At 70.6% G+C, this 103,647-nt stretch carries 102 protein-coding genes, 1 tRNA gene and 2 pseudogenes; 33 read left to right on the top strand and 72 right to left on the bottom strand.

All coding sequences use genetic code 11. The annotated features are described in order from the left end of the window. Both ACFYZJ_RS36470 and ACFYZJ_RS36465 read left to right on the top strand, forming a co-directional pair. Positions 1-456 (top strand): alpha amylase C-terminal domain-containing protein (locus ACFYZJ_RS36470; protein WP_388575890.1); only part of this gene is annotated, 456 nt, incomplete at its 5' end. Between the two features lie 93 nt (positions 457-549). Beyond that, on the top strand, positions 550-816 hold the full coding sequence (locus ACFYZJ_RS36465) for a recombinase family protein (protein WP_388575887.1): 267 nt from the start codon (positions 550-552) through the stop codon (positions 814-816). Between the two features lie 51 nt (positions 817-867). Here ACFYZJ_RS36465 and ACFYZJ_RS36460 read toward each other — a convergent pair whose 3' ends face one another. After that, positions 868-1,638 (bottom strand): hypothetical protein, encoded by a 771-nt coding sequence (locus ACFYZJ_RS36460; protein WP_388575884.1) that lies wholly within the window; start codon positions 1,636-1,638, stop codon positions 868-870. A gap of 133 nt (positions 1,639-1,771) precedes the next feature. Here ACFYZJ_RS36460 and ACFYZJ_RS36455 point away from each other — a divergent pair, with 133 nt between their 5' ends. Continuing rightward, positions 1,772-1,981 (top strand): DUF397 domain-containing protein, encoded by a 210-nt coding sequence (locus ACFYZJ_RS36455; RefSeq protein WP_388575881.1) that lies wholly within the window; start codon positions 1,772-1,774, stop codon positions 1,979-1,981. Positions 1,982-2,546: 565 nt separating this feature from the next. Here the strand turns inward: ACFYZJ_RS36455 and ACFYZJ_RS36450 are convergent. The 3 genes from ACFYZJ_RS36450 to ACFYZJ_RS36440 all read right to left on the bottom strand — a co-directional run bounded on the left by ACFYZJ_RS36450 (position 2,547) and on the right by ACFYZJ_RS36440 (position 5,707). Continuing rightward, a complete protein-coding gene (locus ACFYZJ_RS36450) occupies positions 2,547-4,811 on the bottom strand; it encodes a HelD family protein (protein ID WP_388575878.1) in 2,265 nt (754 codons plus the stop codon). Between the two features lie 138 nt (positions 4,812-4,949). Then, on the bottom strand, positions 4,950-5,282 hold the full coding sequence (gene trxA, locus ACFYZJ_RS36445) for a thioredoxin (RefSeq protein WP_388575875.1): 333 nt from the start codon (positions 5,280-5,282) through the stop codon (positions 4,950-4,952). Beyond that, a complete protein-coding gene (locus ACFYZJ_RS36440) occupies positions 5,279-5,707 on the bottom strand; it encodes a MerR family transcriptional regulator (RefSeq protein ID WP_388575872.1) in 429 nt (142 codons plus the stop codon). Before ACFYZJ_RS36440 ends, trxA begins: the two co-directional genes overlap by 4 nt. Positions 5,708-5,875: 168 nt before the next feature. Here ACFYZJ_RS36440 and ACFYZJ_RS36435 point away from each other — a divergent pair, with 168 nt between their 5' ends. After that, on the top strand, positions 5,876-7,027 hold the full coding sequence (locus ACFYZJ_RS36435) for a serine hydrolase domain-containing protein (RefSeq protein ID WP_388575869.1): 1,152 nt from the start codon (positions 5,876-5,878) through the stop codon (positions 7,025-7,027). Here ACFYZJ_RS36435 and ACFYZJ_RS36430 read toward each other — a convergent pair. The 3 genes and pseudogenes from ACFYZJ_RS36430 to ACFYZJ_RS36420 form a co-directional block, all read right to left on the bottom strand. After that, positions 6,948-8,009 (bottom strand): annotated as a pseudogene (locus ACFYZJ_RS36430) (MFS transporter); the annotation flags it as partial. The gene ACFYZJ_RS36435 and the pseudogene ACFYZJ_RS36430 overlap by 80 nt on opposite strands. A 75-nt stretch (positions 8,010-8,084) precedes the next feature. Then, positions 8,085-8,855 carry a DUF2127 domain-containing protein gene (locus tag ACFYZJ_RS36425; protein WP_388575866.1) on the bottom strand — a complete coding sequence of 257 codons (771 nt, stop codon included), beginning with the start codon at positions 8,853-8,855 and terminating at the stop codon, positions 8,085-8,087. 105 nt (positions 8,856-8,960) lie between these two features. Further along, positions 8,961-10,640: an MFS transporter gene (locus tag ACFYZJ_RS36420; RefSeq protein WP_388575863.1), complete on the bottom strand. Its 1,680-nt coding sequence runs from the start codon at positions 10,638-10,640 to the stop codon at positions 8,961-8,963. A 168-nt stretch (positions 10,641-10,808) separates the two neighbouring features. On the opposite strand from ACFYZJ_RS36420, the gene ACFYZJ_RS36415 reads away from it, so the two are divergent. Beyond that, positions 10,809-11,426 (top strand): TetR/AcrR family transcriptional regulator, encoded by a 618-nt coding sequence (locus ACFYZJ_RS36415; RefSeq protein WP_388575860.1) that lies wholly within the window; start codon positions 10,809-10,811, stop codon positions 11,424-11,426. Between the two features lie 138 nt (positions 11,427-11,564). Here ACFYZJ_RS36415 and ACFYZJ_RS36410 read toward each other — a convergent pair whose 3' ends face one another. Next, positions 11,565-12,968, bottom strand: coding sequence for a cation:dicarboxylate symporter family transporter (locus tag ACFYZJ_RS36410; protein WP_388575858.1), 1,404 nt, complete (start codon positions 12,966-12,968; stop codon positions 11,565-11,567). A gap of 251 nt (positions 12,969-13,219) precedes the next feature. On the opposite strand from ACFYZJ_RS36410, the gene ACFYZJ_RS36405 reads away from it, so the two are divergent. Both ACFYZJ_RS36405 and ACFYZJ_RS36400 read left to right on the top strand, forming a co-directional pair. Then, positions 13,220-14,887 (top strand): ATP-binding protein, encoded by a 1,668-nt coding sequence (locus tag ACFYZJ_RS36405; RefSeq protein WP_388575855.1) that lies wholly within the window; start codon positions 13,220-13,222, stop codon positions 14,885-14,887. Between the two features lie 37 nt (positions 14,888-14,924). Next, a complete protein-coding gene (locus ACFYZJ_RS36400; RefSeq protein ID WP_388575852.1) occupies positions 14,925-15,617 on the top strand; it encodes a response regulator in 693 nt (230 codons plus the stop codon). A gap of 188 nt (positions 15,618-15,805) precedes the next feature. On the opposite strand, the gene ACFYZJ_RS36395 is transcribed toward ACFYZJ_RS36400, so the two are convergent. After that, positions 15,806-16,831 carry an ATP-dependent 6-phosphofructokinase gene (locus tag ACFYZJ_RS36395; protein ID WP_388575849.1) on the bottom strand — a complete coding sequence of 342 codons (1,026 nt, stop codon included), beginning with the start codon at positions 16,829-16,831 and terminating at the stop codon, positions 15,806-15,808. Positions 16,832-17,081: 250 nt separating this feature from the next. On the opposite strand from ACFYZJ_RS36395, the gene pta reads away from it, so the two are divergent. The 3 genes from pta to pyk all read left to right on the top strand — a co-directional run bounded on the left by pta (position 17,082) and on the right by pyk (position 21,917). After that, positions 17,082-19,172: a phosphate acetyltransferase gene (pta, locus tag ACFYZJ_RS36390; RefSeq protein ID WP_388575846.1), complete on the top strand. Its 2,091-nt coding sequence runs from the start codon at positions 17,082-17,084 to the stop codon at positions 19,170-19,172. Beyond that, the gene (locus ACFYZJ_RS36385) at positions 19,169-20,389 is read left to right on the top strand and encodes an acetate kinase (protein ID WP_388575843.1); all 1,221 of its coding nucleotides are present in this window, start codon (positions 19,169-19,171) and stop codon (positions 20,387-20,389) included. Before pta ends, ACFYZJ_RS36385 begins: the two co-directional genes overlap by 4 nt. A gap of 97 nt (positions 20,390-20,486) precedes the next feature. Further along, positions 20,487-21,917 (top strand): pyruvate kinase, encoded by a 1,431-nt coding sequence (gene pyk / locus ACFYZJ_RS36380; protein ID WP_388575841.1) that lies wholly within the window; start codon positions 20,487-20,489, stop codon positions 21,915-21,917. A 78-nt stretch (positions 21,918-21,995) separates the two neighbouring features. On the opposite strand, the gene ACFYZJ_RS36375 is transcribed toward pyk, so the two are convergent. From ACFYZJ_RS36375 to ACFYZJ_RS36360, 4 genes are all read right to left on the bottom strand, one after another. Further along, positions 21,996-23,330, bottom strand: coding sequence for a hypothetical protein (locus tag ACFYZJ_RS36375; RefSeq protein WP_388575838.1), 1,335 nt, complete (start codon positions 23,328-23,330; stop codon positions 21,996-21,998). Further along, on the bottom strand, positions 23,320-23,856 hold the full coding sequence (locus ACFYZJ_RS36370) for a DUF6114 domain-containing protein (RefSeq protein WP_388575835.1): 537 nt from the start codon (positions 23,854-23,856) through the stop codon (positions 23,320-23,322). The genes ACFYZJ_RS36375 and ACFYZJ_RS36370 overlap by 11 nt, the downstream gene beginning before the upstream one ends. Before the next feature lie 123 nt (positions 23,857-23,979). Further along, positions 23,980-24,639, bottom strand: coding sequence for a DUF6230 family protein (locus tag ACFYZJ_RS36365; RefSeq protein WP_388575833.1), 660 nt, complete (start codon positions 24,637-24,639; stop codon positions 23,980-23,982). Between the two features lie 620 nt (positions 24,640-25,259). Further along, the gene (locus ACFYZJ_RS36360; RefSeq protein WP_388575830.1) at positions 25,260-26,234 is read right to left on the bottom strand and encodes a tetratricopeptide repeat protein; all 975 of its coding nucleotides are present in this window, start codon (positions 26,232-26,234) and stop codon (positions 25,260-25,262) included. Positions 26,235-26,513: 279 nt separating this feature from the next. Between ACFYZJ_RS36360 and ACFYZJ_RS36355 the strand changes: the two genes are divergently transcribed. After that, entirely contained in the window at positions 26,514-27,143 is a 630-nt protein-coding gene (locus tag ACFYZJ_RS36355; RefSeq protein ID WP_388575828.1) for a TetR/AcrR family transcriptional regulator, read from the top strand. Positions 27,144-27,203: 60 nt separating this feature from the next. On the opposite strand, the gene ACFYZJ_RS36350 is transcribed toward ACFYZJ_RS36355, so the two are convergent. The 3 genes from ACFYZJ_RS36350 to ACFYZJ_RS36340 form a co-directional block, all read right to left on the bottom strand. After that, positions 27,204-28,904, bottom strand: a complete 1,701-nt coding sequence (locus tag ACFYZJ_RS36350; RefSeq protein ID WP_388575826.1) for a methylmalonyl-CoA mutase — start codon at positions 28,902-28,904, stop codon at positions 27,204-27,206. A gap of 83 nt (positions 28,905-28,987) precedes the next feature. Further along, positions 28,988-29,326: a DUF3817 domain-containing protein gene (locus tag ACFYZJ_RS36345; RefSeq protein WP_388575823.1), complete on the bottom strand. Its 339-nt coding sequence runs from the start codon at positions 29,324-29,326 to the stop codon at positions 28,988-28,990. A gap of 115 nt (positions 29,327-29,441) precedes the next feature. Beyond that, entirely contained in the window at positions 29,442-29,951 is a 510-nt protein-coding gene (locus ACFYZJ_RS36340) for a MarR family winged helix-turn-helix transcriptional regulator (protein ID WP_388575821.1), read from the bottom strand. Positions 29,952-30,071: 120 nt separating this feature from the next. On the opposite strand from ACFYZJ_RS36340, the gene ACFYZJ_RS36335 reads away from it, so the two are divergent. Continuing rightward, positions 30,072-30,503: an SRPBCC family protein gene (locus ACFYZJ_RS36335; RefSeq protein WP_388575818.1), complete on the top strand. Its 432-nt coding sequence runs from the start codon at positions 30,072-30,074 to the stop codon at positions 30,501-30,503. Here the strand turns inward: ACFYZJ_RS36335 and ACFYZJ_RS36330 are convergent. The 5 genes from ACFYZJ_RS36330 to ACFYZJ_RS36310 form a co-directional block, all read right to left on the bottom strand. Next, entirely contained in the window at positions 30,475-31,161 is a 687-nt protein-coding gene (locus ACFYZJ_RS36330) for a TetR/AcrR family transcriptional regulator (RefSeq protein WP_388575815.1), read from the bottom strand. The genes ACFYZJ_RS36335 and ACFYZJ_RS36330 overlap by 29 nt on opposite strands. Beyond that, positions 31,158-31,838: a DUF4166 domain-containing protein gene (locus ACFYZJ_RS36325; protein WP_388575812.1), complete on the bottom strand. Its 681-nt coding sequence runs from the start codon at positions 31,836-31,838 to the stop codon at positions 31,158-31,160. The genes ACFYZJ_RS36330 and ACFYZJ_RS36325 overlap by 4 nt, the downstream gene beginning before the upstream one ends. After that, a complete protein-coding gene (locus ACFYZJ_RS36320; RefSeq protein WP_388575810.1) occupies positions 31,835-32,587 on the bottom strand; it encodes a hypothetical protein in 753 nt (250 codons plus the stop codon). Before ACFYZJ_RS36320 ends, ACFYZJ_RS36325 begins: the two co-directional genes overlap by 4 nt. A gap of 187 nt (positions 32,588-32,774) precedes the next feature. Then, positions 32,775-33,071, bottom strand: a complete 297-nt coding sequence (locus ACFYZJ_RS36315; RefSeq protein ID WP_388575808.1) for an MTH1187 family thiamine-binding protein — start codon at positions 33,069-33,071, stop codon at positions 32,775-32,777. Next, positions 33,068-33,412 carry a DUF3817 domain-containing protein gene (locus tag ACFYZJ_RS36310; RefSeq protein ID WP_388575806.1) on the bottom strand — a complete coding sequence of 115 codons (345 nt, stop codon included), beginning with the start codon at positions 33,410-33,412 and terminating at the stop codon, positions 33,068-33,070. The genes ACFYZJ_RS36315 and ACFYZJ_RS36310 overlap by 4 nt, the downstream gene beginning before the upstream one ends. Positions 33,413-33,571: 159 nt before the next feature. Between ACFYZJ_RS36310 and ACFYZJ_RS36305 the strand changes: the two genes are divergently transcribed. The 4 genes from ACFYZJ_RS36305 to ACFYZJ_RS36290 all read left to right on the top strand — a co-directional run bounded on the left by ACFYZJ_RS36305 (position 33,572) and on the right by ACFYZJ_RS36290 (position 36,216). Then, the gene (locus tag ACFYZJ_RS36305; protein WP_388575901.1) at positions 33,572-34,204 is read left to right on the top strand and encodes an AIM24 family protein; all 633 of its coding nucleotides are present in this window, start codon (positions 33,572-33,574) and stop codon (positions 34,202-34,204) included. 1 nt (position 34,205) lies between these two features. Next, positions 34,206-34,856: an AIM24 family protein gene (locus ACFYZJ_RS36300; RefSeq protein ID WP_388575803.1), complete on the top strand. Its 651-nt coding sequence runs from the start codon at positions 34,206-34,208 to the stop codon at positions 34,854-34,856. A gap of 38 nt (positions 34,857-34,894) precedes the next feature. Beyond that, a complete protein-coding gene (locus ACFYZJ_RS36295; RefSeq protein WP_388575898.1) occupies positions 34,895-35,647 on the top strand; it encodes an AIM24 family protein in 753 nt (250 codons plus the stop codon). A 92-nt stretch (positions 35,648-35,739) separates the two neighbouring features. Further along, on the top strand, positions 35,740-36,216 hold the full coding sequence (locus ACFYZJ_RS36290; RefSeq protein ID WP_388575800.1) for a MarR family winged helix-turn-helix transcriptional regulator: 477 nt from the start codon (positions 35,740-35,742) through the stop codon (positions 36,214-36,216). 76 nt (positions 36,217-36,292) lie between these two features. Here ACFYZJ_RS36290 and ACFYZJ_RS36285 read toward each other — a convergent pair whose 3' ends face one another. The 3 genes from ACFYZJ_RS36285 to ACFYZJ_RS36275 form a co-directional block, all read right to left on the bottom strand. Further along, a complete protein-coding gene (locus ACFYZJ_RS36285) occupies positions 36,293-37,513 on the bottom strand; it encodes an MFS transporter (protein WP_388575797.1) in 1,221 nt (406 codons plus the stop codon). Positions 37,514-37,702: 189 nt separating this feature from the next. Further along, positions 37,703-38,659, bottom strand: coding sequence for a methylmalonyl Co-A mutase-associated GTPase MeaB (gene meaB / locus ACFYZJ_RS36280; RefSeq protein WP_388575794.1), 957 nt, complete (start codon positions 38,657-38,659; stop codon positions 37,703-37,705). 33 nt (positions 38,660-38,692) lie between these two features. Next, positions 38,693-39,895, bottom strand: coding sequence for an acetyl-CoA C-acetyltransferase (locus tag ACFYZJ_RS36275; RefSeq protein WP_388575791.1), 1,203 nt, complete (start codon positions 39,893-39,895; stop codon positions 38,693-38,695). A 148-nt stretch (positions 39,896-40,043) separates the two neighbouring features. Between ACFYZJ_RS36275 and mce the strand changes: the two genes are divergently transcribed. The 5 genes from mce to ACFYZJ_RS36250 all read left to right on the top strand — a co-directional run bounded on the left by mce (position 40,044) and on the right by ACFYZJ_RS36250 (position 48,002). After that, positions 40,044-40,484, top strand: a complete 441-nt coding sequence (mce, locus tag ACFYZJ_RS36270) for a methylmalonyl-CoA epimerase (protein ID WP_388575789.1) — start codon at positions 40,044-40,046, stop codon at positions 40,482-40,484. A 233-nt stretch (positions 40,485-40,717) separates the two neighbouring features. After that, entirely contained in the window at positions 40,718-44,566 is a 3,849-nt protein-coding gene (gene scy / locus ACFYZJ_RS36265) for a polarized growth protein Scy (protein ID WP_388575787.1), read from the top strand. 181 nt (positions 44,567-44,747) lie between these two features. Continuing rightward, positions 44,748-45,686 (top strand): cellulose-binding protein, encoded by a 939-nt coding sequence (locus ACFYZJ_RS36260; RefSeq protein ID WP_388575786.1) that lies wholly within the window; start codon positions 44,748-44,750, stop codon positions 45,684-45,686. Between the two features lie 196 nt (positions 45,687-45,882). Beyond that, complete coding sequence (locus tag ACFYZJ_RS36255) at positions 45,883-47,136, top strand: ABC transporter ATP-binding protein (RefSeq protein ID WP_388575783.1); 1,254 nt, start codon at positions 45,883-45,885, stop codon at positions 47,134-47,136. Then, positions 47,133-48,002 (top strand): ABC transporter permease subunit, encoded by an 870-nt coding sequence (locus ACFYZJ_RS36250; RefSeq protein WP_388575781.1) that lies wholly within the window; start codon positions 47,133-47,135, stop codon positions 48,000-48,002. Before ACFYZJ_RS36255 ends, ACFYZJ_RS36250 begins: the two co-directional genes overlap by 4 nt. Before the next feature lie 4 nt (positions 48,003-48,006). Here the strand turns inward: ACFYZJ_RS36250 and ACFYZJ_RS36245 are convergent, their stop codons facing one another. After that, positions 48,007-48,336 carry an ATP/GTP-binding protein gene (locus ACFYZJ_RS36245; protein ID WP_388575778.1) on the bottom strand — a complete coding sequence of 110 codons (330 nt, stop codon included), beginning with the start codon at positions 48,334-48,336 and terminating at the stop codon, positions 48,007-48,009. Between the two features lie 221 nt (positions 48,337-48,557). On the opposite strand from ACFYZJ_RS36245, the gene ACFYZJ_RS36240 reads away from it, so the two are divergent. Then, entirely contained in the window at positions 48,558-49,586 is a 1,029-nt protein-coding gene (locus ACFYZJ_RS36240; RefSeq protein WP_388575775.1) for an LLM class flavin-dependent oxidoreductase, read from the top strand. 122 nt (positions 49,587-49,708) lie between these two features. Here the strand turns inward: ACFYZJ_RS36240 and ACFYZJ_RS36235 are convergent, their stop codons facing one another. Beyond that, a complete protein-coding gene (locus ACFYZJ_RS36235) occupies positions 49,709-50,101 on the bottom strand; it encodes an SCO5389 family protein (RefSeq protein ID WP_263232122.1) in 393 nt (130 codons plus the stop codon). Between the two features lie 281 nt (positions 50,102-50,382). On the opposite strand from ACFYZJ_RS36235, the gene nucS reads away from it, so the two are divergent. Then, entirely contained in the window at positions 50,383-51,054 is a 672-nt protein-coding gene (nucS, locus tag ACFYZJ_RS36230; RefSeq protein WP_388575772.1) for an endonuclease NucS, read from the top strand. An 83-nt stretch (positions 51,055-51,137) separates the two neighbouring features. On the opposite strand, the gene ACFYZJ_RS36225 is transcribed toward nucS, so the two are convergent. From ACFYZJ_RS36225 to ACFYZJ_RS36210, 4 genes are all read right to left on the bottom strand, one after another. Beyond that, a complete protein-coding gene (locus ACFYZJ_RS36225; protein WP_388575770.1) occupies positions 51,138-53,600 on the bottom strand; it encodes an ATP-binding protein in 2,463 nt (820 codons plus the stop codon). Positions 53,601-53,893: 293 nt separating this feature from the next. Continuing rightward, complete coding sequence (locus tag ACFYZJ_RS36220; protein ID WP_388575767.1) at positions 53,894-54,217, bottom strand: STAS domain-containing protein; 324 nt, start codon at positions 54,215-54,217, stop codon at positions 53,894-53,896. Positions 54,218-54,363: 146 nt separating this feature from the next. Further along, positions 54,364-55,212 (bottom strand): 3-hydroxyacyl-CoA dehydrogenase family protein, encoded by an 849-nt coding sequence (locus ACFYZJ_RS36215; protein ID WP_388575764.1) that lies wholly within the window; start codon positions 55,210-55,212, stop codon positions 54,364-54,366. 126 nt (positions 55,213-55,338) lie between these two features. Continuing rightward, positions 55,339-55,980, bottom strand: a complete 642-nt coding sequence (locus ACFYZJ_RS36210; RefSeq protein WP_388575761.1) for a TetR/AcrR family transcriptional regulator — start codon at positions 55,978-55,980, stop codon at positions 55,339-55,341. A 90-nt stretch (positions 55,981-56,070) separates the two neighbouring features. Between ACFYZJ_RS36210 and ACFYZJ_RS36205 the strand changes: the two genes are divergently transcribed. From ACFYZJ_RS36205 to ACFYZJ_RS36195, 3 genes are read left to right on the top strand one after another with little or no spacing between them, the layout of a single operon-like run. Next, positions 56,071-56,853 (top strand): ABC transporter ATP-binding protein, encoded by a 783-nt coding sequence (locus ACFYZJ_RS36205; protein WP_388575758.1) that lies wholly within the window; start codon positions 56,071-56,073, stop codon positions 56,851-56,853. 14 nt (positions 56,854-56,867) lie between these two features. Next, positions 56,868-57,617 carry an ABC transporter permease gene (locus tag ACFYZJ_RS36200; RefSeq protein ID WP_388575753.1) on the top strand — a complete coding sequence of 250 codons (750 nt, stop codon included), beginning with the start codon at positions 56,868-56,870 and terminating at the stop codon, positions 57,615-57,617. A gap of 13 nt (positions 57,618-57,630) precedes the next feature. Then, the gene (locus ACFYZJ_RS36195) at positions 57,631-58,203 is read left to right on the top strand and encodes a cob(I)yrinic acid a,c-diamide adenosyltransferase (protein WP_388575750.1); all 573 of its coding nucleotides are present in this window, start codon (positions 57,631-57,633) and stop codon (positions 58,201-58,203) included. Between the two features lie 60 nt (positions 58,204-58,263). On the opposite strand, the gene ACFYZJ_RS36190 is transcribed toward ACFYZJ_RS36195, so the two are convergent. From ACFYZJ_RS36190 to ACFYZJ_RS36170, 5 genes are all read right to left on the bottom strand, one after another. Continuing rightward, positions 58,264-58,497 (bottom strand): hypothetical protein, encoded by a 234-nt coding sequence (locus ACFYZJ_RS36190; RefSeq protein ID WP_388575747.1) that lies wholly within the window; start codon positions 58,495-58,497, stop codon positions 58,264-58,266. Next, positions 58,497-58,922, bottom strand: coding sequence for a hypothetical protein (locus ACFYZJ_RS36185; RefSeq protein ID WP_388575746.1), 426 nt, complete (start codon positions 58,920-58,922; stop codon positions 58,497-58,499). The genes ACFYZJ_RS36190 and ACFYZJ_RS36185 overlap by 1 nt, the downstream gene beginning before the upstream one ends. 50 nt (positions 58,923-58,972) lie before the next feature. Further along, on the bottom strand, positions 58,973-60,436 hold the full coding sequence (locus ACFYZJ_RS36180; protein ID WP_388575744.1) for a sensor histidine kinase: 1,464 nt from the start codon (positions 60,434-60,436) through the stop codon (positions 58,973-58,975). Continuing rightward, a complete protein-coding gene (locus ACFYZJ_RS36175; protein WP_388575741.1) occupies positions 60,433-61,122 on the bottom strand; it encodes a response regulator transcription factor in 690 nt (229 codons plus the stop codon). Before ACFYZJ_RS36175 ends, ACFYZJ_RS36180 begins: the two co-directional genes overlap by 4 nt. Before the next feature lie 184 nt (positions 61,123-61,306). Further along, positions 61,307-61,864: a hypothetical protein gene (locus ACFYZJ_RS36170; protein ID WP_388575738.1), complete on the bottom strand. Its 558-nt coding sequence runs from the start codon at positions 61,862-61,864 to the stop codon at positions 61,307-61,309. Positions 61,865-62,016: 152 nt separating this feature from the next. On the opposite strand from ACFYZJ_RS36170, the gene ACFYZJ_RS36165 reads away from it, so the two are divergent. The 3 genes from ACFYZJ_RS36165 to ACFYZJ_RS36155 all read left to right on the top strand — a co-directional run bounded on the left by ACFYZJ_RS36165 (position 62,017) and on the right by ACFYZJ_RS36155 (position 65,786). Then, positions 62,017-63,192, top strand: coding sequence for a sensor histidine kinase (locus ACFYZJ_RS36165; RefSeq protein WP_388575736.1), 1,176 nt, complete (start codon positions 62,017-62,019; stop codon positions 63,190-63,192). Continuing rightward, complete coding sequence (locus ACFYZJ_RS36160; protein ID WP_388575734.1) at positions 63,189-63,830, top strand: response regulator; 642 nt, start codon at positions 63,189-63,191, stop codon at positions 63,828-63,830. Before ACFYZJ_RS36165 ends, ACFYZJ_RS36160 begins: the two co-directional genes overlap by 4 nt. Positions 63,831-63,956: 126 nt before the next feature. Continuing rightward, positions 63,957-65,786: a glycosyl hydrolase family 18 protein gene (locus tag ACFYZJ_RS36155; RefSeq protein WP_388575732.1), complete on the top strand. Its 1,830-nt coding sequence runs from the start codon at positions 63,957-63,959 to the stop codon at positions 65,784-65,786. A 15-nt stretch (positions 65,787-65,801) separates the two neighbouring features. Here ACFYZJ_RS36155 and ACFYZJ_RS36150 read toward each other — a convergent pair whose 3' ends face one another. The 25 genes and pseudogenes from ACFYZJ_RS36150 to ACFYZJ_RS36030 form a co-directional block, all read right to left on the bottom strand. Continuing rightward, positions 65,802-66,248, bottom strand: coding sequence for a DUF2550 domain-containing protein (locus tag ACFYZJ_RS36150; RefSeq protein ID WP_366023512.1), 447 nt, complete (start codon positions 66,246-66,248; stop codon positions 65,802-65,804). Between the two features lie 159 nt (positions 66,249-66,407). After that, a complete protein-coding gene (locus tag ACFYZJ_RS36145; RefSeq protein WP_103838606.1) occupies positions 66,408-66,785 on the bottom strand; it encodes a F0F1 ATP synthase subunit epsilon in 378 nt (125 codons plus the stop codon). 131 nt (positions 66,786-66,916) lie between these two features. Continuing rightward, the gene (gene atpD, locus ACFYZJ_RS36140; RefSeq protein ID WP_388575728.1) at positions 66,917-68,353 is read right to left on the bottom strand and encodes a F0F1 ATP synthase subunit beta; all 1,437 of its coding nucleotides are present in this window, start codon (positions 68,351-68,353) and stop codon (positions 66,917-66,919) included. Next, entirely contained in the window at positions 68,353-69,273 is a 921-nt protein-coding gene (locus tag ACFYZJ_RS36135; RefSeq protein ID WP_388575725.1) for a F0F1 ATP synthase subunit gamma, read from the bottom strand. Before ACFYZJ_RS36135 ends, atpD begins: the two co-directional genes overlap by 1 nt. A 21-nt stretch (positions 69,274-69,294) precedes the next feature. Beyond that, positions 69,295-70,887, bottom strand: coding sequence for a F0F1 ATP synthase subunit alpha (gene atpA / locus ACFYZJ_RS36130; protein WP_388575723.1), 1,593 nt, complete (start codon positions 70,885-70,887; stop codon positions 69,295-69,297). Between the two features lie 123 nt (positions 70,888-71,010). Further along, positions 71,011-71,826: a F0F1 ATP synthase subunit delta gene (locus tag ACFYZJ_RS36125; RefSeq protein WP_388575720.1), complete on the bottom strand. Its 816-nt coding sequence runs from the start codon at positions 71,824-71,826 to the stop codon at positions 71,011-71,013. Then, a complete protein-coding gene (locus ACFYZJ_RS36120; protein WP_388575717.1) occupies positions 71,823-72,374 on the bottom strand; it encodes a F0F1 ATP synthase subunit B in 552 nt (183 codons plus the stop codon). The genes ACFYZJ_RS36125 and ACFYZJ_RS36120 overlap by 4 nt, the downstream gene beginning before the upstream one ends. A gap of 39 nt (positions 72,375-72,413) precedes the next feature. Further along, positions 72,414-72,653: an ATP synthase F0 subunit C gene (gene atpE / locus ACFYZJ_RS36115; RefSeq protein WP_009190636.1), complete on the bottom strand. Its 240-nt coding sequence runs from the start codon at positions 72,651-72,653 to the stop codon at positions 72,414-72,416. A gap of 74 nt (positions 72,654-72,727) precedes the next feature. Beyond that, on the bottom strand, positions 72,728-73,498 hold the full coding sequence (atpB, locus tag ACFYZJ_RS36110) for a F0F1 ATP synthase subunit A (protein WP_388575895.1): 771 nt from the start codon (positions 73,496-73,498) through the stop codon (positions 72,728-72,730). A gap of 273 nt (positions 73,499-73,771) precedes the next feature. Continuing rightward, positions 73,772-74,209 carry a hypothetical protein gene (locus ACFYZJ_RS36105; protein WP_388575713.1) on the bottom strand — a complete coding sequence of 146 codons (438 nt, stop codon included), beginning with the start codon at positions 74,207-74,209 and terminating at the stop codon, positions 73,772-73,774. Positions 74,210-74,507: 298 nt separating this feature from the next. Next, complete coding sequence (locus tag ACFYZJ_RS36100) at positions 74,508-75,842, bottom strand: MraY family glycosyltransferase (protein WP_388575710.1); 1,335 nt, start codon at positions 75,840-75,842, stop codon at positions 74,508-74,510. A gap of 126 nt (positions 75,843-75,968) precedes the next feature. Continuing rightward, a complete protein-coding gene (glyA, locus tag ACFYZJ_RS36095) occupies positions 75,969-77,210 on the bottom strand; it encodes a serine hydroxymethyltransferase (protein WP_388575708.1) in 1,242 nt (413 codons plus the stop codon). 449 nt (positions 77,211-77,659) lie between these two features. Continuing rightward, positions 77,660-78,340: a protein-tyrosine-phosphatase gene (locus ACFYZJ_RS36090; RefSeq protein ID WP_388575705.1), complete on the bottom strand. Its 681-nt coding sequence runs from the start codon at positions 78,338-78,340 to the stop codon at positions 77,660-77,662. After that, entirely contained in the window at positions 78,337-78,984 is a 648-nt protein-coding gene (locus ACFYZJ_RS36085; protein ID WP_388575702.1) for an L-threonylcarbamoyladenylate synthase, read from the bottom strand. The genes ACFYZJ_RS36090 and ACFYZJ_RS36085 overlap by 4 nt, the downstream gene beginning before the upstream one ends. 55 nt (positions 78,985-79,039) lie before the next feature. Next, positions 79,040-79,885, bottom strand: coding sequence for a peptide chain release factor N(5)-glutamine methyltransferase (prmC, locus tag ACFYZJ_RS36080; protein ID WP_388575699.1), 846 nt, complete (start codon positions 79,883-79,885; stop codon positions 79,040-79,042). Between the two features lie 48 nt (positions 79,886-79,933). Then, complete coding sequence (prfA, locus tag ACFYZJ_RS36075) at positions 79,934-81,004, bottom strand: peptide chain release factor 1 (RefSeq protein ID WP_388575697.1); 1,071 nt, start codon at positions 81,002-81,004, stop codon at positions 79,934-79,936. Between the two features lie 134 nt (positions 81,005-81,138). After that, entirely contained in the window at positions 81,139-81,360 is a 222-nt protein-coding gene (gene rpmE, locus ACFYZJ_RS36070) for a 50S ribosomal protein L31 (protein ID WP_103838593.1), read from the bottom strand. A 227-nt stretch (positions 81,361-81,587) separates the two neighbouring features. Beyond that, complete coding sequence (locus ACFYZJ_RS36065; protein ID WP_388575695.1) at positions 81,588-82,727, bottom strand: LCP family protein; 1,140 nt, start codon at positions 82,725-82,727, stop codon at positions 81,588-81,590. Between the two features lie 302 nt (positions 82,728-83,029). Then, positions 83,030-85,000 carry a transcription termination factor Rho gene (rho, locus tag ACFYZJ_RS36060; protein ID WP_388575692.1) on the bottom strand — a complete coding sequence of 657 codons (1,971 nt, stop codon included), beginning with the start codon at positions 84,998-85,000 and terminating at the stop codon, positions 83,030-83,032. A 408-nt stretch (positions 85,001-85,408) separates the two neighbouring features. Further along, on the bottom strand, positions 85,409-86,326 hold the full coding sequence (thrB, locus tag ACFYZJ_RS36055; protein WP_388575689.1) for a homoserine kinase: 918 nt from the start codon (positions 86,324-86,326) through the stop codon (positions 85,409-85,411). A 257-nt stretch (positions 86,327-86,583) separates the two neighbouring features. Beyond that, positions 86,584-87,642: a threonine synthase gene (gene thrC / locus ACFYZJ_RS36050; RefSeq protein WP_388575686.1), complete on the bottom strand. Its 1,059-nt coding sequence runs from the start codon at positions 87,640-87,642 to the stop codon at positions 86,584-86,586. Between the two features lie 6 nt (positions 87,643-87,648). Continuing rightward, a complete protein-coding gene (locus ACFYZJ_RS36045) occupies positions 87,649-88,938 on the bottom strand; it encodes a homoserine dehydrogenase (protein WP_388575894.1) in 1,290 nt (429 codons plus the stop codon). Between the two features lie 162 nt (positions 88,939-89,100). Next, positions 89,101-90,492: a diaminopimelate decarboxylase gene (gene lysA, locus ACFYZJ_RS36040; RefSeq protein WP_388575684.1), complete on the bottom strand. Its 1,392-nt coding sequence runs from the start codon at positions 90,490-90,492 to the stop codon at positions 89,101-89,103. A gap of 26 nt (positions 90,493-90,518) precedes the next feature. After that, on the bottom strand, positions 90,519-91,607 hold the full coding sequence (nrtL, locus tag ACFYZJ_RS36035) for an ArgS-related anticodon-binding protein NrtL (protein WP_388575681.1): 1,089 nt from the start codon (positions 91,605-91,607) through the stop codon (positions 90,519-90,521). A 368-nt stretch (positions 91,608-91,975) separates the two neighbouring features. After that, positions 91,976-92,416 (bottom strand): annotated as a pseudogene (locus ACFYZJ_RS36030) (response regulator); the annotation flags it as partial. A 103-nt stretch (positions 92,417-92,519) separates the two neighbouring features. Between ACFYZJ_RS36030 and ACFYZJ_RS36025 the strand changes: the two are divergent. Beyond that, a tRNA-Arg gene (locus ACFYZJ_RS36025) sits at positions 92,520-92,591 on the top strand. A 217-nt stretch (positions 92,592-92,808) separates the two neighbouring features. Here the strand turns inward: ACFYZJ_RS36025 and ACFYZJ_RS36020 are convergent. The 12 genes from ACFYZJ_RS36020 to ACFYZJ_RS35965 all read right to left on the bottom strand — a co-directional run bounded on the left by ACFYZJ_RS36020 (position 92,809) and on the right by ACFYZJ_RS35965 (position 100,439). After that, positions 92,809-93,663 carry a nuclease-related domain-containing protein gene (locus ACFYZJ_RS36020; protein WP_388575678.1) on the bottom strand — a complete coding sequence of 285 codons (855 nt, stop codon included), beginning with the start codon at positions 93,661-93,663 and terminating at the stop codon, positions 92,809-92,811. A 190-nt stretch (positions 93,664-93,853) separates the two neighbouring features. Then, the gene (locus tag ACFYZJ_RS36015; RefSeq protein WP_388575675.1) at positions 93,854-95,227 is read right to left on the bottom strand and encodes a tyrosine-type recombinase/integrase; all 1,374 of its coding nucleotides are present in this window, start codon (positions 95,225-95,227) and stop codon (positions 93,854-93,856) included. Further along, positions 95,224-95,394 (bottom strand): AlpA family transcriptional regulator, encoded by a 171-nt coding sequence (locus ACFYZJ_RS36010; protein WP_161270550.1) that lies wholly within the window; start codon positions 95,392-95,394, stop codon positions 95,224-95,226. The genes ACFYZJ_RS36015 and ACFYZJ_RS36010 overlap by 4 nt, the downstream gene beginning before the upstream one ends. Before the next feature lie 16 nt (positions 95,395-95,410). Continuing rightward, the gene (gene repSA / locus ACFYZJ_RS36005; protein ID WP_388575673.1) at positions 95,411-96,772 is read right to left on the bottom strand and encodes a replication initiator protein RepSA; all 1,362 of its coding nucleotides are present in this window, start codon (positions 96,770-96,772) and stop codon (positions 95,411-95,413) included. Further along, positions 96,765-96,950, bottom strand: a complete 186-nt coding sequence (locus ACFYZJ_RS36000; protein ID WP_388575670.1) for a hypothetical protein — start codon at positions 96,948-96,950, stop codon at positions 96,765-96,767. Before ACFYZJ_RS36000 ends, repSA begins: the two co-directional genes overlap by 8 nt. 90 nt (positions 96,951-97,040) lie before the next feature. Next, positions 97,041-97,358, bottom strand: a complete 318-nt coding sequence (locus ACFYZJ_RS35995; RefSeq protein WP_388575667.1) for a SpdD-like protein — start codon at positions 97,356-97,358, stop codon at positions 97,041-97,043. Between the two features lie 24 nt (positions 97,359-97,382). Next, the gene (locus ACFYZJ_RS35990; RefSeq protein ID WP_388575665.1) at positions 97,383-97,538 is read right to left on the bottom strand and encodes a hypothetical protein; all 156 of its coding nucleotides are present in this window, start codon (positions 97,536-97,538) and stop codon (positions 97,383-97,385) included. A gap of 9 nt (positions 97,539-97,547) precedes the next feature. After that, complete coding sequence (locus tag ACFYZJ_RS35985) at positions 97,548-97,739, bottom strand: mobile element transfer protein (protein ID WP_388575662.1); 192 nt, start codon at positions 97,737-97,739, stop codon at positions 97,548-97,550. A 21-nt stretch (positions 97,740-97,760) separates the two neighbouring features. Next, the gene (locus ACFYZJ_RS35980) at positions 97,761-98,435 is read right to left on the bottom strand and encodes a DUF2637 domain-containing protein (RefSeq protein WP_388575660.1); all 675 of its coding nucleotides are present in this window, start codon (positions 98,433-98,435) and stop codon (positions 97,761-97,763) included. Then, on the bottom strand, positions 98,435-98,641 hold the full coding sequence (locus ACFYZJ_RS35975) for a hypothetical protein (protein ID WP_388575657.1): 207 nt from the start codon (positions 98,639-98,641) through the stop codon (positions 98,435-98,437). The genes ACFYZJ_RS35980 and ACFYZJ_RS35975 overlap by 1 nt, the downstream gene beginning before the upstream one ends. Before the next feature lie 82 nt (positions 98,642-98,723). Continuing rightward, the gene (locus ACFYZJ_RS35970) at positions 98,724-100,079 is read right to left on the bottom strand and encodes an FtsK/SpoIIIE domain-containing protein (protein WP_388575654.1); all 1,356 of its coding nucleotides are present in this window, start codon (positions 100,077-100,079) and stop codon (positions 98,724-98,726) included. A gap of 3 nt (positions 100,080-100,082) precedes the next feature. Next, on the bottom strand, positions 100,083-100,439 hold the full coding sequence (locus ACFYZJ_RS35965) for a hypothetical protein (protein WP_388575651.1): 357 nt from the start codon (positions 100,437-100,439) through the stop codon (positions 100,083-100,085). A gap of 151 nt (positions 100,440-100,590) precedes the next feature. Between ACFYZJ_RS35965 and ACFYZJ_RS35960 the strand changes: the two genes are divergently transcribed. The 3 genes from ACFYZJ_RS35960 to ACFYZJ_RS35950 all read left to right on the top strand — a co-directional run bounded on the left by ACFYZJ_RS35960 (position 100,591) and on the right by ACFYZJ_RS35950 (position 102,912). After that, positions 100,591-100,959 (top strand): GntR family transcriptional regulator, encoded by a 369-nt coding sequence (locus tag ACFYZJ_RS35960; RefSeq protein ID WP_388575648.1) that lies wholly within the window; start codon positions 100,591-100,593, stop codon positions 100,957-100,959. Positions 100,960-101,192: 233 nt separating this feature from the next. After that, positions 101,193-102,407 (top strand): helix-turn-helix domain-containing protein, encoded by a 1,215-nt coding sequence (locus ACFYZJ_RS35955; RefSeq protein ID WP_388575645.1) that lies wholly within the window; start codon positions 101,193-101,195, stop codon positions 102,405-102,407. A 19-nt stretch (positions 102,408-102,426) separates the two neighbouring features. After that, entirely contained in the window at positions 102,427-102,912 is a 486-nt protein-coding gene (locus ACFYZJ_RS35950) for an NUDIX domain-containing protein (protein WP_388575642.1), read from the top strand. Positions 102,913-103,647: the final 735 nt, after the last annotated feature.

Genomic DNA, 103,647 nt, shown 5'->3' with positions numbered 1-103,647 from the left:
GAGGCGCACGGCCCGGACTGGTGGCTGCTGGCCCCGGAGTACGGGGCGGCGGCGGACCACCGGGGCGTGCGGGACCTGGTCCGCGACCTCAACACCGTGTACCGCTCCACCCCGGCCCTGTGGCAGCACGACACCGAACCCTCCGGCTTCCGCTGGGTGGTGGGGGACGCGGCCGAGGACAACGTGCTGGCGTTCCTGCGGTACGACGAGGAGGGCGCCCCGTTGCTGGCGGTGTCGAACTTCTCCCCGGTGGTCCGCCACGACTACCGGCTGGGCGTCCCCGACGACGTCCCCGCCTGGCACGAGGCGTTGAACACGGACGCGGCGGCGTACGGGGGCAGTGACGTCCGCAACGCGGACCCGGTCAAACCGGAGCCGACGCCGTGGCACGGTCACGCGGCCAGCCTGCGCCTGGCGCTGCCGCCCTTGGCCACCGTCTGGCTCCGCCCGGCCTGAGGGTTTCCGCCCCCGCCGCCCCTGCCCTTCCCGTCCCTGGGGGCTGCGCCCGGTGCAACTTCTTAGGTGAGGGTGGTTGTGCATGCTGCTGCCATGCCTTTCAACAGCGCGAACGCCACCCTGACCGCCGCACCCGTCGCCCCGAGCACACTCACAGGCCGTGAATACCTGCGTGTGTCGCAGGACAGCTCGGGGCGCCAGCGGTCAGTGAGCGAGCAGCACGACGACAACGCAAGAGCCACGACGGACCACGGCATCACCTTGGGTGAGCCGTACGTGGACAACGACAAGAGCGCGTCCATGTTCGCCACCAAGGAGCGCGACGACTTCAGGCGGCTCATCACGAAAGTTCGAGGTTAGGCTTCGCCACGGCGGGCCTGGAGGGGCTTTTTTGCTTTGCGAGGAATGTGCCTATGCCGCCTCGTCGAGCACCTCACGCACTTCTGGGACGTCGCGGTATTCCTCAAGCCTGCGCAGGACCACCTTTACGCGCTCTGCCGTGCGCTCGCTCGCCACATCAGCGGAAAGCGTCATGACGCGTTGCGCCGTTGCTGCCGCTTCCTCCGGTTCGTTCGCATCGGCCAGTGCTACGGCCAGCCAAGACAGATACAAAGCCAGTTCCCGCGTATGCGTAGCGTCGTACCGGGCGAGTACGTCACGCAGGAGTGGCACGGCGCGCAATGGGCGCTTCAGCTCCGTATAAACGCGCGATTCCATCACTTGCAATTCGCCCGCCTCAACCCAGTACAGATATTGGGGCGACTCGCGCCCCTCGCCGTCTTCGGCCAAAGCTTCGGATGCCTCGCCCAGGGCGCGCATTGCAGGCTGCGCCTCATTCGTTTTGGTGTGCGCCCAGGCGACACGGTCAAGGTAAAGCGCCCGCGCTTTCGGCGGCGCGTCGTTGCCTGCCTGGTCGAGCGCAGCGCAGGCAAGCAACAATCCTTCCCGCTCCTGCCCTGTATTGCTGTATTGGTAGGCGAGCGATCCGGCAAGGTTGCCGACCAGAGTCCTGTCTTCCGCTTGCTGGGCAGCGCTGATGCCCAGCTTGTAAATGCGTTCGGCTTCCTCATGGCGCCCAGCGTCAGAGGCAATCCATCCGGCAATCTGTGCCAGCTCGCCAATCTGTGAGAGCAGTGCGCGTCCAACTTCCTCTGTGTGACTTCCCTCGCGGTAGAGCTTCACCGCAGATTTCAGCTCACGCAGCGCAGGACCGATCAGGTCTCCGCCTGCCAGGACGTCGTCGGCGAGGCGCAGACCGGCAGCACAACGGCGCTGGGACCGATTCCCCGCAGCATTAGGGCGAAGGGATAAGCACATGATGGCAGTCCGCAAGTTTGAATTCCGCACGTCGACGGCGTGCACCTACAACAACAACGACCCCCGCTGTGTCGAAATCGCGACGAACGTTCCCGGCAGGGTGGCAGTCCGCAACTCCGCCACCGGTGACACGGTGGAGTTCACGTCGGGCGAGTGGACTGACTTCCTGGCCGGTGCCAAGCTGGGCGAATTCGACGTGACGGCGTAGGGGGTCCCTCATGGGGCAGTGTCCGCAGTGCGGCGGCAGCGCAGTGCCCGACCCGGAGCGTTCCGGGGTGCTGTGGTGCCTGTCGTGCCGGCACGCCTGGCCGCTGCCCCGTGAGCGCCCCTGTCCTGGGTACCGGCCGACCCTGAGCCCTGCACTGCGCAGGCTGGTCGAATCCCGGGAGCTGCGCCGCTAGACGCCCGTCCTGGTGCCCCCGTCCGGACGGGTATGGCGCCCCAACTGCGCGAGCAAGGCACGCAGTTGGGGCGCCTCTCTGTGTCGGCCGAACATGCTCCGCAGTCACGGAACGGTCACGGCACAGGCAAACTTGCATCTGGATTTCAGGCAGCCGAGCGCAGGCCGTACCCTGGAAATCCGACCGTTTCCGCAGGTCAGGGGCTATCCACCCTGAGGAAGGTGCACCACCCCCAGCCCCCCGCTTCCGCCTGAACGGCCTCGTCCTCGAACGCCGGACGGGCTGGTTGTCGCCGGCCGGGGCTGGAAAATCAGCCCCTCCGGCGTTTGCGGAGCGGGGGTCCCGCACGGCCCGCTCACCCGCCGTCGAACATCAGCTCCGCAGGCCCGCCAGCGGCTTCGGCAACTCCCCGCCGTACACGATCCCCAGCCGCTGCGTCGCCCGCGTCAGCGCCACGTACAGGTCGCTCGTGCCGTAGCGCCCCGGCTCGACCACCAGGACGGAGTCGAACTCCAGGCCCTTGGCCTGGCGCGGGTCGAGCAGGACCACGGTCCGGGTCAGGTCCGGTTCACCGCCCGCGGTCACCCCGTCGATCCGCGCGGCCAGCGCCCGGTGCAGCTCACGCGGGGCGATGACCGCCAGCCGGCCCTCGGCGGGGGTGAGCTCCGCAGCCGCCTTCGCGACCTCCCCGGGCAGGTCGTCCACCGCGCGGCGCACCCACGGCCGTACGCCCGTCGACCGCACCGAACTCGGCGGTTCGAAGTCGGGGTGCTCCGCCCGGACCACGGCCGCCGCGACCTCCATGATCTCGGCGGGCGTGCGGTAGTTCACGCCGAGACGCGTGTGCTCCCAGCGGTCCTCCACATAGGGCGCGAGGATCTTCGACCACGAACCGACCCCGCCGGCCTCGGACGTCTGCACCGGGTCCCCGACCAGCGTCATCGAGCGGGTCGGGCAGCGCCGCATCAGCAGCCGCCAGGCCATCGGCGACAGTTCCTGTGCCTCGTCCACGATGATGTGCCCGAACGCCCAGGTGCGGTCGGCCGCGGCGCGCTCGGCGGCGCTGCGGTGGTCGGCCTCCTCCTGCCGCTCGGCGAACCGCTCGGCGTCGATGATGTCGTGCGCGGACAGCACCTCCGAGGCGTCGGGGTCACTGTCCTCCTTGTCCTCGAACTCGTACGTCCGGGAGGCGTACGACACGTCCAGGACGCCCTGCGCGTACGACACCTGCGCCTCGCGCTCGCGTTCGGCGCGGGCGCGGGCCACCCGGTCGTCCTCGCCGAGGAGTTCGGCCGCCTCGTCGAGCAGCGGGATGTCGGCGGTGGTCCAGGCGCGGGTGACCGGGCGGCGGATGGCGGCGGCGTCCTCGTCGGAGACGTAGCCCTCCGGGGCGGCGAGAAAGTCGGCGACCAGCCGCTGCGGGGTCAGCCGCGGCCACAACTGGTCGATCGCGGACCACACTTCCGGGTTCTCCGCCAGTTCGTCGCGGATCTGGGTGATGTCGCCGGCGTCGAGGAGGTTGGAGCCGTCGTAAGGGTCGGTGCCGATGCGTTCGGCGACCATGTCCGTCAGCGTGTTGAGGATGTGGCCCTCGAAGTGCTCGCGCGCCACGTTGTGCGGCAGTTTCGCGGCGCGGGTGCGTTCCCGGGCCACGTTCGCGAGCCCGTCGTCGAGCAGCAGGACGTCCCGGTCGTGCTCGATGGCGATGACCGGGTCGGGCAGCGCCTGCCGGTCGGCGACGACCCGTGCGAGCACGTCGGCCATCTCGGCGCGGCCCTTCACGGCTGCCGCCTGGGGCGTGTCGGTGGCGGTGGCCTTCACCCCGGGGAACAGCTCGCCGACCGTGGAGAGCAGCACGCCGGTCTCACCGAGGGAGGGCAGCACCTCGCCGATGTATCCGAGGAACGCCGGGTTCGGGCCGACGATGAGGACGGCGCGGCGGGCGAGCAGCTCCCGGTGTTCGTACAGGAGGTAGGCCGCGCGGTGCAGGGCGACGGCCGTCTTGCCGGTGCCCGGGCCGCCTTCCACCACCAGCACGCCCCGGTGGGGTGCGCGGATGATGCGGTCCTGGTCGGCCTGGATGGTCCGCACGATGTCGGCCATGCGTCCGGTGCGGGCCGCGTTGAGGGCGGAGAGCAGCACGTCGTCGCCGGCGGGGTCCTCGTGGCCGGTGCGTTCGCGGTCGGCGACGTCGAGGTGCTCGTCGTGCAGGGCGGTGACCCGGCGCCCCTCGGTGGAGATGTGCCGGCGCCGGCGCAGGCCCATCGGGGTGTGCCCGGTGGCCAGGTAGAAGGGGCGGGCCACTTCCGCCCGCCAGTCGATCAGGATCGGGGTGCGCTCGGGGTCGTCGGCGCGCAGCCCGATACGGCCGATGTGGTGGCTCGTCCCGGAGGTGAGGTCGATACGGCCGAAGCACAGCGAGCCGTCCACGGCGTTCAGCGCGGCCAGCAGGCCCGAGCGTTCGGCGACCAGGATGTCCCGCTCGAGGCGGGCCTGCATGGGCTTGTCACCCTGGGCCAGCGCGTCCGTGACGGAGGCCTCGGTGTCGCCGCGCAGCGCGTCCACCCGCGCGTACAACCCGTCGATGAATTCCTGCTCGTGCCGCAATTCATCGTCCGGAAATTCGGTGTTTGACAATTCAGCTCCCGCCCGGATATACTCTGCTCACTGAACTTCTTCGCGACTCGACGCATTTCATGTCGCGAACCATTGAATATACGCACGAAAATCCCCCGAGCGCAATTACTCGGGGGATTTTCGCCGTACGGGCGGGCGTCACAGCACGTCGGACAGCTCCTCCAGCAGCCGCCGCTTGGGCCGCGCCCCCACCATCGCCTTCACGGGCTCGCCGTTCCGGAAGACCATGAAGGTGGGCATCGACAGCACCTTGTAGGCGTTCGTCGTCTCGGGGTTGGTGTCCACATCCAGTTGGACCACCTTGAGCCGGTCACCCTCCTCCGAGGCCAGGGAGCTGAGCACCGGCCCCATCTGCCGACACGGAGGACACCAGTCGGCGGTGAACTCCACCAGCACCGGCAGATCCGATGCGAGCACCTCCGCCCCGAAATCGGCGTCCGTCACCTCGGCCACACCAGCCGCCTTGATCACCGCTCCCGCCCTCCCAGTTCGCACAGCGGTTCCGGACCTCCCGGAACCAGCGCGTCGACGGCCAGCTCGTCGCGGGCCTGCTCGGCGCGCGCGAGCTGTCCGGCGACCTTCTCCCGCACCGACCGCAACTCCCCGATCAGCGCGTCGAGTTCGTCCAGCCTGCGCCGGTAGACCGCGAGCGACGCCGGGCAGGAGTCGCCCTCCGGGTGCCCGGCCCGCAGACACTCCACGAAGGGCCGTGTCTCCTCCAGGTCGAACCCGAAGTCCTGCAGGGTGCGGATCTGCTGGAGCAGCCGCAGATCGCGCTCGTCGTAGGTGCGGTACCCGTTGCCGCTGCGCCGCGCGGGCAGCAGCCCCCGCGACTCGTAGTACCGCAGGGTCCGCGTGGTGGTCCCGGCCCGCGCCGCCAGCTCGCCGATTCGCATGTCCGTGACGGTAGTCCTTGACGCTGACGTCAGGGCAATGCCGCAGACGGTCACGGTCACGCGAACCCCGGAAAAAATCCCGCCACTCCCCCGGCGTGCGCCGATGACTCCGCCCGGCCCCGGCAGTCTCATCCGTGGCAGAACCCGACGGCGGCGGAGGACGGACCCATGACCACCCTGCACCACCTCCTGAAGACGTACATCGACGAGGGCTGGGCGCCGGGCGCGGTGGCCCTGGTCGACCGGCACGGCCGTACGGAGACCGCGGCGGTCGGCTCCCTCGACGCCACCGGCGCCGAGCCGATGCCGCCCGACGCGATCTTCCGCCTCGCCTCGATCACCAAGCCCCTCGTGGCCGCCGCCGTCATGACCCTCGTGGAGGACGGCACCCTCGCCCTCGACGCCCCGGTCGCCGTATGGCTCCCGGAGCTGGCACACCCGACCGTGGTGCGCACCCCCGCCGGTCCGCTCGACGACGTGGTCCCCGCCTCCCGGCAGATCACGGTGCAGGACCTGCTGACCTTCCGCGCGGGGTACGGCTTCCCGTCCGATTTCTCGCTGCCCCAGGTCAAGGCCCTGTTCGAGGTGCAGAAGCCCGGTGCGGAGCCGGGCGCCCTCCCCGACCCGGACACCTGGGTCGCCGAGCTGGCCCGCCTTCCGCTGCTGTACCAGCCGGGCGAGGCCTGGCTGTACCACACCTGCTCCGACCTCCAGAGCGTGCTGATCTCCCGGGCGACCGGCCGTCCGCTGCCCGAGGTGCTGGCCGAGCGGATCCTGGAGCCGCTGGGCATGACCGACACCGCCTTCGAGGTGCCGGCCGCCAAGCGCGACCGTTTCACCACCGCCTACCACCCCGACGGCACGGGCGGCCTGGCGGTCGCCGACACCCCGGACGCCGCCTGGAGCAGCCTGCCCGCGTTCCCGTCCGGCGGGGGTGGGCTCGCCGGTACGGCCGCCGATTGGCTGGCCTTCGCCCGCATGCTGCTGGCCGGCGGGACCACGCCCGAGGGCCGCCGTGTGCTGTCCCCGGAGTCGGTGCGCCGGATGACCACCGACCATCTCACCCCGGAGCAGCGCGCGAGCGCCGCCCTGTTCCTCCAGGGGCAGGGCTGGGGCTACGGCGGCTCGGTGGACCTCACGGCCTCCGATCCGTGGACCGTGCCCGGCCGCTACGGCTGGGTCGGTGGCACCGGCACCAGCGCCCACGTCGTCCCGGCCACCGGCACGGTCGCGATCCTGCTCACCCAGCGCGCGATGGAGAGCCCGACCCCGCCCGCCCTGATGCGCGACTTCTGGCGGTACGCGGCCGGGGCGTCATGAGGCCTGCGGTCACCCCGGTGAGCAGCAGCAGCCCGGCCGCCGTGCCGAACGCGGCCCCGGCGCCCCGGGCGAAGAACACGCTGCCGAGCAGGGCGACCCCGAGCGTGGACCCGAGCTGCTGCACGGCGTCGAGGAGCCCGGCCGCCGAGCCGGTCTCGTGCGGGCGCACCCGGTGCAGCGCCGTGGTGAAGAACGGCACCGCGAACAGCCCCTGACCGAGGCCGCACACGGCGAGCGCGGGCAGCAGGGGCCACGGGTAGCGGCCGGCGGGGGCGAGGGCGTGGACGGCGACGGCCCCGAGGACCCCGGTCATCAGCACGCCGAGACCCACGTGCAGGACGCGGACCCCGTACCTCGGTACGAGCCGTGCGCGCGCCGTCCAGGAGGAGACGGCCATCGCGGCCGACCAGGGCAGCAGGGTCAGCCCGGCCGTGAGAGTGCTGGTGCGCGGGCCGAGTTGGAGCTGGACGACGACGACCAGCGTGAGGCCAGTCACCACCGCGAAGAAGAGCACGAAGGTCAGCAGTGCAGCCGGGAGGCCCCGGTCGGTGAACAGGCCCGGCTCGACGAGGGGGCTGCGGCCGAGGCGGTCACGGCGCCGTTGGTGCAGCGCGAAGAGGGCGGCCAGGGCGAGGCCCGCGGCCCAGGTCAGGGTGTACCGCGGCAGCTCGGCACCCTGGATCGGCGGGTAGGTGACAAGACCCACGGCGGCCGTCACCAACGCCGTGCCGAGCAGGTCCAGGCGGGGGCGGCGCCGCGACCGGTCCTCCTTCAGCAGCCCGGTGGCGAGCAGCACCCCGACCCCGAGGGGGACGTTGACCAGGAACGCGGCCCGCCAGGACGCGGCGTGGGTGAGCACTCCGCCGAGGACGGGCCCGCACACCGACGCGAGGCCCATCACGGGGCCGATCCAGCCCATGGCGCGGGCGAGTTCATCCCCGTCGAACAGGGCCCGGATCAGCCCCACCGTCTGCGGGACGACCGGCGATCCGCACGCTGGAGTCGGCGCCGGTGCTGCGGACGGTGAAGGCGGCGGGCCTGCTGGGACCGGGACGGCTCAGGAGGTGAGCAGGACGCCCGCCGACTCCTCCACCTCCAGCAGGGACGCGCTGCGCCGCTCCTCCTCGAACGCCTTGCGGCCACCGCGCAGGCCGAACAGGCGTTTGGCGAAGGCGATGTAGAGGACCGCGAGGATGTTGAGGACCAGGGTGGCGATCTTCAGGCCGCTGATGTGCTCGGTGAGTTCGTACACCTCCAGCGGCAGGAAGGCCGCGGTGGCGACGACCGTCAGGTACTCCGCCCAGCGCTTGGCGTACCAGAGGCCGACCGCCTCGATCAGTTCGATCAGCGCGTAGGCCAGCAGGAGCCCGGCCACCAGGAGGAGCGTGGAGTGCTTGTAGCCGAAGGTCTTCTGGATGGTGCCCACGACCGGCGAGTGGTCGAGGTCGTAGTGGAAGTGCCGGAAGACCGGGCGGAAGACGTCCAGGTACTCGTTGAACAGCTGCCGTACCGCGTCCTGGCTGTTGCTGAACTTCCACACCGCCACCGCGACCAGCACGATGAACACCCCGCGCACGGCCCGCTCGATCGCGAGGAAGCGCAGGATGAACAGGTCGCGCAGCACCTTGCCGCGCGGCACGAGCGGGGCGTCGCCGGCCGGTCCCGAGCCGTGTGGTTCGCCGAGTACGAAGTCGCCGCAGCGCAGGCAGCGCCACGCGTCCCCGAGCGCGGTCTGGGCGTGCAGCCGGATCCGCAGCCGGGGGTCGCCCGGCGCGTAGGTCACATGCCCGCGGCGCGCGCAGGTGCGCCGGTCCCAGTCGATCTTCATGCCCCCGTGCCTCCCGCATAAGGGTGCCGTGCCGGTCGTTCCGGCACGGCACGGTAGTGCATGTCCTACGAGACGTAGGGGCGGGGCGCGGGGTTCCCGGCGAGGTCAGTGGCGTTCGGCGGCGACGAGTTCCCGCTCCTCGGCCTGCTCCTCCGCGGGCTGCGCGGGGCGGCCCCTGCGCGGCAGCAGCGCCGCGACCAGGACCGTGCCGACGCCGAGGACCACCGCGCCGACCAGGCTGGTGTGGGCGACGGCGTCCGCGAAGGACGAGCCGACCGCGTCGGCCATCTGCCGGGCGCCGTGCGCGAGCTGGTCGGCCTGCGCCTTGAGCTGTGCGGCCTGCTGGGGGCTGCCCGCGTGTGCGGCCTGCTCGGCGAGCTGCCGGGCCTTGTCGCCGATGCCCTGGGCCACCGCGTATCCGGCGCCGACGGAGTCCTGCGCGGTGTCCAGCGTGTTCGCCGGGAGCCGGCTGCCCGCGGTGGCGTCGGCGAGGTGCGAGGAGTAGGAGTTGGCGAGCACCGAGCCGAGGAGGGCGATGCCGAGCGAGCCGCCGAGTTCGATGGAGGTGTCGTTGACGGCGCCGCCCACGCCCAGCTCGGGCTCCGGGAACGAGCCCATGATCGCATCGGTGCAGGGCGAGAGCGCGAGACCGATGGCCAGGCCGAGGATCACCAGGGGCAGCACGAAGTCGCCGTAGGTGGATCCGGCGTCGACGCGGGTGAGCAGCGCGAGCGCCGCCGTGCCGCCGACCATGCCCGCGGTCACGGTGATCCTCATGCCGACGCGCGGCGTGAGGAACCCGGTCAGCGCCGAGCCCACGAACACGGCCCCGGCGAGCGGCAACATGCGCACACCGGTCTGCAGGGCGTCGTAGCCGAGGACGAACTGCAGGTGCTGGGTGAGGTAGTAGAAGGCGCCGAAGACCGCCAGGAAGAACAGGGCGACGGCGAGGTTGGAGCCGGCGAAGCGGCGGTGGGCGAAGCGGCGTACGTCGAGGACCGGGCGCGGGTGGCGCAGCTCCCAGGCGACGAAGAGCACGAGTCCGACGCCCGCGACCACGGCGGCCGTGACGGCCTTGGTGCCCCAGCCGAAGTGCGGCCCCTCGATGATCATGTAGACGAGCGAGCCGATCCAGACCACCGACAGCAGTCCGCCGACGACGTCGATCCGTTCGTGGTGGGCTGCCTTGGACGGCGGGACCAGGACGAAGGCGGCGACGAGCGCCACGGCCGCGACCGGCACGTTGATCAGGAAGGTCGAGGACCAGCCGTGGTCCTTGAGCAGCGCTCCGGCGACGACCGGTCCGGCCGCGATGGCGAGCCCCGCGGTCGCGGTCCACAGGGTGATCGCCTTGGCGCGTTCGGCGCGCGGGAAGGTCGCGGCGAGCAGGGAGAGCGTGGCGGGCATGATCAGCGCGGCGCCGACGCCCATCACGGCACGGGCGGCGATGACGGTGGGGGCGCTGTCGGCGAGGTAGCCGAAGACGGCGCCGCCGCCGAAGACGACGAGCCCGAGGACGAGCGCCCCGCGCCGGCTGTACTTGTCGCCGATCGCGCCGAGGAGCAGCATCAGCGCCGCGTAGGGGACGGTGTAGCCGTCGATGACCCACTGCAGGTCGGCGCTGGACAGGCCCAGGTCGCGGGTCATGTCGGGGGCGGCGACGGTGAGAGCGGTGTTCGCCATCACGATGATCAGCAGGCTCAGGCACAGCACGAGCAGTGCCCACCAGCGGCGGGGGTAGGGCCGGTCCATCCTCTCGACCGGTTCGTTCATGACGAGACGCATGGGTGCGGGCCTTCCTCTTCTCCATTGCCCATGAGGCGCACAGCGACTTGCACATCACCGTGCAACTGCACAACACTGTGCAAGGTACGACATTGCACAGCGCTGTGCAAATAGAGGAGGTGAAGGCCCTGTGGCGGCGTACGGGACGCCCCCGCCGGGCCGTGCACAATGGCAGCCATGACCACGGGTAACGCCAGCCGGGCAGATGTAAACCGCCGCCGCATCCTCGATGTCGCGCTGGCCGAGTTGCTGCGCGACCCGGACGCGTCCATGGACCAGATCGCCCGCGCCGCGGGCGTCGTACGGCGCACGGTGTACGGGCACTTCCCGAGCCGTGAGGCGCTGATCAGCACTCTGGTCGACGGCGCGGTGGAGGCGGTGGCGGCGGCGCACGCGGCGGGCCGCGAGGGCGTCACGGACCCGGCGGAGGCGGTGGCCCGCTCGACACTGGCCGTGTGGGAGGTCGCCGACCGCTATCGGATCCTGATCGCGCTGGCCCAGCGCAGCGTCACCATGCAGGGCATCCGCGACCGGCTGGCACCGGTCCGCAAGACGTGTGAGGAGATCCTTGCGCACGGCCTGGAGCAGGGCGTGTTCGTCTCGCCGCTGCCGCCGCAGGCGCTGGCGTATATGCACGAGCAGATGCTGTTCGCGCTGATGGAGGCGGTGAACGACGGCCTGCTGGCAGCGCGGGAGGCGGGCCGCTCGGCCGCCGTCACGCTGCTCACCGCGACGGGTGTGCCGGCCGCGCGGGCGGGCGAGCTGGTGGCGAAGCTGAGCGGTTGAGGTCACCCGGAACGGAGAAGACCGAGCGGCCAGGCCCACGGGTGGAGGCCTGACCGCTCGGCGGCTGGGGAGTGGAGCCCGGACGGCTGAGCGACGGGGGAGCTTTCAGCCGTCCGGAGTACGGGGAGGGGCGATGGGTCAGGCCTTGGCGAGTTCCTTGTCGCCGCCCTGACCTGCCACCTCGGCGTCGTCGGCCGCGTCGTCGGCCGGGACCGCCGAGCGGCCCTCGTCCAGCAGCGTGGTCTCGTCGAAGGGCAGCTGCCCGGCGAGCACCTGCCGGACCCGCTCCTTGTCGATCTCCTTCGTCCAGGTGCCGATCAGGACGGTGGCCACGGCGTTGCCCGCGAAGTTCGTCAGGGCGCGGGCCTCGCTCATGAAGCGGTCGATGCCGACGATCAGGCCGACACCGTCGACCAGCGCGGGCTTGTGGGACTGCAGACCGCCGGCCAGCGTGGCGAGGCCGGCGCCGCTGACACCCGCCGCGCCCTTGGAGGCGACGAGGAGGAAGAGCAGCAGCGGGATCTGCTCGCCGACGGACATCGGCGTGCCCAGCGCGTCGGCGATGTAGAGCGACGCCATGGTCATGTAGATCATGGTGCCGTCGAGGTTGAAGGAGTAGCCGGTCGGGACGGTGATGCCGACCACCGGCTTGCTGACGCCCAGGTGCTCCATCTTCGCGATGAGCCGCGGCAGGGCGGACTCGGAGGAGGAGGTGGACAGGATCAGCAGGAACTCACGGGCCAGGTACTTCAGCAGCGAGAAGATGTTCAGGCCCGAGACGATGCGCAGCACCGCTCCGAGCACGACGAAGACGAACAGGACGCAGGTGATGTAGAAGCCGAGCATCAGCACGGCGAGGCTCTTGAGCGCGGCCAGGCCGGACGAGCCCACGACGGCGGCGATGGCGCCGAAGGCGCCGATCGGCGCGGCCCACATCACCATGGCGAGGATGCGGAAGACGAGCCGCTGGATGTGCTCGATGCCGCGCAGCACCGGCGTGCCGACGGGGCCCATCGCCTGCAGCGCGAACCCCGCGAGGAGCGCGACGAGCAGGGTCTGCAGGACCTGGCCCCCGGTGAAGGCGGAGACGAAGGTCGTCGGGATGATCGAGAGCGCGAAGTCGACCGGCGGCAGCGCGTCGGAGGACACCTGGGCGTGGCCCGCCTGCTTGATCGCGTTCGTCAGGTGCAGGCCCTCGCCCGGGTGCAGGACGTTGCCCACCACCAGGCCGATGGTCAGCGCCACCAGGGACATCACCAGGAAGTAGCCGAGGGCTATGCCGCCGACGGCGCCGACCTTGGCGGCCTTGCGTACCGAACCGATGCCCAGCACGATCGTGCAGAAGATGATCGGCGAGATCATCATCTTGATCAGGTTCACGAAGCCCGTGCCGAGGGGCTTGAGCTGGACCGCGGCATCGGGGGCGGCCAGGCCCACGGCGATGCCGAGCGCCACCGCGACGATCACGGCGATGTACAGGTAGTGGGTGCGGTCCCGCTTGGCTGCGGGCGCGGCAGGTGCCGTTCGGGCTGTGCTGGCCACGGCTGCCCTCCTCGACGACGTCGTCGGTTCATCCGGCGTGCGGCTCACGTCCGGGGGATGGCGGGAGCGGTACTCCCGGGGTCCGGGAGAGGTACTCCCGGGATCCGGTGGGTGTACTCCCGGAGTCCGGGAGGTGGGGAACGCTCCCGGGCATTGCGGTGACTATCTCCCGCCTTGTGAGGGCGGTCACCCTTCCGTTCATTTAGTTCACGCTTATACGGCGAGCCGGAACGGCGAGGCAGACTGAACCCATGCGCGTGCCCCACATACCGAGACCCCGCAGCCTCGCAGGTCAGCTCTTCGCCATGCAGGCCGTGCTGATCGCGGTGCTCGTCGCCGGGTACGCGCTGTTCACCTACGTCAGCGACCACAGCCAGGCCCGCGAGTCGGCCGACCGGCAGGCGACGGCGGTGGCCCGCTCGGTCGCGGACTCCCCGTCGGTCCGGGCGGCGATCCGCACCCCCGACCCGACGAAGTCGCTCCAGCCCTACGCGCTTCAGGTGCAGCGGCACACGGGCGTGGACTTCGTCACGATCATGAGCCCGCAGGGCATCCGCTGGACCCATCCCAATCCCGAGCGCATCGGCGAGCACTTCCGCGGCCATATCGACCGCGCGCTGAAGGGCGAGACCTTCACCGAGCGGTACACCGGCACCCTCGGCCCGTCCGAGCGCGCGGTCACGCCCATCCGGGACGGCGGCCGGATCATCGGCCTGGTCAGCGCGGGCATCAAGGTCGAGACGGTCACGGCCCGGGTCCAGGACCAGGTCACCGCCATGGCCGGGGTCGCGGTCGGTGCGCTGGTGCTGGGGGGCATCGGCACCTACGTGATCAACGCCCGGCTGCGCCGCTCCACCCACGGCATGAACGCCACCGAGCTGAGCCGGATGCACGACTACCACCAGGCCGCCCTGCACGCCGTGCGCGAGGGCCTGCTCATGCTGGACGGCCAGTTCCGGGTGGCGCTGATCAACGACGGCGGCCGGGAACTGCTCGGGGTGAGCGGCGAGGTGGTGGGCCGCTCGGTGGCGGACCTGGGACTGCCGGCCCCGCTGACGGGCGCGCTGCTGTCCTCCGAGCCCCGGGTGGACGAGGTGCATCTGACGGCGGCCCGGGTCCTGGTGGTGAACACCTCCCCGGTCTCCGGCGGCGAACGCCGGGGCACCGTCGTGACCCTGCGCGACGTGACCGAGCTGCAGGCGCTGACGGGCGAGCTGAACTCGGAGCGCGGCTTCACCCAGGCGCTGCGCTCACAGGCGCACGAGGCGGCGAACCGGCTGCACACGGTGGTCTCCCTGATCGAGCTGGGCCGGGCCGAGGAGGCGGTCGACTTCGCCACGGCCGAGCTGGAACTGGCGCAGGCCCTCACGGACCAGGTGGTCGCGGCGGTCAACGAGCCGGTGCTCGCGGCGCTGCTGCTCGGCAAGGCGGCGCAGGCGAACGAGCGGGGCGTGGAGCTGGTGGTGTCGGAGGACAGCCGCATCGACGACGGCCTGCTGCCGCCCTCCCTCCCGTCCCGGGACATGGTGACGATCCTCGGCAACCTGATCGACAACGCGGTGGACGCGGCCCAGGGCTCGGTGCGCGCCCGGGTGACGGTGACCGTGTACACGGAGGGCCCGGACCTGGTGCTGCGGGTGTCGGACACCGGGGACGGGGTGGATCCCGCGCACGCGGAGGCGGTGTTCGAACGGGGCTGGTCGACGAAGCCGGCCACCGCCCCGGGCGGCCGCGGCCTGGGGCTCGCCCTGGTCCGCCAGACGGTACGCCGCCACGACGGCACCCTCACGGTGTCGGAGGCGGCCGGGGGCGGGGCGGAGTTCGAGGCGCGGGTGCCGTTGCCTACCGTGGGGGCGGCCGCTGCGGCTCCACGGACGTCACCGGGTGCCGAGGCCGCCGTGGCCGGAGGTGACACATGAGACGCGTCCGCACCGTGCCCGTGTCCGGAGGTGACGTATGAGCGAGCCCATCCGTGTCCTGGTGGTGGAGGACGACCCGGTCGCCGCCGACGCGCACGTGATGTACGTGGGCCGGGTCCCCGGCTTCACGGCGGTGGGCAAGGCGGCCACCGGCGCGGAGGCGCGCCGCGCCCTGGAGCGCACGCGGGTGGACCTCCTCCTGCTGGACCTGCACCTGCCGGACGTGCACGGTCTGCAACTGGCGCGCTCCCTGCGGGCGGCCGGGTACCACGCGGACGTCATCGCGGTGACCTCGGCGCGGGATCTGGCGGTGGTGCGGGAGGGCGTCTCCCTGGGGGTCGTCCAGTACGTCCTGAAGCCGTTCACCTTCGCGACGCTGCGGGACCGACTGGTGCGGTACGCGGAGTTCCGCGAGGCGGTGGGCGAGGCGAGCGGCCAGGACGAGGTGGACCGCGCCCTGGCCGCCCTGCGGGCCCCGAGCCCGGCGGCGCTGCCGAAGGGGCTGAGCGCACCGACCCTGGAGCGGGTGACGGGGGCGCTGCGCGAGGCTGAGGAGGGACTGACCGCCGCGGGGGTCGCGGAGGCGGTGGGGATCTCGCGGATCACGGCCCGGCGGTATCTGGAGCACCTGGTCGAGGCGGGGCGGGCGGGGCGGAGTCCGTTGTACGGACAGGTGGGGCGGCCGGAGTTGGTGTACCGGTGGGTGACGGCGGTGGAGCGGGGGCGGTAGTTTCTGCGGCCGCGAAGAGGAGCGGACCGCGCGCGCCGGGCACCTGCGCGAGCACCACGTTACCCCCTGCTCGGGCACCGGGTCCGCCGCGGCCGGAGCCGAGGTGGCCGACCGCGACTGCCTCGACCGCGTCGTCGAGACCTTCTGGGCGACGGTCGAGAGGAACTCCCGGTCCAGGACCCGGTGTTCTAGAACACCGACTCCGCCTCGTCCATCCGGTCCTTCGGCACCGTCTTCAGTTCGGTCACCGCCTCCGCCAGCGGCACCATCACCACGTCGGTGCCGCGCAGCGCCGTCATCCTGCCGAACTCGCCGCGGTGCGCCGCCTCGACCGCGTGCCAGCCGAAGCGGGTGGCGAGCACCCGGTCGTAGGCCGTCGGTACGCCACCGCGCTGGACGTGGCCGAGGATGACCGGCTTGGCCTCCTTGCCGAGCCGCCGCTCCAGCTCGTACGCGAGGGCCGTGCCGATGCCCTGGAAGCGCTCGTGGCCGTACTGGTCGATCTCGCCCTTGCCGTAGTCCATGGTGCCCTCGGCGGGGTGCGCGCCCTCGGCGACGCAGATGACGGCGAACTTCTTGCCGCGGGCGAAGCGCTCCTCGACCATCTTGACCAGGTCGGCCGGGTCGAAGGGGCGCTCCGGCAGGCAGATGCCGTGGGCGCCGGCCGCCATGCCCGACTCCAGCGCGATCCAGCCGGCGTGCCGGCCCATGACCTCCACGACCATCACACGCTGGTGCGACTCGGCCGTCGTCTTCAGGCGGTCCATCGCCTCGGTGGCCACGGTGACCGCGGTGTCGAAGCCGAAGGTGCGGTCCGTGGAGGAGATGTCGTTGTCGATCGTCTTGGGCACCCCGACGACCGGGAGGCCCGCGTCCGAGAGCATGCGCGCCGCGGTCAGGGTGCCCTCGCCGCCGATCGGGATCAGGGCGTCGATACCGAAGTCGCGGATCATGTCCGAGGCGTTCCCGCAGGCCTCGCGCAGCCGGTCGCGCTCCAGCCGGGAGGAGCCGAGAATGGTGCCGCCGCGGGCCAGGATGCCGCTCACGGCGTCGAGGTCGAGGGTGCGGTAGTGACCGTCGAGCAGGCCCCGGTAGCCGTCCTCGAAGCCGATGACCTCGTCCCCGTACTGTGCTACCGCTCGGTGCACGACCGACCGGATCACTGCGTTCAGGCCCGGGCAGTCGCCGCCTGCGGTGAGTACTCCGATGCGCATCGTGCTGTGTCTCCTGCTCGCTGTCGATACCGGTGAGCCAGTCCGATTGTTTCACGGCTCACAGGCCGGTGCCGATCGCGCAGGTCGGCCCTTGATCCCTGGAACCTGATGGGCGCCTTATCCGTGCCCAGGGGTATTGTCAAGAGGGTTCTGCTCACCCGCGTGGATGATTTTCAGCTACCGCAGAATTCCACAAATCCATTCAGAATCGGTCAAGACTGCCCCTCAAGAGACGAAACGGAGACCACGCGTGACGCGCTGCGTGTACGTGACCGGGATCGACCGCGGCGACGGCCGTCAGGTCGTCGAGCTGGGAGTCATGGAGCTCCTGACCCGGCAGGTCGACCGGGTCGGCGTCTTCCGACCGCTCGTCCACGACGGCCCCGACCGCCTCTTCGAGCTGCTGCGCGCCCGCTACCGGCTGTCCCAGGAGCCGTCGACCGTGTACGGCATGGGCTACCAGGAGGCGTCTGCGCTCCAGGCCGAGCGCGGCACGGACGAGCTGGTCGCCACGCTGGTCGACCGGTTCCACGCGGTGGCCCGCGACTACGAGGTCGTCCTCGTCCTCGGCACCGACTTCGCCGACACCCAGCTCCCGGACGAGCTGTCCCTGAACGCCCGGCTCGCCAACGAGTTCGGGGCGTCGGTGGTCCCGGTGGTGGGCGGGCGCCGGCAGACCGCCGAGTCGGTGCGCGCCGAGACGGCGAACGCCTACCGCGCCTACGAGGGGCTGGGCTGCGACGTGCTCGCCATGGTCGTCAACCGGGTGGCCCGCGAGGACCGCGACGAGATCGCCGAGGGGCTCGACTCCCGGCTCCCCGTGCCCTGTTACGTACTTCCCGACGACCCCGCCCTCTCGGCACCGACGGTGGCCCAGATCGCGCACTCCCTCGGCGCCAAGGTGCTGCTCGGCGACGACTCGGGCCTCGCGCGGGACGCCCTCGACTTCATCTTCGGCGGCGCCATGCTGCCGAACTTCCTGGCTGCCCTGACCCCGGGCTGTCTGGTGGTCACCCCGGGCGACCGGGCCGACCTCGTGGTGGGCTCGCTGGCCGCGCACAGCGCCGGGACCCCGCCGATCGCGGGCGTGCTGCTCACCCTGAACGAGGTGCCCCGCGACGAGATCCTCGCCCTCGCCGCGCGCCTCGCCCCCGGCACCCCCGTGCTGTCGGTGTCCGGCACCAGCTTCCCCACCGCCGAGCACCTCTTCTCCATGGAGGGGAAGCTCAACGCGGCCACCCCGCGCAAGGCGGAGCGGGCACTCGGGCTCTTCGAGCGGTATGTCGACACCGCCGACCTGAACAAGCGGGTGTCCGCGCCGAGCAGCGACCGGCTCACGCCGATGATGTTCGAGCACAAGCTGCTGGAGCAGGCCCGCGCCGACAAGCGCCGGGTGGTGCTCCCGGAGGGCACCGAGGAGCGGGTGCTGCACGCCGCCGAGGTGCTGCTGCGCCGGGGGGTCTGCGACCTCACGCTGCTCGGGCCCGTGGAGCAGATCCGCAAGAAGGCCGCCGACCTGGGCGTCGACCTCGGCGACTCACAGCTGATCGACCCGGCCACCTCGGAGCTGCGCGACGCCTTCGCCGAGAAGTACGCGCAGCTGCGCGCCCACAAGGGCGTCACGGTGGAGTTGGCGTACGACGTCGTCTCCGACGTGAACTACTTCGGCACCCTGATGGTCCAGGAGGGCCTCGCCGACGGCATGGTGTCCGGGTCCGTGCACTCCACGGCCGCCACCATCCGCCCCGCCTTCGAGATCATCAAGACCAAGCCGGACGCGAAGATCGTCAGCTCGGTCTTCTTCATGTGCCTGGCCGACAAGGTGCTGGTCTACGGCGACTGCGCGGTGAACCCCGACCCGAACGCCGAGCAGCTCGCCGACATCGCCATCCAGTCGGCCGCCACCGCCGAGCAGTTCGGGGTGGAGCCGCGGATCGCCATGCTGTCGTACTCCACCGGCACCTCCGGCTTCGGCGCCGACGTCGACAAGGTGCGCGAGGCCACCGAGCTGGTGCGGCAGCGGCGCGGCGACCTGAAGATCGAGGGGCCGATCCAGTACGACGCCGCCGTCGAGCCCAGCGTCGCGGCCACCAAGCTGCCGGGCTCGGAGGTCGCCGGGCAGGCGTCGGTGCTGATCTTCCCGGACCTCAACACCGGCAACAACACCTACAAGGCCGTGCAGCGCTCGGCCGGCGCGATCGCCGTCGGCCCGGTCCTGCAGGGCCTGCGCAAGCCCGTCAACGACCTGTCCCGGGGCGCCCTCGTCTCGGACATCGTGAACACCGTCGCCATCACGGCGATCCAGGCCCAGACTCCCGAGCAGAAGGCAACCGCCCAGTGAGCCCCACGCGTGTCCTCGTCCTCAACTCCGGCTCCTCCTCCGTGAAGTACCAGCTGCTGGACATGCGTGACGGCAGCCGGCTGGCCGTGGGCCTCGTCGAGCGGATCGGCGAGCAGACCTCGCGGATCAAGCACACGGCGCTGACCACGGGCGACACCCGGGAGCAGAACGGGCCGATCGCCGACCACCAGGCGGCCCTGAAGGCGGTCGCCGACGAGCTGGGCAGGGACGGGCTGGGCGTCGACTCGCCCGAGCTGGCCGCCATCGGCCACCGCGTGGTGCACGGCGGCATGTTCTTCACCGAGCCCACCGTCATCGACGACGCCGTGCTCACCGAGATCGAGCGGCTGATCCCGGTCGCGCCGCTGCACAACCCGGCCAACCTCACCGGCATCCGCACGGCCATGGCGCTGCGCCCCGACCTGCCTCAGGTCGCCGTCTTCGACACGGCGTTCCACACGACGATGCCGGAGCACGCGGCGCGCTACGCGATCGACACGAAGATCGCGGACCGGCACCGGATCCGGCGGTACGGGTTCCACGGGACCTCGCACGCGTATGTGTCCCGGGCGACCGCGAAGCTGCTGGGCAAGGCGCCGGAGGACGTCAACGTCATCGTGCTGCACCTGGGCAACGGGGCGTCCGCATCGGCGGTCAGGGGCGGGAAGTGCGTGGACACCTCCATGGGGCTCACTCCGCTCGAGGGCCTGGTGATGGGGACCCGCTCCGGTGACCTGGACCCGGCCGTCATCTTCCATTTGCAGCGCGTTGGCGGAATGTCCATGGACGAGATCGACACTCTTCTCAACAAGAGGAGTGGTCTGTTCGGTCTGTGCGGCGACAACGACATGCGGGAGATCGGCCGGCGGATCGACGAGGGCGACGAGGAGGCGCGGCTCGCCTTCGACATCTACATCCATCGACTGAGGAAGTACATCGGCGCCTATTACGCGGTACTCGGCCGGGTGGACGCGATCGCCTTCACGGCGGGCGTGGGCGAGAACGCCGCAGCGGTGCGCGAGGCCGCCGTCGCGGGCCTGGAGGGGCTGGGCCTGGCGGTGGACGGCGACCTCAACGCGGTGCGCGGCGACCAGCCGCGGCTGATCTCGCCCGCGTCCGCGCGGGTGGCGGTCGCGGTGGTGCCGACCGACGAGGAACTGGAGATCGCCACGCAGACCTACGCACTGGTCGGCAAAGGCACCGGAAAGGGCAACTGAAGAAATTCGACGGCTCTCGCCTGAGCGCGAACCCGCCCATTTGTATTTTCCGCCAGACGGAATATTCCGTAGCGAAACAAACCGATAGGATCGCCCCATGCGCCGTTCGAAAATCGTCTGTACTCTCGGCCCCGCGGTCGACTCCCACGAGATGCTCGTCTCGCTGATCGAAGCCGGCATGAATGTGGCCCGCTTCAACTTCAGTCACGGCACGCACGAAGAGCACGAGGGCCGGTACGTCCGCGTCCGTGCCGCGTCCGCCGAGACCGGCAAGGCCATCGGTGTCCTCGCCGACCTGCAGGGCCCGAAGATCCGTCTGGAGACCTTCGCGGAGGGTCCGGTCGAGCTGGTGCGCGGTGACGAGTTCACCATCACCACCGAGGACGTGCCGGGCGACAAGTCGATCTGCGGCACGACGTACAAGGGCCTGCCGGGCGACGTCTCCAAGGGCGACCAGATCCTGATCAACGACGGCAACGTCGAGCTGAAGGTCCTGGACGTCGAGGGCCCCCGGGTCAGGACGATCGTCATCGAGGGCGGCGTCATCTCCGACCACAAGGGCATCAACCTGCCCGGCGCCGCGGTGAACGTGCCGGCGCTGTCCGAGAAGGACGTCGAGGACCTGCGGTTCGCGCTGCGCATGGGCTGCGACATGGTCGCGCTGTCCTTCGTGCGGGACGCCAACGACGTCAAGGACGTCCACCGCATCATGGACGAGGTGGGCCGCCGCGTCCCGGTCATCGCCAAGGTGGAGAAGCCGCAGGCGGTGGCGAACATGGAGGACGTCGTGATGGCGTTCGACGGCGTGATGGTCGCCCGCGGCGACCTGGCCGTCGAGTACCCGCTCGAGAAGGTCCCCATGGTGCAGAAGCGGCTCATCGAGCTGTGCCGCCGCAACGCCAAGCCGGTGATCGTGGCGACCCAGATGATGGAGTCGATGATCACCAACTCCCGTCCGACCCGCGCCGAGGCCTCCGACGTGGCCAACGCGATCCTGGACGGCGCCGACGCGGTCATGCTCTCCGCCGAGTCCAGCGTGGGCGCGTACCCGATCGAGACGGTCAAGACGATGTCGAAGATCGTCCAGGCGGCCGAGGAGGAGCTGCTCTCCAAGGGCCTGCAGCCGCTGGTCCCGGGCAAGAAGCCGCGGACGCAGGGTGGTTCGGTGGCGCGCGCGGCGGCCGAGATCGCGGACTTCCTCGGCGGCAAGGGTCTGGTGGCCTTCACCCAGTCCGGTGACACCGCCCGCCGGCTGTCCCGCTACCGCGCGGCCCAGCCGATCCTGGCGTTCACCACGGACGAGTCCACCCGCAACCAGCTGTCGCTGAGCTGGGGCGTGGAGTCGCACGTCGTGCCGTTCGTGAACAGCACCGACGCGATGGTGGAGCTGGTCGACCAGGAGATGGTCAAGCTCAACCGGTTCAACGAGGGCGACATCGTGGTCATCACCGCCGGCTCCCCGCCCGGCGTCCCCGGCACCACGAACATGGTCCGCGTCCACCACCTGGGCGAGGGCGGACGCAACTGACACACGCCGAGGGCGCCCCCTGCCGTGCGGCGGGGGGCGCCCTCTGTGTGCGGCTCCCGAACGGGTCCTCAGCGGCGCTCAGTTCGCGCCTGTGACGTACTGATGCATACCCGGGACGGTCAGCGTTCCACCGAACTGGCCGGCCTGGGTCACCTTCACGTTGGTGAAGTAGATCAGCGGGATGTTCAGCGGCGGCGGGTTGTCCGGGCTGAAGGTGACCGGGATGAGGCCGAGCAGGTTGCCGGAGATGCTCTCCGTGTACATCACCGTCTTGCCGTTCCGGATGGTCGACGTCGAGCCCTTGGCGGCCTGGACGTGGTACGTCACACCGTTCGCGCCGTCGACCAGCTGGTGCAGGTCGCCGATGTCGGTGCCGTCGGAGATGACGTACTTCAGGACCCTCTTGACGGTGCCGTTCGCGGTGCGCACCTTCACGACGCCCTGGTAGTCGGCGCCCTTGAGCAACAGCGAGCTGGCTTCCAGGTGCCACGGCTTGTCGGGCAGGGACAGGATCTTCTCGACGCCGCCCTCCTCGTCGGTCGCCGCCGGGCAGTCCTGCGCCGAGGTGCTGGAGCTCGGGGACGGGCTCGCGGCCGCGGACTCGGCCGCCTTGACGGTGTCACCCGCCGCCTTGGTCGCCTCGGAGGCCGCCTTCGTCGCCGTGTCCGTCGTGTCCTTCACGGTGTCCTTGACCGCGCCGGTGACCTTCCCGGTCGTGTCCTTGACGGTGCCGGACAGGTCCTTCGACGCCTCGTTGTCCTTCGTGGCGGATGCCGAGGCCGAGGGGGACGGCGTGGCGGAGGGGCTCGCGGACTTGCCGGAACCGGACCCGGAGCCGCCGGTGAGAACGCCCGTGATGGCGTCGCCGATCGTCTCCAGCAGGTTGCCGCCGCTCGCGGAGGCCGACGGGCTCGGCGTGGAGGTACCACCGCCCGTGGACGTACCGGACGTGCTCTTCGACGGCGTGGGCCCGGCCTTGTCGTCGGAACCTGAATCCGACGAAGAGGTCGTGCCCGACGTCTTGCCCGAGGTCTTCCCCGAACTCCCCTCCGGGGACGCCGAGGACGTCGGCTTCGGCGTGTCTGCGGACTTCGAGGGGCTCGCCGAAGCCGATGCCGACGGCGACGGCGAGGCCGAGGCGTCCTTGGAGTTGTCCAGGGCCTCCACGCACTTCTGGTACTCGTCGACCGTCAGGCTCTTGGACGACGGCGTGTGGTCGGCGGCACGGGCGAGCGACGGTGTGAGCCCCATCCCCATGAGGACCGCCGTCGGCATCGCCGCCAGGGCTATCGCCTTTCCGGCCGGCATGTGGAACCTGGTGAACAGCGGCTTCCTGGGGGCCGCGTGGCGCGGCCCGGATCTCACACGGGACGCGTCCGCGTCAGCCCCGTGGGTCACCTCGTCAGCCGGCACTGTGCCTCCCGTTCGCCCCGTTGGCCGGGCTCGTTCCTGACAGATCGTTCGGCAGACCCGCCCCGTCCCCGGCCCCCGGGGCGCCACCCTCGCCGGTTCCGGTCTCCTGCGCCGCCTGCCGCTCGGGCGGCCCGCCCGGCGCCCACGACACGGCCATCGCCCCGCCGATGAGGGCGAACAGGAAGCCGACCACGAAGCCACCGAAGTTGGACACCGGAATGGACACCAGCGCCAGCAGGATCGCCGCGACGCCCGCGAAGACCCGTACGTGCTGCTGGAACCACAGCGTCAGGCCCAGGACGACGAGGAGCACGCCGATGATCAGGGACCCGGCTCCCGCGGTGGTCGCCATCGCCACCGTGAGCTGACCGATCTTTATGTGCGCATACGGGAAGTACATGATCGGAAAGCCGCCGAGCAGGACGAAGAGTCCGGCCCAGAACGGACGGGTGCCCCGCCAGTCGCGGAAGCGCCGCCGGAAGACGCGGAGATAGTGCTCGTTCTGCGCGGGCGACTCGGCGTTCATCGAATAGCTCCCTGGAGCGGTGTTGCTGTGGTGAGGGGGGGTGCTGCGGTGGGGGTGGGGGGACGGGGGCAGAGAGAGGACGGGCGGGGGAGACCGGTGGCTCCCTCGCCCGTCACCGAGTGCCTAGTAGCACTCGATTCCTTGGCCGCTGCCCCACTGCAGTCCCATGTGCAGGTTGGCGAGCTTGAAGGTGCCGGCGGTGGTCGCCCACGCCGTCTGATGCACGTCGGTCAGCACGGCCTTGTCGGCCTGCTGGGCGAACCCGTAGGGGTTGGCCTTCTGCTGCTGGACTTCGTCGGCCTTGGGCTTGGGGCCCTTGGTGACGCTTCCGGCCGCGACGCCGATGTCGATGTTGCTGAACTCGGCCTGGGTCGAGTCGAGGTTGGCGACATCGATGAAGAGCTGGTCCGCCTCGACGTCCTTGCCCTTGTCACCCGCGGTCAGCTTCAGGGTGACCGACTTGTTCAGGAACGGGATCGGGGTGACCACGGACTGGCACATGTTCGTGATGGTGGCGTGGTTGAACGCCGAGATCGCCACGGGGTGTGCCTGCGAGTCCTTGCCGTCCAGGCTCTTGCCCGTGTCGAGCCCGCCGTACTGGGTGAAGCCGGTGCCGACGAGCTGGCCCGCGCTCACCTTGAAATCCTGTCCCGACACGCTGAACGACGCGGCGAGAGCGCCCTGCGCGAGGGCGACACCTATTGCTGCTGTCGCGGCGACGCTGGGCACCATGACCACAGCGAACCGCTTCCATCTGGTCCCGCCACGCACCTGGGACTCCATATTTCCTCCTTCTCGGACGTACATCTCCTGATCCCGGCTCGCTGCCGGTCGGCGGCTTGGCCGGGCAGGGATGGGAGAAGTGCTACGTCCTCGGGAAGGAGAGCGCCCGCGCTCGGAGGCGCGACATGCGCCCCCATCACCGGCGATCACCCCCGAGCGACAACCACTGGTCGCGCCTGACACGCATCACGCACAACCTCCGGACAGGCTCCGCCGCGGCGGAGACCCCCCTGTCCAGGAGCCGACGCCACTGCCGCCGGCTCCTGCCCGGTGGGGACCCACGAGAATCCGTTGCCCCGGCTGGGTGTCGGGTACGGCGATGGACCGAGCGTGGCCGATCGTGGTGCATTCTCGCCGCCCCCGCAAGGGGGTTCGTTACTCACTAGTAACGGCCGGATAACCACGCGACGACCGCTCGGCATCGCCCGACAACTCTTCGTAGGGCAAAGGGAGATGGCGAAACGGTTGAAGAGCGGACAGAACCCGACAGAACAACGGGCCCGTCTTACTCGCAGTAACAGCGGCCGCGATTACCAAGATTTGGTAAAGCGCGGCCGCCGTCAACCTCTGTCGGCAAATCTTTCACCCTGGCATCACAAGCCCGGGCGTTTAGCGACTGGTCAGAACAAGGCCCTCGCGAGCGCCCTGCGCGCAGCCGTCACACGCGGGTCCTCGGCGCCCACCACCTCGAAGAGCTCCAGCAGCCGCAGCCGTACGGTGTCCCGGTCGTCACCCGCCGTGCGCCGCACCGTCTCGATGAGCCGCCCGAACGCGTCCTCCACGTGTCCGCCCACCAGATCCAGGTCGGCCGCGGCGATCTGCGCCGCCACGTCACCGGGCTTCTCCGCGGCTTCCTTGCGCACCTGCTGCGGGTCGGCCCCCTGCACCCGCTGCAACAACTCGGCCTGGGCGAGGCCCAGTTTGGCCTCCGTGTTGCCCGGGTCGTCGCTGAGCACGTTCTTGTACGCCTGGATCGCACCGCCCAAGTCGCCCGCGTCCAGCGCCTGTACGGCCGCCTCGAGCGCGGCGTCATAGGGGCCCGCCGGAGCCTGAGGGGCCTGCTGGGCGCCGCCCGGCTCGGCGTCGGGGTCGACGGTCAGACCGGTCAGCCCGAAGCGCTGCTCGGCGACCTGGACGAGCTGGTCGAGGGTCGCGCGGATCTGCTGTTCGGGGGCGGCGCCCTGGAAGAGCGGCAGCGCCTGCCCGGCGACGACGGCGAAGACGGCCGGGATCCCCTGGATGCCGAACTGCTGCATCAGCATCTGGTTGGCGTCGACGTCGATCTTGGCGAGCAGGAAGCGGCCGTTGTACTCACGGGCCAGCCGCTCCAGGACCGGGCTCAGCTGCTTGCAGGGCTGGCACCACTCGGCCCAGAAGTCGATGACGACGGGCACCTCGGTGGACCGCTGCAGGACGTCGCGCTCGAACCCCGCCTCGTCGACGTCGATGACGAGGTCGGCCGGGGAGACCGCCCCTCCCCCGCCCTGCCGGGCCGCTTCGGCGCGCGCCTGCTCCGCCTTCGCCTTGGCCTCCTGGGCTGCCTTCACCGCGGCGAGGTCGACAACTCCGCTCATGGACATGTTCCGTGGCTGCATGAGTACATCCTCCCCCTTCCGTACGCCGCTGTGAAAAGCGTGGTCAAAGCCGTGCCCCGTACCGTGCCCGGCGGGTCGTGCTCCGTGGCCGGGTCCCCACCCGGCACCAGTGGTCGTCGCTCGCGCACACGGCACGCCCGGTGCGCGCGCACGCTTTCGCTACGAGTCGTAGCGTAACTGCCTCCGGGGCCGGCTGTGACCAGTCCGCCGGTGATCTCCCTCACCACTTCACACGACGCACGGATATCGCCATTGACGAGGCCGGATATGGTCACTGACATGCAGAGCAGCCCGTCCGCCGCCCGCCCGGGGCGCCCGCGCAGCGCCGCCGCGGACGCCGCGATCCTGGAGGCCACGCGGGAGGCGCTGGTCGAGCTGGGCTGGTCGAAGCTCACGTTGGGGGACGTGGCGACCCGGGCGGGGGTCGCCAAGACGACCCTCTACCGCCGCTGGGCGGGCAAGAACGAACTCGTGGTCGACGCGGTGGCCGAACTCTTCGACGAGCTGGAGCTGCCGGACCGTGGCAGCCTGGCCGCGGACATCGAGGGCGTGGTGCTGCAGTTCGCGGCGATCCTGGACCGCCCGGAGGCCAGGAGCGGCCTGATGGCGGTGGTGGCGGAATCCACCCGGGACGACGCCCTGCGCGAACGCATCCGCGCCTCCATCGTCGACCGCCAAAAGCGCCTGGTCCTGGAGGGCCGCGCCCGTGCGACGGCCCGCGGCGAGCTGCCCCCCGAGACGGACCCCGAGGAGTCGGCCCGCACGGCCGACCTGATCTTCGACATGGTGGCAGGCGCGGTGGTCCACCGCACCCTGGTGAGCGCCCGCCCGGCGGACGGGGAGTGGGTGCGGGCCCTCACCCGGGTCCTGCTGTTCGGCCTGACCCCGGCAGGCCCGTCCGACGATTGAGGAGGAGGCCGCCCCGGCCGAGGAGGAGGCCGCCTGGGCGACCTCCCCGCCCAGCGGCGGCTAGAACCCGGCCGGCTCCGTATACACCCCCCACTCGTCCCGCAACACCCCGCAGATCTCCCCGAGCGTCGCCTCGGCCCGCACGGCGGCCAGCATCGGCTCGATCATGTTGGAGCCGTCGCGCGCGGCGGCGAGCATGCCGTCCAGCGCCGAGCGCACCGTCGCCTCGTCCCGCCCCGCCTTGCGCTCGCGCAGGACCCGGACCTGCTCACGCTCCACCTCATGACTGACCCGCAGGATCTCCAGGTCCCCGGTGACCGACCCGGTGTGGACGTTGACGCCCACCACCCTTTTGTCGCCCTTCTCCAGCGCCTGCTGGTACCGGAACGCGGACTCCGCGATCTCCCCGGTGAACCACCCGTCCTCGATGCCCCGCAGGATCCCGGACGTCATCGGCCCGATCGGATGCTGCCCGTCGGGGTGCGCGCGCAGCCCCCGCTCCTTGATCCGGTCGAAGATCTTCTCCGCGTCCGCCTCGATCCGGTCCGTCAGCTGCTCGACGTACCAGGAACCGCCGAGCGGGTCCGCGACGTTGGCGACCCCGGTCTCCTCCATGAGGACCTGCTGGGTCCGCAGCGCGATCTCCGCCGCCTGCTCCGACGGCAGCGCCAGCGTCTCGTCCAGGGCGTTGGTGTGCAGCGAGTTGGTGCCCCCGAGCACCGCCGCCAGCGCCTCCACCGCCGTACGGACCACGTTGTTGTACGGCTGCTGCGCGGTCAGCGAGACCCCGGCCGTCTGTGTGTGGAACCGCAGCCACTGCGCCTTCTCGCTGGTCGCGCCGTACACGTCCCGCATCCACCGCGCCCAGATGCGCCGCGCCGCGCGGAACTTGGCGATCTCCTCGAAGAAATCGACGTGCGCGTCGAAGAAGAAGGACAGGCCCGGCGCGAACACGTTCACGTCGAGCCCGCGGCTGAGCCCCAGTTCCACGTACCCGAACCCGTCGGCGAGCGTGTACGCCAGCTCCTGCGCGGCCGTCGCGCCCGCCTCCCGGATGTGGTAGCCGGAGACGGACAGTGGCTTGTAGGCGGGGATGCGGGACGCGCAGTACTCCATCAGGTCGCCGATGAGGCGCAGATGCGGCTCAGGCTGGAAGAGCCACTCCTTCTGGGCGATGTACTCCTTGAAGATGTCCGTCTGGAGCGTGCCGTTGAGCACAGCGGGGTCCACGCCCTGGCGTTCGGCGGCGGCCAGGTACATGCAGAAGATCGGGACCGCCGGCCCGCTGATCGTCATCGAGGTGGTCACGTCACCGAGCGGGATGTCCTTGAACAGGACCTCCATGTCCGCGGCCGAGTCGATGGCGACGCCGCAGTGTCCGACCTCGCCGAGCGACCGCGGGTCGTCGGAGTCGCGGCCCATGAGGGTCGGCATGTCGAAGGCGACGCTCAGGCCGCCGCCGCCGGCGTCCAGGATCATCTTGTAGCGCTCGTTCGTCTGCTCGGCGTTGCCGAACCCGGCGAACTGGCGGATGGTCCACGTCCGCCCCCGGTAGCCGGTCGGGTACAGGCCGCGGGTGAAGGGGTACTCACCGGGCCAGCCGATCCGCTCGAAGCCCTCGTACCTGTCCCCGGGCCGGGGTCCGTACACCGGCTCCACGGGATCGCCGGAGAGCGTGGTGAAGTCTGCCTCGCGCTTGCGTGAGGCGTCGTAGCGAGCCTGCCAGCGTCGGCGGCCCTCCTCGATGGCGTCAGCGTCCATACCCACGAACTTACTAGGACGTCCAAGTAAATGTCGATGGGAGACCGCCGTACGTGTCCTCGTACGGCGGTGGGACCCGGGCCTCAGGCCTTGACGACCGCGGGCTGCGCGTCGGCGACCTTGGCCTCGAGCTCGTGGGTGACCTTGCGCTCCACGAAGAAGGCGGCCGTCGGGATCGTCCCCGCCAGCAGGACCCACAGCTGCTTGCCGACCGGCCACTTCGCCTTCGAGCCCAGGTCGAAGGCGAAGACCAGGTAGACGACGTACAGCCAGCCGTGGGCGATGCCGATGACGCGGGTGAAGTCGGCGGCGCCGTTCACGTCGAGGATGTACTTGGCGATGACACCGAGGGTCAGCAGGACCAGCAGCACACCGGTGACGTAGGCCATCACCCGGTAGCGGGTCAGCACGCTCTTTTTCATGGCTACGAGCGTAACGGCCGGTTTGGGGCGATCTTCGGGCACCCCGGCGCCGTACGGGGCCCGGGGTATGCCCGCGGAGATCCGTCCGAGGCCCTCTGGTCCTCCTTGAAGTCCCCTAGTCCTCCTTGAAGTCCCCCACGGCGATCCGCAGCGGACGCAGCATCGCGAAGATCTCGGCGCACTCCTCCGCGTCGTAGCAGCCGAGCCCGAAGTCCATCGCCATCAGGTCCCGGGTGGCCGCGTCGCAGACCTCGCGGCCCTTGTCGGTGATGGAGGCGAGGGTGCCGCGGCCGTCGTTGGGATTGGGCCGCTTGGCGACCAGGCCGGACCTGACCAGGCGGTCCACGGTGTTGGTGACCGACGTGGGGTGCACCATGAGCCGCTCACCGATCTTGGACATGGGCAGCTCGCCCGCCTTGGAGAAGGTGAGCAGCACCAGCGCCTCGTACCGCGCGAAGGTCAGTCCGTACGGTTTCACCACCGCGTCGACCTCCGCGAGCAGGATCTGCTGCGCCCGCATGATCGAGGTGATCGCGGCCATGGACGGCACGTTTCCCCACCGCTGCTGCCAGTGCTCGTCGGCGCGGGCGATGGGATCGAAGGTCAGACTGAGGGGCTTCGGCACGCCATCGACCTTACCGGCCGGTCACATGCTGGTCAGCCCCGTCTCGCTTTTCGGTCCACGGGCTGCCACCGGGCGCACACTGGAAGCAGAAGGGGGACGAACCGGACACGGAGGTGAGCCATGAGCACCCTCGAAGAACACGTGGATGTCGGAGTCCCGATCGACACGGCCTGGGAGAACCTGCACCGGGTGGAGAACTATCCGCGCTTCGTGGACGGACTGCGGGACGCCCGTACGGAGGCGGGCGGCCGGGCGCATCTGGACGTCGAGGCGGGCGGCCGGGCCCGGGAGATCGAGGCGGAGGTCTCCGACCGCGGCGGGGAACGCGTGATGGAGTGGCACACCACGGGCGAGCCTGAGCTGAAGGGCTCCTTCTCGCTGCAGTCGATCGACAAGGACCACACCCGGGTTCAGGCGCGGCTCGCATACGACCCTGGCGCGGTCAGGGAGACGTTCGGCGGCCCGAGGGGCTTCGCCCAGGCGAGCGCCATAGAACGGCTGGTCCGCAGCGATCTGCAGCACTTCAAGGAGTACGTGGAGCAGGGGCGCTGAGCGGGGGACCCTCGGGGCGGGCACCCCGGGTGCGCGACGCCCGGCGCAGCGTGTGGCGGACCGCCCGCTGGGCCACCGGGCCCAGGTCCTCCAGCGCCGCCACGAGACGGGCCAGCTGGTCGAGGGCGCCGAGCGCCGCGCCCGCCCCTTCCGGGTCCACGCCCTCGTAGAGCTCGATCCCCACGAAGGACGCCGACACGGCGCGTGCGAGCCCCCTCGCGTCGGCGAATTCCCCGAGCGGCGTCGCCGCGAGGACCCGTTCCAGGACCCGCTCGATCTCCACGATCCACAGGTCGAGTCCCGCGGCCGTCGCCGGCGCGAGACGGGGATGCGTCTGCGCGCCGGCCAGCAGCTGGCCGAGCACCGCCACGTGCCCGGCCGCCTTCTCCTCCTCGTGCATCTCCCGGCCGAAGGCGAGGAGCTCACCGAGCGAGTCGATCGCGTCCAGCCGTTCCCGGTAGCGGGCCACCCGCTGTTCCGTTCCGTACCGGCATGCGGCCGCCAGCAACTCGTCCACCGAGCCGAAGTGATAGAAGACGAGCGCCTGGTTGACGCCCGCGGCCGCCGCGATCGTCCGCGCGGACGTCTTGGCGATCCCCTGCTCGGTGAGCGCGCGCAGCGCCCCCTGAAGCAGCTTGGCCTTCGTCGCCTCGCTCACGCCCGCGCCTCCTCCCGCACCGGCCGCAGCCCGGGGCGCACCCCGCACACGCCGACATCCGCGTACGAGGCCGTGAACGACCCCTCATAGCCGAACAACGGGCCGACGTACCGGTTCACGACCCGCACCCGGATCCGGAACCGTCCCGTCGACTCGTCGAACGACTCCCGGACCTCCGCCCGCCCACCGATGGCCTCCGGCACGCGCACGTCCACCGGCCCCTCCCGGAACCGGTGCTCGCCGGAACGGATCAGCAGCGACCCGTCCGGCTGCGCCGAGAAGTGCAGCTCGCTCGCCAGGTGCTGGTGGGTGCCGAGGTAGTCCAGGACGCGGTCGCCCTTGGGGCTCAGCACCATCTGGGCATCGAAGCGGCGGGCCCGGCCGGGGAGGTCGAAGGTGCGCACGAACGTCACCGTCTCACGGCCGAAGGTGTCGGCGTACGGGATGTTCTCGATGACGAAGGGGACGTCGCGCCCCTGGCGCGGGAGGAGGATGTTCCGGGTGCCGCCCAGCACGAGGAACGGCTTCACCAGCCCCTTGCCGTGCCAGATGCGGTCCATCACGCCGCGCCCCGTGCACGCCTCGCCGGTCGCCAGCCCCACGGAGAAGCGGCGCCGCAGCTCCGGGTGCAGCCGGTCGAATTCCGCGCCCATCACCGTCCGGAAGATCGAGGTCATGACGGCCGCTCCAGGGTGGCGAGGAGACGGGGTGCCCCCAGGCGGGTGGGCGGGGTGCGCAGACAGCGGCGGGCGGCCGGGGTGCCGGGCAGGGGTGCCTTGAACAGGGCCAGCGGGATGGCGACGACCAGCAGCAGTGCGCACGGGTAGGCCATCGCCGCCGCGAAGGGGCCGAAGAGGCGGGGGAAGGAGTTCAGGGCGAGGCCCGTGCAGGCGGCCGCGACGAGCAGGGCGCGGGCGGCCTGTTCCGCGAGCCAGTTCACGAGCGCGCGCTCCGGTGTGACCCCTCGCTCCAGCCACAGGCGCAGGCGGTCGAAGGACCAGGCCGTGGCCCAGCCCATCAGGGGCCGGAAGACCAGGCGGTCGGCGAGGGAGCCGAAGGCGCCCCAGCGCGGCCGGTAGTCGTACCCGGTCAGGAAGCGGACGCCCTCGCCGTCGGGGACGTAGCGCCAGTAGCCGCTGCCCTCGGCGATCAGCGACAACGGGTGCGGCGAGGAGAACCGCAGCGCGGAGGTGCGGGTACCGTCCGGTCGTGTCTTCTCCCCCGCCGACACGCCAGTGCCGGACACCGTCAGGAAGGGCAGGACGCGTGTCGCGTACCGGAAGCGCCGGGGTTCGCCCGCCGCGCCCGGCAGGTGGTCGATCTCGGTGAAACGGAGGTCCCAGCGCCGGTGCTGCGCGGGGTCCTGCGTGCGTTCCCACAGCTCGTCGAGGTCGGCCCGGATGTGTGCCTCTATGTAGAGCCCCAATGGTGGATCCCCCTGGTTCCCCTGGCCGACTGAAATTTTTGAGCAGTCGCTCAAACGGATTGTCCGAGAGTACCGGAGACTTGAGCGATCGCTCAAAGGCCGGCCACAAGGAAAAACCCCGGCCCTGGGCCGGGGTTGGGGTCTTTGATCGGGTTTCGCCGTCAGGCGGCCGTCGTCGCGCGGGGCGTCATCCCGTGGCCAGGTGCCGCTCCACCGTCTCCACCTTGGAGGTGAGGCCGTCCGTCACACCCGGACGGATGTCCGCCTTGAGGACCAGGGAGACACGCGGCGCCCGCTCCTCGACCGCCGCGACGGCGCGCTTCACCACGGCCATCACCTCGTCCCACTCCCCCTCGATCGAGGTGAACATGGCGTCGGTGCGGTTCGGCAGACCCGACTCCCGTACGACCCGGACGGCGTCGGCGACGTACTCCCCCACGTCCTCGCCGACGCCGAGCGGCGTCACGGAGAAGGCGACGATCATGCGTTCACGATCCCTTCCTTGCGGGCGCGGGCGGCGATGACGGCGTCCTCGGCCTCGCGACGCAGCTTGCGCTCCGCGAAGAAGCCGCCGGTCGGCAGCACGGACAGGACGAAGTAGACGGCGGCGGTCCGCAGCGGCCACTTGGCGCGGTTCCAGGCGTCCGCCCAGAAGATCACGTACAGGATGAAGAGGATGCCGTGGATCGAGCCCATGACCGGCACGGCGTTGAAGTCCGTGGTGCGCTTCAGCACGGAGCAGAGGAGCAGCAGCAGGAAGGAAACGGCCTCCGGGGCCGAGACCAGGCGGAGGCGGCGGAGGGCGGTGGCGGTCTTGATGTCCACGGATCACCTTCGGTGGGAGGATCGTCCACGCTTTGTGAACGCACGCACAAGCGCTCCCCATTGTGGCAAACCGTACCCCTGAGGGTGCGCTCAGGGTCGGGATCCACCTCGCGGCTCTGTCCGCTCCACCCGCCCGGCCGTTACCTTCGCTCCGTGGCGATGTTCCGACTCCAAGGCAGCAAGGTGCTGGCCGTCGACATGACCGGGGACGCCGTGAAGGCGAAGAACGGCTCCATGGTCGCGTACGACGGACAGATGACCTTCAAGAAGCTCACCGGCGGCGGTGAGGGCATCCGGGGGATGGTGACCCGGCGGCTCACCGGCGAGCAGATGACCGTGATGGAGGTGAAGGGTCACGGGACGTGCTGGTTCGCGGACCGTGCCTCCGAGATCAACCTCGTCAGCCTCCAGGGGGACAAACTGTACGTCGAGTCGAGCAACCTCCTCGCGACGGACGCCGGCCTGCGCACGGGCACGACGTTCACCGGCCTGCGCGGCGCCTCGCAGGGCAACGGCCTGTTCACGACGACGGTGGAGGGCCACGGCCAGGCGGCGATCATGTCGGACGGCCCGGCGGTGGTGCTGCGGGTGAGCGCGCAGTACCCGCTGACCGTCGACCCCGGCGCGTATGTGGCACACCAGGGCAATCTGCGACAGTCGTTCCAGTCGGGCGTGACGTTCCGCACGTTCCTCGGGGAGGGCGGCGGCGAGGCCTTCCAGATCCGCTTCGAGGGGGACGGACTGGTCTACGTGCAGCCCAGCGAGCGCAACACGATCGCGGGGGATCTGTGACATGGCCTTCCGCGAAGTGAACTCCAAGATGATCGAGGCGACGGTGGTCCCCGGACAGCGGCTCTTCAGCCAGCGGGGCGCGATGCTCGCCTACCAGGGCGACGTCTCCTTCACCCCCAACATCCAGGGCGGTCAGGGCGGGGTCATGTCGATGATCGGCCGCCGCATCGCCAACGAGGCGACGCCGCTGATGACCGTGGAGGGCAGCGGCACGGTGCTGTTCGGGCACGGCGGCCACCACATCCAGGTGATCAACCTGACCGGTGACACGCTGTACGTCGAGGCGGACCGGCTGCTCGCCTTCGAGGGCACCCTGCAGCAGGGCACGATGTTCATGGGCTCGCAGGGCGGTGTGATGGGCCTGGTACGCGGCCAGGTCACCGGACAGGGGCTGTTCACCACCACCCTGACGGGGCACGGCGCGGTCGCCGTGATGGCGCACGGCGGCGTCTTCGAGGTGCCGATCACCCCGCAGCGCCCGGTCCACGTCGACCCCCAGGCGTATGTCGCGCACCACGGCGACGTCCGCAACAAGCTGTCCACGGCGCTCGGCTGGCGCGACATGGTGGGCCGCGGCTCCGGAGAGGCGTTCCAGCTGGAGCTGAGCGGCAGTGGTGTGGTGTACGTGCAGGCGTCGGAGGAGAAGCTGTGACCACCTACCCGGGCGCGGGGCCCGTCGTGTTCGACCCGATGACGCTGCCGGCCGACGACAACGTCAACAAGTACACCTTCTGCGTGGAGCTCAAGGGGAGCCAGTGGTTCCTGCAGAAGGGCAAGATGATCGCCTACTACGGCTCGATCGAGTTCAACGGCATCGGTCACGGCCGTCTGGACCGCCTCGTCCGTACGTCGTTCCATTCGCCACTGCACGCGAGCGACTGGGTGGTGGCGGCCGGCTCGGGCAAGATGCTGCTCGCCGACCGGGCCTTCGACGTGAATTCGTACGACCTCGACGACGGCAACCTGACCATTCGCTCGGGCAATCTCCTCGCTTTTCAGCCAAGTCTGTCGCTGAAGCAGTCGATCATTCCGGGCTTCCTCACCCTGATCGGAACCGGGAAGTTCGTGGCCGCGTCCAACGGTCCGGTGGTGTTCATGGAACCCCCGATCCGGGTGGACCCGCAGGCGCTGGTCGGCTGGGCCGACTGCCCGTCGCCGTGCCACCACTACGACCACGGCTACCTCACGGGCGTATGGGGCGGTCTACGTGCGATGACGGGCCTGGGCGGGGCGTCCGGCGAAGAGCACCAGTTCGAGTTCGTCGGGGCGGGAACGGTGCTGCTGCAGTCCTCGGAAACCCTGATGGCCGAGCAGGACACGGGGCTGGTTCCGCAGGAGCCCGGCGTACCTGGCGGCGGTGGGGTACCCGGCCACCACGGGCAGCCGGGGACACCGCGTCTTCCCGGACAGCTGGGGGACCTCCAGCGTCGCTTCGGGCTGTGAGCGGTAGTCTGCGGAGTGTGACGTCGAACGCGTGCGCACAGTCACACCACCCTCACTAGTTCGCCTTTCAACCTTTTAGGTAGACTTCATTCATGGAGACCGAGACGGCCACGCGCTGGCTGACGGATGCGGAACAGTGCGCCTGGCGCACTCACCTGGAGGTCAACAAGCTGCTGACCTACCAGCTGGAAAGGGATCTGCAGCCGTTCGGCCTGACCATCAACGACTACGAGATCCTGGTGAACCTCTCGGAGTCGGAGGGCCTGCGCATGCGGATGAGCGACCTCGCCGCCGCCACCCTCCAGTCCAAGAGCCGCCTCTCGCACCAGATCACCCGTATGGAGAACGCGAACCTGGTGCGCCGCGAGAACTGCGAGTCCGACCGCCGGGGTCTGTACGCGGTCCTGACGGACCACGGCCTGGAGACGATGAAGAAGGTCGCGCCGCACCACGTGGCGTCCGTGCGGCGCCACTTCATCGACCTGCTGTCCCCCGACGACCTGGAACACCTGCACAAGTCCCTGCGACCCATCGCGGAGCATCTGCGCGGGCAGCGGGGCAAGCCGTAAGGGCTTCCGCCCGTCGGAGCTGAGCGGAGGCTGCTGAGGGGCACCCGGAGCCGGGGCTGGGCGTGACCACGGTCGCTCACCGGCGCCGGGCGGGTGCCGCAGCCGCGAGCGCCGCCATCGCGGCCGTCAGGGTCACTCCCCCCGACACCGCGAAACACCACCCCAGCGGCAGTCGCCCCAGCAGCGCCCCCACGGCCGCCGAGCCGCCCGCCATGCCCGCGTTGACAGCCGTGTTCACCCAGGCGCCCGCCTGGGTGCGGGAGCCTTCCGGGGCCGACTCGTCCGCGAGCAGGTACGACGTCGTCAGGGCGGGGGCGATGAACAGGCCCGCGCAGATCACCGTCACCGCGAGGACGCCGAGGCCCGGTGCGAACCCCGCCGCCGCCACGGCCAGCCCCAGACCCGCGCCCAGCAGCGGCAGGCGCACCCGAGGGCTCCCCCGCCACTCCACCGCGCCGTTCAGCAGCCCGCCGGCCGCGCTGCCCGCGGACAGTGCCGCAAGCACCCAGGCCACGATGTCGTCGCCATATCGACGTTGCTCGGCGAAGGCCATGACCAGGAGGTCCAGCGCGCCGACGGCCAGTCCCACTCCTCCGGCCACGAGCACGGGCTCCACCAGCCCCCGCGCACCCCGCAGCCGCCCTTTCGAACGCGAAGGGCGCTCCGCGGACGGCCGCACTCCGGGCACCGCCGGGGAGGTGACGAAGGCGATCGTCCCCGCCGTCACCAGCAGCGCGCTCAGCGCCACCCCGGCCGCCGGCGGCGCGTAGCGGACCAGCGCGCCGACCAGCAGCGGCCCCGCGACGAACGTCAGTTCCTCGGCCACGGCGTCCAGTCCGTACGCCCGCTTCACCAGCCGGCGGTCGTCGAAGAGCCCGCCCCACAAGGCCCGCAGAGTGGGCCCGAGCGGGGGCGCACAGGCCCCGGCGGCCGTGGCCAGGGCGGCCGGCAGCAGCGCCGGCGCACCGGGCCGCCAGGTCACCGCGGCCAGCAGGCTCAGGGCCCCGGCGTACAGCAGTGCCATCGGCAGGAGCGCCCGCCGGGGCCCGTAGCGGTCGACGAGCGCCGCCCGCAGCGGTGACAGCAGGACCGCGGTGGCGCCGAACAGCGCCAGGACCGTGCCGGCCACGGCATAGGACCCGGTCGCCCGCGTCACGGAGAGCATCACGGAGAGGGAGACCGTCCCATACGGCAGCCGCGCGACCAGAGAGGCGGCAAAGGTACGGCGGACGTGCGGGACACGGAGAACGGCGGCATAGGTGGGCCGCTCGGAAGCAGTGGAAAGAGGCGCAGACACGCGGAAGTTCCTCGACTCGAGGCGATAGGGGACGCCGGGGCGCCGCGCCGACCACAGCCGCTGCTGCTCGTCGATCGCGGTGCTGGGCGGGCCCTAGGCCAAGAGGCGGAACATGCGGATCAAGGTATCAACGCACCGGGGCCGCCGACCACACACTTGTCCGTCAGCTCTGCGTCAGCCCCGCCTCCGTCAGCTCTGGGTCAGCCCCGCCACCAGTTCGTCCGCCGCCCGGTACGGGTCCAGCTCCCCCGCCACGATCCGCTCCGCCAGCGCGCTCAGGCGGCGGTCGCCGTGCAGGTCGCCGATCCGCTCCCGCAGGGCCGTCACCGCGATCGTCTCGACCTCGTGGGCCGCGCGGGCCAGGCGGCGCTCCGCCAGGACTCCGCGCTCCTCCATCCACGCCCGGTGCTTCTCCAGCGCCTCGACGACCTCGTCCACGCCCTCGCCGCGCGCCGCCACCGTCTTCACGATCGGCGGGCGCCAGTCACCGGGGGCCCGGGACTCGCCCAGCCCCAGCATGTGGTTCAGCTCGCGGGCGGTGGCGTCCGCGCCGTCCCGGTCGGCCTTGTTGACGACGTACACATCACCGATCTCGAGGATGCCCGCCTTCGCGGCCTGGATGCCGTCGCCCATCCCGGGGGCCAGCAGCACCACCGACGTGTCCGCCTGGGAGGCGATCTCGACCTCCGACTGGCCGACACCGACCGTCTCCACCAGGACGACGTCACAGCCCGCCGCGTCCAGCACCCGGATTGCCTGCGGGGCCGCCCACGCCAGGCCGCCCAGATGGCCGCGCGTGGCCATCGAGCGGATGTAGACGCCGGGGTCGGAGGCGTGCTCCGACATCCGCACCCGGTCGCCGAGCAGCGCGCCGCCCGAGAAGGGCGAGGACGGGTCGACGGCGAGCACGCCGACCCGCTTGCCCTGCTTGCGGTACGCGGTCACGAGCGCCGACGTGGACGTGGACTTGCCGACGCCCGGCGACCCCGTGAGGCCCACCACGTACGCGTTGCCGGTCAGCGGGGCCAGCGCCGCCATGACCTCCCTGAGCTGTGGGGACGCCCCCTCCACCAGGGAGATCAGCCGGGCCACGGCACGCGGCCGGCCTTCCCTGGCCTGGGCCACCAGCGAGGAGACGTCCTGCATCACAGCTCCGTTCGAGTCAGACGTACAAACAGCTCAGGCCTTGGGTACCCGCACGATCAGCGCGTCACCCTGGCCGCCGCCCCCGCACAGCGCCGCCGCGCCGACGCCGCCGCCGCGCCGCTTCAGCTCCAGGGCCAGGTGCAGCACGAGCCGGGCCCCGGACATCCCGATCGGGTGACCCAGGGCAATGGCACCGCCATTGACATTCACCTTTTCGATGGAAACACCCAGGTCCTTCATTGACTGCACGGCGACCGCCGCGAAGGCCTCGTTGATCTCGATCAGGTCGAGGTCCGCGACCTCCAGGCCCTCCTTCTTCAGGGCGTGCAGGATCGCGTTCGACGGCTGGGACTGCAGGGAGTTGTCCGGCCCCGCCACATTGCCGTGGGCGCCGATCTCCGCGATCCAGTCCAGGCCCAGCTCCTGCGCCTTGGCCTTGCTCATCACGACCACGGCCGCCGCACCGTCCGAGATCTGCGAGGAGGAGCCGGCCGTGATCGTGCCGTCCTTGCTGAACGCGGGCCGCAGCTTGGCCAGCGACTCCACCGTCGTGTCGCCGCGGATGCCCTCGTCCTTGCTGAAGACGACCGGCTCGCCCTTGCGCTGGGGGATCTCGATCGGGGTGATCTCCGCCTCGAAGATGCCGTTCTTCTGGGCGGCGGCGGCCCGCTGGTGGGAGAGGGCCGCGATCTCGTCCTGCTCCTGGCGGCCGATGCCGAGGCGGGTGTTGTGCTTCTCGGTGGACTCGCCCATGGCGACGCCCTCGAAGGAGTCGGTCAGCCCGTCGTACGCCATCGCGTCGAGCATCTGGACCGCGCCGTACTTGAAGCCCTCACGGGACTTCGGCAGCAGGTGGGGGGCGTTGGTCATGGACTCCTGGCCACCCGCGACGATCACGTCGAACTCACCCGCACGGATCAACTGGTCCGCGAGCGCGATCGCGTCCAGGCCCGACAGACAGACCTTGTTGATCGTCAGGGCCGGGACGTTCATCGGGATGCCGCCCTTGACCGCGGCCTGACGTGCCGGGATCTGCCCCGCCCCGGCCTGGAGCACCTGGCCCATGATGACGTACTGCACCTGGTCGCCACCGATCCCCGCACGGTCGAGGGCGGCCTTGATCGCGAAGCCGCCGAGGTCGGCTCCGGAGAAGGACTTCAGCGAGCCGAGCAGCCGCCCCATCGGGGTGCGCGCACCCGCGACGATGACGCTGGTCGTGCTGTTCGTTCCAGACATGAGCTGCGATCCCCTTCCGGCTTGCACAGCCGAGGAGTGAACGAGGGTTTACTTCGAATGTACTGAGCGGTAGGGCAAACCGTCACCGGGCTGTCAGTGTGATCGCGCGCACGTTGCGTAACCACGGCAGGAGCGCTGCACTGAATCCATGCTGACGCGAATCGACCACATCGGAATCGCCTGTTTCGACCTCGAGAAGACCGTCGAGTTCTACACCTCGACGTACGGATTCTCGGTGTTCCACACCGAGGTCAACGAGGAACAGGGTGTCCGCGAGGCCATGCTGAAGATCAACAACACGGACGACGGCGGTGCCTCCTACCTGCAGCTTTTGGAGCCCATCCGGGAGGACTCCACCGTCGCCAAGTGGCTCGCGAAGAACGGCGAGGGCGTGCACCACATCGCCTTCGGCACGGCGGACGTGGACGGCGACTCCGCCGGGATCAGGGACAAGGGCGTGCGCGTGCTGTACGAGGAGCCGCGGCGCGGCTCCATGGGCTCGCGCATCACCTTCCTGCACCCCAAGGACTGCCACGGTGTTCTCACAGAACTGGTCACATCGGCGGCCGTTGAGACACCTGAGCACTGACTCCCGTACATAAGGGCCGGTAGGGTTGGGGGCGGTCGCCGCTCCACCAGGGCGACCGGGTCCCGCCGTGACACCGGCGGGACGTGCCGGGGTCCGGGTTTCGGGGGACGAGCGCCGGGGCAGCAGCCCATGCTCTGCCGTTGATCTGACACCATTCCCCGGGGGCCCCGTTCGGCGGATGGACGGAGCTCGTTTGGAGAGACTTGCGACCAGGGGACGGATGGGACCGCGCAGTGCGGGGCTACGAACGCCAGGAGCGAGAGCCGGCGGCTGACGTCGACCACCTCTCTCGGTTCGAGGCCGAGATGGAGCGGCTGAAGACCGAGCGGGAAAAGGCGATCCAGCACGCCGAGGACCTCGGCTACCAGGTCGAGGTGCTGCGCGCCAAGCTGCACGAGGCGCGCCGCACCCTCATGTCCCGTCCCGCGTACGACGGGGCCGACATCGGCTACCAGGCCGAGCAGATGCTGCGCACCGCCCAGATGCAGGCGGACCAGCTGCGGGCGGAGGCCGAGCGCGAGCTGAGCCAGGCCCGCGCCCAGACCCAGCGCATCCTCCAGGAGCACGCCGAGCAGGCCGCCCGCCTGCAGGCGGAACTGCACGCGGAGGCGGTCGCCCGCCGCCAGCAGCTCGACCAGGAGCTGGCCGAGCGCCGGGCGACCGTCGAGTCGCACGTCAACGAGAACGTGGCCTGGGCGGAGCAGCTGCGCGCCCGCTCCGAGGCCCAGGCCCGCCGCCTGGTCGAGGAGTCCCGCGCCGAGGCCGAGCAGGCCCTCGCCGCCGCCCGCGCCGAGGCCGAACGACTGGTCACCGAGGCCCGGCAGCGACTGCAGAGTGACGCCGAGGCCGCCCGCGCGGAGGCCGACCAGATCCTGCGCCGGGCCCGCGCGGACGCCGAGCGGCTGCTGAACGCCGCCTCCACCCAGGCCCAGGAGGCCACCGACCACGCCGAGCAGCTGCGCTCCTCCTCCGCGAGCGAGTCGGAGGCCGCCCGTCGTCAGGCGTCCGAGCTGAGCCGTGCCGCCGAGCAGCGGATGGCCGAGGCGGAGACCGCGCTGCGCGAGGCGCGCGCCCAGGCCGACAAGCTCGTCGCGGAGGCCAAGGAAGCCGCCGCCAAGGCCCTTTCGAGCGCCGAGACGGAGGGCGAGCAGCGCACCCGTACGGCCAAGGAGCAGGTCGCCCGGCTGGTCAGCGAGGCCACCAAGGAGGCCGAAGCCACCAAGGCCGAGGCCGAGCAGGTCGTCGCGGACGCGCGCGCCGAGGCCGAGAAGATCGTCGCGGAGGCCGCCGAGAAGGCCCGTACGATCACGGCCGAGGAGACCGCCTCCCAGCTCGGCAAGGCGGCCCGTACGGCCGAGGAGGTCCTCAACAAGGCGTCCCAGGACGCCGCGGCGACCACCAAGGCCGCCGCCGAGGAGGCCGACCGGATCCGCAAGGAGGCCGAGGCCGAGGCGGACCGGCTGCGCGCCGAGGCGCACGACATCGCCGAGCAGCTCAAGGGCGCGGCCAAGGATGACACCAAGGAGTACCGCGCCAAGACGGTCGAGCTGCAGGAGGAGGCCCGCCGGCTGCGCGGCGAGGCCGAGCAGCTGCGCGCCGAGGCGGTCGCCGAGGGCGAGAAGATCCGCGCGGAGGCGCGCCGCGAGGCCGTCCAGCAGATCGAGGAGGCGGCCAGGACCGCCGAGGAACTGCTCGCCAAGGCGAAGGCCGACGCGGACGAGCTGCGCACCACCGCCACCGCCGACAGCGAGAAGGTCCGCACGGAGGCCATCGAGCGCGCCTCGATGCTGCGCCGCCAGGCCGAGGAAGCCCTGGAGCGCACCCGCAAGGAGGCCGAGACCCAGCGCGCCGAGGCCGTCGAGCTGGCGGACGCCATCAAGGAGGAGGCCGAGAAGGTCGCGCGCGCCCTGCGCGAGGAGAGCGAGCGGGCCGTGGAGGCCCGCCGCGCGGAGGCCGCCGAGGAGCTGGCCCGCCTGCAGTCGGAGGCCGAGCAGCGGCTCGCCTCGGCCGAGCAGGCCCTCGCCGACGCCCGCGCCGAGGCCGAGCGGCTCCGCCGGGAGGCCGCCGAGGAGACCGAGCGTCTGCGCACGGAGTCCTCCGAGCGCATTCGTACGCTGCAGGCGCAGGCCGAGGCCGAGGCGGAGCGGCTGCGCACGGAGGCAGCCTCGGACGCGTCCGCTTCGCGCGCCGAGGGCGAGGCCATCGCCGTACGCCTGCGGTCCGAGGCGGCGGCCGAGGCCGAGCGGCTGAAGTCGGAGGCGCAGGACACCGCCGACCGGGTCCGCGCGGAGGCGCAGGCCGCGGCGGAGCGGCTGAGCACGGAGGCGTCGGAGACGCTGGCCGCCGCCCAGGAGGAGGCCACCCGGCGCCGCCGGGAGGCCGAGGAGCTCCTCGGCGCCGCCCGCCAGGAGGCCGACCAGGAGCGGGAGCGGGCCCGGGAGCAGAGCGAGGAGCTGCTCGCGGTGGCGCGCGCCCGGGTCGAGGAGGCCCAGGCCGAGGCCGTACGGCTGGTGGAGGAGGCCGACCGGCGCGCCACCGAGATGGTGTCGGCGGCCGAACAGCACGCCCAGCAGGTGCGGGACTCCGTGGCCGGGCTGCACGAGCAGGCGCAGGAGGAGATCACCGGCCTGCGCTCGGCCGCCGAGCACGCGGCGGAGCGTACGCGCACCGAGGCGCAGGAGGAGGCCGACCGGGTCCGCGCCGACGCCTACGCGGAGCGGGAGCGGGCCACCGAGGACGCGGGCCGCCTCCGGCGGCAGGCCGCCGAGGAGTCGGAGGCGGCCAAGTCGCTCGCGGAGCGTACGGTCGCGGACGCGATCGCCGAGGCGGAGCGGCTGCGTTCGGACGCCGCCGAGCATGCCCAGCGGGTGCGGACCGAGGCCTCGGACACCCTCGCCGAGGCCGACCAGGCCGCCGCGCGCACCCGTGCGGAGGCCCGCGAGGACGCCAACCGGATCCGGTCGGACGCGGCCACGCAGGCGGACACCCTCATCACCGAGGCGCGCGCGGAGGCCGAGCGGCTCACCACGGAGACCGCCGCCGAGGCCGAGCGGGTGCGCGCGGAGTCCGTGGCCAAGGCGGAGAAGCTGCTCGCGGACGCCACCGACGAGGCGGAGCGGCTGCGCGCCGAGGCCGCCGAGGCGGTCGGCTCCGCACAGGCGCACGCCGAGCGGATCCGCACCGAGTCGGAGCGGGTCAAGGCCGACGCGGAGGCGGAGGCCGAGCGGATCACGACGGCGGCCCGCGAGGAGGCCGAGCGCACCCTGGACGAGGCCCGCAAGGACGCCAACAAGCGGCGTTCCGAGGCGGCCGAGCAGGTGGACAAGCTCATCACGGAGACCGCCGCCGAGGCCGACAAGCTGCTGTCGGAGGCCCAGCAGAGCGCGCACAAGACGACGGCGGACGCGGAGGCACAGGCCGACACGATGGTGGGCGCCGCCCGCAAGGAGGCCGACCGTCTGGTCGCCGAGGCCACGGTCGAGGGCAACATGCTGGTGGAGCGGGCCAGGGCGGACGCGGACGAACTGCTCGTCGGTGCGCGCCGGGACGCCACCCAGATCCGCGAGCGCGCGGAGGAGCTGCGCGAGCGCATCACCGCCGAGATCGAGGAGCTGCACGAGCGGGCGCGGCGCGAGTCGGCCGAGGCGATGAAGTCGGCGGGCGAGCGCTGCGACGCACTGGTCAAGGCCGCCGAGGAGCAGCTGGAGAAGGCCAAGGCGCAGGCGAAGGAGATCCTGTCGGAGGCCAACTCGGAGGCGGGCAAGGTCCGTATCGCCGCGGTGAAGAAGGCCGAGGGCCTGCTGAAGGAGGCCGAGCAGAAGAAGGCCACGCTGGTCGCCGAGGCCGAGCAGATCAAGGCGGAGGCGATCCGCGAGGCCCGCAAGGCCGTTGAGGAGGGCAAGCGGGAGCTGGAGATCCTGGTGCGCCGGCGGGAGGACATCAACGCGGAGATCTCCCGGGTCCAGGACGTCCTGGAGGCACTCGAGTCGTTCGAGGCGCCGTCCGCCGGCAAGGACGCGGGGGTCAAGGCGGGTGCCACCGTGGGGGCACCTCGTTCGGGTGGCAAGGCGTCAGAAGGCTAGCCAGAAGCGGGGTTCTATGCTTGCCGGGGCGCCGTGCACAGGTCCTGGCAAGCCCCCCGACAGCTCAGCCACCCAAAAGGAGTGTCATTCTCCAGATCAAACACGCATCCGCTCGATGACACGCCGCATTGCGCCCTAGGATTCCCCTATCACCTCACCGGTCTCATTCGACAGGAACCCCATGAGCGACACTTCCCCCTACGGCTTCGAGCTTGTGCGGCGTGGGTACGACCGCGCTCAGGTGGACGAACGGATCTCGAAGCTCGTCTCCGACCGTGACAGTGCTCTCGCCCGCATCACCGCCCTGGAGAAGCGCATCGAGGAGCTCCACCTCGAGACGCAGAACGCCCAGGCCGCCGTCAGCGACGCCGAGCCGTCGTACGCGGGTCTCGGCGCGCGCGTCGAGAAGATCCTCCGCCTCGCCGAGGAAGAGGCCAAGGACCTGCGCGAGGAGGCCCGCCGCGCCGCCGAGCAGCACCGCGAACTGGCGGAGTCGGCCGCCCAGCAGGTGCGCAACGACGCGGAGTCGTTCGCCGCGGACCGCAAGGCGAAGGCCGAGGAAGAGGGCATTCGCATCGTCGAGAAGGCCAAGAGCGACGCGGCCCAGCTGCGTGCCGAGGCGCAGAAGGACGCCCAGTCCAAGCGCGAGGAGGCGGACGCCCTCTTCGAGGAGACCCGCGCCAAGGCCGCGCAGGCCGCCGCCGACTTCGAGACGAACCTCGCCAAGCGCCGCGAGCAGTCCGAGCGCGACCTGGCCTCCCGTCAGGCCAAGGCGGAGAAGCGCCTCGCGGAGATCGAGCACCGCGCCGAGCAGCTGCGCCTGGAGGCGGAGAAGCTGCGCACGGACGCCGAGCGCCGCGCCCGCCAGACGGTGGAGACCGCCCAGCGCCAGGCCGAGGACATCGTGGCGGACGCGAACGCCAAGGCCGACCGCATCCGCTCCGAATCCGAGCGCGAGCTCGCGGCGCTGACGAACCGTCGCGACTCGATCAACGCCCAGCTCACCAACGTCCGCGAGATGCTGGCGACGCTCACGGGCGCCGCTGTCGCCGCCACGGGCAGCCCGTCCACCGAGGACGAGCCGATCTCCCGCGGGGTCCCGGCGCAGCAGTCCCGGTAACACGGGCCGCACGCCGGCTGGACATCCGCGAAGCCCTCCGCCACTCACGTGGGGGAGGGCTTCGCGCCGTTTCGGCGACATCCGACGCCGGGCGTTTTACCTCCCCTTGGGCGGAACCGTCAGTGCACCGATATCCTCCTAACTCTTACGGGGGGCGCGTGCCCCGCTGTCCTGAACCTTGCGATGGGTGCGGAGCATGATCGAGGCAGTCGGCCTGACCAAGCGCTACGGCGACAAGACCGCTGTGTACAACCTCTCCTTCCAGGTGCGGCCGGGGGCGGTCACCGGCTTCCTCGGGCCCAACGGCTCGGGCAAGTCGACGACCATGCGGATGATCCTCGGCCTGGACAACCCGACCTCGGGGACGGTCACGATCGGGGGCTACCCGTACCGCAAGCTGCCCAACGCCCCCCGCCAGGTCGGCGCCCTGCTCGACGCCAAGGCCGTGCACGGCGGCCGGGCGGCCCGCAACCATCTGCTGTCCCTGGCCCAGCTCTCCGGCATCCCGGCCCGCCGGGTCGACGAGGTGCTCGCCGTCGTCGGCCTCCAGGAGGTGGCCGGGAAGCGTTCCAAGGGCTTCTCGCTCGGCATGGGCCAGCGGCTCGGCATCGCCGCCGCGCTCCTCGGCGACCCGCAGGTGCTGCTGTTCGACGAACCCGTCAACGGCCTCGACCCCGAGGGCATCCTGTGGGTCCGCAACCTGATGAAGTCGCTCGCGGCCGAGGGCCGTACGGTCTTCGTCTCCTCCCACCTGATGAGCGAGATGGCGCTCACCGCCGACCACCTGATCGTGATCGGGCGGGGGCAGCTGCTCGCCGACATGAGCGTCAAGGACTTCATCTCCGCCAACTCCGCCGACTTCGCCCGCGTCCGCACCCCCGACACCGAGCCGCAGCAGCGGGAGAAGCTGACGGCCGCGCTCACCGAGGCGGGCGGGCACGTGCTGCCCGAGCAGGACGGCGCGCTGCGGGTCACCGGGCTGCCGCTGCCCCGCATCAGCGACATCGCGCACGACACCGACGTACGCCTGTGGGAGTTGTCCCCGCACCAGGCGTCGCTGGAGGAGGCGTACATGCGGATGACGCAGGGAGCCGTCGACTACCGCTCGAGCATCGACCAGAAGGCGGGGCTGATGCAGCCGCTGCCGCCCGGCGTCCAGCCGCCGCTCCCGGTACCGGGGCAGGGCCAGCCGGGCTGGTACGCGCCACCGCCACCGCAGCAGGGCGGACAGCCGTTCTCGATGCCGGGCGGGCCCGGGCAGCCGCCCGCGGGACCGTACGCCGCCCCGGCCGCCGGGCAGCAGCCGAACCCGTACGCGCAGCCGGCACCCCAGGACCAGGCACCGGACCCCGCCGCCCCGCCCGTTCAGGCCCCGGCTACCGCAGCCGACGCATCCGCGCCCGCACCCGCCCCCGCTGCCGACCCGACCAAGTCCGAGGACGCCCGATGAGCACGCCCCAGCCTCCCCTGCCGCAGGCCGCGCCCACCTGGCAGACGGCACCCGGTTCCCCGTACCCCACCTACACCTCGCCGATCCCGGTGGTGCGCACCCATCTCGGACACGCGATCGCCTCGGAGTGGACGAAGATCAGGTCGGTGCGCTCCACGATGTGGACACTGGGCGTCTTCCTCGTCCTGATGATCGGCGTCGGGACGCTGTTCGCCGCCATCGCCGCCGCCTCGGACGCGCACCTGCAGGGCAGCTCTCCGCTGGGCCTCGGCATCGGCGGCGTCCTGACCGGCAGCATCTGCATCATCACGCTCGGCGTGCTGACCACCGCCTCCGAGTACGGCACCGGGATGATCCGTACGACCATGACCGCGTGCCCGAGCCGGACCAGGGTGCTGGTGGCGAAGGCGATCGTGTTCTTCGCCGTGGCGTTCGTGATCACGACCGTGTCCGCACTGCTCGTCGCCATCATCCAGACCGCCATGCTGAGGAGCTACGGCCTGGCCCGGCCCACCGGCATGGAATGGCTGAAGGGGACGGTCGGCATCGGCCTGTACGTGGCGCTGCTCGGCCTGCTCTCGCTGTTCGTGGGCTCGATCATCCGGCACTCGGCGGGCGCCATCACCATCATGATCGGCCTGGTGCTCGCCCCGCTGGTCATCGCGATGTTCCTGTTCACCGAGTCGCTCCGGGGGCTGCAGAGCTTCCTGCTGGAGTACTCGATCCCGAGCCAGCTCAGCGCCCTGTACGGGGACTCCCTGGGCAACTCGGGCCCCAGGGGCTGGGACCCGGTGTGGATCGTCCTCGGCCTCGCGGCCGTCGCCTTCGCCGGCGCGTGGCTGCTGCTGGAGCGGCGCGACGTGTAGGGCCTCAGTACTTCGGCGCGTTACGGGACCGCCGCACCCGCGTGGTGCGGTGGTCCTTCGCGTTCCAGCAGGACTTGTGCCAGTGCCGGCGCTCGTCCACCCCGCCGAACTCGGGCCACGCCACCACGTGCGGGACGCCGGAGGGGATCACCTGGTCGCAGCCGGGGCACCGGTAGGTCTTGCCCTCGGCGCTCGCCCCCGCCACATGGCGCACGCTCCACTCCTCGCCCTGCCAGCTCTCGCTGGACTGCCAGCCGCCGTACCGCGCCCTGTCCTCGTCCGCGCTCCGGCCGGACGAGCCTGAGCCCTTGGGTCGGTTGCGACGCGGGGACACGGGACACCTCACGGGGCTATACAGGGAGCAGGGACCGTATCCAGCCTACGCGGCGCCGACACGGGTACGCGTACGTCATCAACTCCAGGGATCCCCCCTCCCATCAGCCCATTCAGCAGACAATCCGCAAATCTCTCCGTCAACCCGTGACTTGGGCACATGTCAGGCAGTTATGCCGCTTGGGGGAGCTCCGCGTCGGAGCCAGGAAAGCAGGAAGTGCGATGCGCGTTGGAAGTTTTGTACTGGCGGCCCAGTTTCCGGGACAGGGCCAGGGGGAGGCGCTGCACCGCGCGGTGCGGTCGGCGGAGGCCGCCGAGGAGGCGGGCCTGGACACGGTGTGGCTGGCCGAGCACCACTTCGTGCCGTACGGGACCTGCCCCTCGGCGATCACGCTGGCCGCCCTCCTGCTGGGCCGCACCCACCGGATCCGGGTCGGCACGGCGGTGAGCGTCCTGCCCACCGCGCACCCGGTGGCACTCGGTGAGCAGGCCGCGCTGCTGCACATCACCTCCGGCGGACGCTTCTCGCTCGGAGTGGGGCGCGGCGGACCGTGGGTGGACCTGGAGGTGTTCGGCACGGGGCTGAAGGCGTACGAGACGGGCTTCCCGGAATCACTCGATCTGCTGGTGCGCTGGCTGCGCGAACCGTCCGTCGCCGCCGCGGGGGAACGATTCACCTTCCGTGAAGTCCCGGTCGTGCCCCGCCCGTCGGAGTCGCTCACGGACGCCGAGGGCCCGGAGGTCGTCGTCGCCTGCACATCGCCGGCGAGCGTACGGCTGGCGGCCGAGCGGGGGCTGCCGATGCTGCTCGGCATGCACGTGGGGGACGAGGAGAAGGCGGACATGGTCGCGCTGTGGCGGAGTCATGCGCAGGCGGCCGGAGTCGACGGTGACGCGATCGCCGGCGCCGGTCATGTCTCGGCCGGTGTCTGCCAGATCGCCGACCGGCGCACCGACGCCGTCGAGTCGCTGACGAAGGCCATGCCGGGCTGGCTGAAACAGGGGCTCGACGCGCATGTGACGGTGGACGGGCGGGCCCGCGCCATGCGGGACCCGCTCGCGTACACCGAACTGCTCTGCGGGCTGCACCCGGTGGGCACCCCGCGGCTGTGCGCCGACCGGCTCGCGGCAACCTCCGAGCGGACCGGCATCACACGCTTCGCGCTGCTCGTCGAGGGCTCCGGCGACCTGGCGGCGACGGTGGAGAACGTCCGCCGGCTGGGCGCCGAAGTGCTCCCCCACCTCCGCTGAACCCACCGGGCCGGTGCGCGGGTGGAGGGGCTTGCCGCTGCGGTACTCACGCGGGAGCTTGCCGCTCCGAAACCGATGCACCTCCCGCGTACGGAGCGGCAAGCCGTACGACTCTGTGGGTGTCAGCAGTCACGCAGCTCCGGCGACTGGTTGAGGAGCTGACTGCGGACCGAGGTGAAGCGGGCCAGCGTGTCGTCCACCGAGGAGTCCAGCGGGAACACCGCCACCCGGTGGCAGTTCTGGAACGCCAGGCGCACTCCGAAGTGCCGCTGCAACGCACCGCGTATGGCGTCGCTCGCGAGCGCGCGCAGCAGCTGTCCACGTGCCTGCTCGTCCGGCGGGGGCGTCTGGTTGTCGGCGAAGTCACCGCCGTCCACCTTCAGCTGGGCCACCAGGGAGCTGATCATCTCCCACGCGTAGGGCAGGGAGGTCCGGACGCAGTCGACGAAATCGGCTTCGTCGACCTCGCCTCGCTCGGCCTGTTCGAGTAGGGCCGGTGAGACGTCGAGCGACATGGGTTCTCCTCTCGCACCCCGAGACAACAGGGGTTGATGGACAGGTAAGGGAGTTCGCGATATCGAACACGCTGAGTACACACCCCGCGACCTCCCGTTTACTACGGTAGGCAACCGCCGATGGCGGCACCAGGAAAATGCGAACACAGCGAAATCCCACTGGGCACACAACCAGCCATTGCCGAACGGGGGCATCTCGGGAAAAACGGTGGTGCTCCGGGGACCGGCTCGCACGAGGTCGAATCGCGTGCGGCCCGGGGCGTCGAGTAGCGTTGCCGACCATGCGTCTCGTCATTGCCCGGTGCTCCGTCGACTACGCGGGCCGTCTCACCGCCCATCTCCCCTCGGCTCCCCGCCTGATCCTGGTGAAGGCGGACGGAAGCGTCTCGATCCACGCGGACGACCGTGCCTACAAGCCCCTCAACTGGATGTCGCCGCCCTGCACGCTGAAGGAGGGGACGGGCGACGAGAACGGCGTGTGGACCGTCATCAACAAGACGGGCGAGAAACTGATCATCACGATGGAGGAGATCCTCCACGACTCCACGCACGAACTCGGCGTGGACCCCGGGCTGATCAAGGACGGCGTGGAAGCACACCTCCAGGAACTGCTCGCCGACCGCATCGAGACCCTCGGCGAGGGCTACACGTTGATCCGCCGTGAGTACATGACGGCGATCGGGCCGGTGGACATCCTGTGCCGGGACGCCGAGGGGCAGACCGTCGCGGTGGAGATCAAACGGCGCGGCGAGATCGACGGTGTGGAACAGCTCACGCGCTACCTGGAGCTCCTGAACCGCGACCCGCACCTCGCGCCGGTGCGCGGCATCTTCGCGGCCCAGGAGATCAAGCCGCAGGCCCGCGTGCTGGCCACGGACCGCGGGATCAGCTGTGCGGTGCTGGACTACGACGCCCTGAGGGGCATCGAGGACGACAAGCTCCGCCTGTTCTGACGGGCGGTTCGTCCCGACGGACGGTACGACGACAGAGGGCCGGGTCCGGGAGGCGGACTCGGCCCTCTTGAGTCGGCGGACCCCTACATCACCGTGCCTGTGCCGCTCGGGGTGCCGGAGCCGGTGGTGGGGGCGCTGCCCGAGCTGCTCGTTGTGGCGGGAGCGCTGGAGGAAGGGCCGCTGGCCGAGTTGGAGGTACTCGGCGTGCTCGCGGTAGGCGACGAGGATGTGGTCGGCCCGGAGTCCGTGGGCGCCGGAGGGGTCGAGGTGGGGCTCGACGACTTCGTAGGCGGCGTCCACGACTTCGTGGGCGACGTGGAAGGTGGCTTCGACGGCGACTTCGACGGAGTCGTCCCGTGCGTACCCGTCGGATTCCCCGACGGCTGGTCCGAGATGCCCGGCGTCGGGCTGCCCGTGGTACCGGGCGTGCCGGTCCCGCCGGGAGCCTTCGCCGTCGCCGCGCCCACCGAGCCCGAGCCGCCCTTGCCGCCCGAGCCGCTGTCCCCCGCCTTGTCCGCGCCCAGGCCGCCGCTGTCCGTGCCCTGGCTTGCCGAAGGGCCCACGCGGACCTGGTCCGAGGGGGCCTTGCCGTCGTTGTTCGACGTCATGCCCAGCGTCACCACCGTGCCGAGCACCGCGGCCAGCGCCGCCCCGGCGCCCGCGGCCACCAGGTTGCGCCGGGTGCCCTTGGCCACGCCCCGCAGGCCGCCGGCCGGGCGGGCCGGGATCTGCTGGGTGAGCAGTGGCGCCCGGTCGGCGGGGGGCGCCGGCACCACGAAGCCGGTCGGCGGCGTCGGTTCCGCGGGCAGCTGCACGCCGGGCGGTGTCTCTCCGGACCGGTCCGCGACCAGGGCCAGGGCGCGCCGTCCCGCGACCGTGCCACGCTTGTCGGCGAGGGCGCCGCGCAGCCCGATGGCTGTCTCCAGCTCGGCCCGGGCGCGGTCGAGTTGTCCGCCGCAGAGCGCGAGGATGCCCAACTCGTGGTGGAAGTAGGCCTGCTCGCCCACCTCGCCGGCCAGCCGGGACGCTTCCGCGCCGGAACGCAGTGCCCGCTCCCAGGCGCCCCAGTGCAGCCCCGCGGCCAGCGCGGGCGCCGCCTGCCGGGCCAGTCGTACGGCCGTGCTCTCCTCGCCCTCGGCGGGGGGCGTCGTCACCGGCACCAGGGCGGTCAGCGCGGCCAGTATGGCGTCGGCCTCCGCTGAGACCCTCTCCGGGGTGACCGAGGGGTGCCCGGCCCACCAGGAGTAGTGCTGGGCGGCTTTGAGCGCGTACTCCTCGGAACCTGTCGCGTATCCGGCGGCCTCCAGCTGGGTCAGCACTCCGGCCGCGAGCCGGTAGCGGGAGCCGACCGGGGAGACCAGGGCGCAGCCGACGAGTTCGGCGAGCGCCGCGTCCGCGTGGGTGTCGTCGACGAGGGCCGGCAGATGCGTCTGGTGGGGCACCTCTCCGCCGAGCGCGACCGCGAACTTCAGCGTCTCGCGCGCCGAGGCGCTGAGCCGGGCGGCGAGCAGCGGGGCGGGTGCGGCGGCCTCGGCGAGCGACGGCAGCGGCACGTCACGGTCGTCCCCGGCGTCGAAGGGCGCGTCGACGGGGACGTCGACGTCCTGGAAGACGCCGAACTCGTCGACGGCGCCCTCGTCGGCCCGCCGCCGGTCGCGTTGCCTGAGCAGCGCCCCGGCCTGGACGAAGCGCAGCGGCAGTCCCTCGGACTCGAACCACAGGTCGCCCGCCCAGTTCGTCTCCTCCTCGGTGAGGTCGCGGCCGACGGCGTGTTCGAGGATTTCCAGGCCCCCGGCGCGGTCGAGTCCGCCGAGGAAGACCTCCTCCACCTGCGAGTCGGCGGAGGGCGCGGGCACGTCGGGCGTGGCGGAGAGCAGGAACGCGCACTCGGGCGTCGCGTCCAGCAGCTCGTCGAGCGCGCTGCCGCCGAACTCCAGGTCGTCCAGGACGACCACGGCGCCGATCTCGCGGACGTACCGGAGCAGTTCCTCCCGGTCCGGCCGGTGTGCGGGCGCCTTGTGGACGGCGGCGAAGAGGTCGTACAGCAGGTCGCCAGTCGTGCGCCGGTAGCCGGTCAGGCGTACGACACCGTCGGGCGCGAGATCCGCGCAGTCCTCGGCGACGATGTCGAGGAGCGTGGTGCGGCCGGAGCCGGCGGGTCCGGTGAGCCGTACCGAGCGGCCCCGGGCGAGCAGCCGCACCAGCCGCTCGCGCTCCTCCTGGCGTTCGAGCAGCGGCAGCCGTGGCTGGGTGGGCCCCGGCGGTACGGGCGGCCTTGCCGCGCGTTCGTGGTCGCTCCGCTCGTCGGCGGTGTACTTGGCCGGGCGCGCGGGCCGCTCCCCGGGCGGGCAGACCTCGATCTCGCTGCCGTCGACGGGGTTGACGGTGAGCAGGAAGTCGCCCGTCACGAGCTGGACGGTACGGGCGAGTGCCGGTGCCGGCTGTCCGAAGTCGGGTGTCATGGGGTCCCGCGGCGGTCGCCGGCCCGGCGCGTCACCAGCGCCGTCCCGGCCGTACTGCTCGGGTCCCGGGTTGTTCGGGTCCATAGGTCCAAGCCCCCCAAAAGCGTCGTGTGCCTGAGCCCCTCCCGGCCTTGCCGCACACTGCGCTGTCGCTTCTGGTCCGGTGCCCGCTCGAGGGCCTGAGGGCGGCGGGCAGCCGAACCCTAAACCTTTGGTCAGTATCTCCGACAGGCCGGGGTACCACGCCGTCCGAGACGTCACAGTCTCGTGAGGATTGCGCGCGACGCACGTTTCGTCGGCGTTCACCCCTGGGAGCCTGTCCCCCGGGTCACCCGCGTCGCGTCGGCGAAACCCGTGCCGGTCCGGTCACCGCCCGGTCAGACCCGGGGCAGTGACTCCACCCCGATGCCGCCCTCGATGGCCAGGATCCGGTGCAGGCGGGTGGCCACCAGCAGGCGCTGCATCTGCGGCGGTACCCCGCGCAGCACCAGCCGTCGGCCGCACCGCCCGGCCCGCCGGTGTGCCCCCATGATCACCCCGAGCCCGGTGGCGTCCCAGGAGTCCAGTTCGGACAGGTCGAGCACCAGGTCACCGACGCCTTCGTCGACTGCCGAGTGCAGGACCGTACGGGCGTCCGCCGCGCTGTGGACGTCGAGGCGGCCCCCGACGACCAGCTCGGCGTGGTCGCCCCTGATGTGCATATGCGCTCCCCGAGAGTGCGTCGCTGGTGTACTCCGCGTTGTGGTTGTGCAACCTCTGACTGCGTGGAGAGCGGCCAGGTTGCCGATCGTTGGCGAACCGATACCGAATTCACCCGAGAGGGTGATCCCCGTGGGGGCCTGCGGTGTCAGTACGTGTAGAAGCCCTGCCCGCTCTTGCGGCCGATGTCACCCGCGTCAACCATCCGGCGCATCAGCTCCGGCGGAGCGAACTTCTCGTCCTGGGTCTCGGTGTAGATGTTGCCGGTGGCGTGCAGCAGGATGTCGACGCCGGTGAGGTCGGCCGTGGCCAGGGGTCCCATGGCGTGGCCGAAGCCCAGCTTGCAGGCGAGGTCGATGTCCTCGGCAGTGGCCACGCCCGATTCGTACAGCTTGGTGGCCTCGACGACGAGTGCCGAGATGAGACGGGTCGTCACGAAACCGGCGACGTCGCGGTTGACGACGATACAGGTCTTGCCCACCGACTCCGCGAACTCCCGGGCGGTGGCCAGGGTTTGGTCACTCGTCTTGTAGCCGCGGACCAGTTCGACGAGCTGCATCATCGGAACCGGCGAGAAGAAGTGCACGCCGACGACGCGCTCCGGGCGCTCGGTGGCCGCCGCGATCTTGGTGATCGGGATGGCGGAGGTGTTGGAGGCGAGCACGGTGTCCTCGCGCACGAGCTTGTCGAGCGTCCGGAAGATCTCGTGCTTGACGTCGAGCTTCTCGAAGACGGCCTCCACGACGATGTCCGCGTCGGCGGCGGCGTCGAGGTCGGTGGTCGCCGTGATGCGGGCGAGCGCCGCGTCGGCGTCGTGCGCCTCCAGCTTGCCCTTGCTCACGAACTTGTCGTACGACGCCTTGATGGCGTCCGTGCCACGGGTGAGCGCCTCACTTGTGACGTCCCTGAGGACGACCTCCCAGCCGGCCTGGGCCGATACCTGGGCGATCCCGGATCCCATGAGTCCGGCCCCGATGACGGCGAGCTTCCGTGCCACTGTGCGACTCCCCTGACGCGCTGTCCGTGTGTGCCTCTCCGGCGGACACTAGCGCCCGTGAGGGCCGGTGTGACCGGTTAGTAATGCGCGTCACGTCTCACATGACGGACTTCACACCGGCACGGGTCATTCCGGGGCACGGACGGCGTAGTTCAGCACCTTCTCGCTCAACAGGTCCTCGATGTCGTCGAGAAGCACCAGTACCTCTCGTGACACTTCGGCCGGTTTGCGCCCGGCGACCATGGCCCGGCCGATGGTGACGAAGACCGTCTGGTGGACCCAGCAGATCTGACCCGCCATCAGGCCGGGCATCGGGTCGTCGGCGCCCACGCGGGTCTCCTCGCGCAGGGCCGCCTCCAGGTTGTCGTGGATCTCCTGCTGCAGGGTCCACAGCCGGGAGCGCAGGGGCGGCGCCTCGTGGATGACCCGCATGAAGCGGTCGTAGCCCTCCATCAGGCCGACCCTGGGCGAGACCGCCTCGACCTCCTCGCGCAGTTCGCGCAGGACGGCCCGGGCGGCCGACTCCCCCACGTCCCGGCCGCGCACCCAGCGTGCCAGTCGGTCGACGACGCCGGCGGAGCGGTCGAAGAAGAGGTCCTCCTTGGTGGGGAAGTAGTTGTAGACGGTGTTGACGGACACGTCGGCGGCCTCCGCCACGTCCGCGATGGTCACCGTCACGAAACCGCGCTCCAGGAAGAGTCCGGTGGCGATGTCCGAGATCCGCTGCCTGGTCTCGCGCTTCTTCCGCTCCCTGAGCCCCTCTGCCATGCCCACATCGTAGGCGGACCTCCGATCGGTTGGTGTCGCTGAAAATTTGGCGTCATTGCAATTTTGTTGAGACTCTGTTTTTCTGGGCTCATGACCATCATCAGTACGGCCGGTCTGGCCCGTACCTTCCGGACCGGGCGCGGCCCGGTGGAGGCGGTGCGCGGGATCGACCTCACCGTGCGGGAGGGCGAGATCCTCGGCTTCCTCGGACCCAACGGCGCGGGCAAGACGACGACCCTGCGCATGCTGACCACCCTGCTGAAACCCACCGGCGGTGCGGCGACGGTCGCCGGCTGCGACCTGGCCACCGACCCCGTCGGGGTGCGCAGGGCATGTGGCTATGTGGCGCAGTCCGGCGGCGTCGACCCGCAGCTCACCGCGCGGGAGGAACTGGTCACCCAGGGGCGCCTCTACCACCTGACGCGACATCAGGCGCGGGAGCGAGCCGAGGAGTTGGCCCGCGACCTGGACCTGACCGAACTGCTCGACCGCAAGACCGGCGCCCTGTCCGGCGGCCGGCGGCGCCGCCTCGACATCGCGATGGCGCTCGCCCACCGCCCCGAGGTCCTCTTCCTCGACGAACCGACCACGGGGCTGGACCCCGGCAGCCGCGCCGACCTGTGGGACCTGGTCCGCAGGCTGCGCGACGAGCACGGCACCACCGTCTTCCTCACCACCCACTACCTCGACGAGGCCGACGCCCTCTCCGACCGGCTGGTGATCGTCGACAAGGGCGTGGTCGTGGCGGAGGGCACGCCGAGCGCGCTCAAGCTCCGGTACGCGGGTTCGATCGACGCTTCCCTGCAGGACACCTTCCTCGCCATCACCGGCCGCGGCCCCTCCCCGGCCGCCTCCGCCGCCGTAGCCGTATAGGAATCCGGACGACGATGCTTCTCCACGACACCGCGCTGATCTACGGCCGCTATCTGCGCCAGTCCCTGCGCTCCCGCTTCGCGCTGCTGTTCGGCATGCTGATGCCGCTGCTGTACCTGCTCTTCTTCGGCCCGCTCCTGACGCACCTGTCGCTCGGTTCGCGCGGCAGCTCCTGGCAGGTCCTCGTGCCCGGGCTGCTGCTCCAACTGGGCCTGTTCGGCGCGGCGTTCGCAGGCTTCGGCATCATCGTCGAGAAGGGTCAGGGGGTGGTGGAGCGCATGCGCGTCACCCCCGCCAGCCGGCTCGCCCTGCTCCTCGGCCGGGTGCTGCGCGACGCGACGGTCTTCGTGTTCCAGGCCGTGCTGCTGGTCCTCGCGGCGGTGGCGCTGGGCCTCAGGGCGCCGCTGCCCGGCGTCCTGATCGGCTTCGCGTTCGTCGCGTTGCTCACGATCTCGCTGGCGTCGCTGTCGTACGCGCTGGCGATGAGGGTCGCCACCCCCCAGGAGTTCGGCCCGGCCGTCAACGCGACGACCATGCCGTCCATGCTGCTCTCGGGCCTGATGCTGCCGATGTCGCTGGCCCCGGCCTGGCTGGACGTGCTGTCCCACGTCATGCCGCTGCGCTATCTGGTGGACGCGGTCCGGGACGCCTACGTCGGCTCGTACACGACGGCGCACATGCTGTACGGCGTCCTGGTCGGCCTCGGCCTCGCGACGCTCTCCGTGACGGTGGGCACACGGGTCTTCCGGACGGCCGGGGCGTAACTACGCTGGTCGCATGGTCAATCTCACGCGCATCTACACGCGGACCGGCGACAAGGGCACGACGCACCTCGGGGACATGAGCCGGGTGCCGAAGACCGACCTGCGGATCGCCGCGTACGCGGACGCCAACGAGGCGAACGCGGTGATCGGCACCGCGATCGCGCTGGGCGATCTCGACGAGGAGGTCGTGAAGGTCCTCACCCGCGTGCAGAACGACCTGTTCGACGTGGGCGCGGACCTGTCGACGCCGGTGGTCGAGAACCCCGAGTTCCCGCCGCTGCGGGTGAAGCAGTTCTACATCGACCGGCTGGAGGCGGACTGCGACCGCTTCCTCGCCGACCTGGAGAAGCTGCGCTCGTTCATCCTGCCGGGCGGCACCCCCGGCGCGGCCCTGCTGCACCAGGCGTGCACGGTCGTACGCCGCGCAGAGCGCTCCACGTGGGCCGCGCTGGAAGTGCACGGCGAGGTGATGAACCCCCTGACGGCCACCTACCTCAACCGGCTCTCGGACCTGCTGTTCATTCTCGCCCGGTACGCCAACAAGGAGACCGGGGACGTGCTGTGGGTACCGGGCGGGGAGCGCTGAGCCGCCGAGGCGCGCTCCTCATCCGCTCCCAGCCCGCTCCCCACCCGCTCCCAGCCCGGCTCAGCGGCCGGTGACGTCCTGGGCGGCGTCCCGGTCCGCCGCCGCGAGCGCGGACTCCGCCGCGGCCACCTGCTGCTGCATGTCCGCGAGCCCGGACGGGGCCGTGGCGGGAGTCGCGGACGGGGCCCCGGACGACGCCGGCGTTGCCGCCGTGCCGTGCTCCCGGGCGCAGCCCGCGGTGAGGCCCACGAGAAGGACCACCCCGGGGACGGCCGCCCTCAGCCCGCGACGCATCAGCTCGCCGCCTTGCCGTCGTCGTGGGCGGCGCACCAGGTCTTGACCCCGGCCAGGTCCTTCTGCCGCTGCTGAAGCGTCGTCACCAGCGACTTGCGGAAGGTGAGCCGGTCCTGGAGATAGGTCGCGATCTCCTCGTGGCCCGCCTTCTTCGCGTTGTCCACGCGCTGCTCCAGCCGGGCGATGGAGCCCTTGACACCCGCTCCGCCCTCCAGCCGCTTCAGCACGCGGTCGATGCGCCGTTCGATCCTCGGCACCCGCTTGCACAGCGCCTTGGCCCCGTCGCCCTTGGGCGCCGCCTTGGCCATGGCCGTGGGCGCGGGCGTGGCTGACGTCTCCGCCACGGCCGCCCCGGTCCCGCTCACCAGCAGCGCGGCCGTGGCCAGACCCGCGAGCAGGGTGCGCCGGCGTCGTCGTACGTCCATGTCCTCCTCCGTTCCCGGACGGCACCGTCGTCCGTCCGACGCCGCGGAGGCTAGGAGCCGTCTTTGTGGGAACTCTGTGACCGGTTTGCCCCGGCCGTACCGATCAGCCAGTCCCGCCGTTCGGGCAGCGCCCCGCCCGCCCTGGGCAGCCGTACCTCGAAGCACGCCCCCACCCCGTCCGGGCCGTCGGTCACCGCGACGCTCCCCCGGTGCAGTGCCGCCTGCTGCGCGACCAGGGTCAGGCCCAGTCCCGATCCGGCGCTCTCCGGCCCCCGCCGGAACCGTTCGAAGATCCGGGCGCGGGCCTCGGGCGGGACGCCGGGCCCCTGGTCGTCCACCGTGATCACCACCTCCCGGCCGTCCCCTCGGACAGCGACCGCCACGGCCGCCCCGCCCTGCTCGTCCCGTCCGTGGGCCAGCGCGTTGGCGAGCAGGTTGTCGAGCAGCAGCCGGAGGCCGGGCTCCCAGCCCTGCACGGTGAGCCCCGGCTGCCCGCGCAGCGTGATGCGGGCGTCCGGGGCGCGGCGCCGGGCCTCGGCGACCGCCGCGTCCGCGACCTCCGTCACGTCGACCGTGCGGAACGCCTCCGCCTCCACCAGGTCGCCACGCCCCAGCTCGCGCAGCATCACCAGCAGTCCGAGCAGCCGGGCGTGCTCGCGGCGCAGGTCGGTGAGGACCTCGGTGCGGTCCGGTTCGGCCAGGTCGGGGTGGGTGGCGAGGATGTCGAGGTTGGTGCCCATGCTCATCAGCGGGGTGCGCAGTTCGTGTGAGGCGGCGGCGGAGAAGGAGCGGGCGGTGTCCAGGGCCTCGGCGGTACGGGTGGCCTGTTCGTCGTAGCGGGCGAGGACGGTGCGCAGGGTGGCGGCGAGCTCGTCGACCTCCTTCACGCCGGTCGGCTCGTGGCGCAGCCGGGTGGTGCTGGTGCGCGGGTCGAGGCCCGCGGTGCGGCGGCCGAGGCGGCGCAGGGGGCCGGTGGCGCCGGTGGCGAGGCCCCAGGCGAGCAGACCGGACAGGGGTGCGGCGAGCAGGGCGGTCATCACGACGCGGCGCCGTACGAGGCGGAGTTGGGTGCGGTCGGCGGTGTCGGGCTGGAAGACCCAGAGGGTACCGGAGACACTCGGTCCCTCGATCGGCCTGGACAGGGCCCGCCAGCTGCGCCCGGCGTCCCGGACGGTGACCGGCCCGGTGGCCGCGGCCGGCAGGGCGACGGAGGTGTCGGGCTGGGGTCCGCCGCTGAAGGTGGCGTCCGGCCCGACGACGCGGACACCGACGTCGAGGGCGGCGGTGTAGAGCCGGCGTTCCCGGGTGTCGGCGGCCTTGGGGCGCCCGGCGGCTGCCGCGCGCAACAGGGAGCGCGCGTCCGGGGCGACCGCGGCGGCCCGGACGCGCAGATGGCGGTCCTCCTCCTGGTGCAGGTCGCGGGCGACCAGGCGCAGCAGCAGCCAGCCGGAGGCCAGCACGAGAAGGGGGACGGTGAGTCCCACGGCGAGTCCGATGCGGGTGGACAGTCTCACGGCTGTTGCCTCAGCACGAAGCCCACCCCGCGCACGGTGTGGATCAGCCGCGGCTGCCCCTCCGCCTCCAGCTTGCGCCGCAGATAGCTGACGAAGGTGTCGACGGCGTCGGTGCGGACGTCGAAGTCGTAGCCCCATACGCGTTCCAGGAGCTGATCGCGGGTGAGGACGAGGCCGGCGTTGCGGGCGAGCACCTCCAGGAGTTCGAACTCGCGCCGGGTCAGCTCCAGCGGGCGGCCGTCGCGGTGGGCCGTGCGGGCCGCCGGGTCGATCACCAGGTCCGCCACGCGCAGCACGTCCCGGTCGGCGGGCGGGCGGCGGCGCAGCAGGGCGCGCAGCCTGAGGACGAGTTCCTGCAGGGCGAAGGGTTTGACGAGGTAGTCGTCACCGCCCGCCTGCAGGCCGGCTATGCGGTCGGCGGTCTCGTCGAGCGCGGAGAGCATGAGGACGGGGAGGTCCTGTCCGTCGTCGCGGAGCCGGGTGCACACCTCGATGCCGCTCATTCCGGGCATCGACACATCGAGGACGAGCACGTCGGGCGGTGCGTCCCGGATGACGGCGAGCGCCTCGGCCCCGCCCTCGGCGGTCCGCACCCGGAACCCGCTGAGCCTGAGGCCGCGCTCCAAGGAGCGCCGGATGGCCGCGTCGTCGTCCACGACCAGCACCGCCCCGACCGCGTCGCTCATACGCCCTCCCTGGACCGCTTGTCGCCGGGACAGCGTACGGCGCCTCTTCGAGGGGGAGACAGCGGTGTCCGCCCACCGAGGTTCAGAGGCGCCGGCAGATCTGCCGGCGATGCCCCACTTCGAGGCGCTGGAGGAGGCGGACGCGGCCACAGGAGTCCCGCCGCGCGTGATGACCACACACGCATCAGCGCCTGCTCACGATCCGTCCCTCCTCCCCGACGGGAGCCTTCTTGGGCCACACCAGGTACGTGAGGGCGATCAGCCCGTGGATGCCGAGAACGCGCAGGGCCGCGTACTGCCCCTCGCGCAGGGTTGCGGGCGAGCCGACGTACCAGATCGCGCCCTGCAGCAGCGCGCAGGCCACCGCCGTCGCGAGCAGCGTGCGCAGCCACAGCCTGCCCTCGTGCGCGGCGCGGGCCAGGCCGTAGCGGGGCGGCTTCGGCGGGGGCGGGGCGCCCGCGAGCCGGTGTGCCGCGTGGCCGTCGAGCCACCGGATCGTGGAGTGCCCGTAGGCGGCGGTGAAGCCGATGTAGAGCGCCGCCAGGCCGTGTTCCCAGCTCGGCTGCGCCCCGTTCCTCAGATCGATCACCGTGGCCACGAAGAGCACAAGCTCCAGCAGCGGCTCGCACAGCAGCAGCGCCACGCTCGTACGGCGCCACTTCAGCAGGTACCGCACGGCCAGGCCCGCGGCCAGCAGCACCCAGAAGCCGGCCTCGCACGCGACGACCAACCCGACGATCATGCTTCGCCCCTCTCGCTCGCCCCACCAGACTCCCTTCCGGGGGCGGGCGAGTCGTCGTCGGCGGTGACGAAGTCGCTGTACATCGAAAGATGCAGTCCCGAACCCTTCCGGGGATGCACGCAGCCGACCCCCGCGCCGTGTTGGATGGACCCATGCCCGTACGCCTCCCCCGCCCGCACCGTGACGACGTGCGGATCGCGGTGGGCGGGCTGCTCGCGGGGCTGATCCTGATCCGGCTCGGCCTGTACAGCCGGTCTCCCGAGGACCCGATGTCCGTTCTGGACCGGGGGTGGGCGGTCCTGGTCCCGCTCGTGGTGACGGCGGGCTGCGAGCTGCTGCGCCGTACGCGGCCTCGGGCGGCGCTGCTCATCGGGACCGTGGCGATCGTCGCGGATCTGGTCACCCGCGGCTGCCTCGCCACCACGGTGATGTTCACCGACCTGGTGTACGCGGCCGTCCTGTACGGCAGCGCCGCTTCGGCCCGCCGCATCCCCCGGATCACCGTCCTGCTCACGGTGCTGGGCTCCGTGGTCCCGTTCGCCCTCTGGCGCACCCCGTCCGCCCTGCTGATCGGGGCGGGCGTCGCGCTGGTCAGCCTGGTGCCCGCCGGGACCGGCTGGGTGGTGCGCAACCACCGGGACACGGCTGTCGCCGAACGCCTGCGGGCCGAACAGACCGCCCTGCTCGCCGAGATGGACCGCACCCAGGCCGTCACCGCCGAACGCGCGCGGGTGGCCCGCGAGTTGCACGACATGGTGGCCAACCACCTGTCCGCGATCGCCATCCACTCCACGGCCGCACTGTCCCTCGACGATCCGGAGACCTCCCGGGAGGCCCTCGCCGTCATCCGTGAGAACAGCGTGGCCGGGCTGGAGGAGATGCGGCGGCTGATCGGCATCCTGCGCGACGGGGGCGCCGAGCGCGAACCCGCCGCCACCCCCACCCTGGATGGGCTCGCCACCCTGGTGGACAGCGCCCGGGCCAACGGACTCGACGTCACCCTCGACGCCGACTACGAGAGCGTCCCGGCGCCCGTGGAGCTGGCCGCGTACCGGATCGTCCAGGAGTCGCTCACCAACGCCCTCAAGCACGCAGACCCCGGCGGCCGCGTCGCCGTGAGTCTCGCCCAGCGTGACGGCGTGCTCGACATAGGCGTGACCAGTCCCTACGGCCGCCGAGACGGCCCACGCGCCCCCGGTTCCGGGGCCGGGCTCACCGGGATGCGCGAGCGGGTCGCGCTGCTGGGCGGCACGTTCACGGCCGGTCCGGACGGCGCCCGGTGGACCGTACGCGCCCTTCTCCCCGTGACCGAAGGAGATCCCGCATGATCCGCGTCCTGGTCGCCGAGGACCAGTCGGCCGTACGCGCCGGGCTGGTCCTCATCCTGCGCAGCGCGCCCGACATCGAGGTGGCCGGGGAGGCCGCGGACGGCGAGGAGGCACTGGCGCTCGCCCGCGCCCTGCGGCCGGACCTCGTCCTGATGGACATACAGATGCCGAAGCTGGACGGGGTGTCGGCGACCCGGCAGGTGGTCGCGGAGCGGCTCGCCGACGTGCTGGTACTGACCACGTTCGACCTCGACGAGTACGTCTTCGGCGCGCTGCGGGCGGGCGCGGCCGGGTTCCTGCTGAAGAACGCGGAGGCGAGGGACCTGATCGAGGCCGTGCGAACGGTGGCGCGCGGCGAGGGGCTGATCGCCCCCGCGGTGACACGGCGGCTGATCGCGGAGTTCGCCGCCGGGCCGGTACGGGAGCCGAAGGCCGATCCGGCCGTCCTGGACGTCCTCACCCCGCGCGAGCGGGAGGTGTTGTCGTGCCTCGGCAAGGGCCTGTCCAACGCCGGGATCGCGGAGCGCCTGAACATGGCCGAGGCCACCGTGAAGACCCACGTCAGCCGTCTCCTCGGCAAGCTGGAGCTGCGCAGCCGGGTCCAAGCGGCCGTTCTGGCACAGGAGTTGGGGATCTAGCCGCCCACCGGCATATTGGTCCAGACCTATTGACCTCTGGTCCAGACCTTTCTATTCTCGCGGCACCGTGAGCGTGAAGGCTCAGTCATGCTCACGACTCCCCAACCCCAAGACAGGAGGCGCAGCATGCGCTTCGGACACAGAGCCGCGGCAGGGTTCGCGACCCTGTTGCTCCCGCTGGCCGGGCTGGTCGGACTCGCCGCCGGCCCCGCCCAGGCCGCCTCGACCGCCACCGCCACCTACGCCAAGACCCAGGACTGGGGCACCGGCTTCGAAGGCAAGTGGACGGTGCAGAACACCGGCTCCACGACCATCAGCTCCTGGACGATCGAGTGGGACTTCCCCTCCGGCACGTCCGTCACCTCCGCGTGGGACGCCGACGTGACGAACTCCGGCACCCACTGGACGGCCAGGAACAAGTCGTACAACGGCACGCTCGCCCCCGGCGCCTCCGTCTCCTTCGGCTTCAACGGCACCGGCTCCGGCGCACCGTCCAACTGCAAGCTGAACGGCGGAAGCTGCGACGGCGGCACCACCGTCCCCGGCGACAACCCGCCCTCCGCGCCCGGCACCCCCACCGCCTCCGGCATCACCGACACCTCGGTGAAGCTCAGCTGGGCCGCGGCCACCGACGACAAGGGCGTCAAGAACTACGACGTCCTGCGCGACGGCAGGACCGTCGCCACCGTGACGACCACCTCGTACACGGACACCGGTCTGACCGCGGGCACCGACTACTCCTACACCGTGCAGGCCCGTGACACCGCCGACCAGACCGGCCCGGCCAGCGGCGCGGTCACCGTCCACACCACCGGCGGCACCACCACTCCCCCGACCACCGGCGACAAGGTCAAGCTGGGCTACTTCACCGAGTGGGGCATCTACGGCCGCAACTACAACGTCAAGAACCTGGTGACGTCCGGTTCCGCCGCGAAGATCACGCACATCAACTACGCCTTCGGCAACGTCACCGGCGGCAAGTGCGCGATCGGCGACTCCTACGCCGACTACGACAAGGCGTTCACCGCCGACCAGTCCGTCAGCGGCGTCGCCGACACCTGGGACCAGCCGCTGCGCGGCAACTTCAACCAGCTGCGCGAGCTGAAGGCCAAGTACCCGAACCTGAAGGTGCTGTGGTCCTTCGGCGGCTGGACCTGGTCCGGCGGCTTCGCGGACGCGGCCAAGGACCCGGCGGGCTTCGCCCAGTCCTGCTACGACCTGGTGCACGACCCGCGCTGGGCGGACGTCTTCGACGGCATCGACATCGACTGGGAGTACCCGAACGCCTGCGGCCTGTCCTGCGACACCAGCGGGGCGGCGGCCTTCAAGAACGTGATGGCCGCGCTGCGCGCCAAGTTCGGCTCCTCCGCCCTGGTCACCGCGGCCGTCACCGCCGACGGTTCCGCCGGCGGCAAGATCGAGGCCGCCGACTACGCGGGCGCCGCGAGTTACGTGAACTGGTACAACGTGATGACGTACGACTTCTTCGGCGCCTGGGACGCCCAGGGCCCCACCGCGCCGCACTCCCCGCTCACCTCGTACAGCGGCATCCCGAAGGCCGGTTTCACCACGGCCGACGCGATCGCCAAGTACAAGGCGATCGGGGTGCCCGCGAAGAAGCTGCTCATCGGCATCGGCTTCTACGGCCGCGGCTGGACCGGCGTCACCCAGGACGCCCCGGGCGGCACGGCCACGGGCCCGGCGGCCGGCACGTACGAGCAGGGCATCGAGGACTACAAGGTGCTCAAGACGTCCTGCCCGGTCACCGGCACCATCGCGGGGACGGCGTACGCGCACTGCGGCAGCAACTGGTGGTCGTACGACACCCCGTCGACGATCGCCGGGAAGATGAGCTGGGCCAAGAACCAGGGACTGGGCGGCGCCTTCTTCTGGGAGTTCAGCGGCGACACCGGCAATGGTGAGCTGGTGAGCGCCCTCAGCAACGGGCTCTCGTAAAACTGACCGAAGGGTCTAGGCGACGTTGACGCGCTGACCAGGAGGTGCGGCTTCCAGCCACGCCAGGAACCCGGTCAGCGCGTCCTCGCTCATCGCCAGCTCGAGGCGCGTGCCCCGGTGGTGACAGGCCAGGACCACCGCGTCGGAGAGCAGCGCCAGCTCCTCCTCGCCCTCGGGATCACGCCGGCCGGCCACCTCGATCGCCGAGCGCTCCAGGACCCGGCGCGGGCGCGGGGCGTAGGAGAAGACGCGGAACCATTCGATGCGGTCGCCGTTGTAGCGGGCGACGCCGTAGCCCCAGCCCTTGCCGCTGGTGTCGGGCTCCTCCGGGACGTTCCACCTCAGGCTGCAGTCGAAGGTGCCGCCGGAGCGCTGGATGAGACGGCGCCTGAGCCCGAAGACGAACAGCCCCACCAGTACGAGTGCCACGACCACTCCGCACACGCTGAGAGCGAGGACCATCGACACCGACCTCCTCGTCTCCTAGGTAACGGAACGGAAAAAACACCCGGATTTGCCTCAGCCGCGGCCGGCACCGGATTGCTCCGGGCCGACCGCGGCTGAGTCACGTCATCACATGCGTTCCCCCAGAGCCGGAACGGCCTGGGAGGTGCCCCCAGATCAGCGCGCCGCCTGTGCCGCCCGCAGGCGGACGTCGGCGCGCCGCTCGGCGACGGCGTCGTCCTCCGCCTTCGCGCGCTCGAGCTCCCGCTCGACGCGCTGGACGTCGATCTCGTCCGACAGCTCGGCGACCTCGGCCAGCAGCGACAGCTTGTTGTCCGCGAACGAGATGAAACCGCCGTGCACCGCGGCCACGACCGTTCCACCATCACTCGTACGGATGGTCACCGGGCCCGACTCCAGCACACCGAGCAGCGGCTGGTGACCGGGCATGACGCCGATGTCGCCGGACGTGGTGCGCGCGACGACCAGGGTGGCCTCACCGGACCAGACCTGGCGGTCGGCGGCGACCAGCTCGACATGCAGCTCAGCAGCCAAGGGTGGCTCCTCGGGTCACCACCCGGCGGTTCTGCCGGGTGTTGGGATGAATTCTAGTAGGCGTGGAGAGGGGGACGGGACGCACCCCGGTCACGGGCGTGGTCTCGTCCCCCTTCTTTACAAACGCGACGTCAGGAGACGCCCAGCTCCTTCGCGTTCTTCTTCAGGTCGTCGATACCACCGCACATGAAGAACGCCTGCTCCGGGAAGTGGTCGAAGTCACCGTCGATGATCGCGTTGAACGCGGCGATCGACTCGTCCAGCGGCACGTCCGACCCGTCGACGCCGGTGAACTGCTTGGCGACGTGGGTGTTCTGGGACAGGAAGCGCTCCACGCGACGGGCGCGGTGGACGACGAGCTTGTCCTCCTCGCCGAGCTCGTCGATACCGAGGATCGCGATGATGTCCTGGAGGTCCTTGTACTTCTGCAGGACCGTCTTGACGCGCATGGCCGCGTTGTAGTGGTCCTCGGAGATGTAGCGCGGGTCCAGGATGCGGGACGTGGAGTCCAGCGGGTCCACGGCCGGGTAGATGCCCTTCTCCGAGATCGGACGGGAGAGAACCGTCGTCGCGTCGAGGTGGGCGAACGTGGTCGCCGGGGCCGGGTCGGTCAGGTCGTCGGCGGGGACGTAGATCGCCTGCATCGAGGTGATCGAGTGACCGCGGGTCGAGGTGATGCGCTCCTGCAGGAGACCCATCTCGTCGGCCAGGTTCGGCTGGTAACCCACCGCGGACGGCATGCGGCCGAGCAGCGTGGAGACCTCGGAACCGGCCTGGGTGAAGCGGAAGATGTTGTCGATGAAGAACAGCACGTCCTGCTTCTGGACGTCGCGGAAGTACTCCGCCATCGTCAGGCCCGCGAGGGCCACCCGCAGACGGGTGCCCGGCGGCTCGTCCATCTGGCCGAAGACCAGCGCGGTCTTGTCGATGACGCCGGACTCGGACATCTCCTGGATGAGGTCGTTGCCCTCACGGGTGCGCTCACCGACACCGGCGAACACGGAGACACCGTCGTGGTTGTTGGCGACGCGGTAGATCATCTCCTGGATGAGCACCGTCTTGCCGACGCCGGCGCCGCCGAACAGACCGATCTTGCCGCCCTTGACATACGGGGTCAGCAGGTCGATGACCTTGATGCCGGTCTCGAACATCTCGGTCTTGGACTCGAGCTGGTCGAAGTTCGGCGCCTTGCGGTGGATCGGCCAGCGCTCGCCGTCGTACTTCTCGTCCACGTTCAGGACGTCACCGATGGTGTTGAACACCTTGCCCTTGGTGAAGTCGCCGACCGGGACGGAGATGGAGGAGCCGGTGTCGGTCACCGGGGCCTGGCGGACCAGACCGTCGGTGGGCTGCATCGAGATCGTGCGGACCAGGCCGTCACCCAGGTGCTGGGCGACCTCCAGGGTCAGCGTCTTCTTCTCGCCCGCGTTCGCCGGGTCGGAGACCTCGACGTGGAGGGCGTTGTACATGTCCGGGATCGCGTCGACGGGGAACTCCACGTCGACGACCGGGCCGATGACCCGCGCGACGCGGCCCGTCGCCGTGGCCGTCTCAACAGTGGTGGTCATTAGTAGTCACTCCCCGCGGTCGCGTCGGCCAAGGCGCTCGCGCCACCGACGATCTCGCTGATTTCCTGGGTGATGTCGGCCTGGCGGGCCGCGTTGGCAAGCCGGGTGAGGCTCTCGATGAGGTCTCCGGCGTTGTCGGTGGCCGACTTCATCGCGCGCCGCGTCGCGGCGTGCTTGGAAGCGGCCGACTGGAGCAGCGCGTTGTAGATGCGGCTCTCCACGTAGCGCGGCAGCAGGGCGTCGAGGACGTCCTCCGCCGAGGGTTCGAAGTCGTACAGCGGCAGGATCTCGTCGCCCTTCGGCGCCGCCTCCTTGGCCACGTCGTCGAGGCTGAGCGGCAGCAGACGGGCGCCGAGGGCCGTCTGCGTCATCATCGACACGAACTCCGTGTAGACGATGTGCAACTCATCCACGCCGCCGTTCGCCGTCTCCTTCTCGATGGCCTCGATCAGGGGGGCCGCGACCTTCTTGGCGTCCGCGTACGAGGGGTCGTCGGTGAAGCCCGTGAACGACTCCGCGATCTTGCGCTCACGGAAGTTGTAGTGGGCGACACCGCGCCGGCCGACGATGTACGTGTCGACCTGCTTGCCCTCGCGCTCGAGCCGCTCGGTCAGCTGCTCCGCCGTCTTGATGGCGTTGGAGTTGAAGGCGCCGGCCAGGCCGCGGTCGCTCGTGAGGAGCAGGACCGCGGCACGGGTCGGGTTCTCCGACTCCGTCGTCAGCGGGTGCTTGGTGTTCGACCCCGTGGCGACCGCCGATACCGCGCGCGTCAGCTCGGTCGCGTACGGCGTGGAGGCCGCCACCTTGCGCTGCGCCTTGACGACGCGCGAGGCGGCGATCATCTCCATCGCCTTCGTGATCTTCTTGGTCGCGCTGACGGATCGGATGCGACGCTTGTAGACCCGGAGCTGGGCTCCCATGAGTCAGGTCCCTTCCTTACGTCACTTGGCGGCTGCGGCCGGGGTGTCCTCGCCGAGCAGCTTGCCGTCCGAGGTCTCGAACTGCTTCTTGAACTCCGCGACGGCGTCGTCGATCGCCTGGATGGTGTCGTCCGACATCTTGGCGCCCTCCTTGATGGAGGTCATCAGACCCTGCTCCTTGCGGTGCAGGTAGTCGAGGAGCTCCTTCTCGAAGCGGCGGATGTCGGCGACCGGGACGTCGTCCATACGGCCGTTGGTGCCGGCCCAGATGGAGACGACCTGGTCCTCGGTGGCCATCGGCTCGTACTGGTTCTGCTTCAGCAGCTCGACCATGCGCGAACCGCGCTCCAGCTGGGCCTTCGACGCGGCGTCCAGGTCGGAACCGAAGGCGGCGAACGCCTCCAGCTCACGGAACTGGGCGAGGTCCACGCGCAGACGGCCGGATACCTGGCGCATCGCCTTGTGCTGGGCGGAGCCACCGACACGGGAGACCGAGATACCGACGTTCAGGGCCGGGCGCTGGCCGGCGTTGAACAGGTCGGACTCCAGGAAGCACTGGCCGTCGGTGATGGAGATGACGTTGGTCGGGATGAACGCCGAGACGTCGTTGGCCTTCGTCTCGACGATCGGCAGACCGGTCATCGAACCGGCACCCATGTCGTCGGAGAGCTTGGCGCAGCGCTCCAGCAGGCGGGAGTGCAGGTAGAAGACGTCGCCCGGGTAGGCCTCGCGGCCCGGCGGACGGCGCAGCAGCAGGGACACGGCACGGTAGGCGTCGGCCTGCTTCGACAGGTCGTCGAAGATGATCAGGACGTGCTTGCCCTGGTACATCCAGTGCTGGCCGATGGCGGAACCGGTGTAGGGCGCCAGGTACTTGAAGCCGGCCGGGTCGGACGCCGGGGCGGCGACGATCGTGGTGTACTCCAGCGCGCCGTTCTCCTCCAGCGCGCGGCGGACGCCGGCGATGGTGGAGCCCTTCTGACCGATGGCGACGTAGATGCAGCGGACCTGCTTCTTCGGGTCGCCGGTGCGCCAGTTGTCGCGCTGGTTGATGATCGTGTCGATCGCCAGGGCGGTCTTGCCGGTCTGGCGGTCACCGATGATCAGCTGACGCTGGCCACGGCCGATCGGGGTCATCGCGTCGACGGCCTTGTAGCCCGTCTCCATCGGCTCGTGCACCGACTTGCGCTGCATGACCGTGGGGGCCTGCAGCTCGAGGGCGCGGCGGCCCTCGGTCTCGATCTCGCCGAGGCCGTCGATCGGGTTGCCGAGCGGGTCGACGACGCGGCCGAGGTAGCCCTCGCCGACGGCCACGGAGAGCACCTCACCGGTGCGCTGCACCGGCTGGCCCTCCTCGACGCCGCTGAACTCGCCGAGGACGATGGCACCGATCTCCCGCTCCTCGAGGTTGAGGGCGAGGCCGAGGGTGCCGTCCTCGAACTTCAGCAGCTCGTTGGCCATGGTCGAGGGCAGGCCCTCGACCTTCGCAATGCCGTCACCGGCGAACGTGACAGTGCCGACCTCCTCGCGCGAGGCCGCGTCCGGCTTGTACGACTGGACAAAGTTCTCCAGCGCGTCCCGGATCTCCTCCGGCCGGATCGTGAGCTCCGCCATCTGGGTTCCCTGCTCTCCTTGTTGGGCCCGAAGTTTCTGTGGGGGTTCTGGGGGCGCCCCCCAGAAACTCTGCATCCTCTGCACGGCCCAACCCGGGCCGTAGTACTGCGTATGGAGTTGGTGCTAGCTCGCCATGCGGCGGCCGGCGTCCTCGAGTCGATCCGCGATCGAACCGTTGATGACCTCGTCACCGACCTGCACCCGGATCCCGCCGACGACCTCCGGGTCGACGTCCAGGTTGAGGTGCATCTGGCGGCCGTACAGCTTGGCCAGCGCGGCACCGAGGCGCCGCTTCTGGGTGTCGCTCAGCGGGACCGCCGAGGTCACGACGGCGACCAGGCGGTCACGACGGGCGGCGGCCAGCTTGGACAGGGACTCGATTCCCGATTCCAGGCTACGTCCCCGCGGCGCGGTCACAAGGCGCGTGACCAGACGCTCGGTCGTGACGTCGGCGCGACCGCCGAGCAGCCGGTGCAGCAGCTCGATCTTGGCCGGGGTGCCGGCGGCACGGTCCGTGAGCGCGGCGCGCAGCTCCGTGTTCGAGGAGACGATCCGGCCGAACCGGAACAGCTCGTCCTCTACGTCGTCCAGCGCGCCCCGCTGCTCGGCGGCCGTGAGGTCGGCGAGGTTCGCCAGCTCCTCCAGCGCGTCGACCAGGTCGCGCGACTGCGACCAGCGCGAGCGCACCATGCCGGACAGCAGGTCCACGACCGGCCCGCCGACCTGGCCGCCGAGCAGGCTCTGGGCCAGCCCGGCCTTGGCCTCGCCGGCCCGCGCCGGGTCGGTGAGGACCCGGCGCAGCGACGCCTCGCGGTCGAGCAGCGCGGTGACGGCGGCCAGCTCGTCGGCGAGCTGCGCCGCGTCCACGGACGTTGCGTCCGTGAGCGCGTCGAGACGCTCGCGTGCGGCTGCCAGGGCCTCGCGGCTCGCTCCGTTCATCGCGCGGCCTCGGCCTTCTCCTCGAGCTCGTCGAGGAAGCGGTCGATCACGCGGCTCTGCCGGGCGTGGTCCTCGAGGGACTCGCCGACGAGCTTGCCGGCCAGCTCGGTGGCGAGCCTGCCGACGTCCTGCCGCAGGTTCTGCGCGGCGGCCTTGCGGTCGGCCTCGATCTGCGCGTGACCGGCGGCGATGATCTCCTCGCGCTGCCGCTGGCCTTCCGCGCGCATCTCGGCGATGAGGGCGGCGCCCTGCTCCTGCGCCTCCTGGCGCAGCCGCGCGGCCTCGTGCCGGGCTTCGGCGAGCTGAGCCTTGTACTGCTCGAGCACGCTCTGGGCCTCGACCTTCATGGCGTCGGCCTCTTCGATGCCGCCTTCGATCGCCGCGCGACGCTCTTCCAGAACCTTGTTGATGTTCGGAAGCAGCTTCTTCCAGAAGAAGAAGAACACGATGGCGAAGGCGATGGTGCCGACGAGCAGCTCGGGGCCGGCCGGGAGGAGCGGGTTCTGCTTCGTCTCCTCGGCCGCCAGCTGTGCCAGGTTGGCGATCACATCAGTGCCTTTCGTCGATACGTGTCGGTCAGAGGTTGATTACCGACCGAACACGAACGGCATAACGATGCCGATGAGGGCGAGCGCCTCACAGAAGGCGAAGCCCAGGATCTGGTTGGCGCGGATCAGACCGGCGGCCTCGGGCTGGCGGGCCAGGGCCTGGGTGCCGTTACCGAAGATGATGCCGACGCCGATGCCGGGGCCGATGGCCGCGAGGCCGTAGCCGATGGAACCGAGGGAACCGGAGACGCCGGCGGCGAGGTCGATGGCAGCGGACATGCCGTTTCTTCCTTCTCTTTTACGGACCGGTGGGGGTTGGCCACCGGACGACCAGGGGTTGGGTGCGGTGTGGCTCAGTGGTGCTCGGCGAGAGCGCCCTGAATGTAGGAGCAGGCCAGGAGGACGAAGACGTACGCCTGGACGGCCTGCACGAAGAGCTCGAAGCAGATCATGGCCATGGTCATGATGAACGACACACCGGCGCCCACGACGAGCCAGCTGTTCAGCAGGTACCAGGAGGCCACCGTGAACATGACCAGCATCAGGTGGCCGGCGAACATGTTGGCGAACAGTCGCACGGCGTGCGTGAACGGGCGCACCAGGAGGTTCGAGAAGAACTCGATGACCATGACGAGCGGCAGCACGGCACCGAGCGACTTGTCGTAGCCGGTGACGTTCTTGAAGAAGCCGACGAAGCCGTGCTTCTTGAAGGTGAGCGCGACCCACGTGATGTAGACGATCGCCGCCAGGACCATCGGGAAGGCGATCACCGAGGACACCGGGAACTGGGCCAGCGGGATCACGGACCAGACGTTCATGATCCAGATGAAGAAGAACAGCGAGACCATGAAGGGGACGTACTTCTCGCCCTCCCGCTTGCCCAGCGTCTCGTAGACGATGCCGCGGCGGACGAAGTCGTAACCGGCCTCACCGATCATCTGCAGCTTGCCCGGGACGACCTTGGCCTTGCCGAAGGCTGCCGAGAAGAAGACGACGATGAGCAGGGTGGTGACGAGCGCGAGCAGCATCACCTTGTTGAACTCGAACCCGCCCGCCGTGAAGAGGGGCTTGAAGAGGAAGGAGTTCAGACCCGGAGCCGGGAAGCCGCAGCCGTTGTCGGACAGGATGCGGCAGCTCCAGTCAAAGGCGAGCTGGGTCTGGTCAGCACTCACCGCGGGCTCCTTCGGCGTGACGCATAGGTACGGCAACCTCGTTGTGTCGGCGCGGCGCGCAGCCGCGGATCGGCACCGGACTGGTGTTACGGATGTGGGGGCGGCTGAGGGGCATCGAGCCTCGCGATTGAGCAGGCGTCAGCTCAGATGCCCGCGCCCGCGATGCCGCAGTTGGCACCGGACGATAGCAGGAGATCTCACAACTCTTTATCCCGGCCCTACCCCTCACGACGCAGGCCCTGTCTTCTCGGGCTTCTCGCTCTTCTGGGAGTCCGGGTCGACGTAGAAGATCTTCGCCTTCATGTGTGCACGCGCCTGCGCGGCCATCCATACGACCGTGGTGACGACGAGCGCGAGCGCGAACGTCTTGGGGTTGAAGAGGGAAGTGCCCTTGAAGATGCCCACGAAGATCAGGAGCAGTAGGAGCTGGGCCATGTAGAGCATCAGCCCCATGGCCTGGAACAGGTGCGGGAGCGATTTCGCCGTCCACTGCAGGACGTAGAGCCCGATGCTCATGAAGAGGACGGCGAGCACTGTGCCGACGACCGCCCCGATCGCTCCCTTGCCGCCCGCGACAACACCGCTGACAACGACGGCGACCGCGCCGGCAGTCGCTGCGGGCACAGCGATCTGCAGAAGGTTCCGGGCGTCATTGGACGGCATGGCGGCAACTCCGCTTTCACAGGGGGCAGGGTGTCGTCATGGACGAGCGTAGTCCCGGGCCAGGCTGAGTCCGCACGCCGAGGGGCCGTCGCATTCGGACCCTCCGGCTCTATCCCGGGGTTCTCGTGAACCGTATCACAAACTATTTGATGCGGTCTTTACCTAGGTCCTGTGCCGACTGTCACACATGAGAGTGAACTCGCCCGTCTGCGCGGATCGAGCGGCACATTGTCTGGTATTGGGCCGCTTTGCACTCCCACGAAATGGCAACGCACTCGTCAGATTCTTACCTTGCACGTCAGCGTGAGGACTCGGCCCGGTGCCGCTCCACGCGCGCACGGGTGCCGACGGCTGTGGCTCCGTTGACGCCCGAGACACCCACGACGACCGGGGTGCGGCGCTCCTCCTGCAGCGCCCGCCCGCCCTCCGCCGCGGCCGCCCGCAGCGGCTCCGCCGCGGTGCGGCGCCGGCGGCGATAGCGCGGGGGCACGAAGGACTCGGCCCACTGCGGGGCGCGCGGCGTGAACCGCGGCAGCAGGAGCAGCACCAGCCCGACCGCGCTGAGCGCCACGATGCCGAGCACGATCCACATGGACGCGGAGTTCACGGAGTAGCCGAGCGTCCCGAAGGCGATGAGCGCCGACCAGAAGTACATGATCAGCACGGCGCGGCTGTGCGAGTGCCCGATCTCCAGCAGCCGGTGGTGCAGGTGACCGCGGTCGGCGGCGAACGGGGACTGGCCGCGCCAGGTGCGGCGGACGATCGCCAGGACCAGGTCGGCGGCGGGGATGGCGATGATCGTCAGCGGCATCAGCAGCGGGATGTAGACCGGCATCATCTGGTGCACGGAGTTCCGCTCGGAGCCGGAGAACAGCTTCATCACGTCCGGGTCCACCTGGCCGGTGACCGAGATGGCGGCCGCGGCCAGCACCAGGCCGATCAGCATCGAGCCCGAGTCGCCCATGAAGATCCGCGCCGGATGCATGTTGTGCGGCAGGAACCCCAGACACATGCCCATCAGGACGGCCGCGAACAGCGTCGCGGGAGCGGCGGCCTCGATGTTGTAGCCGAACCAGATCCGGTAGGCGTACATGAAGAACGCGGTCGCCGCGATGCACACCATGCCCGCCGCGAGCCCGTCCAGACCGTCGACGAAGTTCACCGCGTTGATGGTGATCACGACCAGGGCCACCGTCAGCAGGGTGCCCTGCCACTGGGTCAGCGCCACCGTGCCGACACCCGGGACCGGAAGCCACAGGATGGTCAGACCCTGTACGACCATCACGCCGGCGGCGATCATCTGCCCACCGAGCTTGATCAGGGCGTCGATCTCGAACTTGTCGTCCAGGACGCCGATCAGCCAGATCAGCGCCGCACCGGAGAGCAGCGCCCGCGGCTCGTTGGACTTGGCGAAGACCTCGTTGAGGTTCTTGAGGTGGTCGGCGACCAGCAGGCCCGCGCACAGGCCGAAGAACATGGCGATCCCGCCGAGCCGGGGCGTCGGTTCCCGGTGCACGTCCCGGGCCCGGATCTCCGGCATCGCTCCCGCCACGATCGCGAACTTGCGTACCGGCCCTGTCAGCAGATACGTCACCGCGGCCGTGACGCAGAGCGTCAGCAGGTATTCACGCACGGGCTTCCCCACAGGTCTGGCTGGGCATCCTCAGCCCCACACCCTAACTTCGCGTGCATATGGTTGAGGACTCACGGGTAGCGAAGATGGTTGCACGTGTGGCTGTGTATAACGCGCGCCTACCCCTCATCGCCCGGGATACGGCGGAAATCGCTCGGTGAGATCCCGCACTTTCCCGCGTGCCGTCCTGGCCTCCGTCTCCTGGCGCAGCACGGAGGCCAACAGGGCCGCCACGTAGGCCATTTCGCCCTCCCCCATGCCCTGAGTGGTCACCGCCGCGGTGCCCAGGCGCAGCCCGCGGGTGTCGCCGTGCGGCAGGGCACAGCAGTCCAGGACCACCCCGGCGGCGGCGAGCAGCCCGCGCGCCGTGCGGCCGTCGACGCCGAGCGGGGCGGGATCGGCGGCGATCAGGTGCGTGTCGGTGCCGCCGGTGGTGATGTGCAGCCCCTCGGCGGCCAGTCCCGCCGCGAGCGACCGGGCGTTGGCCACCACCTGGTGGGCGTAGGCGGCGAAGGCGTCCGTCGCCGCCTCCCCGAACGCGACGGCCTTGGCTGCGATGGTGTGCATCTGCGCGCCGCCCTGGGTGAAGGGGAAGACGGCCCGGTCCACCCGCTCGGCCAGTTCGCTTCCGCACAGGATCATGCCGCCCCGGGGACCGCGCAGCACCTTGTGGGTGGTGGCGCAGACGATGTCGGCGTACGGCACCGGGCTGGGGGCCGCTCCCCCGGCCACGAGCCCGATCGGGTGCGCGGCGTCGGCGATGAGATACGCCCCCACCTCGTCGGCGACCTCGCGGAAGAAGGCGTAGTCCATGTGGCGCGGATAGGCGATGGAGCCGCAGACGATGGCCTTGGGACGGTGTGTACGGGCGAGGGTGCGGACCTGCTCGTGGTCGATGAGCCCGGACTCGGCGTCCACCCCGTAGCCGACGAAGTCGAACCAGCGGCCGGAGAAGTTGACGGGTGAGCCGTGCGTGAGGTGACCGCCGTGCGGCAGCCCGAGGGCCAGCACGGTGTCGCCGGGGCGCAGCAGGGCGGCGTACGCGGCGAGCATCGCGGACGAACCCGAGTGCGACTGCACATTCGCGTGCTCGGCGCCGAAGAGTGCCTTGGCCCGCTCCACGGCGAGGCGCTCGGCGACGTCGACGATCTCGCACCCGCCGTGGTGCCGGGCGCCGGGATAACCCTCGGCGTACTTGTTGGCGAGCGGGGACCCGAGGGCGGCGAGCACGGCCGGCGAGCTGAAGTTCTCGGCGGCGATGAGCTGCAGGGTCGTCGACTGCCGTGCCAGCTCCCCGAGCAGGAGCTCGGCCATCTCGGGGTCCTGCCGCCGCAGGACGTCGGCCTCGAGGGTAGGGATGACCGCCATGGTGAGCTCCCGGGCGAGGACGGGCACGTAGGTCCAATGTAGGCCCGGGGCGGGTGGGACGCCCGGTATTGCGGGAGGCGCGACCGCCGTAGCTGCGGGCAGTCGTGCCGCTGGGGCGGCACGGGTGGACGCTGGGGGCACCCCTGCTCGAAGAGCTTGGGGTGAGGCACCCCGCCGGCGCCGGGCTGCGCACCCACCCCCGGGCAACCGCGCCACCGGGCACCGCACACCCCCCGGCACCCGCACAACCGGCACCGCACACCCCCCGGCACCCGCACAACCGGCACCGCACACCCCCGGGCACCCGCACAACCGGCACCGCACACCCCCGGGCACCCGCACAACCGGCACCGCACACCCCCCGGCACCCGCACAACCGGCACCGCACACCCCCCGGCACCCGCACAACCGGCACCGCACACCCCCCGGGCACCCGAACACCAGGCGCCCTACATCCGCGCCGGAACCCCCGTGAGCGCCGTGACCACCGGCTCCAACGCCTGATGGATCTCGTCCCCGATCGACCGGAAGAACGGCAGGGGCGCCCCGTACGGGTCGTACACCTCGTCCGCCTCCGCCGTCGGCGCCAGCAGCCACCCGCGTAGAGCCGCCGCAGCCCGCACCAGCGCACGCGCACGCGCCACCACACCGTCCTCCAGCGGCGGCAGGGTGGCCGGGTCTATCGCCCGCACCAGCCGTGTGAACTCCTTCAGCGTGAACGTGCGCAGCCCCGCCGAGTGCCCCATGGAGATCACCTGCGCCCGGTGGTCCCGCGTGGCGGTCAGCACCAGGTCGGCCGTGATGACGTGCTCGTCCAGCAGCTCACGGCCCACGAAGCCGGAGGCGTCCGCGCCGAAGTCCGCCAGGACCGCCTCCGCGTTCGCCTCCATGGGCGCGCCCTCGTGGCCCCAGGTACCGGCACTCTCCACGATCAGCCCGCCGCCCAGCACGCCGAGCCGCTCCTGCACGAAATGGCGGGTCAGCCGCTCGGTGATCGGCGAGCGGCACACGTTGCCGGTGCTGACGTGGAGGATGCGGAAGCTGTCGCGCGGAAGCCCGACGAACGTCGTGGTGATCTCCGCCGCACTTTCCCCGTTGCCTATGCCACGCCCCGCGTCAGGGGCTGTCAATTGGCCACCTCGAGGTCGGGTACGACTTTCCGCAGCTCGTCCGGCGACAGGGCGCCCTCGCGCAGCAGCACGGGCACCTTGCCGGTGACGTCGACGATCGACGACGGCACGTTGCCGGGCGTCGGCCCACCGTCCAGGTAGACGGAGACCGAGTCGCCGAGCATCTCCTGCGCGGCGTCACAGGTCTCCGGCGCCGGGTGGCCGGTGAGGTTGGCGGAGGACACCGCCATCGGGCCGACCTCCGTCAGCAGCTCGATCGCCACCGGGTGCAGCGGCATCCGTACGGCGACGGTGCCCCGGGTGTCCCCGAGGTCCCACTGCAGCGACGGCTGGTGCTTGGTGACGAGCGTGAGGGCGCCCGGCCAGAACGCGTCCACCAGCTCCCACGCCATCTCGGAGAAGTCCGTGACGAGGCCGTGCAGCGTGTTCGGGGAGCCGATGAGGACGGGCGTGGGCATGTTGCGGCCCCGGCCCTTGGCCTGGAGCAGGCCGGCCACGGCCTCCGCGGAGAACGCGTCGGCGCCGATGCCGTACACCGTGTCGGTCGGCAGCACCACGAGTTCGCCCCGGCGGACGGCGGACGCGGCCTCACGCAGACCCGTCGTGCGGTCGGTCGCGTCGTTGGTGTCGTATCGCCGTGCCATTGTCAGCTGGCCTCCTCGTACACGTACTGCTGCGGGAAAAGAGTCGGGGGGATGCTCACGGCAGCGCCTTGCGGGCGGTCGCGAAGCGCGGGCGGTTGTTCAGGTCGGGGTGGTCGGCCGCGTCGGCCCAGCCCCGCTCCTCGGTGAAGATCCACGGCACCTGGCCGCCCTGGGTGTCGGCGTGCTCGATGACGACGACACCGCCGGGGCGCAGCAGCCGGTGCGCGGTGCGCTCGATGCCCCGGATGAGGTCCAGGCCGTCCTCGCCGGAGAACAGGGCCATCTCCGGGTCGTAGTCCCGGGCCTCCGGGGCCACGTACTCCCACTCGGTGAGCGGGATGTAGGGCGGGTTGGAGATCACCAGGTCGACCTGGCCGTTGAGGTCCGGGAAGGCGTCCCGCGCGTCTCCCTGACGCAGGTCGACCCTGGAGCCCGCCACGTTCTTGCGGGTCCACTGCAGGGCGTCCTCGGACAGCTCGACCGCGTGGACGCGCGAGCGCGGCACCTCCTGGGCGAGGGCGAGCGCGATGGCGCCGGAGCCGGTGCACAGGTCCACGATGCACGGCTCGACGACGTCCATGGCCCGTACGGCGTCTATGGCCCACCCGACGACGGACTCGGTCTCCGGGCGCGGCACGAACACCCCGGGTCCGACCTGGAGTTCCAGGTACCGGAAGTAGGCGCGCCCGGTGATGTGCTGGAGCGGCTCGCGCTGCTCCCGGCGCGCGATGACCTCCCAGTAGCGGGCGTCGAAGTCCGAGTCCTTCACGGAGTGCAGCTCGCCCCGCTTGACGCCGTGCACGAACGCGGCGAGCTCCTCCGCGTCGTTGCGCGGCGAGGGCACGCCGGCGTCGGCCAGCCGCTGGGTGGCCTGGGCCACCTCCGCGAGCAGCAGGTTCACGCTGGTCCTCCGGTGCTTGTACGGGCCTGGTGCGGCTGGTACGGAGCCTTACGCGGCGGCGGCGAGCTTGGCGGCCGAGTCGGCGTCGACGCAGGCCTGGATGACCGCGTCGAGGTCGCCGTCCAGGACCTGGTCCAGGTTGTACGCCTTGAAGCCGACGCGGTGGTCCGAGATGCGGTTCTCCGGGAAGTTGTACGTGCGGATCTTCTCGGAGCGGTCGACGGTGCGGACCTGGCTGCGCCGGGCGTCGGCGGCCTCCTTCTCCGCCTCCTCCTGCGCCATGGCGAGCAGCCTGGAACGCAGAATACGCATCGCCTGCTGCTTGTTCTGCAGCTGGCTCTTCTCGTTCTGGCAGGAGGCGACGACACCGGTCGGGATGTGCGTGATGCGCACCGCGGAGTCGGTGGTGTTGACGGACTGGCCGCCGGGCCCGGAGGAACGGTAGACGTCGATCCGGAGGTCGTTCGGGTTGATCTCGACGTCGACCTCCTCGGCCTCCGGGGTGACGAGGACACCGGCCGCGGAGGTGTGGATACGGCCCTGGGACTCGGTCGCGGGCACGCGCTGCACGCGGTGCACCCCGCCCTCGTACTTCAGCCGGGCCCACACGCCCTGGCCGGGCTCGACCTGGCCGCGGGCCTTCACCGCGACCTGGACGTCCTTGTAGCCGCCGAGCTCGGACTCGGTGGAGTCGATGATCTCGGTCTTCCAGCCGACGCGCTCGGCGTAGCGCAGGTACATGCGCAGCAGGTCGCCGGCGAACAGGGCGGACTCGTCGCCGCCCGCGCCCGCCTTGATCTCGAGGATGACGTCCTTGTCGTCGCTGGGGTCGCGCGGGACGAGCAGCAGGCGCAGCTTCTCGGTCAGCTCCTCGCGCTGCTTCTCCAGCTCCTTGACCTCGGCGGCGAAGTCGGGGTCGTCGGCGGCCAGTTCGCGCGCGGTCTCGATGTCGTCGCCGGTCTGCTTCCAGGAGCGGTACGTGGCGACGATCGGGCCCAGCTCCGCGTAGCGCTTGTTCAGCTTGCGCGCGCCCGCCTGGTCGGCGTGGATCGACGGATCCGCGAGCTTCTTCTCCAGGTCGGCGTGCTCACCGACCAGTTCCTCGACCGCCTCGAACATCTCCGGCTCCCTGAAATGCCCCCTGCCCGGCCGGGGCATGGGGACGTGTGTACGACGAACAATGGCTGCACCGCAAAGCGCCGGCCCCGGTGCCCCCGGTGAAGGGGGCACCGGAGACCGGCGCTGTGGGCTCGCTACTTCTTGGCAGCGGCAGCCTTGCCGAAGCGGGCCTCGAAGCGGGCCACACGGCCACCGGTGTCGAGGATCTTCTGCTTGCCCGTGTAGAACGGGTGGCACTCGGAGCAGACCTCGGCCCGGATGGTGCCGGACTCGATGGTGCTACGGGTGGTGAACGACGCGCCGCAGGTGCAGCTGACCTGCGTCTCGACGTACGCGGGGTGGATGTCGCGCTTCAAGGTGTCTCCTAGTTTCCGGGAGGGCGCCGGGTCGCAGCCGCGGGATGCGGGAGCGTGAACCGGAGCCGACGTACCAGTCTGCCAGGACTGGCGCCATCCCCCAAAACCGGGGGTTCCGGTCGTCTATTCCCTCAGGTGGGCGGGTGGATTCGCTCAAGGGGGTGCCGCGTCATTGCCGTGGGCGGGTGCGGGCCGTCAGGGGTTGCTCGCGCAGTTCCCCGCGCCCCTTACGGGGCGGTGACCACTCCCTTGGCCTCGCCCGTTGCCGTTTCCTTCGTCGCCGCCGCCGGGATCGGCCGGTCGTTTCTCAGGGCGTTCCACACGAGCCGGGCCTTGGCCTCGTCCAGCAGCACCCGGTTCGGGTTCGCCGTGTCGTACTGGACCGGCATCGTCACCATGTTCAGGTGGGAGGAGCTGATGCCCTTCAGCCCCTCGGCGAACAACGCCAGGTCCTTGACGGAGGCCAGGTCGGAGTCGGTGGTGACGGACCTGGTCGCGGTGTCGGCGAGGTCGTACAGCTTCTTCGGGCTGGTCAGGACACCGATGTGGTCCACCTGGTTGACCAGGGCCTTGATGAACGCCTGCTGGAGCTGGATGCGCCCGAGGTCGGAGCCGTCGCCCACGCCGTGCCGGGTGCGGACCAGGCCGAGCGCCTGCTGCCCGTCGAGCGTGTGCGTGCCGGCCTTCAGGTCGAGGTGGCTGTTGCCGTCGTGGATGTCCTTGGTGGTGGTCACCTGTACGCCGCCGAGGGTGTCGATCAGTTTTTCGAAGCCGGCGAAGTCGACCTCGATGTAGTGGTCCATGCGGATGCCGGTGATCGACTCGACGGTCTTCACGGCGCAGGCGGCGCCGCCGACGGAGTAGGCCTCGTTGAACATGGAGCCGGGGGCCGGGGCGTGGGCGACGCCCTTGGGGTCGGTGCACGCGGGGCGGTCGACGAGGGTGTCGCGCGGTATGGAGACCACGCCGGCCTGCTTGTGCCCCTTGTACAGGTGCACGATCATCGCCGTGTCCGAGCGGCCGGTGCCGTCGTCGGTGCCGCCGCCCAGCTTCTTGTTGGCACCGGAACGGGTGTCCGAGCCGAGGACCAGGATGTTCTCGGAGCCGTTGTCGACCTTGCCGGGCCGGTCGCTGCCGAGCGCCTGGTTGATGTCGACGCTCTTGATGTTGCCGTTGAGCTTGAAGTACAGGAAACCGGCGCCGGTGCCGCCGAGCAGCAGGATGCCCGCCGCACTCCAGGCGGTCGCCAGGACCGCCCTGCGTCCGGCGCTGCGGGGCTTGCGGCGGCGGCCCTTGCCGCCGCAGTGCGGGACCGGCGTCGTGGCCTCGCCGGCTATACCGGCGTCCGGCGTGCTCTCGGAAGGCATGTGCTCCTCAGTCCTGGCGGCCTCTCATTGCTCCATGGTCGCCCCGTTCGGTCAGACGGAGAAACCGGAGCAAGAGTTGCACAACGCTGAGTGTCCAGGACGTGGCCCGGCAAACACGCACGGTCACTTTCCAGTCGGCAGTACGCCGCTCACCTGCGGTTTCCCGCAGACAGGGGCGTAGCGCCCGTACCGCCCACAACCGCCTACTTGTGGCATAGATCTCGCCGGCACAGGGCGCCGGACGCACAGGGCCGCCCCGTCGGATACGACGGGGCGGCCCTGTGTGCTGTGAACGACCTGCCTCAGTCCCCGTTGCCGGGCGCCGGGGTCGTCTTCTGGATCTGCATCAGGAACTCGACGTTCGACTTGGTCTGCTTCATCTTGTCGAGGAGCAGTTCGATCGCCTGCTGCTGGTCGAGCGCGTGCAGCACCCGACGCAGCTTCCAGACGATGTTGAGCTCCTCGGCGCCGAGCAGGATCTCCTCCTTGCGGGTACCGGACGCGTCCACGTCCACCGCAGGGAAGATGCGCTTGTCGGCGAGCTTCCGGTCGAGCTTGAGCTCCATGTTGCCGGTGCCCTTGAACTCCTCGAAGATCACCTCGTCCATGCGGGACCCGGTGTCCACCAGGGCGGTGGCGAGGATGGTCAGCGAGCCGCCGTCCTCGATGTTGCGGGCCGCACCGAAGAAGCGCTTCGGCGGGTAGAGGGCCGTGGAGTCGACACCACCGGACAGGATGCGGCCGGAGGCGGGCGCTGCGAGGTTGTACGCACGGCCCAGACGCGTGATCGAGTCGAGCAGCACGACGACGTCGTGGCCCAGTTCCACCAGGCGCTTGGCACGCTCGATGGCCAGCTCCGCGACCGTGGTGTGGTCCTCGGCCGGGCGGTCGAAGGTCGAGGAGATGACCTCGCCCTTGACCGACCGCTGCATGTCGGTGACCTCTTCCGGACGCTCGTCGACGAGGACGACCATCAGGTGGCACTCGGGGTTGTTGTGGGTGATCGCGTTGGCGATCGCCTGCATGATCATGGTCTTACCGGTCTTCGGCGGGGCCACGATCAGACCGCGCTGGCCCTTACCGATCGGCGAGACCAGGTCGATGATGCGGGTGGTGAGGACACCGGGGTCCGTCTCCAGACGGAGGCGGTCCTGCGGGTAGAGCGGGGTCAGCTTGTTGAACTCCGGGCGGCCGCGACCGTGTTCGGGCGCCATGCCGTTGACGGAGTCCAGGCGGACCAGCGCGTTGAACTTCTCGCGCCGCTCGCCTTCCTTGGGCTGACGGACCGCACCCGTGATGTGGTCGCCCTTGCGCAGGCCGTTCTTGCGGACCTGGGCGAGGGAGACGTACACGTCGTTCGGGCCGGGCAGGTAGCCGGACGTGCGGATGAACGCGTAGTTGTCGAGGATGTCCAGGATGCCCGCGACGGGGATCAGGACGTCGTCCTCGGCGAGCTGCGGCTCGGCGGCGATGTCGTCGCGGCCACGACGGCCCCGGCGGTCGCGGTAGCGGCCGCGGCGGCCACGGCGGCCGCCCTCGAAGTCGTCGTCGTCCTGCTGGCGGTCCTGGCGGCCGCCACCCTGCTGCTGGCCCTGCTGCTGACGCTGCTGGCCGCCCTGGCCCTGCTGCTGGTCGTCGCCCTTGCCGCGGCGGTCACGGTCGCGGTCACGGCCGCGCTCGCGGCGGTCACGGCGGCGGCCCTCGCCGCCGTCGCCGGCGTCGCCCTGCGGCTGGGCCTGCTGGGGCTGCGCCGGGGTCTCGGCCTTCGGCTCGCTCTGCGCCTCGGCGGCGACCGTCTCGGGGCTGCCGGCCTCGGCGGTGGCGCGGCGCCGGCGGCGCTCGGCCGGGGCGTCGTCACCGGCTCCCTGGCCGGGGATCTCGATCTGCTGCGGGGCCACGGCCTGCTCGGCCGCCTTGCCGGCCTTCTCGGCCTTGGGCTCGGCCGCGGCGGCGTCGTCGCCGGTGCGTGCCTTGGAGGTGGCCCGGCGCTTGGGCTTGGTCTCGGTGGCGGTGTCGGCCTTGGCGGCCGGGGCGCCACCCCCCGCCTGCGCCTCCTTGATGACCTCGATCAGCTGGCTCTTGCGCATGCGCGCCGTGCCCCTGATACCGAGGCCGGATGCGACCTGCTGCAGCTCGGCCAGCACCATGCCCTCGAGGCCGGTACCGCGGCGCCGCCGGGACCCGGCACCGGTGGCAGGCGCGGAGGCGTCCGTGGCGGGCGCGGCAGCGGTGTCCTCGACACGTGCGCCCATCAGATCGGTGGTGTCGCTCACGAAGGGTCCTTCCCTGGAGCGGACGTCGGCCTGTCTGGCTCGGCGACCGGTTGTGCTGTCCGGCTTCGGTCCGGTTTGGGTGGACCGTGCCGGTGCGGTGGTCCGCCAAAGCGGCGGAGGAGATTTCTGGTGATTGGCGCTTCCCGAAGCCGTGACACCCGGTTTTGTGTCACGCGGCTCGGTCACGCCGATTCCGGAGCGTGCTCTGCAATCCGCTCAGTGTTCGCGTACGACGTATGGCTCAGGTACGTGATACGGAACACAGGGCAGCTTGGGAAGCTCCCGGAAGAATGTTGGTCCCGGACGGGGACACGAAGCACCTCGCCATGGCGGGCTCGGGTGCAGACTTGAGGTTAACACTACCGGATCCAACAAACATTCCCCCTCTCAAAATCCGGCAACCGTGTGTCAGGGCGCAAGCGGCAGCACGCTCGCTCCCTGGCTGTCCAGCTCCAGCCGGTTGGCGGCCCAGCCCGCGCCCGCCAGATCGGCCACCTTGTCCGCGCTCGCGCCGTCGGCGAGCGCCAGGACCGTGGGGCCGGCGCCGGAGATCACCGCGGGGATGCCGTCCGCCCGCAGCCGCTCCACCAACGCGGCGCTCTCCGGCATGGCCGGGGCGCGGTACTCCTGGTGGAGACGGTCCTCGGTGGCGGGCAGCAGCAGCTCGGGGCGCCTGGTGAGGGCCTCGACGAGCAGGGCGGCGCGGCCCGCGTTGGTGGCGGCGTCGACGTGCGGCACGGTGCGCGGGAGCAGTCCGCGCGCGGTCTCGGTCAGGACCGGCTTCCCGGGGACGAAAACCACCGGAACGATGGAATCGGCGGGGTCCATGCGGATCGCACGGGCGGCGCCGCGCTCCATCCAGGAGAGGGTGAAGCCGCCGAGGAGGCAGGCCGCGACGTTGTCGGGGTGGCCCTCGATCTCGGTGGCGAGCTCCAGCAGCGCGGTGTCGTCGAGCCGGGTGTCGCCGCCTATGGTCACGGCGCGGGCGGCGACGATGCCGGCGCAGATGGCGGCGGAGGAGGAGCCGAGGCCACGGCCGTGCGGGATGCGGTTGGCGCAGACGATCTCCAGGCCGCGCGGCTGTCCGCCGAGGGCGTCGAAGGCGGCGCGCAGGGACCGTACGAGGAGGTGGCTCTCGTCCCGCGGGAGGGTCTCGCTGCCCTCGCCCGCGATGTCGATGTGCAGCCCGGAGTCGGCCACCCGGACCACCACGTCGTCGTAGAGCCCCAGCGCGAGCCCGAGGGCGTCGAAGCCCGGACCGAGGTTGGCGCTGGTGGCGGGGACGCGCACCCGGACGGCGGCGGCGCGGAACGCTGGACCGGCCATCGCTCGTTGACTCTCCTTGAGCTGCTTGATCGTCGAATGACATTCGATGACGTACCAAGGACCCGAAGGCCGCGAAGGCGGCGTGGCACCACGGCACATGCGGCTGCGGCATATGCGGCGGGCGGGTTCGGTACAGCCTATCGAAGGAAGGTTCTGTGGCGACATAGGGCGCACAGGAGGCGCACGATGCGTGTCGTACTCCCCCTGTGCACCCGCTGTCGGGTGCCCGTAGGGGTTATCCCCCGGAAAGGGCCTGGTTACGCGAGGCCGAGCCGCTCGGCGGCGGTCGCCGCGTCGACCGGGACGGTGACCGGCTGCGGGGCGCCCGCGACGGCCCAGTCGGGGTCCTTGAGGCCGTTGCCGGTGACGGTGCACACGATCCGCTGCCCGGGGTCGACCTTGCCCTGCTCGGTGGCCTTCAGCAGACCGGCGACGGACGCGGCGGACGCGGGCTCCACGAAGACGCCCTCCTGCGCGGCCAACAGCCGGTAGGCGCGCAGAATCTCACGGTCCGTCACCTCATCGATGGTGCCGCCCGATTCGTCCCGCGCCTGGAGGGCGTACTGCCAGGACGCCGGGTTGCCGATGCGGATGGCGGTGGCGATGGTCGAGGGGTCCTTGACGACCTCGCCGCGCACGATCGGGGCGGAGCCGGACGCCTGGAACCCCCACATGCGCGGGGTGCGCTTGGCGAGCCCGTCGGCGGCGTACTCCTTGTAGCCCTTCCAGTAGGCCGTGATGTTGCCCGCGTTGCCGACCGGCAGGACGTGGATGTCGGGGGCGTCGCCGAGCATGTCCACGATCTCGAAGGACGCGGTCTTCTGCCCCTCGATACGCACCGGGTTGACCGAATTGACCAGCGCCACGGGGTAGTTGTCGCTGAGCGCCCGGGCGAGGGTGAGGCAGTCGTCGAAGTTGCCGTCGACCTGGAGGATCTTCGCCCCGTGCACCAGGGCCTGGCCCATCTTGCCGAGCGCGATCTTGCCCCGCGGCACGAGCACGGCCGACACCATGCCGGCGCGCACGGCATAGGCGGCGGCAGAGGCGGACGTGTTGCCGGTGGAGGCACAGATGACCGCCTTCGCCCCCTCTTCCTTGGCCTTGCTGATGGCCATGGTCATACCGCGGTCCTTGAAGGATCCGGTGGGGTTGGCACCCTCCACCTTGAGATGGACGTCACACCCGGTGCGCTCGGAGAGCACCTGCGCGGGCACGAGCGGCGTGCCGCCCTCGCGGAGCGTGACGACCGGCGTGCTGTCGGACACCGGCAGCCGGTCCCGGTACTCCTCGATGATTCCGCGCCACTGGTGGGTCATTGCTGGTTACTCTCCTTCAACCCGCATGATGCTGGCGACACCCCGCACGGTGTCGAGCTTGCGCAGCGCCTCGACGGTCCCGCTGAGCGAGGCGTCGGACGCTCGGTGGGTGACGACGACGAGGGACGCCTCGCCGTCCTTCCCCTGCTGACGAACCGTATCGATCGAGACGTCGTGCTCGGCGAAGACGGTGGCGACCTGGGCGAGAACACCCGGTTTGTCGGCGACGTCGAGGCTGATGTGGTAGCGCGTCACGACGTCACCCATCGGCGACACGGGCAGAGCGGCGTAGGCGGACTCACCGGGCCCGGTGGCCCCGCTCAGCCGGTTGCGGCACACGGCGACGAGATCACCGAGGACGGCGGAGGCGGTCGGCGCACCCCCGGCACCCGGACCGTAGAACATCAGCTGACCAGCGGCGTCGGACTCCACGAACACGGCGTTGTACGCGCCGCGCACGGAGGCGAGCGGGTGGGTCAGCGGAATCATGGCGGGGTGCACGCGCGCGGTGACCGAGCCCCCGTCGGCGGCCCGCTCACAGATGGCGAGCAGCTTGATGGTGCAGCCCATCTCCTTCGCCGAGCGGAAGTCGGCGGCGGTGACCTCGGTCATGCCCTCGCGGTAGACGTCGTCGAGACGCACGCGCGTGTGGAAGGCGATCCCGGCGAGGATGGCGGCCTTGGCGGCCGCGTCGAACCCCTCGACGTCGGCGGTGGGGTCGGCCTCCGCGTAGCCCAGGGCGGTGGCCTCGTCGAGGGCCTCCTGATACCCGGCGCCCGTGGTGTCCATCTTGTCGAGGATGAAGTTGGTGGTCCCGTTGACGATGCCGAGCACCCGGTTGACCTTGTCGCCGGCCAGGGACTCGCGCAGCGGCCGGATCAGCGGAATGGCACCGGCGACGGCGGCCTCGTAGTACAGGTCCTTGCCGTGCTCCTCGGCGGCCGCGTGCAGGGCGGCCCCGTCCTGGGCGAGGAGGGCCTTGTTGGCGGAGACGACCGACGCGCCGTGCTCAAGGGCGGTGGTGATGAGGGACCGGGCGGGCTCGATCCCGCCGATGACCTCCACCACCACGTCGATGTCCCCGCGTTTGACGAGGGCGGTGGCGTCGGTGGTGACGAGGGCCGGGTCGATGCCCTCCCGGACCTTGGAGGGCCGCCGCACGGCCACGCCCGCGAGCTCCACGGGCGCGCCGATCCGGGCGGCGAGGTCGTCGGCGTGCGTCGTCATGATGCGCGCCACCTCTGAGCCGACAACCCCACAGCCCAGCAGCGCCACCTTCAGCGGACGCGTACGCATCATCCGACCTCGTTTCCTCATGCGGTCTACGGTTGGACCAGTCTCACTCACCGGACGGGAGTTTCTGCCCTTGGTCCGGATCGTGAGACGTTTATTTCATTTTGTCAGCGGCGGAAGACCGGAAGATCTTCCGCCGGGTCCGTGGGTTCCGTGGGGTGTGCCTCACCCGACGTCGAGGCGCAGCAGATCGTCCTCCGTCTCGCGGCGGACGATGACCCGGGCCTCCCCGTCGCCCACGGCGACGACGGGCGGGCGGAGCACGTGGTTGTAGTTGCTGGCCATGGATCGGCAGTACGCGCCCGTGGCGGGTACGGCGATCAGGTCACCCGGCGCGAGGTCGGCGGGCAGGAAGGCGTCCCGCACCACGATGTCCCCGCTCTCGCAGTGCTTGCCGACGACGCGGACCAGCATCGGCTCCGCGTCCGAGGTGCGCGAGGCGAGACAGACGCTGTACTCGGCGTCGTAGAGCGCGGTGCGGATGTTGTCGGACATGCCCCCGTCGACGGAGACGTACGTACGCAGCCCCTGGAGCGGCTTGATGGTGCCGACCTCGTAGAGGGTGAAGGCGGTCGGCCCGACGATGGCGCGCCCGGGCTCGACGGAGATCCGGGGCGTACGCAGCCGGGCGGCCTCGCACTCACGCGAGACGATCTCGTTCAGGGCCTTGGCGATCTCGTGCGGCTCACGGGGGTCGTCGTCGCTGGTGTAGGCGATGCCGAGGCCACCACCGAGGTCGACCTCGGGCAGCTCGACACCGTGCTCGTCCCGGATGTCCTTGAGAAGCCCGACAACCCGGTGAGCGGCGACCTCGAACCCGGACATGTCGAAGATCTGCGACCCGATGTGCGAGTGGATCCCGATGAGCTCGAGCCCGTCGAGCTGGAGAGCCCGGCGCACGGCCTCGGCGGCCTGCCCGTCGGCGAGCGGAATGCCGAACTTCTGGTCCTCGTGGGCGGTGGCGATGAACTCGTGGGTGTGCGCCTCGACACCGACGGTGACGCGGATCTGGACCCGCTGTCGCCTGCCGAGGGAGGAGGCGATGTGCGCGACCCGCACGATCTCCTGGAACGAGTCGAGAACGATCCGCCCGACCCCGGCCTCGACGGCCCGGGTGATCTCATCGACGGACTTGTTGTTGCCGTGGAAGGCGATGCGGTCGGCGGGCATACCGCCGGCGAGAGCGGTGGCGAGCTCACCACCGGAACAGACGTCGAGGTTGAGCCCCTCTTCATACAGCCAGCGCACGACGGCCCGGGACAGGAACGCCTTGCCGGCATAGAAGACGTCGGCGTCCGCCCCGAAGGCGGTACGCCAGGCGCGGGCGCGAGCCCGGAAGTCGGCCTCGTCGATGAAGTAGGCGGGTGTGCCGAACCGCTCGGCGAGCGTCTTGACCTCGATGCCGCCGACGGTGAGGACGCCGTCGGTGTCGCGGCCGACGGTCTGCGCCCACACCTTGGGGTCGAGGGCGTTGAGGTCGGCGGGCGGGGCGGAGTAGTGCCCCTCGGGCAGGACGTCGGCGTGGCGGGGCCCGGCGGGGTGTGCGGAACGGCTCATGGCTGGTCTGGGCTTTCTCGGAGATCTCAGAGGTAGTCGGGTGCGCTGATGCCGAGCAGGGACAGGCCGCCGGCCAGCACCGTCCCGGCGGCTTCGGCAAGGGCGAGCCGGGCACGGTGGGCGGCCGAGGGTTTCTCCTCGCCGAGCGGAAGAACGGTGTGCTGAAAGGCGAGCAGCCCGTCGGCGACGACGACGAGGTGCCGCGCGAGCCGGTCGGGCGCACGGTGGGTGGCCGCCTGGGCGAGAGCGGTGGGGTACTCGGCGAGGGCGCGGGTGAGGGTGGCGGCGGAGGCGTCCGGTACGTCGCCGGGGGCGGCCTCGAATCCCAGTCGAGCGGCGTTGCGGGCCAGGGCGCGGGCGCGGGAGTGGGCGTAACGGACGCGGAAGAGGGGGTTGCTCTCGCGCTGGAGAAGATGGTCTGCGGTGATCCGTGGCCGGTCGTGGGCGGCGGGGTGGAGGAGGGCCCACCGGGCGGCGTCGGGGCCGAGAGGGGTGGGGTCCTCGGGCGCGGGGACGGGCCGGAGATCGACGGGTTCACCGGGCCGCGCATGATCGAATTCGGCGCGGCCGCCCTGGGTGGCGATGATCCGGACGAGGGTGTCGGCCACGACTTCGGCGCGGATGTCGTACGGGATGCGGAGGGGGATGACGGTGCCGTGGAGGGCGGTGCTGTGGCCGTAGGTGCTGCCGATGTTGCCGGAGTCGCCGCAGTCGCCCGAGTCACCCGCGTCACCTTGGTCACGAGAGTCCCCACAGTCACTGGTGTCACCACCGACTCTAGTGACACCGGTGTCACCGAGGATCTGACGGACGACGGCGGCAGTGGCGGTGCCCTGATCGAGGTGGATGTTGAGGAACCCGGGCCCGGTGATCTCGACATCGGCGACACCGACGGTGTCACGGAGGTGGGGGCGAAGGATCTCGGCGACCTGGAGGGCCGGACGCCCGGCGGGCCGGGCCAGCTGAAGGGCGATGTTGGTCGCGTAGTCGCCACGGCCACCGGGCCCGGGCGGGGTGACCACCACCCGTTCGGGCACGGGCACCGTCAGTTCCCCCACGTCAACGGCACGACGCACCGCGTGCAGCACGGTGCGGGACAGCTCGACGGGGGTCACGGGGACAAGGGTAGGGGAGGAGGGGGGTGGGTAGGCGAGTCGGTTTGCGGTGGGTTCCGGGATGTGGACGGGACAGTTGCTGCGGGACCACACTCACGCGTCGCTTTGCCGTCCAGGAACGCCCGGGCGCTTCCTCAGCCGCCCGGCTGCCCGGCGTGGGGTGCGTGCCCGGCGGGCTCCACACGATCGGCGACCTCGGCGGGACCGGAGTCGGGCGGACCGTCGGGCTCCCCACCGGCTTCGACGTACGGGCCGGCCTGCTGAGGCCCGGCGGCCGACTGTTGCCGAACGATCTGATGCTCCTGGTACTGGTCCTGATGCTGATGGTGCTGGTGGTGCCCTTGTCGTAGATGCTGCTGGTGCTGCCGTCCGACCTGAGCACCGCGCTCGATCAACTCCTTCACGAGCTGGACGAGTTCGGACGGCTCGAAGGGCTTGGCGAGAAAGGCGTCGACGCCGACATCGAGGCCGCTCTCGACCTCGGACTGCGTACAGGCGCTGATGATGGCGAGGGGCAGCTTCCGCGTCCGGGGATCGGCCCGCAGCCGCGCAGCCGTCCGCAAGCCATCGAGCCGAGGCATCACGACGTCGAGGGTGACGACATCGGGCCGCACCTGATGCACGACGTCCAGACACTCGGCACCGTCGGCGGCGGTCACGACCTCGAGACCCTCCAGCTCGAGGTTGACCCTGATCAGCTGCCGGATGACCTTGTTGTCGTCCACAACAAGCACCCGGCCGGACGCGCCTGGCACAACTCGAGAGTAGGTCGAGCCGAGCGGCCGCGTCCGGGTTTTCCCCACTTCCACCCCGTCCGGGCGAGCCGCGCCGACGGAGCCCCCGGGAAACGGTTCATGACCACCACGAAGGAGCTGGTAGGGTTCTACCCGTCAGCGCAACAGCGCGGGACACGCCCCCGTAGCTCAGGGGATAGAGCAACGGCCTCCGGAGCCGTGTGCGCAGGTTCGAATCCTGCCGGGGGCACCCTGTATGAGGTGCCCAGAGACCCCGTCACCAGCGGAAACGCTGAGGCCGGGGTCTTCGTGTTTGTGCAGGCGTATGCCGCCCGGAGCGGCCGTATGTCGGGGTCTGTGGACGAGGCGTGGACGGGATCTTGGAGCATCGCCGCAGGTGAGGTCCGGGAGATGGCAAGACCCGCACCCTCCACGCGCTCCGCCGGCACCTCACTGAGTCCACCAACTCAGGCCTGCGCCCAAGCCTGACGATGGCGAGCAACGCTGTACACCTGCTCCACTTGGTCGGCCGTGAGAACGCCTGAGAGCGGAGCGAGTGCCGATACCTGGCGCTCCTGGTACACCCGGACACTGAGCTGCGTAGCGACCACCTTCAGCTCGGTGACACCGACGAAGACGAGCACCGGCTCCACCGGTACCGGGAAGTCGCAATAGCGCTCAAGCACTCGGACGACCCGCTTGGCCTCCGCCCGGCTCTTGCGTGCGTAGGGCGCCGGTTTCCCGTGATCTACTTTCACGGAATCATCCCCAACCCATACGGCCCTCTTGTGGTGATGCTTCGTATTGACGCTGAATACTCCACCAGGCCCGATCAATAAGTGATCGATATCCACGTTGTTGGCCAAGGGGATGGAGTGCAAGACGCGCCAGCCGTGGCGTCCCAAGCGGTTCAGCTCGGCTCCCACTCGCCGCTCCCCCGCCAATCCCTTCCGCCAAGAATCCCACTCCGTGGGCCGGCGCAGAAGCCGTGAGACGACTCGCTCCATTAGCCCGGGTCCGGATTCGGCGAGCAGATCATGCAAGGACCGCCCGGGAGGATTGACGGCCAGGTCGTCGGCCGCCGTCAGAGGCGGCAGCATCGGACGCGCCTGAGCCTCCGGCGCCCTGTCCGGCGGGACAGGCTCGGCCAGGTTCTGTAAGTGCTCTGCGAGCACGGTGATCACGTCGTCGCGATACTCGGCCCGCAAGACAGTGATGTCCCCCGTCGTGACGTCCGCCCAACCGACCGCGGTGCCATCAGGAAGGTTGGCGTACAGACGATCATGCCCGTACCGCTTCCAGCGCGTGACGTGCAGCTCCACATGACCCCCTGTAATCCCGCATTGACGTTGCCGATATGCCAGCAGCAAGCGAGACGAGGTCACAAGACCGCAGGGGCGCGCGGCGCGGCTCAGTTCACTCTTATCGGATGAAGCGTCGCCGCAGGTAGGGCGCGAAACGAGGGAGGCCCCAGGCGGCATGCCTAGGGCCTCGGGGTGGCTGCAGGTTGTCTCACTCGTACTCGCGGAGCAGGTCCTCGATACGGCGGTTGGCGACGTCCTGCCGACCGTCGAGGCACTTCGCGTAGCGGGTCAGCAGGACCTCAACGCTGTTGCCGGCGCGCTCGGCCACCTCAGTCGGGTCGACGCCCGCGTTGAGCCACGTCGACAGCGCCGAGTGCCGAAGGTCGTACGGCCTGCTCGCGAGCGGCGAGGCCGCAACGGCAGGCGAAAGCGCCAGGAGCCGAGCCTCCTGCCACACGCGGTAGTAGGTCGAAGACGGGACGACCGAGCCCTTCTCACTGAAGAAGAGCCGCCCGTCTTCCGCCGTGCCGAACGTGGCCAGGTGATCGCGCAGCACGGCAACTAGCTGGGGCGGGATGGGCACGCGCCGAACGTCCTCGGTCGGCCGATTCTTGAGTCCGCGGTCGTCGTGCGTCTCTCCCGAGTCGGTCCACTGCTTGCCGACCGAAGGACGGGTCCGGTGGAGCAGTGCCGATCCCCAGCCCTGCTCGGGGAGGACGAGGTCAGTCTCGACCAGGCCGACCGCCTCAGCAGGCCGGAGGCCACCGAAGTACATCGCTGCGAACAGCCCGACGAGACGCCGGCCGCGAGCACGCCGGTAGCCGCCCACGTAGGACACTGCAACCAGGAGGTTGCGGGCCTGCTCCGGGTTGGCGACAACACGCGGATCCACCTGGTTCGAGACCTTGGGCTTCTGCCAGCGAACTGCCGTGATCGGATTCTCGCGCAGCTCCCCGAGGTCGACCGCGTAGTTCGCAGCGTTGACGAGGGTCCGCCGCTTCCGTCGCACGGTCTCAGCGGCTGCCGCGGTGCCGTCGAGCTTCAGCTTCAGCCCGTCGAGCACGGCGCGGGCCGTTGCGGGTTCAGCCAGATCCGCAAGCGGTCGGGATGCCTTTGCCACCCAATGCAGAACGTTCCGGACATTCTCAGGGACTTCCCGCTCGTTCGGCCCTGGCAGCACGAAGGCCCAGTTGCGTAATGCCTTACGGATCTCCTCGTCGGACGGCCGTCCTGCGCGCTCAGCGAGCAGTTCCATGGTCACACTGGTAAGGGACTCGTTGATGCCGTCTCGCGTGTTGGGTGCAGCGTGGGGCCACTTCATCGCGAGGTACTTGAGGGCGAAGTCGTACCAGGACAAGGGCGACTTCTTCTGTTCCATCGAGGCCGGAAGGCCAGTCTCCGTGTCGAACTCTTCGCCGTCCCGCATGGCACGCATGAGCTTCGCTCGGTAGTGATCAGCGAGCGCCTTGGTACGGAACGAATCCGAGAAGACGTTGCCCGCAACGGACCAGCGGACTCCATAAGACGGCGTTTTGGTATCCCTCTTACGGACACCCCAGACCTTCACATCGAGAGACTTCACGCGGCGGCCTCCAACTGCCGCAGCCAGGTCCGGAAGTCGCTCCGCCAAACTCGCAGTTCGCCGTTGGGAAGCTTGAAGGCAGCCGGCCCCTGCCCTAGCTCGCGCCACCGGTAGAACGTCCTCCGGGAAACCCCTCCGAGCTCATCGAGGATCTGCGGGACGGTCATCAGCTCGTCTTTCACGTCAGGCTCCTTCCAGGGCTGCGATTTCTTCGCGGGCGGTTTGGCGGTTGAGTTGGAGGTCGCGGGCGATGGTGGCGGCGAGGACGGATTCGCCAGGCGTGTGGCCGTGTCCGGCGTACTGCCAGTCGGCCAGGACGAGCACGGTGTCCGGCTCGGTGTCGTCCAGGCCGAGGGCTTCGCGTTCCTGGGCGGCGCGGTAGTCGGCGCGTTCCTGTCGGAGGGCGCCGAGGGTGGTGGAGTAGCGGCGGGACTTGGAGGAGAAGTGGCCGCGGAAGCCGAGCATGTGAGCCCAGGCCCACAGGCGGCGGTCCGGGTACAGGGGGTCGAGGATCTTGCAGGCTTCGATGAGGCGGCGGGTGTGGTCGGGGACCTGGTGGCGGTCGAGCTCGGCTAGTTCGCCGATGCGGCGGTCCAGGGTGCCCGTGTTCTCGGCAGCCTTGGTGGCGTACTTGGCGACGTAGGAGGCCACGGCCTGTTCAGTGATCTCCGAGCCGTCGCCGAACGCCTTCACGGGCCGGACGTCGAGCTGGGTGCCCCAGCGGAAGGTCCGGGCGGGCTGGTCCTCAGCGGCCGGGACGGAGACCGACGTGTACGAGTGCGCGGCAGCTGCGCGGATCGCGTCCGTGAGGAGGCCGACCGTCGCCCAGGCCGGGGGCGGGGTGTCCGGACCTTCCGGACCGTCGAGGCGGATCACGGCGTGGAAGTGCACGGCGCCGCGCTTTTGGAACTCGGCGACCTTGCCGTACGAGAGCCGGGCGCATTCCTTCAGCTCCCGCTGGGAAAGGCCGGCGCGGGCGGCGATCTCGCGGCGGAGCCGGTTGGTGAAGCGCTGCCAGAGCTGCCCGGCGTGGTTGTTGAACAGGACGGCGCCTGCGTAGTCGTATGTGGCCGGGTCCAGGGCGGTGCCGAGGGCCGGGTCGTCGGCGGCATGGCGGGTGCCGCACCGGCAGACGCCATGGTCGGGGCGGTTGTGGACCGGGCCGAAGGACGGGGCGGTCAGGGTGGCGAAGACGCGGGGATGGTCGCGGACGGTTGAGGGGATGTCGCGGCGGTCGTCGCCCGCGAGCCCGGCGCGGATCAAGTGGTAGGTGTCGCCCGCATAGGTCCAGGCGCAGGCCGGGCAGCGGGAGGCGCGGCGGTTGCCGCAGGCGACGCGGAGGCGTCCGCCGGGCTCGTTCTCGGTGCTGTAGTGGTGCAGGGTCTCGCCGGTGACCTTGTCTTTGTGGAGGACCCAGCCGCGCAGATGGATGGGGTCGGCGCAGCCGCCGGTGCGGCGGATCTGGTCTTCCCAGCGGGTGTAGTCGGGGGCCGAGGCCACCCTCAGCAGGTCGCCGAGGGTGGTCGGATCCAGCAGGTCAGGCACGGGCACCCTCCCGGACGGCGGGACGCTGAGCGGTGCCGGTGCCCTTGCAGGCCGGGCAGTCGGCCGTGATGGTGCGCAGGTGCCCGCGGCGGTCGCGACCGCCGACGGTGATGGCGACGGAGGCAAAGCCGTCGCAGTTCGGGCAGATGCGGGGCGAGGGTGTGGCGTGGTCAGTCATGCTGGGGTTCCTTCCGGTTGCGAGATCGGTGAGGGGCACGGCTTCCGGGGCGGCGGAGACTTGGCGGTTGACGGCCGCCCCGGGGGCCGGTCAGCGGCGCTTGGCGTCCGCGTTGATGAGCGAGCGGATCACCAGAGCGCAGACGGCGACCGAGGCGCCGGTGATGGCGACCGCGAGGAGCATGGAGACCAGGACGGCGCCGACGACCAGGACCACGGCGGTGCCGCCGCCGACGAGGGCGACCACGGCGCCAGGGGTGAGCTGGACCGTGGGCCGGGACGGTGCGGGGGCCATCGGTGCGGGCGGCGGGGTCGGGTGGCTCGGGATGACGGCGGTCGGCTGCACGACGGCGGGCGGGTCGACGTGGCCGGTCGGCGTGGGATTGGTCGGGATCTTCGGACGGAGCATTGGCGAACTCCTTTCGAGCGCGGGCTACTTGATGAGCGCGTTGATGGCCGGGGCCAGGACGCTGTCAGCGAGGAGGAACCCGCCGAGCAGGAGCACGGCGATGAGCCACCAGGGCGGGCGGATGAGCTTGACGCCGAGGTAGCCGACGACGACCAGGGCGAGCCAGAGCGGAACCTGCACGGAGGCCTCCTAGCGGACGCGGCAGCGGTGGGTGCGGGCGGCGAGCTGCGCGGCGGACTGGCTGGAGTAGTCGGCGGACCAGCCGCAGCGGTCCGCGGTGCACACGGCGGCGTACTTGGTCCGGCCGTTGCGGTCGCGGTGGGTGCCGATCTGCACCGGGCCGATGCTCATGACGGAGTGGAAGTGGTCGCGGGCAGGCATCGCGGCGGTTCTCCTTTCGGCTCAGGCGAGTTGGGTGGCGATGGCGTCGGCCAGCTGGGGCGGGACGCCGAGGCGGGCGCGAAGGGTGTCGGTGTCGATCCGGGCTCCGGTGCGTGCTTCGTGGTCGGCGGCGACCTTCCGGGCGTGCTCGACCAGGGCGGCCGGGACCGGCACGGCCGGTGCGGCGGGCGGAGGCGGAGCGGCAATGGGCAGCGCGGAAGCCTCTTCGGTCTCTGCCTCCGGGGACGTGTCCGTTTCGGCCTCCCGAGTCGGTGCGTCAGGGACGGATTCCGGCTCGGCGGCGGGTGCCGGCGGAACCGGCTCCCGGTCCGTGGCCGCTGAGTGGGCGAGGAGGGTGCCGCCGAGGAAGGCCAGCGCAGGCCATCCGGCGACGCCGAGGCGGAGCAAGGCGGGCGGGTTGGCCAGGTCGAGGAATCCGGCGGTGGCGACGTTGGCGCCGAGGGAGGCGAACAAGGCGATCAGGAACCAGCACCAGGCCAGCCGGGACGGTCCGTCCGAGCGGAGCCGTCGCCAGGCGGCGACCAGGAGCAGGTCGACGCTGATCGGGTAGGCCCAGGCCTTCCACCCGCTCTGTCCGGCAGCGGCGGCCAGGTCGTGCAAGTGAGCGAAGGACAAGGCCCCGGCGATGACGGCCTGGACCAGGACAGCGTCGACGCGCAGGGCAGGGCGGGCCATCAGGAGTCCTCGCCGGGATAGGCGGGGCCGTCGTTCGGGTCGTAGCCGGGCGGGAAGATACCGGGCGGCGGCTCGGGCAACGAGGCGGCCAGGGACGGGCCGATGGCCTCGATGAAGCCCTGGTCAGCGCCGAACGTGTGGGCGTAGTGGCCGAGCTGGAGAAGCAGGAGCACCGTGCGGGCGAAGTCCTCGCGGTGAGGGCACATGGCGGGGCTCTCCCTTCGTCAGGCATGGCAGGGGTAGGGACCTGGCGCGATGGCGGTCGCGCCGACCATGGAGCGGAGAGGGTCAGGCCGTCGCGGGGGCTGTCTTGGTCAGCGGCACCCGGGCCGAGGACACCGGAGCGAGCGTGGGCCGGAAGGCTTCCAGCGCGGGCAGGTCGGGCGTGCGGTCGGCGTACTTGTTGCAGATGTTCACGGCCTGCCGCAGCGAGGTGTGCGGAGCGCGGATGCGGTGCCAGCCACCGGTGGAGTCACCCGCGATGGCCACCCCGCGCATCTCGGCGGGAATCTGGATGGCGGCCAGGACAGCGTCCGGGGCAATGTCACCGAAGGCCATGTTCGCCGAGGTCTCGTCGTTGACCCGGTGGGCGGTCCGGCCGGTGAGCTGGGCGCGGAGCATGGTGATGCCCTTGCCGAGTTCGGAGCCGAAGCGCTGCCCGCAGATCTCCAGGTAGATGCCGGCCGCGCGGCCGAGCTGGGCCAGCCGCACCAGGGCGGTGATGATCCGGTCCCGGCGCTTCTCCTCCTCTTTCGTGGTGAACAGGGCCAGCTCGGCGACCTCGTCGACCAGGACCACGATCGGGATCGGGCGCAGGTCCTCGGGCAGGTCCCAGATGTCGGCGGCGATCTCCGCATCCGGCACCGCGACGCTGATGCGCTGCTCGGCCCGTATGAGCTGGTACACCTCCTCCATGTGCGTCACCAGCGCCTCCAGCACCTCCAGCGCGGTGTCCGGGTTGTCGGCCAGAGCGGAGAAGCGACGGGCCAGCGGGAACAGCTCGACCCCTTGCTTGCAGTCGATCCCGACCAGGGCCACAGGGTGCGGGGCCAGCCCGGCTACCAGGTTGCGCTGGTAGACCGACTTGCCGGACTCCGTGGCGCCCAAGGTCAGGCCGTGGGGAACGGCCCGGTAGTCGCGGTAGTGCACCGAGCCGTCCTCCCGCAGCGCGACCGGAATCCGCATCGGCGCACGGTCGGTCTTGGCAGGCATCTGCACCCGCTTGAGCACGTCGTAGCCGGTCATCCGCACCTCGACCACACCCGACCGCACCTCACGGGAAGTCACGCCGTACATCCCGAAGGAGTGGCGCAGCCGGTCCGTGGCGGCCGAGACGTCGAAGGCGTCCTGTCCAGGCCGGAGCTTGAGTCGCAGCACCAGGCCGGTCCGGGTCGGCCGAAGCCGCAGGATGCGCGGCGGGCGGGACTCCGGCACCGGGCGGTTGGTGGCCCGGGCCATGGCCAGGCGCCAGCGGGAGGGCGGGACCGTCAGCCCGCAGGCGTCCATGACCGAGGCGTAGCGGACAAGGATTCGCAGCGTGGCGAGGGTGACCCCGAAGGTCAGCCAGTACCAGGCGGGGCGCCGCCACCGCAGGAGAGCCGCAGCGGCGACGACCAGCATCACAGCGACCATGAACCACGTCATGGCTCAGGCAGCCTTGGACGTCGAGCCGGTGGCGGCCAGCGATGTGACGGCGACCGCGCGGAAGGCGATGCCGTGCCGCTTCTGGCCGTTGAACTCGTTCTCCCACGGCCGGGCGATCAGCCCCGTGAGGGCAACGGGCGTGCCCATCGCCAGGTCACCGGAGATGCCGGTCTCCGGGACGGTGATGGACAGGATCTCAACTTCGTCGTTGGCCGCGAACATCACATCGACGGTCATCAGCTTCGCGCCGGTCTCGGTGTCCGTGGCGATCTCGCCGGTACGGCGGTCCTTCACCTTGGGCTGCGGGGTCTTGGCCACCATCACCGTGGCGGTGGACGTGTCGACGGGGATCTGACGCATGAGTGCGCTCCTAGGTGTCATCCAACTTGACGTACTTAGTACGTCGACCTGACAACGAGAGTGCACCCGAAGTACTTAGTACGTCAAGTGGGTTCTCGACTGTTGTCGGTCGGATGTGCTGCACTTAGTGCTACAAGCACTGAGAGGGGCTATGGCCGAGTTCACGGGACGCGCGAAGTACCTGGAGATCGCCGATGACTTCAAGCGGCGCATCCGTAAGGGAAAGCTGACCCCGGGCGAGAAGCTGCCGTCCGAGACCGAGCTGATGGAGACGCATGGGGTCTCGCGGACTGTCGCCCGGCAGGCGATCTCACGCCTCCGTGAGGACGGCTTCGTGATCTCTCACCAGGGCAAGGGCAGCTTCGTCACTCTTCCTGAGGAACCGCGTCCGACGAAGCACAGCCCCGAGTTCGAGGAGATCGCCGCATACCTGTCCGACGTCCGCCAAGAGGTGCGTCGGCTGGCGGAGCGGATGGATCAGCTTGAGCAGTTGGTCCGGAACCAGGCGCAAGACGGTTGACCAACGCGTCAGCACGGCTTGCCAGCATGGTCACCTCCTCGCCAAGTGCCTTGACCTCACTGATCAGTTCCACCACCTCGGCCGGGGTCAGCGGCATCGTGGCTCCTTCGTCCTGCGTTCGACCTGTCTTCCCCTGGGGTGTCATCAACGCTAGGAGCGGGGCGCTGGAGTACCCCGGAAAATCTCTCCGGGGTCCCATATAGAGACGGGGGGACGCTCTTGCCATGCGAGGAATGACGACGAATCTGACGATCGGCGAACGCGTCGCCTGGTACCGCCGCAGGCGGGGCATGTCCCAGGAGGTCCTGGCCGGACTGGTCGGCCGAACGGTCGACTGGCTGAGCAAGGCAGAGAACAACCGCATCGAACTGGACCGGCTCTCGGTCATCAAGTCCCTTGCGGACGCGCTCGACGTGACGCTGGGCGACCTGCTCGCCGAGCCGACGCTGCTGGACTGGACGGCAGACAGCGGGACCCGCACGGTGCCGGCGCTTCGCTCGGCTCTGATGAACTACCGTCAGCTCACACCTTTGTTGGGCGTCACGACCGAGGGTGAGCCGACACCGCTCGACGAACTCCGCGGCAGCGTTGCCGAGGTGTGGGACGCCTACCAGGACTCCCGCTACGCGTTCGCGACCCGCCGCCTGCCGCTTCTGCTGGCGGATGCGCTCATCGCCGCCCAGGCCTACGAAGGCAGGGAACGAGAGCAGGCACACGAGCTCATGGCGATGACCTACCAGGGCGCCGCCATGGTCCTCACCAAGCTCGGCGAGACCGACCTCGCCTGGATCGCGGCCGACCGCGGGCTAGCAGCGGCGCAGCAGTCCGGCAACGCGGTGGTGACCGGGTCCCTGTTCCGGTCCGTGGCTCACTGCCTGCTATCGAACGGTCGGTTCGACGCCGCCACGCAGCTCATCGGAGACGCGGGAGAGTACCTCCGCCCCGGCCTGGACGACGCGAGCCCCGAGTTCCTGTCGATCTACGGAACCCTCTTCCTCACCGGATCCATGGCAGCGGCCCGCGCGGAGGACCGCCCCACGACTCAGACGTTCCTCGCTGAAGCCGACCGGGCGGCGCAGCGTCTTGGCACCGACGCCAACCACGTGTGGACGGCCTTCGGCCCGACCAACGTCGCCATCCACCGAGTGGCCACCGCCGCAGAGCTGGGCGACATGCAGATCGCGGCGGACCTGGGGCCGCAGATCGACACCAGTGGCCTGCCGACCGAGCGCCGGACCCGGCACAACCTCGAGGTCGCCCGAGCGCTGAGTGCCCACAACCGTATGGACGACGCACTGGCCAAAGTCCTCGAAGCGGAGAGCTGGGCGCCCGAGCAGGTGCGAAGCCACTACCTCGCCCGAGAACTCGTCCTCACCTGGGTCCGGAATCAGAAAGGCCGGCCGAGCCGCAGTCTGGCGGACCTGGCCAAGAGGCTGCATGTCGTCTGAGCCGGGTACCCTCGGCTGCATGGCGCCGAATGCACAGGAAGCGAAGATGGCGCACCCGCGTATGGCAGCGGGTGCGCTCTTCTTTGATGCCGCCGGGCGGGTCCTCATGGTCGAGCCCTCCTACAAGGACTACTGGGAGATCCCTGGCGGGTACGTCGAGACCGGCGAGTCCCCGTTGCACGCCGCCATCCGCGAGGTCCAGGAGGAACTGGGAATCACACCACCCATCGGGCGACTGCTCGCAGTCGACTGGGCACCGAACGAGGCCGAGGGCGACAAGGTGCTGTACCTGTTCGACGGCGGCCAGCTCAGCCAGGAGGACCTGGCAGCGATCATCTTGCAGCCCGAGGAGCTGAGGAGCTTCGCGTTCCTCTCCCCGGAGCAGATCACCGAGCGGACGATCCCGCGACTGGCCCGACGCATCCTCGCGGCGGCCGAGGCAAGGATCAGCTCAGCGCCCGTGTACTTGGAGCACGGCCAGAGGCCAGAGAGCCGAGCCGCGTGATCACGCAGGACACGGCCTGACCCGCTGGCGCGGTAAGACTTTCCCTACTTCATCAAGGCTCGCTTCGCTCGCTCGGCGGGGCGGCCCACGGCGCTCATCGATCATCGCCAACCCGACCGCCGCGCACTCCGCCCAAACGCATCAATGGCCGCTCCTGGCCCACAAGCCACCGCCACCACGATCCGGCCTCAGGAATGGGAAGGACGCAACAGCAGCTGGGCCAATGCCTCGCCGGGGCCACCGCGCACCCCTTGCCACCCGGTTGCCCACCGCAAGTAGGTCGGATCAAGACCCGAGGGCCGCGCAAAGCGCGGCGGCGCCGGTCGGTCGCCGCCGCGCCGCCTCACTTGTCTTCGCCACCGGCCGCACGTCGCCGCCCGCCCGTCGCCGCACGCAGCGGCCACATTCCAACACGAGCACGGGGACGAACGATGATCCCCAACAGAGCAGGTCAAAGACGCTTTGTGTTACCACAAGAGGCCGGATCGTGGTGGCGGTGGCATGCGAGCCGACGCTGCCAGATGCGCGGACGTTCGTACGGCCCGCTGATCCCGCGCCGGGCCGCGGCTGGACGGCGGGCGCGGCCATGCGAAGGGGAGAACCCCGCTGTGGCTGGGGCGGTCGACTCCACGGCTTTAGGCCAAGGCCATGAAGTTATGGGCTGATGGGTGCTGTCAACAGGATGTCGATGCTGACGGTGGCCTTGTACGTGTGGCGGTCGACGCGCAGGCTCTT

It is taken from the genome of Streptomyces sp. NPDC001848 (genome assembly GCF_042891915.1).
Classification (GTDB): domain Bacteria; phylum Actinomycetota; class Actinomycetes; order Streptomycetales; family Streptomycetaceae; genus Streptomyces.
This window is presented reverse-complemented; position numbering and strand designations above follow the sequence as displayed.

Coding starts and splice junctions, on each gene's coding strand:
- ACFYZJ_RS36010 (WP_161270550.1), bottom strand. CDS start 95,394: ATGACCGTCCCGCAGATCCTCGATGAGCTCGGAGGGGTTTCCCGGAGG.
- atpE (WP_009190636.1), bottom strand. CDS start 72,653: ATGTCCGCTGCCATCGACCTCGCCGCCGGCGTCTCCGGTTCCCTCGGT.
- ACFYZJ_RS36255 (WP_388575783.1), top strand. CDS start 45,883: ATGATCGAGGCAGTCGGCCTGACCAAGCGCTACGGCGACAAGACCGCT.
- ACFYZJ_RS35955 (WP_388575645.1), top strand. CDS start 101,193: ATGACGACGAATCTGACGATCGGCGAACGCGTCGCCTGGTACCGCCGC.
- ACFYZJ_RS35950 (WP_388575642.1), top strand. CDS start 102,427: ATGGCGCCGAATGCACAGGAAGCGAAGATGGCGCACCCGCGTATGGCA.
- ACFYZJ_RS36355 (WP_388575828.1), top strand. CDS start 26,514: ATGCAGAGCAGCCCGTCCGCCGCCCGCCCGGGGCGCCCGCGCAGCGCC.
- ACFYZJ_RS36225 (WP_388575770.1), bottom strand. CDS start 53,600: ATGGACCCGAACAACCCGGGACCCGAGCAGTACGGCCGGGACGGCGCT.
- ACFYZJ_RS36365 (WP_388575833.1), bottom strand. CDS start 24,639: ATGGAGTCCCAGGTGCGTGGCGGGACCAGATGGAAGCGGTTCGCTGTG.
- ACFYZJ_RS36465 (WP_388575887.1), top strand. CDS start 550: ATGCCTTTCAACAGCGCGAACGCCACCCTGACCGCCGCACCCGTCGCC.
- ACFYZJ_RS36185 (WP_388575746.1), bottom strand. CDS start 58,922: ATGGACGTACGACGACGCCGGCGCACCCTGCTCGCGGGTCTGGCCACG.
- ACFYZJ_RS36150 (WP_366023512.1), bottom strand. CDS start 66,248: ATGGTCCTCGCTCTCAGCGTGTGCGGAGTGGTCGTGGCACTCGTACTG.
- ACFYZJ_RS35970 (WP_388575654.1), bottom strand. CDS start 100,079: ATGACGTGGTTCATGGTCGCTGTGATGCTGGTCGTCGCCGCTGCGGCT.
- ACFYZJ_RS36300 (WP_388575803.1), top strand. CDS start 34,206: ATGGCCTTCCGCGAAGTGAACTCCAAGATGATCGAGGCGACGGTGGTC.
- ACFYZJ_RS36175 (WP_388575741.1), bottom strand. CDS start 61,122: ATGAGCGACGCGGTCGGGGCGGTGCTGGTCGTGGACGACGACGCGGCC.
- glyA (WP_388575708.1), bottom strand. CDS start 77,210: ATGGCGGTCATCCCTACCCTCGAGGCCGACGTCCTGCGGCGGCAGGAC.
- ACFYZJ_RS36135 (WP_388575725.1), bottom strand. CDS start 69,273: ATGGGAGCCCAGCTCCGGGTCTACAAGCGTCGCATCCGATCCGTCAGC.
- ACFYZJ_RS35980 (WP_388575660.1), bottom strand. CDS start 98,435: ATGGCCCGCCCTGCCCTGCGCGTCGACGCTGTCCTGGTCCAGGCCGTC.
- ACFYZJ_RS36420 (WP_388575863.1), bottom strand. CDS start 10,640: ATGCGTCTCGTCATGAACGAACCGGTCGAGAGGATGGACCGGCCCTAC.
- prfA (WP_388575697.1), bottom strand. CDS start 81,004: ATGTTCGAGGCGGTCGAGGAACTGGTCGGTGAGCACGCCGACCTGGAG.
- ACFYZJ_RS36250 (WP_388575781.1), top strand. CDS start 47,133: ATGAGCACGCCCCAGCCTCCCCTGCCGCAGGCCGCGCCCACCTGGCAG.
- ACFYZJ_RS36350 (WP_388575826.1), bottom strand. CDS start 28,904: ATGGACGCTGACGCCATCGAGGAGGGCCGCCGACGCTGGCAGGCTCGC.
- ACFYZJ_RS36160 (WP_388575734.1), top strand. CDS start 63,189: ATGATCCGCGTCCTGGTCGCCGAGGACCAGTCGGCCGTACGCGCCGGG.
- ACFYZJ_RS36065 (WP_388575695.1), bottom strand. CDS start 82,727: ATGCCTTCCGAGAGCACGCCGGACGCCGGTATAGCCGGCGAGGCCACG.
- ACFYZJ_RS36315 (WP_388575808.1), bottom strand. CDS start 33,071: ATGATCGTCGCCTTCTCCGTGACGCCGCTCGGCGTCGGCGAGGACGTG.
- thrC (WP_388575686.1), bottom strand. CDS start 87,642: ATGACCCACCAGTGGCGCGGAATCATCGAGGAGTACCGGGACCGGCTG.
- ACFYZJ_RS36345 (WP_388575823.1), bottom strand. CDS start 29,326: ATGAAAAAGAGCGTGCTGACCCGCTACCGGGTGATGGCCTACGTCACC.
- ACFYZJ_RS36425 (WP_388575866.1), bottom strand. CDS start 8,855: ATGAAGATCGACTGGGACCGGCGCACCTGCGCGCGCCGCGGGCATGTG.
- ACFYZJ_RS36305 (WP_388575901.1), top strand. CDS start 33,572: ATGTTCCGACTCCAAGGCAGCAAGGTGCTGGCCGTCGACATGACCGGG.
- ACFYZJ_RS35975 (WP_388575657.1), bottom strand. CDS start 98,641: ATGTGCCCTCACCGCGAGGACTTCGCCCGCACGGTGCTCCTGCTTCTC.
- ACFYZJ_RS36400 (WP_388575852.1), top strand. CDS start 14,925: ATGAGCGAGCCCATCCGTGTCCTGGTGGTGGAGGACGACCCGGTCGCC.
- ACFYZJ_RS36405 (WP_388575855.1), top strand. CDS start 13,220: ATGCGCGTGCCCCACATACCGAGACCCCGCAGCCTCGCAGGTCAGCTC.
- thrB (WP_388575689.1), bottom strand. CDS start 86,326: ATGGCCGGTCCAGCGTTCCGCGCCGCCGCCGTCCGGGTGCGCGTCCCC.
- mce (WP_388575789.1), top strand. CDS start 40,044: ATGCTGACGCGAATCGACCACATCGGAATCGCCTGTTTCGACCTCGAG.
- lysA (WP_388575684.1), bottom strand. CDS start 90,492: ATGAGCCGTTCCGCACACCCCGCCGGGCCCCGCCACGCCGACGTCCTG.
- ACFYZJ_RS36155 (WP_388575732.1), top strand. CDS start 63,957: ATGCGCTTCGGACACAGAGCCGCGGCAGGGTTCGCGACCCTGTTGCTC.
- ACFYZJ_RS36455 (WP_388575881.1), top strand. CDS start 1,772: ATGATGGCAGTCCGCAAGTTTGAATTCCGCACGTCGACGGCGTGCACC.
- ACFYZJ_RS36325 (WP_388575812.1), bottom strand. CDS start 31,838: ATGACCTCGATCTTCCGGACGGTGATGGGCGCGGAATTCGACCGGCTG.
- atpA (WP_388575723.1), bottom strand. CDS start 70,887: ATGGCGGAGCTCACGATCCGGCCGGAGGAGATCCGGGACGCGCTGGAG.
- nucS (WP_388575772.1), top strand. CDS start 50,383: ATGCGTCTCGTCATTGCCCGGTGCTCCGTCGACTACGCGGGCCGTCTC.
- ACFYZJ_RS36435 (WP_388575869.1), top strand. CDS start 5,876: ATGACCACCCTGCACCACCTCCTGAAGACGTACATCGACGAGGGCTGG.
- ACFYZJ_RS36105 (WP_388575713.1), bottom strand. CDS start 74,209: ATGCCGTCCAATGACGCCCGGAACCTTCTGCAGATCGCTGTGCCCGCA.
- ACFYZJ_RS36125 (WP_388575720.1), bottom strand. CDS start 71,826: ATGAACGGAGCGAGCCGCGAGGCCCTGGCAGCCGCACGCGAGCGTCTC.
- ACFYZJ_RS36335 (WP_388575818.1), top strand. CDS start 30,072: ATGAGCACCCTCGAAGAACACGTGGATGTCGGAGTCCCGATCGACACG.
- ACFYZJ_RS36235 (WP_263232122.1), bottom strand. CDS start 50,101: ATGTCGCTCGACGTCTCACCGGCCCTACTCGAACAGGCCGAGCGAGGC.
- ACFYZJ_RS36290 (WP_388575800.1), top strand. CDS start 35,740: ATGGAGACCGAGACGGCCACGCGCTGGCTGACGGATGCGGAACAGTGC.
- ACFYZJ_RS36205 (WP_388575758.1), top strand. CDS start 56,071: ATGACCATCATCAGTACGGCCGGTCTGGCCCGTACCTTCCGGACCGGG.
- ACFYZJ_RS36370 (WP_388575835.1), bottom strand. CDS start 23,856: ATGAACGCCGAGTCGCCCGCGCAGAACGAGCACTATCTCCGCGTCTTC.
- ACFYZJ_RS36440 (WP_388575872.1), bottom strand. CDS start 5,707: ATGCGAATCGGCGAGCTGGCGGCGCGGGCCGGGACCACCACGCGGACC.
- atpD (WP_388575728.1), bottom strand. CDS start 68,353: ATGACCACCACTGTTGAGACGGCCACGGCGACGGGCCGCGTCGCGCGG.
- ACFYZJ_RS36045 (WP_388575894.1), bottom strand. CDS start 88,938: ATGCGTACGCGTCCGCTGAAGGTGGCGCTGCTGGGCTGTGGGGTTGTC.
- ACFYZJ_RS36415 (WP_388575860.1), top strand. CDS start 10,809: ATGGCAGCCATGACCACGGGTAACGCCAGCCGGGCAGATGTAAACCGC.
- ACFYZJ_RS36000 (WP_388575670.1), bottom strand. CDS start 96,950: ATGACTGACCACGCCACACCCTCGCCCCGCATCTGCCCGAACTGCGAC.
- meaB (WP_388575794.1), bottom strand. CDS start 38,659: ATGCAGGACGTCTCCTCGCTGGTGGCCCAGGCCAGGGAAGGCCGGCCG.
- ACFYZJ_RS36275 (WP_388575791.1), bottom strand. CDS start 39,895: ATGTCTGGAACGAACAGCACGACCAGCGTCATCGTCGCGGGTGCGCGC.
- ACFYZJ_RS35960 (WP_388575648.1), top strand. CDS start 100,591: ATGGCCGAGTTCACGGGACGCGCGAAGTACCTGGAGATCGCCGATGAC.
- pyk (WP_388575841.1), top strand. CDS start 20,487: ATGCGCCGTTCGAAAATCGTCTGTACTCTCGGCCCCGCGGTCGACTCC.
- ACFYZJ_RS36260 (WP_388575786.1), top strand. CDS start 44,748: ATGAGCGACACTTCCCCCTACGGCTTCGAGCTTGTGCGGCGTGGGTAC.
- ACFYZJ_RS35985 (WP_388575662.1), bottom strand. CDS start 97,739: ATGCCTGCCCGCGACCACTTCCACTCCGTCATGAGCATCGGCCCGGTG.
- ACFYZJ_RS36220 (WP_388575767.1), bottom strand. CDS start 54,217: ATGCACATCAGGGGCGACCACGCCGAGCTGGTCGTCGGGGGCCGCCTC.
- ACFYZJ_RS36085 (WP_388575702.1), bottom strand. CDS start 78,984: ATGGCACGGCGATACGACACCAACGACGCGACCGACCGCACGACGGGT.
- ACFYZJ_RS35965 (WP_388575651.1), bottom strand. CDS start 100,439: ATGCGTCAGATCCCCGTCGACACGTCCACCGCCACGGTGATGGTGGCC.
- ACFYZJ_RS36200 (WP_388575753.1), top strand. CDS start 56,868: ATGCTTCTCCACGACACCGCGCTGATCTACGGCCGCTATCTGCGCCAG.
- ACFYZJ_RS36395 (WP_388575849.1), bottom strand. CDS start 16,831: ATGCGCATCGGAGTACTCACCGCAGGCGGCGACTGCCCGGGCCTGAAC.
- ACFYZJ_RS36165 (WP_388575736.1), top strand. CDS start 62,017: ATGCCCGTACGCCTCCCCCGCCCGCACCGTGACGACGTGCGGATCGCG.
- ACFYZJ_RS35995 (WP_388575667.1), bottom strand. CDS start 97,358: ATGCTCCGTCCGAAGATCCCGACCAATCCCACGCCGACCGGCCACGTC.
- ACFYZJ_RS36170 (WP_388575738.1), bottom strand. CDS start 61,864: ATGATCGTCGGGTTGGTCGTCGCGTGCGAGGCCGGCTTCTGGGTGCTG.
- ACFYZJ_RS36195 (WP_388575750.1), top strand. CDS start 57,631: ATGGTCAATCTCACGCGCATCTACACGCGGACCGGCGACAAGGGCACG.
- ACFYZJ_RS36210 (WP_388575761.1), bottom strand. CDS start 55,980: ATGGCAGAGGGGCTCAGGGAGCGGAAGAAGCGCGAGACCAGGCAGCGG.
- ACFYZJ_RS36240 (WP_388575775.1), top strand. CDS start 48,558: ATGCGCGTTGGAAGTTTTGTACTGGCGGCCCAGTTTCCGGGACAGGGC.
- ACFYZJ_RS36295 (WP_388575898.1), top strand. CDS start 34,895: ATGACGCTGCCGGCCGACGACAACGTCAACAAGTACACCTTCTGCGTG.
- ACFYZJ_RS36360 (WP_388575830.1), bottom strand. CDS start 26,234: ATGCAGCCACGGAACATGTCCATGAGCGGAGTTGTCGACCTCGCCGCG.
- ACFYZJ_RS36190 (WP_388575747.1), bottom strand. CDS start 58,497: ATGCGTCGCGGGCTGAGGGCGGCCGTCCCCGGGGTGGTCCTTCTCGTG.